The following is a 111,942-nucleotide window of genomic DNA, read 5'->3' as shown; positions in this document are numbered from 1 at the left end:
CGTCAGCTTCTGCCGAAACTGAAGATCATGGCGCTGCCGGCGCGTACGATCGGCGAACTGGTCGATGAGGCTGGGCCGATCGGCGTGACGACATCCAATGCGCTGTTCGACCGCGTCGCCGAGGCGCGCTTCTTCAGCCAAGGCCGGCCGAAGACGATCTTCCATGCCGTGCGCAGCGCGGCGCTTCTTTATGGCGCGGGGCGCGTGATCGCCGAGGACGTCGCCGGCGACAAGCTCACCTATCGCGCGCTTTTCGCCAAATCGCGGATGCTGTCGGGCAAGCTGGTCGAGATCGGCACAAGCGGCGACATCGTCGGGCTTCTGCTGCCCAATGCCGCGCAGAGCATGGCGATCTTTCTGGCGCTGCAATCGGCGGGCCGCGTCGTTGCGATGATGGGATCGGGCGTCGGGCCGCTCGACCTCGTGCGCGACGGCACGATCCGCTTCGTCGTCACCTCCCGCTCCCATGTCGAAAAGGCTCGGCTCGGCGAGGACATCGCGGCCATCACGGCGGCCGGTGGGCGCGTCGTCTATGTCGAGGATCTCGAAGCCTCCGTGACCGCGGCGGAGCGGGTCGCCGGCTGGTTCGCCTGGCGCGCGCGCCGCCTGCCCCGTCAGGCCGACGACGCGGCCGTGGTGCTTTTCAAACAGACCCCCGACGGACAGCGCGGCGTCGTGCTCAGCCATGCCAACCTGATCGCGAACGCCGCGCAGATCGAAGCGCGGCTGGTGCTTTCGCGCAGCGACACGATCCTCTCGGTCCTGCCGCTCCACACCGCACTCGGCCTGACCGTCGGGCTGATTCTGCCGCTGATGAAGGGCGTGCGCGCGCTCGCCTACCCGTCGCCGCTTCACATGCGTCAGATTCCGCAGGTCGCCGCGACGCGCCGGCCGACGATCCTGTTCGCGACGGACGCGCTGCTGTCGGCCTATGGCAAGGCCGCGCAGACCTCCGACTTCGAAAGCCTGCGCCTGATCGTTTCCGGTGGCGAAAGACTGCGTGTCGCGACGCGCCAGCTCTGGGCCGACCGTTTCGGCAAGACCATCATGGAAGGATACGGACTGACGGAAGCTTCGCCCGTCGTCGCGGTGAATTCGATCACGCATGGCCGGCCCGGCACGGTCGGCCGGCTTCTGCCCGGCATGCGGATGCGGCTCGAGCCGATCGAAGGATTCGAACAGGGCGGGCGGCTGCAGATTTCAGGGCCAAACATCGCGAAGCGATATCTCGGGACTGACGAGCCGATCGCCGGCAATGGCTGGTTCGACACGGGCGACATCGTTTCGGTCGATCGCGAGGGCTACCTGACGGCGCTTGGACGCGCCGGGCGTCTGGCTGCGGCGGACGGGTCGACGATTTCGCTGGCGCAGGTCGAGGAAGCTGCCGAAGCGGTCTGGCCGGAGACGGTCCATGCCGCCATCGCGCTCAAATCCGCCACCGGCGGTGACCGGATCGTGCTTGTGACGACGGAACCGGAAGCCGATCGCGCGGTGCTGGCGCGCCAGTGGAAGCGTCTCGGTTTCGAGGCCGGCGCCCTGCCCGCGACGGTGCTGTCCGTCCGGTCGATGCCGACGACGGCCAATGGCCGGGTCGACTATGCGAAACTCGCGGAGCTGGCCGAAGAAGCGCTCGGCCTAAGCAGCGCCGCCTGAACCGTCTTCGGTCGTCACATGCGCATCGCGGTCGGCACGTTCGGCGCGGCGCGCATAGGCGCGGACGCTGAAGGGCAGCATGGCGAAATAAGCCGCTGCCGTCAGTGCCAGCGTCGTCCAGGTATAGCTGAACAAAAGCGCGACATAGCCGACGATCGCCAGCATCAAGGGCAGGACCAAGTCACGCCGCACGCGCATGCCGCTCGACTTGCCCGAGTAGACCGGCAACTGGCTGACCAGAAGCAGCGCGACGCAAACGGTGAACGCGGCGGCGACGAAGCCGAAGGTCTGGTTCACCGGCACGCCGATCAGGCCGAGATAAACGGGCATCAAGACGAGCAGCGCACCGGCAGGCGCCGGCACGCCGACGAAATAGTCGTTCTGCCATGCCGGGCGGTCGGGATCGTCGAGCATGACGTTAAAGCGCGCAAGGCGCAGGCAGCAGGCGATGGCGAAGACGAGCGCCGCCGTCCAGCCGACCGCTCCGGCGCTGTCGAGCACATACGCATAAAGCACCAGAGCCGGGGCCACGCCGAAATTCATGATGTCGGCGAGCGAATCCATCTGCGCGCCGAAATTCGAGCTCGCCTTGAGCATCCTCGCCAAACGCCCATCGAGCGCGTCGAGGAATGCGGCGACCAGTACCATCGCCACTGCGATCTCGAACCTGCCCTCGAAAGCGAGGCGGATGCCGGACAGGCCGGCGCAGATCGCCAGAACGGTGACGAGGTTCGGCAGGATCAGGCGCAGCGGAATTTCGCGCAAACGTGGGCTGCGGCGACGCCCGTTCGGATCGTAGGGTGCGAAAGGCCCCTTCACGAGACGCGCACCAGCGGCGGCGTGATCGAGGCGTCGAATTCGGCGATGATCGTCTCGCCCGCCACCGCGGTCTGGCCGACATGGACGCGTGTGACGGCCTTGCGCGGCAGATAGACGTCGAGGCGCGATCCAAAGCGGATGATGCCGAAGCGTTCACCGATGCCAATGTCGCTGTCCGCGTCGGCCCAGCATACGATGCGGCGTGCGACGAGCCCGGCGACCTGCACCACGCCCACCTGCCCGTTCGGGCTTTCGATGACGAGGCCGTTGCGCTCGTTCTCGCTGCTCGCCTTGTCGAGTTCGGCATTGACGAACTTGCCGGCGCGATACTCGATCTTCGAGATGCGGCCGCGCACCGGGGCGCGGTTCACGTGGCAGTTGAAGACGTTCATGAAGACTGAAATGCGCGTCATCTCCTCGGTGCCGAGGCCGAGTTCACGCGGCGGGACGGCGGGTCCGACGGCCGAGACCATGCCGTCTGCCGGGCTGACGACCAGCTTGTCGTCGACCGGGGTGACGCGTTCGGGATCGCGGAAGAAGTAGGTGCACCAGGCCGTCAGGATCAGCCCGATCCAGAAGAGCGTGGTCGAGAATATGCCGAGCAGCAGCGTCACGCCCGCAAAGATCGCGATGAACGGATAGCCCTCGCGGTTGATCGGGACGAAAGTGTTCTTGATCGTGGTGACGAGGCTCATGAATCCGCTGCTTTGGTCAAGTTGGGAATGGCGTTCTGATTAGACGAACATCCCCCAACCCGCAACGCATCACTCCGCCGGCTGTTCCTCGGCAATTTCCGGCGTGCGGCGGCGGACGACGACGCCGTACTCGTCCTCCTCGCGCGCCTTGCGCAGCTTTTCCTCAGCCTCGGTCGCTTCGCGCTGACGTGCCCACATCGCCGAATAGAGCCCGTCGGCGACGAGAAGGTCGGCATGACGGCCACGCTCTGCGATCATGCCATCCTTGAGGACGATGATCTCGTCGGCGCCGATCACGGTCGACAGGCGGTGCGCGATGACGATGGTGGTGCGGCCTTTCGAGACGAGGTCGAGCGCGGCCTGGATTTCCTGCTCGGTGTGGGTGTCGAGCGCCGACGTCGCCTCGTCGAGGATCAGGATCGGCGGGGCCTTGAGAATGGTGCGCGCGATCGCGACGCGCTGCTTCTCGCCACCCGAAAGCTTCAGCCCGCGCTCGCCGACCATCGCCCTGTAGCCATCCGGCAGACGCTCGATGAAGGGGCCGATCTGCGCAAGTTCGGCGGCGCGGCGGACCTCGTCCTCGCCGGCCGAGACGCGGCCGTAGCGGATGTTGTAGGCGATGGTGTCGTTGAAGAGCACGGTGTCCTGCGGGACCATGCCGATCGCGGCGCGCAGGCTCTCCTGCGTCACGTCGCGCACGTCCTGCCCGTCGATTGTGATCGCGCCCGAGCCGGTGTCGTAGAAGCGGTAGAGAAGCCGCGAGACGGTCGACTTGCCGGCGCCGGACGGGCCGACGATGGCCACCGTCTTGCCGGCCGGCACCTCGAACGAAACGCCCTTCAGGATCGGCCGCGCCGGATCATAGGCGAAATGCACGTCGTCGAAACGAACGGTCGCTTCCCTGATGGCAAGCGTCGTGGCGTCGGGCTTGTCTGTGACCTCCTGCGGCACGTCCAGCAGGTCGAACATGTTCTCGATGTCGGTCAGGCCCTGGCGGATTTCGCGATAGATGAAACCGATGAAATTGAGCGGTACGGACAACTGCATCAGCATCGCGTTGATGAAGACGAAATCGCCGAGCGTGTGGGTGCCGCGCGCAACCTCCCAGGCCGACAGCGCCATGACGAGCGCCATGCCGACGCCGAATATGACGCCCTGGCCGAAATTCAACCAGCCGAGCGAGGTCCAGGTCTTGGTCGCCGCGTCCTCGTAGCGCGCCATCGACTTGTCGAAGCGGCTGGCTTCCATCTTCTCGTTGCCGAAATATTTGACCGTTTCGAAGTTCAGGAGCGAATCGATCGCCTTGGTGTTGGCGTCGGTGTCGCTGTCGTTCATCTCGCGGCGGATCTGGATGCGCCAGTCCGACGCCTTGACCGTGAACCAGGTGTAGAGCCAGACCGTGACAGCGATGATCGCGACGTAGATCCAGCCATAGGCGACGGCGAAGATGATGGCCGTCAGCGCGAATTCGAGGATCGTCGGCACCGTATTCAAGATGGTGAAGCGGACGATCGATTCGATGCCCTTGGTGCCGCGCTCGATGATGCGCGACAGGCCGCCGGTGCGTCGCTCCAGATGGAAGCGCAGCGACAGTTCGTGCATGTGGACGAAGGTCTTGTAGGCAAGCTGGCGCACCGCGTGCTGGCCGACCTTCGCGAACAGCGCGTCGCGCAACTGGTTGAAGCCGAGCTGGACGATGCGCACGACATTGTAGGCGAGCACCAGCATGACCGGCGCGACGAGGATCGCGGGGATCATGGCGGGGGCGGAAAATTCGCCGTTCAGCGCGTCCGTCGCCCATTTGAAAAAATAGGGCACAAGGACGAGGATCAGCTTGGCGACGACGAGGAAAACCGTCGCCCAGACGACGCGCATCTTCAGGTCCGGCCGGTCGTCGGGCCACATATAGGGCCACAGATTGACCAGCGTCGCGAAGACGGAGCCGCTTTCGGCCGAGACGGTCTTAGATGCCAATTTGGTCGTCCTGAATATGGGTCGCTGCGGCATGGTTTGCGCAGCAAAGGTCGATCAGGCCTGCCACGCCGCGCGACAGGCCCGCGAGCGCATCGCGGTCCACCTCATAGCGCGAGCGCGGACGCTCCGGCCGATAGGTGACGAGCCCCGCCTCTACCAGAATCTTCAGGTGCTGGGAAACGGTGGACTGCGCAAGGTGGAGGCTGTCGACGACCTCCTTGCAGCAGCAGGCCGGCCGGGACGACAGGTGCTTGAGAATGTGGAGACGCGCGGGATGGGCGAGTGCGCCAAGGCGCGCCGCCATCTCGTCGGCAGTGCAGGTTCGATCGATATTCATCGTTCATCGTCGATATACGATGAACGCATGGAAAACAAGGCCGCCTGAATGGCGGCCTTGAGATTCTACTGGGTCGTATCGGCGGGAGCGATCTGGTCGGACACCGTGCTCATATCCGCCTTTTCGCCTTCCTCGGTCTCGTCGGGAACGGCGAATATCTGGCCGGGCCAGATCATGTCCGGGTCGCGGATCTGCTCCTGGTTGGCCAGATAGATGGTCGAATAGCGCACGCCGCGCCCGTAGACGCGACGAGAAATCCGCCAGAGCGTGTCGCCGCGCCGGATGATGACGGCGCCGTCAGCAGCCTGAAGCGGCTCGGCCATCGTCTCCTCTATGGCAGCAGCCGCAGTCTCGTCCGCGCCTCCGGTCGAGGCGTTCGGGGTAGCAGCAGCTTCCGCGCCTTCATCGTTGCGCGACCCGTCGGCCGTCTCCGCGTCGGCGGTGGGCGCGACTTCGGGCGCTCCTTGCACCGGAGCGGTGCCGGATTCCGGCGACGACGGCGTGCCGGACGACGCGGCGGCACCTTCGCCGCTCTGTGCGGAAGCGGTCGGAACAGCCTGCCCGGAGGCCGAATCCGGCGTCGATCCCGCATCGGCGGGGGCGCGTTCGGCGGGCGCGACGGCTGCCACCGCCTCGCCGGGTTCACGCTGGAACGGGACGGCTGCACGTGCCGTGACCTCGCCGCTCAATCCGATAATATCGGCGCGCACGATATAGTCGCCCACAGGCAATTCGGTCTGCGTCTCGACGAGGAACCGCCCGCCTTCGGATACGCGCGCCTCACCGAGCAGGATTTCGTTCGCATAGACGCGCACGGTCGTCCCGGCGGCGCCGCGTCCCGCGACGAACACCGTGCCGCCCTCGATCTCGATCGCCTCGACGGCAAGCGCGTTTCGCGGGCTGGCGGGGCGGGCCTGAGTCGGCGAGGTCTGGGGCTCGGATCGCGCCGCCAGTTGCTGTTCGCTTTCCCCTTCCACTGCTGGTTCGGCCTCCGGCTCGCCCGGCGCATCCATTTCGGCGGCGTCTTGCGGCGAACCATCGGCCGGATCGGTAGCGTCCGGCGCGTCGGCGGCTGCCGTCCGTTCCGAGGCATCTGCGAGAGGCTCGTCTTCGACCGCTTCGTCGGCAGCCGGCGTCTCGGGCAAAGCCTCGATCGCGGGCGTCGCGTCAGCCTGCGTATCGGCTTCAGGCACGGTGATCAGCCTCGAAGGCGCGCCCGGTTCCTCGACGAGCGCCAGAACCTGTCCGTCCTGCGAATCCGGCACGGACACGACGGCTGTTTCGAGCGATGTCGTGACGAGCCCCTCACCGGGGCCGGTCGAACGCAGGACGATCTGATAGTCTCCCGGACGCAGCGCATCGTCGAGCACGGCGGCGAAATTGCCGGACGGGCCCACTTCGGCGCGGGCGATGATTTCGGCGCCCGCCACGACCTCGATGTCGGAATTCGGCTCGGCGCTGCCGGCGATCACCATCGATCCGTCGGGCTCGACGCGCACGATGTCGAAGGACGGCACCACGAGATCCGCATCGGCCGCATCCGGCTCGGCCACGGCCGCGACGTCCGCCGGCTCGGCGGTTTCCGAGGGTGCGGCGTCGACGGCCTCGCCATCTGTGGCAGGCTCTTCCTCCGCTGGCGCAACTGCCGCCTGCGGCTCGTCAGGCTCGGCAGCGGCCATCGGCGCAGAGCTTTCCTCCACGGCCCACGGATCATAGATGCCGGTATAATAGACCGTTCCGACCGCAGCGGTGGAACCGCCTGCGGCGAACAACAGGATTTTCAGCCAGTTCGCGACCATTCGTGCCTTCCCGGGACCGGTCTCAAAGCCGGCAAAGCCCGGTTTATCCGGTTTCCCGCACCGCTACAAGAAAAAGGCCACGTCCAAGACTTGACCTCGCCGAGCACGCGCCTACCCATTGGGGCCATGAGCACGATTCGATCCATCTGCGTTTATTGCGGGTCCTCGCCGGGCAACAGCCCCATCTATCTCGAAGCTGGCCGCACGCTCGGCCGCGCCATCGCCGATGCAGGGTTGACGCTCGTCTATGGCGGCGGGCTGAAGGGCATCATGGGCGCCGTCGCCAATGGTGCGATCGAGCGCGGCGGACATGTGACGGGCATCATTCCCCGCTTCCTGATCCGCAAGGAAGCAGGCGACGAGGCCGGGCTCGATCATCTCGACGAAGTGATCCTGACCGAGGACATGCACGAGCGAAAGCACGCCATGTTCGAACGCTCGGATTCGTTCGTTGCCCTTCCCGGCGGCATCGGGACTGTCGAGGAGATTGTCGAGATCATGACCTGGGCGCAGCTCGGGCGGCACCAGAAGCCGATGGTATTCGGCAATGTCGCCGGTTTCTGGAACCCGATGCTGGCGCTGATCGACCACATGAAGGCCGAGGGCTTCATTCACTCGCAGCACATGGTGCGCCCGCTGGTCGTGACCGAACCCGGCCGCATCGTGCCGGCGATCCTCGACGCCGCCGCACCGTCCGCCGACGCCGAGGGCGATCCGGAAATCATCGAACGGATGTAGCCGCGACCGCCTCGGCCGCGCTCGCCCGGCGCTGCGTGAACATTGACCAGGTGTAGATCGCCAACGCCGTCCAGATGAAGCCGAAGGCGACCAGCCGCGCAGTGCCGAAAGGCTCCCCGAAGACGAAGACGGCGATGATCGCGATCATGGTCGGCGCGATGTACTGCATGATGCCGATCGACGAAATCTTCAGAAGCTTCGCGCCGAACGCGTAGAGAACGAGCGGAATGGCGGTGATCGGACCGCACAGGACGAGCAGCGCCATGTCGAGCGGCATGTCGAGCCTGAAGCTGTTGGCGCCGGTGGTGGCAAGATAGCCGATCCAGAGAACTGCCGGAGCGGTCAGGATCAGCACTTCGAGGAAGAACCCCTGGCTCGGCCCGATCGGCAGCGTCTTGCGCAGGAAGCCGTAGCCCGCAAAGCTCAATGCGAGCACCAGCGACACCCACGGAAGCCCGCCCGCATCCCAGGTGAGGATCGCCACCGCGACGGCCGCCAGCCCAACGGCGACGAGTTGCGCCCGCGACAGGCGCTCCCCCAGCAGCACCGCGCCCATGACCACCGTCACCAACGGGTTGATGTAGTAGCCGAGCGCCGTTTCGACCGTGCGGTCGACGGCGATCGCCCAGATGTAGACGCCCCAGTTGATCGAGATCAGCGCCGCCGTCAGCGACGCCATCAGGAGCGTGCGCGGCGAGCGCAGCGCCGGGCCGATGTCGCCCGTGCGGCCCATGGCGACGAGGATGATCGCCGCGACGGGCAGCGACCAGACGACCCGATGCGCAACGATCTCCGAAGCCGGCACATGGTCGAGCGCCTTCATCAAAAGCGGCATGAACCCCCAGAGAAGATAGGCCGCGCCGGCGAACGCGAACCCGCGCAGCGGTTCGGGTTGCTCGGCCGGAATCGGGACGTGAGATGCGTTCATGTCGGTTTGCGTCGCTCCATTCAGCGCGGCCGGTGTCGCACGGTGCGCCGGGCGCGACCATCGCAAATCATTGATGCACCAATCGCATCTGGTTGATCGTGCAATCAGGCCGCAACGATCGCGGGCACCTCGCTCGCCTTGACCAGCTTGTAGACGATGGAATCGAGAAGCGCCTGGAACGAGGCGTCGATGATGTTGTCGGAGACGCCCACGGTCCACCATCGCGCGCCGGTCGCATCGTGCGATTCGATCAGGACGCGGGTGATCGCCTCGGTGCCGCCATTGAGGATACGCACCTTGTAGTCGACGAGTTCGAGGTCCTCGATCTCGGCCTGGAACTTGCCCAGATCCTTGCGCAGCGCCAGATCGAGCGCGTTGACGGGTCCGTGGCCCTCGGCGACCGACATCTTCTCCTCGCCGTCGACGGTCAGTTTCACGATCGCCTCGGAGATCGTCTTCAACTGTCCGTTGGCATCGAAGCGGCGTTCGACCATGCAGCGGAAACTGTCGACCTTGAAGAACTCCGGCACGCGCCCGAGCGTGCGCCGCGCCAGGAGTTCGAAGCTCGCATCCGCGCCCTCATAGGCATAGCCCTCGGCCTCGCGCTCCTTGACCAGAGAAATCAGCGTGTCGAGCCGCGGATCGGCCCTGTCGACCGCGATGCCGCGGCGTTTCAGTTCGGCGATGAAGTTCGACTTGCCGCCCTGGTCGGACACCATGACCTTGCGCGCATTGCCGACCGTCTCCGGCGGCACATGTTCATAGGTCTGCGGCTCCTTCAGGATCGCCGAGGCGTGGATGCCGGCCTTGGTGGCGAAGGCGGACGCGCCGACATAGGGCGCCTGTGCGTTCGGCGCGCGGTTCAAAAGTTCGTCGAACGCGCGCGACAGGCGGGCAAGGCCCTCCAGCCCTTCGGGGCTGATCGCCGTCTCGAAGCGTTCGGCGAAGGCCGGCTTCAGCACGAGCGTCGGGATGATCGTGACGAGATTGGCGTTGCCGCAACGCTCGCCGATGCCGTTCAGCGTGCCCTGCACCTGCCTGACGCCCGCCTCGACGGCGGCGAGCGAATTGGCGACGGCCTGACCGGTGTCGTCATGGGCGTGGATGCCGAGATGGTCGCCGGTTATGCCGGAAGCGATGACGGCCGCCACGATCTCGCGTACCTCGCCCGGCTGCGTGCCGCCATTGGTGTCGCATAGCACGACCCAGCGAGCGCCCGACGCATAGGCGGCTTTCGCGCAGGCGAGCGCATAGGCGGGATTGGCCTTGTAGCCGTCGAAGAAGTGCTCGCAGTCGACCATCGGCTCGCGGCCCGCTGCCTTCGCCGCCTCGACGGAGGCGCGGATCGCGTCGAGATTTTCCTCGTTGGTGCAGCCGAGCGCGACGCGGACGTGATAGTCCCAGCTCTTGGCAACGAAGCAGATCGCGTCGGCCTTGGCCTGCAGGAGTTCGGCAAGGCCGGGATCGTTCGATGCCGACACCCCTGCCCGCTTGGTCATGCCGAAGGCGACGAAGGTCGATTTCGCGGTGCGCTTCTTTTGGAAGAACGCCGTGTCGGTCGGATTTGCGCCGGGATATCCGCCCTCGACATAATCGATGCCGAACGCATCGAGCATGCCTGCAATCGCGATCTTGTCCTCGACCGAGAAATCGACGCCCGGCGTCTGCTGGCCATCGCGCAAGGTCGTGTCGAAGAGATAGATGCGTTCGCGGGTCATGTCCGGTCCTTTGGCGGCCAGGATTCGGTGTCGTGGTCTGGGTGCTGGAACGATTCCAGATCGGCGAGGAATGAAGCTGTGCCGTCGGTCTCCGTGCGGTCTGCGGACAGCGCCGCGAGATCGTCGACATAGGGCAGCTTCGCCTCGATGCCCCATTGCTTCGTCGGCGCGACCGACGCCGGGTCGTCGAAGGCGCCGATGGCGAGCGCGACGCCGTCCGGCGCTTCATAAGTCAGCGGCGTACCGCACTCGGCGCAAAAGCCACGCAGGACGTGGCTGGAGGAGCGGTAGCGCTTCGGCGCGCCGCGGGTCCATTCGAGGCCGTTCTCGGGTGCTGTCGCCAGCGGTGCGTAGAACGCGCCAAAGGCTTTCTGGCACATGCGGCAATGGCAGATGGAGACGGAACCCAGCGCCCCCTCGACACGAAACCGCACCGCACCGCACTGGCAGCCGCCGGTATAGACGGGTTTGCTGGGAAGGCTCACCTCTTCACCTCCCACGTCGTCACACGCTCGCCCGTGGCGGGGTCCTTGCCGTCCTTCAACTGGATGCCCTGAGCCAGAAGTTCGTCGCGGATGCGATCGGCTTCGCTCCAGTTCTTGGCGGCGATGAAGGCGAGGCGGTTGGCGACGAAGCGTTTCACTGCCCCTTCGTCCACGTCCACCGTCTCCGGCTCGAATCCAAGGAAAGCGAGCGTCGCCTTCAGCGATGCCGCGGCCTCGTCGTTGCCAGTGGCGGCCAGTTGTGAGAGAGCGTGAAAAGCGTCGCTGGTGGCCATGTCGTCGGCGAGAGCGTCGAGCACCGACCGGGAAATATCGCCCTCGCCCGATGCCTGGTCTGTGATACGCAGCCACTTGCGCAAGGTGCTTTCCGCCTCCTCCAACCGCCGCACGCTAAAATCGATCGGCTCATGATAATGCGTCATCAGCATCGCCAGCCGCAGCACCTCGCCCGGCCATTTCCGTCCGCCGAACTTCTCCGTGTGCAACAGATCATGGATGGTGACGAAATTCCCCTCGCTCTTCGACATCTTGCGGCCCTCGACCTGCAAGAATCCGTTGTGGAGCCAGTAGTTGGCCATGACCTCGGTGCCGTGGGCGCAGCGGGATTGGGCGATTTCGTTTTCGTGGTGGGGGAAGATCAGATCGAGGCCGCCGCCGTGGATGTCGAAGACTTCGCCCAGATAGGCGGCGGACATGGCCGAGCACTCGATGTGCCAGCCGGGGCGGCCGCGGATGGGGAGCGGTTTGCCGTCGATGGTGAAGCTTGCGTCCCAGCCGGGCTCATTGTCACTCGACGCCTTCCAGAGGACGAAATCGCCGGGGTTCTTCTTGTGCACGTCGACGGCGACGCGGGCGCCGGCGCGCTGGTCTTCGAGGTTGCGGCCGGAGAGCTTGCCGTAATCCGCCATCGAGACCGTGTCGAAAAGGATTTCCCCTGCCGCCGCATAGGCATGGCCGCGATCGATGAGAGATTGAATCAGGCCGACCATGTCGGCCTTGCCGTCCGCGCGGGGCAGGACGAACTCGGTCGCGCGGGGCTCGTGCGTCGGCTGGAGGCAGCCAAGCGCCTTCACGTCCTCGTGGAACTGCGTCGCCGTCGTTTCGGTGACCTTTCGGATCGCCTCGTTCAGCGGCAGGTCGGGAAAGTCGCGCAGGGCGCGTGCGTTGATCTTGTCGTCGACGTCGGTGATGTTGCGCACATAGGTGACGTTCGCCTCGCCGTAGAGATGGCGCAGGAGCCGGAACAGCACGTCGAAGACGATGACCGGGCGCGCATTGCCGATATGAGCGAAGTCGTAGACCGTGGGGCCGCAGACATACATCCGCACGTTTTGCGGATCGATCGGCCGGAAGACTTCCTTCGTCTTCTTCAGCGTGTTGGTCAAGCGCAGTTGCGGCGCTTCAGTCATGCGTCAACCTTCCCACGGAACTAGCCCTCCACCGGCTGGCCGGGAGGTTTTCTCGTTCACGATCGGAAGGGCGAAAACGTCCGGACCAGCAGGCTGCTAGCCGATAATGCAAATGCCGGTAATGGCGAGCTGCGTTTTCATGACCTGCTTTATCGCGCTGCCATCAAGGCGCGTCAAGGGCGGAAGTACGGCCGCCAAATGGCCGTTCGCGTGGCAAAAATGCCGCATAAAGAATGCGTTAAGCATGCCGGTACAAATTGAACTGAATTGTCCGCATCACCCATCCCTGCGGCCAAGCTTTGGTCTTATTCGATCCCCACCTCGGGCGGGTAGCCGCCGAACATCGATAAGGAGATTGAGAAATGCCCGTCCTCGCCACCAAGACCGAACGCCAACGCGCCGAATACATGTCGCTGACCCAGCATTACCGCAACATCGGCCCGGCAGCGATCCTGGCGGCCGTCCTCGCCGCACCGCGCAAGCGCACGGCGGAGCAGAAGTCGCAGCAGACGATGAAGAAGTCGGCCTGAGAGGCTAAAAGAGGTTGAGCTGATCCGGTTTCGGCTTCGGCTTCTTCTCGACGACAGGCTCCGGCGCGACCAGCGCCGGGTGGACAAGAGCGGGGTCGTCATTGGCGACCTTGTTGACGCGATCCGACACCGGGATCGCCTCGAACAGATCCGGCTCGGCCGGGCGCATCAAATGCGCGACGTCGCGCGGCTCGTTGCCGACGCAGTCGAGCCATTCGGCAAAATCCTGCTCGTGAATGACGACCGGCATCCGGTCGTGGATCGGCGCCAGCGTCTCGTTGGCGGATGTGGTCAGAATAGCGCCGGTATCCATTTCGCTGCCATTCGGGTCGATGAAGGTTTCCATCAGCCCGGCAAAGGCCAGCGCGCCGCCATGGCGTGGCTTCAGGAAATAGGGCTGCGGCCTGCCCTTTCCTTCCCGTTTCCATTCATAGAAGCCCGATGCAGGCACCAGCGTTCGCCGGTGGCGCAGCGCGGCGCGGAAGGCATTCTTGTCGGCCACCGTTTCCGAGCGCGCATTGATCAGCAGCGGAAACGCCTTCACGTCCTTGACCCAGGACGGCAGAAGCCCCCAGCGGACGAGTTCGGCGCGGCGGTCGGGCAGGTTCGAGCCCGGCTCGCGGCGATAGCCGGCGGCGATCATCAGGATCGGCTGCGTCGGCGCGATGTTGTAGCGCGGCGCCAGGCCACCCTCGAGCGGCATGATCGCGAAAAGCGCTTCGATCTGCGCCGCGGTCTGGGTCAATACGAAACGTCCACACATGCGTTCTATTTAGGGAAACTGACGGACGAACGGGAGAGCCAATCCGATGAAGCGCATCGCCGCCGCCTCCGTGGCGCTCTTGCGGGAAGGCCGCTTCCTGCTGGTCAGGCGCGGGCGCGGCGCGGCGCGGGGTCAGTACGCGTTTCCGGGCGGGCGCTGCGAGCCGGGCGAAAGCGCCGAGGGTGCGGCACGGCGCGAACTGGCGGAGGAGACGGGGCTCGTCACCGGTGGGTTGAAGCTCCTGCGGCGGATCGAGATCGAGGGCGAGGATATGGTCTACGCACTCGACGTGTTCCATGCGGATGGCGCGAGCGGACACGCCGTAGCCGGCGACGATGCCGAAAGCCTCGGCTGGTTCACGATCGGGGAGATGGAGAGGCTCGACATCACCTCATCGACGCTGGAATTCGCGCGCGAGATCGCCGCGTCACAATCCGGCCCGAACACCGATGAATAGATCGGGTGCAGAATATAGCGCATGCCGGATACCACTTTTCGGTGTGATGTTCTAAACGAAGACCTTCACCTGACGGACCGCACTGCTGCATGCCCCTTCTCTTCCGAATCCTCCTGATCGCCGGCCTGAGCGTTGCTCCGGGCGCCGGCGCACGCGCGACGGATTCGCCCTTCGAAGCCAATCTCGTGCGGCTATCGGAAGTTCTGGGATCGCTGCATTTCCTGCGCAATCTGTGCGGCGAGGCGAGCGACGAATGGCTCGACCACATGGAGCGGCTGTTGGAAGCCGAGGACCCGGACGAGGTGCGCCGCGCCAAGTTCGTCGCCAATTTCAACGCCGGCTACCAGGCTTTCGAAGCCAACTATACGCGCTGCACCGCGTCGGCGATCGAAGCCATTTCGCGCTACATGAAAGAAGGCGAGAAGCTTACCCGCGATACCGCCGCACGCTTCGGCAATTAGTATTCGATTAACTTTTTAATCAAAGTCTCGATGCGTGACATTTTTGCTGTGGTAGAAAGGCTTAACCAGTCCTGAACGACAAATGCCAAATGCCGATGAACGCGGCGCCAGGGGTTAGCCGATGAACTACAGCCTCAACGACATCGACGCGATCATCCGCGAGGAAAAGCGGCTGACGGCGGTCGAAAGCCATTGCGAGGCCTGGGCCGAGGGCTTGTCGGCGGGGATCGAGCCGGAAATCATCGCCGAGGCGGCGCTTTCGACGGCGCTGCGCGAACTCGTCAAGACGGCCGGTGAGGATTCGGCCGTGCTGCTTCTGGAGAAGATGCGCAAGCTGGCGCTTTCAGGCGCGTTCGATGGCGACAAGAGGTTGCACTGACCATTTTGCCGCGGGCGCATCCTGCGCTGTCGTGTTAGCGTTCATACGATGATGAACGCCGCTCTCCGCCTGTCGATTCCCTGCATGTGCGCGCTTTTGTTCGCCCTGCCCGTGCACGCCTTCAGCGAGTTGCAGGAAACGCAGTTCGAAGCCCCCGAGGAACCGGAAAGCGATCCGCAAGCGCCTGCCGTCGAGCGCGGACCGGACCTTCCCGCCCTCGAAGTGCCCCTGCCCGACCCGATCCGTCCGGGAACGCCCGGCCAGTCCGCGTCCGAGGCGACGCCGCGTATCCTCTACGATCTGATGCTCCTGCCGGAACCGGTCCGGCGCATGCGCGAGCGCATTATGGAAGCCTGCAAGGCCGGCGACGTCGAGGCGCTGCGCGCGCTGCTCTCCACCGGCGCGAATGCGACGCAGCTATCGCTCTCCGCCGTGGAAGGCGACCCGATCGACCATCTGAAGAGCCTTTCGGGCGACGAGGAGGGGCATGAAATCCTTGCTATCCTCTACGAGGTGCTCGCCGCCGGTTTCGTCCATCTCGACATCGGCACGGATGACGAGATCTATGCCTGGCCCTATTTCGTGGCCATTCCGATCGAAACCTTGACGCCGCCCCAGCGCGTCGAACTCTTCAAGCTCGTCACCGCCGGCGACTACGAGGAGATGAAGGCCTACGGCACCTACATCTTCTTTCGCGTCGGCATCTCGCCGGATGGCGAATGGGAGTTCTTCGTCGGCGGCGAATAGGGCCATCGGCTTGCCCGGGCGCGCGCTTGCGCCTACCTAAGCGGCGTCACCGAAACAGATGCCGAGTCGCTCCATGCCGACCGTTCACCTCCCCTCCCGCGCTTTCGTCACCGTCGACGGGCCGGAGGCCGAGCACTTCCTCCAGAACCTCATCACGCCGGATCTCGCGGCGTTTGCGGCCGGCGAGGCGAAACCCGGCGCGCTGTTGACGCCGCAGGGCAAGATCCTGTTCGATTTCCTGATCTCGCGCACCGGCGACGGGTTCCGGCTCGAATGCCGGACGGAAGTCGCCGACGATCTGGCCAAGCGGCTGACGATCTACAGATTGCGCGCCAAGGTGTCGATTGCCGTCCAGGAACAAGGACTTGTCGCCGTTTCATGGGGCGACGATTCCAGCGCTTCGCAATCCGATTCAAGCGTGCGCGACCTGCGTTTCACCGAACCGGTCTGGCGGAACTACGAGGCTTTGCCGGTCGCCACGGCAGATGAGCCGGCCTGGACCGCGCTGCGCGCCGAAAGCGGCATTGCCGAAAGTGGCGCGGATTTCGCACTTTCCGACGTGTTCCCGCACGATGTTCTCTACGACCAGAATGGCGGCGTCGGATTGAAGAAGGGCTGCTTCGTCGGTCAGGAAGTGGTCTCGCGCATGCAGCATCGTGGCACTGCGAGGCGCCGCGTCATGATCGCCAGAAGCGACGATGCGCTGCCGGTTTCGGGCACCGAGATCACCGTCAATGGCCGGCCGATCGGCACGCTGGGCTCGAGCGCGGACGGCGCCGGTATCGCCATCATGCGGATCGACCGCGTCAAGGATGCGCTGGACGCCGGTCACGACATCCTCGCGGGCGATGCCAGGATGACGCTGACGGTCCCCGCCTGGGCACGCTACACGCTGCCCGAAACCACCGCGGCCGACTGATGCCCGACCGGCGCGGCGCCCCCGCGCGTGCCTGGCAGCGCATGCTCTCCGGCCGCAGGCTCGACCTTCTCGACCCCTCGCCGCTCGACATCGAGATCGGCGACATCGCCCACGGACTGGCGCGCGTCGCGCGTTGGAACGGGCAGACGCATGGCGCGCACGCTTTTTCGGTCGCGCAGCATTCGCTGGTCGTGGAAAAAATCCTGCGTTCCATCGAGCCCGACCTGGAGCCGCGCTGGCACCTCGCCGCGCTACTGCACGATGCGCCCGAATATGTGATCGGCGACATGATCTCGCCTTTCAAGCAGCAGATCGGCGACAGCTACCGGGTCGTCGAGCACCGGCTGCAGGTGGCAATCCACCTGCGTTTTGGCCTGCCGCCCGCTCTGCCCGCGCCGATCAAGAAGGCGATCAAGCGCGCCGACCAGATCGCCGCCTATCACGAGGCAACGCGGCTCGCCGGCTTCGGCATGGCTGAAGCGGTGAAGTTCTTCGGCCGCCCGACGGGCGTCACGGCCGGCGAACTGGCGCTGGAGCCGCAGGCTGCACTCTTGGTGCAGAACGCGTTCGTGGCGCGTTTCGTGGAGATCGAGGCGGCGCTTTAGCGCCCCTGCTTCTCCAGCCGGTTCAGGAACCATTTGGTCAATCGCACCCAGACCTCGTCCTTCTCGCCGGCATCTTCCACGCCGTGCTCGAGATTGGGGTTGTCGTTGACCTCGATGACGTAGATTTCGCCGCTCGGCATTTCCTTCAGGTCGACGCCATAAAGCCCGTCGCCGACGCAGCGCGCGGCGCGCACGGCCGTCTCGACGACATGGGCCGGCGCCTGGGCCAGCGTGAAGGCGCGGAAGCCGCCTTCGTCGGGTTTGCCACGGCGGTCGTGATTGACGATCTGCCAGTGCTTCTTGGCCATGAGATACTGCACGGCGAAAAGCGGTTGGCCGCCGAGGACGCCGATGCGCCAGTCATAGTCGGTCGGCGAATATTTCTGCGCGATGAGGAGGTCGGAATCCTCCAGCCATTTCGCGGCGAGCGTCTTCAACTCTTCAAAATTATTGGCCTTCTTCACGCCGCGCGAAAACGCGCTGTCTGGGATCTTCAACACAAGCGGAAAGCCGAGCATGTCGGCGGCAAGCTGCAAGTCCGCGGCGCCTGCGATCATCACGGTCGGCGGCACCGGCACGTTGTGCGCCTCCATCAGCTCGTTCAGATAGACCTTGTTGGTGCAGCGGATCATCGACAGCGGATCGTCGATGACGGGCATGCCCTCCTGCTGTGCGCGTCGCGCGAAGCGATAGGTGTGGTTCGAGATCGTCGTGGTCTCGCGAATGAAGAGCGCATCGTAATTCGCCAGTTTCGGCAGGTCGCGCTTGCCGATCGGCTCGACCTCGACGCCCATCTTGGCCGCGATGCGCGACCAGTATTTGAGCGAGGCGATGGAGGATGGCGGCAGTTCCTCCTTCGGATCGACCAGCGTCGCGAAGGAATAGCGCGAGGGCGTGCGCTGCTTGGTGTCGCGCCATTCGCGCGCGGTGTAGGTGTCGAGCGCTTCGAGGAAGCGGGTCTTCTCGTCCTCCTTCATCCGCGCGAGCGGCAGGAAGCCGACGCGGCCTATGGAGGCCCATTCGCCATTGTCGCGGATTGTCACTTCCAGTGCCGGCGCGCGGAACCAGTCGAACAGAAGCCGCGCGAAGCGGTCCCATGCCTTGGAGGGGCCGATGCCGAAGAAGACGCCGATCCGCGTCGGAAAGCTGCCGCCGAGTTCCTTGCGGCAGCGGTTGAGCGTCTGCTCCAATTCGGGCAGCGAGGCCTCGTAAAGCTTCTTTTCCGACAGGTCAATCATCGTCTCGACAGACGGGATGATGCGGTGGCCGCGCGAACCTGCCAGGAGCGAGGCGTAGTAGCCGCGGCTCTGGTAGGCGTAGGAACCGGACAGGTTGATGATCTTCGGCCGCTGCGTGCGAAACAGCGACGGATGGGTCAGGTAGTCCCGGTTGGTGATGATCTTGTGGGGGGTTTCGAACTGGTCGAGGTCGCTCTTGCGGCCGGTCAGGATGACCCAGGTCATTTTTTTCGTCTGTCTCCGAGCACGACGGCGGCCCGCAAGGGGGGATGGCCGAACTGCGCCATTCGCATGAACATCTCATAGGGCACCGGCACGTTCGCCGCGTCGGAAGCCGTCTCGCCATGCTCGTCCTCGACCCAAGGGTCGTGGATGAAGATGTGGTCGCCATCGTCGTCGATGGCCAGCACCCAATGCGGCACCTTCTTGCCGAACATCAGGAAGCCCGAGATCAGAACAACGACGAGCCGTCCTTGTTTCAAGGCGCGGCGAATATCGTCGAGCACGAAGGCGCGATCGTGGACGGCGACGCCGTATTCGGCGATGCGGGCGCGAAAGTCGATCTGGGCGAGCAGCATCACCCGGCGCTTTTCCGCATCGCGCACCGACTGGATGAAAAGCGGGCCTTCGTGCGAGACGAAGATTTCCGGCTTCAGGCCATGTTCGTGCGCGGCGACCGCAAGGCCGAACGGCTCGCAACCGCCCGGGCCCGACATCATGAAAACCGTCGTCGCCTCGCGCCACAGGCGGATTTCCTTGACCGGCTCGGGCACGTAATCGGCGTCGAAATGCGCCATCGCCATCATCAGGCAGCAGGGGCCGCAGGTGAAATCGGCGGTCTGTTCGTAGAAGGGCACCTTGGTCGAGCGCACCTCGCCATGAAGCAGCTTTTCCATGCGGATCGCCGCGACGCCGTCCTCGTAATAGCCGTCCTCGACGCCGATGCGGCGGTAGTGGTTCTTCTCGTAGAGCGCGATGGCACGTGGATTGTCCTCGCGCACCTCCAGCCGCAGGAGCATCCGCCCATGCTCGTAGGCGGCGTGCTCGGCGGCGGCGAGCAGCGTGCGACCCAGACCTGTTCCCTGCATCTGTTCGTCGGCCGCGATCGAATAGAGCCGCGCGACGCCGCTGCCTTTTCGGAACAGGACCATGCAGTAGCCAACGATGGCGCCGTCCAGGATCGCGACCGTCGTCTCCGCGGTCGAGCGTTCGATCAGCTTGTGGAAGGAGCGGCGCGAAATGCGGTCATGAGTGAAGACGCGCGCCTCGAGCGCGGCCAACGCATCCTCGTCGCCGATGCGGGCGGCGCGCAGCGTGATGCCTGAGGCGATGGGTGCGGATGCCATTGCGGCGGACTTCCTCGGGAAAGTCGGGCGCCGGTTGTCCTCCCAACTCCGGCCCGCCGACACCTTTCCGAGGCCGGCGAATTTTCGCTTTCGCGCCCCGATTATGGCCGAATTGGGACGTCTGTCCAGCGCCTTGCACGGCTTGGTTTTCGTGTCGGCACAGGGCTTAATGCGCTGCGACAGAGGGGATGGAATCACCGATGGACGAACTCGAAATCCGCGCCGCCGATGCGCTGACCATGAGCGAACTGGCGCTGCGCGAGGCGGGTGCGCTGATCGGCGCCTATTCGCTGTCTTTCATCGGCGCGATCGTGCTCCTCATCGTCGGATATCTTGCGGCCGGCATCTTCGAGCGCTCGCTCTATGCCGGCCTCGGTCGCATCAAGGGCGTCGACGAGACGCTGCGCCGGTTCCTCTCCAAGGTGGTGCGCTACACGATCCTGATCCTCGTCGGCGTCACGGCGCTGGCACAGTTCGGCGTCCAGACGACGAGCATCATCGCCGCGCTCGGCGCGGTCGGCCTCGCCATCGGCCTCGCGCTGCAGGGGACACTGCAGAACATTGCCGCAGGCATCATGCTCCTCGTCCTGCGGCCGTTCCGGGTCGGCGAGTTCATCACCACGCCGACCGTTTCCGGCACGATCGAGGAAATCGGGCTGTTCGCGACAGAACTTCGCGGCGCGGACGGGCTCTACATCTTCGCGCCCAACAGTCTGCTCTGGAACGTTCCGGTGACCAATGCCACGCGCAATCCGCTGCGACGCACCGAACTTACGCTGACCATCGCCTATGGGGACGACGTCGCGACCGCGCGCCAGACGCTGCTCGATCTTGCAGCCAACGAAAAGCGAATCCTCGAGGAACCGGCGCCCGAGACCTTCGTCGCAACGCTGGGCGACGCCGCCGTCGGCGTGACGCTGCATTACTGGACCGCGACCGCCGACTTCTGGAAAACCAAGATCGACATGACGCAAAAGGCCAAGGCCGCTTTCGAGGCGAAGGGACTGACGATCCCCGTCGCCCCGCGAATCCCGCCGCCCGCGCCATCACGATAGGCGGAGGGCGGGTGCAAATCGGCGTCGCACGACCTAGATTGGGCTCATGAACGTCGTCCGACTTGCATTTGCAGGCATGCTTTTCCTGCCCGCTTTCGCCGCCTCGCCCGCGCTGGCCTGTCCCGAGCGGGTGACCGTGTCGCGCGGCGACACGTTGTCCGCGATGGCGGCCGCTTGCGGGACGAATGTCGAGGCGCTGATGCAGGCCAATCCCGGCTTGCGGCCGAACCGGCTGCAACCCGGCATGATGATAGAGGTGCCGCCTGCCGGCGCGGCATCCCGGCAGATCCCCTATAACCGCCCGCGGGTGACGGTGGCACCGCCCATCGCGCAGACGGGACCGGGCATCCAGACGCCGACCAACATCCCGCTTAGGGAATTCCGCCGCGAGCGGCCGGTCTATTTCGACCCGACCCGGCCGCCGCTTCCCGGCCAGGTGCCGCTGCCGGGGCAGCCGGGCTCGCCGGGATGGCCCTTGCCGCAACGGTGACAGATCAGCGGAATTGAACGGTCCATCGTTTCAATTCGTTTCCGTTTGAACAATCGCTCGGCTAGTCTCGCGCTTCAATCGAGACGCGCGCCATGACCACGATTCCCGCTGCCCGCCCCGCGACACGCTCCGTGCCGTGGCTTCTCATCATCTGCGGCTGCCTCATCGCCGGCATGGCGTTCGGGCCGCGCTCGGCGATGGGGTTCTTCCAATTGCCGATGCTGGCGGAAAAGGGCTGGGACCGGACGACGTTCGGTCTCGCCATGGCGATCCAAAACCTGCTTTGGGGCCTCGGCCAGCCGGTTTTCGGCGCAATCGCAGACCGCTACGGCACGTGGCGCGTGCTTTCCTTCGGCGGCCTGCTTTATGCCGCCGGGCTTGCGATGATGGCCACCGCCGACACGCCGACCATGCTGCACATTTCCGGCGGCGTCCTCGTCGGCCTCGGCGTTGCGGCAAGCTCGTTCTCGATCGTGCTCGCCTCGTTCGGCCGCAACACGCCGCCGGAAAAGCGCTCCATCGTCTTCGGCATCGGCACGGCTGCCGGCTCGGCCGGGATGTTCGTCTTCGCGCCCGTCAGCCAGGGACTGATCGACGCCTATGGATGGTCGGACACGCTGATGATCATGAGCGCGATGATGCTCCTGATCCCCATCCTCGCCATTCCGCTGGTCGGCAATTCGAAGACAGGCTCGGTGCCGCAGGCGCAGTACGAACAGTCGATGGGGGATGCGCTGCGCGAGGCTTTCGCGCACAAGAGCTACCTTCTGCTCGTTTCTGGCTTCTTCGTCTGCGGCTTCCAGGTCGCCTTCATCACCGCGCATTTCCCGGCCTATATCGGCGATCTGGGCATCGATGCGCGCTATGCCGTGCTGGCGCTCGCCTTCATCGGCTTCTTCAACATCATCGGCTCGCTCGCTGCCGGCGTCATCGGCCAGAAATATTCCAAGCCCATCTTCCTCGCGCTGATCTATATCGGCCGCTCGATCGCCATCACGGCGTTTCTCCTGCTGCCGCAGACGCCGACCGCCGTCATCGTATTCTCGATCGTGATGGGGCTCTTATGGCTCTCCACGGTGCCACCGACCAACGCGCTGGTCGCGATCATGTTCGGCACGCGCTATCTCGGCCTTCTCGGGGGGCTCGTCTTCCTGTCGCACCAGCTCGGCTCGTTCCTCGGCGTTTGGCTCGGTGGCTATCTCTACGACATCCTCGGGTCCTACGATCCGGTCTGGTGGCTGGGCGTGGCGCTCGGGCTTTTCGCAGCCATCGTCCACTGGCCGATCGCCGAGCGGCCGGTCGACCGGCCGGTATTGGCGCCGGCAGAGTAGCCGAGCTACCTCGCCGCCATGTTGGCGATCGGGAAGATGGCGCAGGTCTCGGTGCCGATGGCGAGCAGCTTTCCGTTTGCGTCCATCATCCGCGCTTCCGAGACGGCGAGCGTGCGGCCCTTGTTGACGACCTTGCCCTCGCAGGTGACGACGCCCGTCTTCTCGCTGATCGGACGGAGGTAGTTCACCTTCATCTCGACGGTCGAATAACCCTCGCCTTTCGCCAGCAGCGTGTGGATCGAGCAGCCGAGCGCGGAATCGAGCACCGTCGCGGCCCAGCCGCCATGAACGGAGCCGAGCGGGTTGAAATGGCGCGCACCCGGCATGCCCCTGAACACCGCCCTGCCCTCGGAAACCTCGACGAGCGCGAAGTTGATGCGTGCGGCGATCGACGGCGCTGGATACTGGCCGTCGACCACGCGCTGCAGGAGTTCCAAGCCCGAATAATGCTCGACATCCGCATGCGGAATGGTGCCGAGGCCTCGAGGAACGACGTGGCCCGGGAAGATTTCGACTGCGGTCATGCGGCATTTTCTCCGTTATGCGGTGGGATGCTGGCGAGCGCCTTTTTCAGCGCGGCGATGAAGCCGATGCGGGCATCGGGCTCGTCCATGCCGCGCGGCTCATAGATGTGGCGGGCGAGGAAGAAGCCGGTCAGGCGGAAGGCGTCGGCGATGGCGGCCTCGTCGCCCTGACGTTTCGAGCCGCGCTGCAGGAATTCGGGCAGTGCCAGGAGCTTGTCGCGCCAGGGCTCGCCCGCCGCGCGCGAAACGGCGCGGCCACTCTTGGGCGAGACATAGACAAGGTCCTCGCGAGCTCCGGTCGCGGCGCAGCGCTGGAGGTCGAGCCCGAAGCCGAGTTCCTCCAGAACCAGGAGCTCGAAGCGGACGACGAGTTCGGCTGCATCCTGCGGCTCGCGCAGATGGTCGAGCACCACTGCCAGCGTCTCGTAGAGGCCCGCATGGGGATCGCGCTCGGGCAGGAGACGCAGATGCGCCGCCAACAATTGCAGGCCATAGATGCTGGCCGCGCTGTCCATGAACTGCGCGGCCTTGAGTTCCACCGGTTCGACCGCGAAGAAACCCAGATGCTCGTCGAGCCGCGCGCGCCAGACGAGTTCGACGCGGTTGCCCGCCTGCAGCACCGGCTGCATCTTGCGCGAACGCCCACCGCGCACGAGGCCGAGATGGCGGCCATGGCCGCGCGTCATCACTTCGAGGATGACGCTCGTCTCGCCATGCCGGCGCGTACCAAGGATGATGCCGTCGTCACGCCATTCCATCAGGCGAAGTTCGACGCGTCAGCGGGGAAATTCAAGTCCCATCTCGCGATAGCGCTCGGGATCGTTGATCCAGTTCTCGCGCACCTTCACGAACAGGAAGAGATGGACCTTCTGCTCCATGATCTCGGCCAATTCCTCGCGCGCGGCCTGACCGATGGCGCGGATCGTCTCGCCCTTCTTGCCGAGGACGATCTTCTTCTGGCTGTCGCGCTCGACATAGATGACCTGATCGATCTTGACCGATCCGTCACTCTTTTCCTCCCAGCCCTCGGTCTCGACATGCGAGGAATAGGGCAGTTCCTGGTGAAGGCGCAGGAACACCTTTTCACGGGTGATCTCGGCTGCGAGCTGGCGCATCGGCAGGTCGGAAATCTGGTCTTCCGGATAGTACCAGGGGCCTTCCTGCGCAGCCTCGGCAAGATAGTCGAGAAGGTCGGCGCAGCCCGAACCCGTCAGGGCCGAGATCATGAAGACGCGCTCGAACTGGACCTTCTCGGTCGCCTTGGAGGCAAGGGCCAGGAGGTCTTCGCGCTTCACCTGATCGATCTTGTTCAGGATCAGGATCTTCGGCTGGCGGACGTTTTCCAGCCGTTCGAGGATCGTTTCCGCGTCACCGCGAATTCCGCGCTCGGCGTCGATCAGGAAAGCGATCGTGTCGGCATCCTTGGCACCGCCCCAGGCGGTCGTCACCATCGCCTCGTCGAGGCGGCGGCGCGGCTTGAAGATGCCCGGCGTGTCCATGAATACGATCTGCGAACGCTTGTGGGTTGCGATGCCGCGCACGATGGCGCGCGTCGTCTGGACCTTGTGGGTGACGATCGAAACCTTGGAGCCGACGAGCTGGTTCAAAAGCGTCGACTTGCCCGCATTGGGCGCGCCGATGAGCGCGACGAAGCCCGAGCGCGTCGGTCCCTCGGCATTGGTGGATTCGTCGGTCATCGTGTCTCGTCCTTCCAGACGCCTTCGCGCGTCAATATGGCGGTCGCCGCCGCCTGCTCGGCCTCGCGCTTGGAGCGGCCCTGCGCCTGCCCCGGCGCCAGACCTTCGATCAGCACGCTGACCGTGAAGACCGGATCATGATCCGGTCCCTCGCGCCTGTCCACGCGATAGACGGGCGAGACCTTGACGCGCTGGTGCGCCCATTCCTGCAACTCGGTCTTGGCGTCGCGCCGTCCGGCCGCCTCGCCTTTGGCGCGCTTGGCCCATTTGTCGAGGATGAAGCCTTGAGCCGCTTCCAGCCCTTTTTCCAGATAGATGGCAGCAATCAGCGCCTCCATCACGTCGGAGCGCGTGTTGATCCGCTTCTTGCCGGACAGCGAACCGAATTCGGCGCCGGTGCGGATCAGCGGCGTCAGGCCGATCTCGTCGGCCAGATCGGCCAGCGTCTCGGCATTGACCAACCCGTTGAGGCGCACCGAAAGCTCGCCTTCGGCGGCATCGGGGTGCGCTTCGAACAGCATCTGCGCGATCACGAGGCCGAGCACCCGGTCGCCGAGGAATTCCAGCCGCTCGTAATGCGCCGCCGCGCCGGCCTGCACGCTCGCATGGGTCAGCGCACGCGCCAGCCGTTCGTGGGCGCTCAAGGCGATGCCGGTGATCTTTTCGATGGCGGCCGCGAGTGCCGCGCCATCGGTCTTGTTCCCGGCCATCACTCGACCGAGTTGAGGAGGCGCGAGAAGCGCAGTTCGGTCGGCCAGCGCCAGATTTCGAGCGGGCTTGCGCCGCCCGACATGGAGAAGAAGATGATGTTGGCGCGACCGACGAGATGATCGGCCGGGACGTAGCCAACCGAGAACCGGCTGTCGGTCGAATTGTCGCGATTGTCGCCCATCATGAAGTAGTGGCCTTCCGGCACCTGGAATTCGCGCGTGTTGTCGCCGATCGAGTTGGGCGAAAGGTCGAGCGTGTCATAGGAAACGCCGTTCGGCAGCGTCTCGCGCCAGACCTCGACGGGACGTGCCATCTCGGTGATGTCGGGATTGTCGAGTTCGTCCACCAGTTCGCGCGGCACCGCCTCACCGTTCAGGAAAAGCTGGCCTTCGCGCATCTGCACCGTGTCACCCGGCATGCCGATCACGCGCTTGATGTAGTCGAGCGACGGGTCGGGCGGGAACTTGAACACCACGACATCGCCGCGCTCCGGCTCCGAACCCCAGATGCGGCCTTCGAAAAGCGGCGGCGAAAAGGGCAGCGAATGCTTCGAATAGCCATAGGCCCATTTGGTGACGAAGAGATAGTCGCCCTCGAGCAGGGTCGGGCGCATCGACCCGGACGGGATCGAGAAAGGCTGGAACAGCAGCGTGCGGATGACCAGCGCCAAAAGCAGAGCCTGCACGATGACGCTGACGGTTTCACCGAAACCGCCGGATTTCTTGTTGTTCTTGTCCGACACGCTGAGATTCTTTCCGTACTTTGCGGGGTGCGGTTCGTCTTAGCGTTTGACGGCGTCTGCGGCAACGCCGTTGCGTCGCTTGGTCACGCCGCGGTTGGGTCGGCCAGTGCCTCGATGATGACGAAGGCTTGAGCGAGCGGGAAATCGTCGGTGATCGTCAGGTGGATTACGGGCTTGTGGCCTTCCGGCATCAGGGCAATCAAGCGCTGGAGCGCCCCATTGGTCAGCCGCATCGTGGGTTTGCCCCCGGGCAGATTGACGACGCCCATGTCGCGCCAGAAGACGCCGCGCGCAAGGCCGGTGCCGAGCGCCTTGGCGCAGGCCTCCTTGGCGGCGAAGCGCTTGGCATAGGAGGCCGCCCGCAACTTACGCCGGTCGGATTTTTCCTTCTCGATTTCGGTGAAGACGCGATTGATGAAGCGCTCGCCATGGCGCTCGATGGTCTTTTCGATGCGACGAATGTCGATGAGGTCGCTGCCAATTCCGACGATCATCGTGCGGGCTGCGTCAGGGCCGGATGCGCGCGCTGGCGCGCCTTGTCCGCAAGGCGCCGGCGCCGCTGTTCGCGGAACAGACCGACGGCCCAGTAGGTCAAAAGATAGAGGATAAGGCCGCACAGCGTTCCGAGCATCGCCCCTCCGACCGTCATCGGCTTCAACAGCGGCTCCCAAAGGAGTGCGAAATCGAGCTCGGTCAAGACGCGTCCCAGTTGCAGTGGCACCACCTCACCCGGTTCACGTCCCTGCAGCATGTATCGGCCGAGCCCAAGCGAACACCCCCAGATAAAGGGAAAGGTGATCGGATTGCCAACAGCCGTTCCCAGCGCCGACGCGATCAGATTGCCGCGCAAAAGCCATGCAAGGCCGGCCGCGATGAGAAAGTGGAAGCCCATATAGGGCAGAAAGGATGCGAAGGCCCCGGCCGCCACGCCTGCTGCCACCGCATGCGGCGTCGCCGTCAGGCGCAGCACCCGTCTCGAAAAATAGCGGGCGGAGCGCGCGAACGACCGCCGCGGCCAGAACATCACCCGCAACTTCTCGCCGAAATCTGCCGTTTTACGTCTTCTGAAAAGCATACCTTTTCGTCGCTCAGGCCGGGCTCCCCGCCCGGTTCCGTCATCAGGGCTTCGAGTGGTCCAGTCATCACGATATAGGCATGGAGACCGAGCCGCTACAATGCGCGATCATCATGTAATGTTTCGTGAACGACCACCGACATCGTCAAATGTTGCGGCTTCCAGGCTTGATGGCCGGAATGGCGGCGAGTTCGGGCGGGAGCGCGTCGGCCGGATAGGCAGGCACTTCATATTCGGCGAGCGCGATGAGCGGCACCCCGACATCGGCCTTGCCGGCGGAACGGTCGACGATGCAGGCAGCCGCGACGATTTCGGCGCCAAGTTCTCGAAGGCAATCGACGGTCTCGCGGATCGACAGGCCGGTTGTCACGATGTCCTCGACGATGACGACACGCGCGCCTTTTTCCATCTCGAACCGGCGCAACTTGAAGACACCCGCCTCGCGCTCGACCCAGACCGCGGGCACGCCGAGATGACGAGAGGTTTCATAAGCGGGAATGATGCCGCCGACGGCCGGACCGACGACATAGTCGATCTCGCCGGCCTCAGCGCGAATCTTCTCCGCGAGCGCCCGGCACAGGCGCTCGGTCTTGTCTGCGTGCATGAAGACGCGGGCCTTTTGTAGAAAGACGGGGCTGCGCAGGCCCGAGGTCAGGATGAAATGCCCCTCCAGAATCGCGCCCGCCTCGCGGAAAATCGCCAATACGTCTTCAGTCTGCATCTGCCGTCTTTTCCTATCCGTTCACGCGGCGCACTTCCGAAACGCTCGCATTTTCCTTCAGTTGCGACATCAGCCGGTTCAGATGCTTCAGGTCCCAGACCTCGAGATCGAACACCATCTCGGTGAAGTCCGGCGCGGTGCGCAGCATGGACAGCGTATGGATGTTGGCGTCGTTTGATGCAATCACCTGCGAGATATTCGCAAGCGATCCGGGCTCGTTCAGAGCCGTCACCGAGACGCGCGCGGGGAAGCGTTCCTTGGTGTCCTCGTCGATGTCCCAGCGCACGTCGATCCAGCGCTCCGGCTGGTCGTCGAAGGCGGTCAGCGACGGCGACTGGATCGGATAGATCGTGATGCCCGAGCCCGGATGCATGATGCCGACGATGCGGTCGCCCGGAACGGCGCCTTCCGGGGCGAACTTGACCGGCAGGTCGCCGCGCACGCCGCGGATCGGCAGTGCACCGGCACTCTCGCGCCGGCCGGGCTTTTCGGGCTCGCTCGAGCGCGGCATCTGGAACAGCATGCCGGCCGCATTGCGAAGGTTGAACCAGCCCTCCTCGCGCTGGCGCGGCGGCTGCACCGCCCTCTCCTCCTTGTGGTCGGGATAGACAGCGCGCACGACGTCCGGCGACGACAATTCGCCGCGCCCGACGGCGGCCAACACGTCCTCGACATCCTTGCGCGCCAAGCGGTGCAGGACGGGTTTTAGCAGTTCCTTGGAGAATTTCTTTCCCGAGCGCTCGAAGGCGCGTTCGAGAATGCGCGTGCCGAGGCCGGAATATTGCTTGCGGATCGCGTTCTTGGTCGCGCGGCGGATGGCCGAGCGCGCCTTGCCGGTGACGACGACGGATTCCCATGCGGCGGGCGGCACCTGCGCCTTGGAACGGATGATCTCGACCTCGTCGCCATTCTTTAATTCGGTCATCAGCGGCATGATGCGGCCGTTGATCTTGGCGCCGACGCAGGTATCGCCGACATCTGTATGAACCGCATAGGCGAAGTCGATCGGCGTCGCGCCGCGCGGCAGCGCGATCAGCCGGCCCTTCGGCGTAAAGCAGAAGACCTGGTCCTGAAAAAGTTCGAGCTTCGTGTTTTCGAGAAATTCCTCCGGATTGTCGCCTTCCGAAAGCTGTTCGATCGTGTGACGCAGCCAGGCATAGGCGTTGGTGTCCTTGGACAGCTTCAGACCGCCATTGCCCGATACCGTCGCACCATCCTTGTAGAGCGTGTGGGCGGCGACGCCGTATTCGGCGACGTCATCCATCGGCCGCGTGCGTATCTGCAGTTCCACACGCTGACGCGACGGGCCGACGATGGTCGTGTGGATGGATCGGTAGTCGTTCTGCTTCGGCGTCGAGATGTAATCCTTGAATCGGCCCGGCACCATCGACCAGGTCGTGTGGATCGCAAACAGCGCGCGATAGCAGTCCTCTTCATTGTCGACGATGACGCGAAAGCCGAAAATGTCCGACAATTGCTCGAAGGACAGCGCCTTGGTCTCCATCTTGCGAAAGACCGACCACGGTTTCTTCTGCCTGCTCTTGACCGTCGCCTTGATGTCGTACTTCTCGAACAGCACTGAAAGCGACTTCTCGATCTCGCCGATGACGTTCTTCGACCGCTCGTAGATGTCGGCGAGCCGCTCGGTGACTGCGCGATGGGCCTCGGGGTTCATGGTGCGGAAGGCCAGTTCCTCCAGCTCCTCGCGCATGTCCTGCATGCCCATGCGCCCGGCCAGCGGCGCATAGATGTCCATCGTCTCCTCGGCGATGCGGATGCGCTTGTGCTCGGGCATGTGGTCGAGCGTGCGCATGTTGTGCAGCCGGTCGGCCAGCTTGACCAGCAGAACGCGCACGTCCTCGGCAATGGCGAGAAGCAGCTTGCGCAGGTTTTCGGCCTGCTCGGCCTTCTTGGAGACGAGGTCCAGCTTCTTGAGCTTGGTCAGGCCCTCGACGAGCTTGCCCATCTCCGGGCCGAACAGCGTGTCGATTTCCTGGCGCGTGGCCGAGGTGTCCTCGATCGTATCGTGGAGCAGCGCGACGGCGATCGTCGCCTCGTCGACATGCATGTCGGTGAGGATCGCGGCCACTTCGAGCGGGTGGGAGAAATACGGGTCGCCGGATGCGCGCTTCTGGTGACCATGCTTCTGCATGGCATAGACATACGCCTTGTTCAAAAGCGCTTCGTTCACGTCGGGCTTGTAGCGCTGGACGCGCTCGACAAGCTCGTATTGCCGCATCATGTGGAACCGGACCCTTCAGACGAAATATGCCGCGCCATCATAGCGGCGCGGCATATAATTTAGATAGTCATCAATAGGCCGCGGCGGAAGATTGCCGTGCCGCGACGATCAGAAATCGTCGCTCTTTTCCGGCGCGACAAGGCCTTCGATGCCGGCCAGGAGATCGTCTTCCGACATGCGGTCGAAGGTGACGTTCTCTTCGCTCTCGTCGGTCGCGATGATCGTCTCGTCGCCGGCCTCCGTCGAAAGCGCGGGAGCCTCGACTTCCGGCTCGTCGACTTCGACGTGCTTCTGCAGCGAATGGATCAGGTCTTCCTTCAGATCTTCCGGCGAGAGCGTCTCGTCGGCGATCTCGCGAAGGGCGACGACCGGGTTCTTGTCGTTGTCGCGGTCGATCGTGATCGCGGCGCCCTGCGAGATCTGGCGGGCACGGTGGCCGGCGAGCAGAACGAGCTCGAACCGGTTGTCGACCTTGTCGATGCAATCCTCAACGGTGACGCGGGCCATGGGAACGCCCCTTTCATGTCTTCAGGTGTCGGGAGATTGCGTGCTCCATAGCGAAAACTTCGCCTCTTGACAAGCATTGCGAGACGCTGCGTCCACACGATCAAAAATGCTTGAGCCCGGCCGCTGCGATGTTGGCACGCGGCGCCATTGCCCGTATGTCTGTCTTATATTCAGTTTCGCTTGAATTCGATTTTCGCCCTTGGGCGCCAGTCATTTCGACAGGCCGGCCATTTCGACAGGAACAATTGCCATGTTCGATCCGCGCGAAAAGATCGCCCTCTTCATCGACGGCGCCAATCTCTACGCCACGTCCCGCGCACTCGGTTTCGACGTCGACTACCGCAAGCTGCTCACGCATTTCCAGAAGCACGGCTATCTCGTGCGCGCCTACTACTACACCGCGCTGATCGAGGATCAGGAATACTCCTCGATCCGGCCGCTGATCGACTGGCTCGACTACAATGGATACAAGGTCGTCACCAAGCCCGCGCGGGAGTTCACCGACGCGATGGGCCGGCGCAAGATCAAGGGCAACATGGACATCGAGTTGACGGTCGACGCGCTCGAACTCGCCTCGACGATCGATCACTACGTCATCTTTTCCGGCGACGGCGATTTTCGCAGCCTCGTCGATGCGCTCCAGCGCAAGGGCCGCAAGGTCTCGGTGATCTCGACCATGGCCTCGCAGCCGCCGATGATCTCGGACGATCTGCGCCGGCAGGCCGATCATTTCATCGACCTGAATTCGCTCAAGGCCGAAATCGGACGCGAGGGCGCAGAGCGCATCGCCCGCCGTCCCGCGCCCGAACCCGTCGACGAAGACGAGTTCGAATGAGCCGCACCTTTTCCGTCGGGCCTGCGGAGCCGTCGCCCGACTGTCCGCTCTGCCCCCGCCTGCGCGAGTTCATCGCGGCGTGGCGCGCGCGCGAGCCGTACTGGTTCAACGCGCCGGTGCCGACCTGGCTGCCGACGGCCGGCGATGGCAGCGTGCGGCTCCTCATCGTTGGGCTCGCGCCCGGCCTGCGCGGGGCCAACCGGACCGGCCGGCCGTTCACCGGCGATTATGCGGGCGATCTTCTCTATTCGACGCTGAAACGGTTCGGCTTCGCCACAGGCGAGTTTGAAGCCCGTCCCGACGACAGCCTGGAACTGATCGAGACGGCCGTCACGAACGCCGTGCGCTGCGTGCCGCCGGAGAACAAGCCGGTGGGCGCAGAGATCAACACCTGTCGTAAATTTCTCGTGCCGACCATCGGCCGGTTCGAGAATTTGAAGGCAATCGTGACGCTTGGCTTGATCTCGCACCAGTCGGTCGTGCGCGGGCTCGGCGGGCGGGTTGCCGAGCACAAATTCGGCCATCAGGCGCAGACCGAAATCGGCGGCATCCGCGTATTCTCGAGCTATCACTGCTCGCGTTACAACACGAATACGGGACGGCTGACGGAAGAGATGTTCGTCAATGTTTTTCGAGATGTGCGGGCGTTTTTGGACAGTTAGAGTCGGGACGGCTTGCGTGGCGGAAGCGGCGAGGCCTGGATTCCTGTGACAAGCACAGGAATGACGGCTGCAGAAGCGTCAATGCAAAACGGCAGAGATGAATTTTCGCATCAACGAACCTGCCGTCATTCCTGTGCTTGTCACAGGAATCCAGGCCTCGCCGTCTCAACCAATCAACCGTTCAACCGTGGTTCTTCAAAAGCCGCGCTTTTTCCCTACCCCAGTCGCGCTGCTTTTCCGTCTCGCGCTTGTCGTGCAGCTTCTTGCCGCGCGCCAAGCCGAAGAGCAGTTTCGCGCGGCCCTTTTCGTTGAAGTAGATCTTCAGCGGGACCATCGTCATGCCCTCGCGCTCGACGCCCTGTTTCAGGCGCGCCATCTCCTTCTTCTTCAGGAGAAGCTTTCGGCGGCGGCGAGGCTCGTGGTTGAAGCGGTTGCCTTGCGTGTATTCGGGAATGTACGAATTGATCAGCCAGATCTCGCCGCCCTCCGCCGAAGCGTAGGATTCGCCGATATTCGCCTGGCCTTCGCGCAGCGACTTCACTTCCGTGCCCGTCAGCGACAGGCCGGCCTCGTAGGTGTCTGTCACCTCGAAGGAGAAGCGTGCCTTGCGGTTTTCCGCGACCAGCTTGGAATTGTTGTCCTTGTCCTTGCTCATGTCATCGCAACGCGAAAAGCCGGCATCAGTTCATCAGTCCGGCGTGAACCATCGCGGCGTCGATCGCCTTCGCCGTCGATTCCTCGACCGTGACGAGCGGCATCCTGACGACGTTCTGCACTTTCCCAAGGCGCGATAGCGCATATTTCGCGCCGGTCACGCCCGCCTCGATGAAGATCGCCTTGTGGAGCGGCATCAACCGGTCCTGCAATTCGATCGCGCGTTCGCGGTCGCCGGCGAGCGAGGCGCGTTGGAATTCGGCACAAAGGCGCGGTGCGATGTTGGAGGTGACCGAGATCGCCCCCTGCCCGCCATGTGCGTTGAAGCCGAGCGCCGATGCGTCCTCGCCGGAAAGCTGGATGAAGTCTGGCCCGCAGGTGATGCGCTGTTCGGAGACGCGCTCGATCTTCGCCGTCGCATCCTTGACGCCGACGATGTTCGAAAAGTCTTTCGCCAGCCGTCCCATCGTCTCGGGCGTCATGTCGATCACCGAGCGCGGCGGGATGTTGTAGATGATGACGGGCAGCTTAACCGCCTTTGCCACTTCGGCGAAATGCGCGTAGAGCCCGCGCTGGTTGGGCTTGTTGTAGTAGGGCGTGACGACGAGAACCGCGTCCGCGCCGGTCTTTTCGGCGAACTTCGCCAGTTCCACGGCTTCCGTGGTCGAATTCGAGCCCGCGCCGGCAATGACCGGAACGCGACCTGCGGCCACCTCCACGCAGATCTCGACGACGCGGCGGTGTTCTTCATGGCTCAGCGTCGGCGATTCACCCGTCGTCCCGACCGGCACCAGCCCGTTCGTGCCTTCGCCGATCTGCCATTCCACGAGTTCGCGGAAGGCTTTCTCATCCAGGGCGCCGTCCTTGGTGAACGGGGTCACGAGCGCGGTCATCGAACCTGTGAACATGATCTCAAAGCTCCTGGATAGGCACTTGGCAAGCGGAAAACGGCTATTCTGCCCGCCTTCTAGACGATCGGCGGCGGATGCACCATAGTCTTGGCGTTGGGACGAAGCGGAATTCAACGCGCGCCGGCCATGAGCGCGGCGCATTTGAACGATGGCGATAACCAATCGTTTACGTCGTCTTCACCGACAGCCCCTAGCATGGGTGTCTCGTTAACCTACCTGTCCATGACGAACGACCCAGGACCTAAAGAATGCAGGCAACACTCAGGACCCGCGTCGCGCTTACCGGCTTGACCCTCGCCCTCCTTCCCGGGCTGGCGCTCGCCAATCCGGTACTGCCGTCCAACCCGCCCATTCCCGGCCAGCGCCCCTACCAGGCTGCTGCGACGGGCGTCGACAGCGCATTTACGACCGGTTCGGTCGTGGCGCAGTCGGCAGCCGCAATGGCAACCGATCTCGTCGTCAGCGGCGATATTTCCAAGCTCAAGGCCGGGCTCGACGCCTTGCAGTCGGGCAACATCTCCCGCGCCCGCGTTACCCGGGACAACCTGCCGTCCAATTCGCTGGACCGCCAGATTCTCTCCTGGGCGATCGCCACGAGCGGCGTCGATGGCGTTCCGTCCGGCGAAATCGCGCAAGCGGCGTTCGCACTCAAGGGCTGGCCGGGCATGTCGCGGTTGCGCGCCAATTCCGAGCGGGCGCTTCTAAGGGAAAACCCGGGCCCGCAGGGCGTGCTGCGCGCATTCGGCGACACGCAACCCGAAACGCCGGAAGGCACGATCGCCTTGACGCGAGCGCATCTGGCCGTCGGCAACACGCAGTCCGCGAAGGCCGTTCTGGCACCCTATTGGCGCAACGAGCGCATCGAGCCCCGCGAAGAAGCCGCAATGGTGCGCGAGTTCGGCCGCCTGCTCACGGCCGCCGACCATTGGCATCGCATGGAGGGGATGCTCCACATAGATCGCATCACCTCCGCCGAGCGCGTCGCAGGTCTTGCCGGCGGCGAGGCGCTGACGCGCGCCTGGGCCGCCGTGATCCGTGGCGAATCGAATGCCGGCAAGCTTCTTGCCGCCGTGCCGCAGGCCCAGCGCAAGGCCGGTTTCTACTTCGCGCAGGCACGGCACCTTCGCCGCGCCGAACGCTACAAGGAGGCCGCCCAGGTCGTTCTCCAGGCACCGAAGGACGCGGCCTCGCTCGTCAATGCCGACGCGTGGTGGATCGAAAGACGCGTCCTCTCGCGCGAATTGCTCGATCTCGGCGAAAATCGCCTCGCCTATCAGGTTGCCGCCGCCCAGCAGGTGGACAGCCCGGCCAACGCCGTCGACGGCGAATTCCATGCCGGCTGGTATGCGCTGCGCTTCCTCAGCGATGCGGCGACGGCCAACCGGCATTTCTCGCGAATCGTCCAGATCGCCGAAGGGCCAATTTCCTTGTCGCGCGGCCATTACTGGCTGGGACGCGCCGCGGAGGCCGGCGGTCCCGGCAATGCACGCGACCACTACCAGCGCGCGGCGCGCTACGGGACGGCGTTTTACGGCCAGCTTGCCGCCGCCAAGCTTGGTGCCACGACGGTTTCGGCAAGTTTCCCGTCGCCCAGCGACGCCGACCGCCGCAATTTCGAGGGCCGGCAGGCAGTGCAGGCGATCCGTCGCCTCGAGCGCGCCGGTCACCAGGGCCGGGCGAACACGCTCTATCGCGACCTGGCGCTGCAACTCGACAGCACCGGCGAACTGGCGTTGCTCGCCGTCATGGCGGAGCGGCGCGGCGACCACCCGCTCGCGCTGCGCGTCGGCAAATGGGCGGCGGGCCGCGGCCTCGATGTCGGAGCGCTGGCGCATCCCGTCGGCGCCATTCCGGGCAATGCCAACATCTCGGCGGCCGGAAAGGCGCTTGCCTACGCCATTGCCCGGCAGGAGAGCGAGTTCAACATCTCCGCGCGTTCGGGCGCAGGCGCGCTCGGCATCCTGCAATTGCTGCCGGGAACGGCCCGCGACATGGCGCGCAAGGTCGGCGTTTCCTACGACCAGGCCCGCCTCACCCGCGATGCCGGATATAATGCCGCGCTCGGCGCCGCCTATCTCGGCGAGCAGCTCGATCGGTTCAACGGCTCCTACATCCTGACTTTCGCGGGCTACAATGCCGGTCCGAACCGCGCCGCCCAATGGGTCGGCCGCTATGGCGATCCGCGCGGGCAGAACATCGATGCCGTCGTCGACTGGATCGAGCGCATCCCCTTCCACGAGACACGTTCCTACGTGCAGCGCGTGATGGAAAACTACCAAGTCTACAAGATGCGCCTGTCGGGACGGACCGACGTCGTCGCCGACCTCGTCGGTGGTCGCCGGTAAGAGTTCCGGTTCCACGATCGAGAATTATGCAAAGGCGGGCCTTCGGGTCCGCCTTTTGCTTTGGATCGTTCCGACACGTTCTCATGCGCGACAAGCGGAGCAGCGTCGTGCGCGCAGAACTGCAGTTCTCACCCGTCGATAGATGCCTGCAAGCGGCCCAGTCGGTCAGCAGACCTGCTTAGCCGAAGCCAATCCCTAGTGCGTCATCTGATCGATCTGTCCAACGGCGGACGATGGTCGAACACCCCGCAAAGGAATCGGCGGCGCCATCCGATACATCGTGGAGGCGACCGATTTCGCCAGCCGGTCGACCCCAAAACAGAAAGAACCCGGCGGTTTCCCGCCGGGTTCTTCATTCAAACTAGGACCAGATCGGTCTTAGAACGAGCGCTGCAGACGCAGGAAGCCCGAGTTGGTCGACGGACGAAGGTCGATGTCCGTGTAGACGTACTCAGCGCGAACTTCGAAGTTCGTGACCGGGGTCCAGATCAGAGCAGCTTCAGCCTGCCAACCGTCGAGATCGGTTTCGGTGCCAGCAGCCGGAGCCAGATCGTGGATGTTGCTCCAGTACTGAGCGCCGACCGAAGCAGCGAGGGTCTGCGAGAACTGCTGGCGGTAGGAAGCCAGGACCGACCATTCCGAGCCGACCGAGTAGGCGTTCGCTTCGTCGGCATAGTAACCGATGAGGCGGAACGAGGAGCCCGGTGCATTCGGAACGTTCAGCTGAAGGCCAGCCTGAGCAGCCCAGCTGCTGTCATCGACTTCGGTCAGGTTGGTGCCGCGATCTTCGTCAAATGCAGCCTTGGCCCAGACGCCACCCCAAGCCTGGTTGTACGACACGACGCCGACGACATCCGGGGTGAAGTTGTCGTTGCCGTCGTCTTCGAGAGCGATCGTGGCTGCGAAGCCCGAAGCGCCACCGAAGGTGTAGGAAACGAGCTGACGCTGCTGGTAGCCATAGGAGAGACCACCCCAGGTGTGCGAACCGAACTGAGCAACGCCGGCACCCTGCGAGGCAACCCACGCGGATTCGGTGTAACCAGCGCGGAAGCCGCCGAGCTCGAGGAAGGCCTGATCGAAGCCGATCGTGCCACGGCCGTCCGACGAACCGGTACGGCTGTTGAGCGCGCCGTTCAGGTTCGAGAAGGCGTTGAAGTCACCCTGCAGACGGACGTAGCCGCGCAGCGTGCCCCACTCGGTGTCCGAACGGGCGTCGAAGTTGACGCGAGCGCGGGTCGACTTGTTCCAACGGTCGGCTGCGAAGCCGTGATAGTTGCCGGCTTCATCGGCAGCACCCATCTGGTACCAGACGAGGCCGGAAACCTGAAGGCAGGTCTCGGTGCCCGGGATGTAGAAGAAGCCAGCGCCGTACATGTCGCAAACGCGAACGTACTCAACGGGCTCCGGCTCGGCGTAAACGATGGCGTCGGCAGCCTGGGCACCGGAAACGGCAACCAGTCCAGCAGCGGAGCCGAGAAGAAGGCTCTTAATGTTCATTTCTGACCTCCAGTCAAAAGTTGTTAAGCGGGTCTGGGCTCTTTTTGCTGAAGGACAGCGTTTCCCTGCCCCATCCCCAATCTCAGAAAAAGGAAGCGTGTTTCGCCGCCCCTTCTTCGATCATGACAATACGCAGGACCGCTCCCCGATCAACCGCGTTTGCACCATCCGGGCCGTTCGATACCCCCTATGCACAGGCCTTGTTGCACAAAAGCCACGTTTTGCCCCCTCGCCTTTACGCTCTATTAATAGCTGTGGCGCGCACACGGGCCGCAACGAGGCTCAAGCGCGTCATCTAAGGCCATTCCGATCCTTGGAATCAGCCGTGAATGTCCGAATCGTTCGAATCGAGTCGTTTTTCCGCGCTTGCGTTGAATGTCCGTATTGATTGTGCGGACCGACTTCTTTATCGACCGGGTCACCGGAGAGGTGGCCGAGTGGTCGAAGGCGCTCCCCTGCTAAGGGAGTAGACCCGGAAGGGTCTCGTGGGTTCGAATCCCATCCTCTCCGCCACCCTTTGTGGGCCTCTCCGCCATCTGAAGCCGCCGGTTCTGTGGTCCGGCACCAATCGCCGCCTAGCCGGAGGGCTGCAACGCCTGCGATCCTTATGGTCGTTGCAGAGTGGTCGTACCCCCAAAACGCATCGGTCTACTTCCCATTCGTAATGGCATCGCCAGCGGGTGCGCTTAGCTTTGGATGAGCAACAATCCGGTTGGGGCGCAGGTACGCCATGGGTGCCGCGCCACGGTGGCTGAGCTGTTTGTTGGGGGCGCAACTCCGCCCCGACACAGCCCGCAAGGGGAGTGACTGCCAATGATCAGGTACAAATACGGCACTAGCGCCGACGAAGATCTCATCGGCACAGGCGGCACGGACTGGATTTACGGTTATGGCGGCAAGGATCGCCTTTACGGTCAAGCGGGCGACGACTGGCTCTTCGGCGGCGCGGGCAACGACCTGCTGGATGGCGGCCAGGGCCGCGACACCATGTTCGGCGGCGCGGGCGACGACATCTACCGGGTCGACGACCCAGGCGACATCGTCAACGAGGAGGAGGTTGCCGGCGTCGATTCGGGCGGCGTGGACTACGTCCAGTCGATGATCAGCTATCGGCTCGGCAATCACATCGAAAAGCTCGAGCTCCTCGGCACCGCCTCGATCGACGGCGCTGGCAATGAGCTTGCCAACACGCTGAAGGGGAACGCCGGCGCCAACGTGCTCAGCGGCCTCGGCGGCTCGGACATCCTCTACGGCTATGACGGCGACGACATCCTCGTCGGCGGTGCCGGCAAGGACTACCTGACCGGCGGTGCCGGCGCCGACGTGTTCGTCCTGGGCGCTCCCGATGCAAGCAGCGCGGACCGGATCTACGATTTCGAGGCCGCCGACAGCATCGGCGTGTTCGCCGCCGATTACGGCCTGACCGAGGGCAACGGATTGACGGGCGGAGCGCTTGCCGCCGGCTATTTCGTGACCGGCGCTGCGGCGACGAGCGCGGGCCACGGCCAGTTCATCTACAACCCGGCCAACAACATCCTTTATTGGGACCCCGACGGCACCGGATCGGCCGGAAGGATCACGCTTGCCACGCTGAGCCCGGGCGCAGTTGTGACTGCGGCGCATTTCCGCATCATGGACAACACGCCCGCCATCTCGGCGGAGGCGACGAGTGCGACAGCGATCGACGAGGACGCGGGCAAAGTCTACTTCCTGATCAGCCTGGACGGTCCCGCGCGCGAGGACGTCATCGTCACCTACAGCACGGTCAACGGCACGGCGACGGGCGGCAGCGACTTTGGCGCAGTGGTGTCCGGCCAGATCGTCATCCCCGCCGGCACGACCAGCGTCCATGTCGGGATCGACCTCATCGACGACAACATCGCCGAAGGCAACGAGACCTTCTCGCTTCAGATCAACTCCGCACAACTTGCCTCCAGCGGGCATGCGCTCGACGTGGTCGGCGGTGCGGCCGGCGCCCAGATCAGCGACGAGGCCCCGCGCGTGGTGAATGCCATCGATACGGCTGCGCTCGGGATTCCCGATCCTTCGGGCATTGCCTATCACGCCGGGCTCGGCCGCCTCTTCCTGTCGGATTCGGAAGTCGACGAGGCGCCCTTCAACTCACCGACGGACCTTTACGCCTTCAGCCTGAACGGTACGTTGCAGCAATCGTTCAATCTCAACTTCACCGATGAGGCGACAGGCCTCGCCTTCGATCCGACCAGCGGCCGCCTCTATATTTCCGACGATGACGAAATGCTGGTCTACTGGGTCAATCCCGCCAATCCTACGGTGCGCCTGGGCAGTTTCAATACACTTGCCGTCGGCGGCGACGACCCGGAGGACCTGGCGATCGACGCGGCGAACGGGCGGCTGTTCATCGTCAATGGCGAGTCGCGGACTATCGTGGAAACGAACCTGAACGGAACCCAGCTCTACAGCACCATCCTGCTGCCGGCCGAGATTCTCGATCCCGAGGCGCTGGTCTATGACCCGCGTTCCGAAACGTTCTTCGTCGGCGGCGGCTTCAGCGCGACGATCTGGCAGGTGGACCGCAGCGGTGCCATCGTCGAGACGATCGACGTCCTCGCGCAGTTCCGCCACCCCACCAACAACACGCGCGTCAACGTCAAGGATCTGGAGCTTGCGCCTGCAAGCGACGGGTCCGGCGGCACCAATCTCTACGTCGCCGATTTCGGATGGAGCCATGTCAATGACGGGCGGATCATCGAGATCGATCTTGGCGACGATCCCGCGCCCGTTTTCATGGCTATGGCCGAACCGCGCGAATGGGCGTGATGGAATCATCCGCCGCCGTCGGGAACCGTGCTTTCGATCAATGGTCCTGGTGAAATACCGGGTCCCGACGTCCGCCTGCCGCATTGCTCGAGTCGCCGCGGTCGGGTCGCGGCGCGTCGCCCGACAGGCCGTGCGGCCAGGCCCAGAGCGCCGCTTCCGTGCGGTTGCGTGCGCCAAGCTTGCGCAAGATCGCCTTGACGTGAACTTTGACGGTCGCTTCGGCAATGCCGGCAGACCGGGCGATCACCTTGTTGGCGTTGCCCATGCACATGTATCTTAGGACTTCCATTTCCCGCTTCGACAGGCGGTCGAGCGCGTTGCGCAGTTCGATCGGGTCAACGGAGCCCGCCGACCGGCGGGACTGCATTGCCTCGACGACTTGCATCGGAAAGACGGGCTGTCCGAGAAGCACGAGTTCGACAGACTTGGTCAGCACCTGCGGCGCCACGAATTTGAAAACGAGGCCATCGGCCCCCGCCCGCAAAGCGGTGGCGATTTGTCTGTCGCTAATGACGTCGGACACGATGACGATCAACGCGTTAGGGCACGCATGATTGATGAACTCGATGCCCGCGGATATCGCTTCCTCGTCGCTGCCAATTTCGGCAAGGAAGAGAACTTTGCCGGAATGCGCCGGCGCGTGGCTGTCGAGTTCTTCCAGCGACGAAATCGCGCTGCAATTTTCGAAACCGCCCTGGTGCAGAACGGACAACAGACCAGCCCGGTAGATCTCGTTCTGCTCGATGATCACAATATTGGTCGGATTAAGCATGTGCGATCTCCCTCAATTCGCAGTCATGCACGCCAAGCTTTCTCAATTGCCCCCGATCTTTTTCAGAATACGGAAATTGTAACGCGGCTAAATATCAGTCGCAATTTGTAATTGATACTCATTTGAAATTTATTGGTAACTAAATTTATCTAGTCTGTTTTCATTAATAGCCCCTATCGGCCCCCCGAGATCATTCTAGTGTTCGCGCATCGACATGCTGAGCCGTCGCCGCAAAGGGCCGGTAAGGTATTGAAAAAAGGTCCGACTTCCCACGACGATCGACACATCGGCATTCATACCGGGGAGTATTTCGAAGGAGGACGACGTTGTCGGTCGATGTACATCGACGTCGATCAGCGCCGTGAAGTAACCTTGGCCGGTGCGCTCGTCCACGAAGCGGTCGCCGGACACGCCGCGCACCGTGCCGATGAATGCGGGATGGTCGAGCCCGTCGCGCGAGCGCAGCCGCACTTCGACCGCTTGCCCGACCAGCACCTCGTCCACATCCTCGGGCCTGATCTGCGCCTTGAGAACAAGCTTCGGGTCAATCGGCACGATCTCCATCAGCGTTTGGCCCGGGCTGACGACGCCCCAGGTGGAGTGAACCTTGAGGTTCATGATCGTGCCCGCGAGCGGCGCCCGAATCGCGGCGCGGCGGAGCACGTCGGTCGCGGCAAGGACCTGTTGCTGCAGGTCCACGAGATCGGCCTCGACCTTGCTCAGTTCCTCCACGGTCTCGTTGAGGCGCGTCACGCCGAGTTCGGCGATCTGCTGCTCGAGCTCGGAGATGGATTTCCTGGCGCGGGCGATGGCTGCGATATGCACCGCGCGCTCGCCTTCCATCTCCGCTTCCCGACGGCGCAGCGCCATATAGCGCTCCCGCGTCGTCAGGCCCTGGTCGAACAGCCCCTCCAGATCGCCGGCCTCGTCCTGCAACGTTCCGATCAGCCTGTCATGGGCAGTGACGAGTTGCTCGAGACCGACGATCTCCTCCCCCGTCTGCTCGATCCGCTTTTGCAGGATCGCGGTCCGCCCCGCCAGCGCGCGCCGGCGTGCGTCGAACAGCGCGGTCTGCACCTCGACGGCATCGCGTCCCGGCTGTGTCGCCATGGCAGGATCGTCATGCGGGAACGTGACGACGGGCTGTTCGTCCCGTTCCGCGCGAAGGCGAGCAGCAAGCGCAAGCCGGTTGGCCAACCGCCCTTCCAGAAGATCGAGGCGCGCGCGGGGCTGCGTCGTGTCGAGCGCTATCAGCAATTCGCCCGCGTCCACGCGCTGGCCTTCGCGCGCGGCGAGTTCGGCGACGATGCCGCCTTCGAAATGCTGGACGAGCTTGCGTTGGTTTTCGACTTCCACCACGCCTGTCGTCACGATCGCGCTGCTCAACGGCACGGTTGCTGCCCAGCCGCCGAACGCGAGGAAGAACGCGCCTGAGACCACGAATCCCGCGAAGGTCACACCGCCGAGCCTAAGCCGGTCGGCGGAGGGTTGGTCGAACGCAATAGCGGGCGGCATCGGTGGACCTCCCTCACCCTTCCGACATTGCAGCCAGAGGCCCGCGCCGACCCCTGACGGCCTGTGCGCGCACGATCGAGGGCACGGGCTGCGCTGCCATGGCGAGCCGTGCGAGAACCTCAGCACGCGGGCCGTACAACTCCATTCGACCTTGCTCGAGCACGAGCAGGTGATCGACCGTCTCAAGGATACGCGGCCGGTGGGCGACGATGACCATGGTGCAGGCCTGCGCCTTCAGGGCGGCGATGGTCTCGACGAGCGCTTCCTCACCCTCGCGGTCGAGATTGGCATTGGGCTCGTCGAGGACGATCAGCGCCGGGGCGCCGTAGAGCGCGCGGGCAAAGCCGATGCGTTGACGCTGGCCACCGGACAGATAGACGCCGCCATCACCGATCTCGGTCTCGTAGCCCTTCGGCATGGCCTTGATCGTTTCATGAAGGTTTGCCAGCCGCGCAGCCGCGATCACGGCGCTGGCGACTGCGGGATCGGCGACGTCGTCCAGGCGGGCGATGGCCTCGCCGACGGTATTGCCGACCAGTTCCACGTCCTGGGGAAGATAGCCGACATATTTGCCGCGGTCGCCGGCCGCCCATTGGGCGACGTCCATATTGTCGAGGCGCACGGCGCCCAATGTCGGTCTCCACGCGCCGACGAGTGCGCGCGCCAGCGAGGATTTGCCCGACGCCGTCGAGCCCACGATGCCAAGGCTTTCGCCCGGCTCGAGCCGGAAGCTGATATTGTCGAGGATGGCGCGGCTCGCGCCCGGCAGGCGGATCACGAGATGCTCGACGCGCAGTCGACCTTCCGGACGCGGCAGGGGCAGGTGCTCGCGCGCCGGCGGCGTCACCTCGCCCAGCGTCTTCAGCCGGCGATAGGCCGCCCGCGTGGTCTGAACGGATTTCACCGCCCCGATGGCCTGCTCGACAGGCGCCATGGCGCGGCCGAGAATGATCGATGCGGCGACCATGGCGCCCGGAAGGATTTCCTGGCGCAGGACCAGCCAGGCACCCAAACCCAGAATGCCGACCTGCAGGCAGAAGCGCAAAAAGCGTGCGATCGACTGGATGTACCCGGCGCGGTTTCCCGCCCGTTCATGCGCATTCGACGCCGTATCGACCTCGCGCTGCCAGCGGCGGAGAAAGCCGTTCAACATGCCCATGGCCTCGATCGCCTCGGCGTTGCGCAGCACGTTCTCGGCTTGCCCGTACATCAGGCGCTGGCCGGTTGCGGCATGATCGATGGCACGGCGCGTCAGGAGTTCGGCGCAGATCGCGAGCGCGAAGAGAAGAACGGCACCGGCGCAGGCGAAGAAACCCAGGATCGGGTGGATGAGGAAGATGACGGCCAGAAAGATCGGCGCCCATGGCGCGTCGAGAAGAGGCGTGACCGCCGGACCGGAGAGAAAGCCGCGCAATTGCTCGGCGTCGCGCAAGGCCGATGTCGACCGGATTCGCCGGCCGCCGGCCTCCTCCGCTACAGCGCTGCGCAGGACCAGCGGCGCCAGCCGCCGCCCGAGCCACGTTCCGACCTTGACGAGGATTCGGCTGCGCACCGCCTCGAGGGCGGCCATCGTCATCAGCGCAACCAACGCGATGGCCGTCAACGCGGCCAGCGTCTCGAGACTGTGGCTCGACAGGACGCGATCGTAGACCTGCAGCATGTAGATCGCGCTCGTCAGCATCAGAACGTTGATGCCGGCCGTGAACAGCACCAGCGGCAGGATGGCCCTGCGGCAGCGCGCGAGAAGGTCGCCTATCTGCAAGCCATCGTGCATGGCGATCGAGGCCCGGCCGTTGAAGAGAGGTCGTGGAGCGGAGGGCGGGTCACAGACGCGGCTCGCTGGCGGCAAGCTGGCCGACGGGCTCGAGCGATTTCCGCCGCTCCCGGTCCAACTGGTTGTAGAGGCGCGCGTGGCTGTCGGCGATCGCCTCGAGACTGTAGCGGCTTCGCGCGCGCCGCGCCGCGGCCATGCCCATCCGGCCGGCGCGCTCCTTGTCGACGAGCAGGGCGAGGATGCCCCTCGCCAGCGCTTCGGGCGAGCCCATGGGAACGATAGAACCGGTGACCCCGTCTTCCACCACGTCGCGGCATCCGGGAATGGTCGTCGCGACGACCGGCAGTTCGGCAAGGCCGGCTTCCAGAAGCGCGCGCGGCACCCCTTCGCGATATTCGGTCGGGAATGCGAAGAGATCCGCCGCGCGCAGGAGGGCCGGCACGTCGCTTCGCGCACCCAGCGCGACAACATAGGGCGCGTGTGCGTCGATTTCGGCCTGAGATATCGCGAGCGGTCCCTCGCTTTCGCGCGGGCCGACGAGCACGAACCGGACGTCGGGGCGTTCGCGGTGGACGATCGCGGCCGCATTCAGCAGCGTCGGGATGCCCTTCTGGCGCGTCATACGGGTGACAGTCATGACGATTTCGCCATTACCTAGACCGAGCGCCCGGCGCATCTGGCTGCGCGAAGGCGAAGCTTCCAATGCGCGTTCGAAACCATCGACGTCGACCCCGCCGCCGCCACCGGGAATGACGAGGCCGTTTCGGCCGGCCATGGAGCAGTCCTCGAAGAATGCGCGGTCGTCCTCGATCTCGAAGACGGTCGCGGCCGTGAAGCGCGATGCGGCGCGATGCAGCAGCCGGTAGACCGGCCGCATGGACCAGGCGAGCAGCGATCCGGTCGAGTAGACCCAGGCGCGCCCGCAAATGGTTCGAACCGGCGCCGACCAGCCGGTGAGACCTGCGGCCATCGGCAGGTAGAGGCACGGCTTCGTGTCGAAGCCTTGCGCAATGTCGGGCCGCAATTCGCGCAGGAGCCGCGACAGGTTGGCGAGGGAGGCGATGTCGGCCAGCGGATTGATGAAGCGATGGAACCTGAAAGGATGAAACGTTATGCCGACCGCCTCGAAGGGCGCGGCATCGCCGCTTCCCGCCGCCGAGACGCGAAAGCCACGATCGCGCATCGCCAGGATGAACGGGATGCGCAGATTGTGGTCCTCGCCACCGACGTAAAGCACATGCGTCTTCATGAAAGGCTGGCTCCTGCTTCAGCGTGCGGAAGAATGGCCGGATCGATCGCGACGGCGCCGCCGCGCCTGCGCTCGATCATCTCGCCGATCGTCATCCAGTGGAAACGCGCGCACAGCGCCTCGAAGCGCTCCTCGCACCGATGGAGATTGACGCGTTGGCGATAGGTGTTGAACACCGACATGCCGTCGACGCGCGGCTGGCCGGGATCGATTTCCCAGGGATGGATGTAGAAGACATAAGGGTGGCCGCCGGCCAGGATGACGTCGATGCCGCGCATCCAGGCCGCATAGGGCACGAAACGGAAATAGCCGCCGCCGCCCCAGGGAATGCCGCGCCGGCTGAAACGCAGGCACGAGACGCAAACCTCGTGGAACCCCTCGCCCAGTTCCGCAATGTCGCTGCCGTCGTCGATCGTGCCGAGGCTGCCATAGCGATCGTGCGCGGCCGTCGGCACCATCGAGGAATCGTAGGCGTGACCGGTTTCCTGCAGGATCGGAATGGCCCACGGCGTGATCGAGAAGCAGGGCGCGCGATAGCCTCGCACCTCCTGCCCGGCAATGTCCTCCAGCAAGGCCTTGGCGCGGCCGACGTCCTGCCGAAACGCCTCCGGCGAAAGCGAATAGACCAGTTGGTGGGCGAAGCCGTGCGATGCGACCTCATGGCCGGCGGCGGCGATTTCGCGCACCAGCTTCACATTGCGCTCGGCGACCCATCCGAGGACGAAGAAGGTCGCCCGCGTGTTGGTGGCGTCGAGGATTTCAAGCATCCGCATCGTATTGCGCTCGACGCGGGGCTCGCACCGGTCCCAACTGTCGCGCGACACGCCGCGTTTGACGTTTTCGCTGTGGAACCAGTCCTCGACGTCGATCGACAGCGCGACTTCGGCGGCGCGTCGTTGGGCGGGCTGCCGCATCGGGACTACTCCGTCTTCAGCCGCGCGACGCGGCCCGCCATATAGGCTGAGAAGATTTCGCGCAGATCGGGGAAGCTCGTGCCGTCGGCCTGGCTTAGCGCCGGACAGGCAGTCCGCTCCTGGACGCCCCAGGAATACGCCATCGCAAAGGGGCGCACCGAAGGCGGGACGCGCTGGTCCCAGATCTCCAGCATGCGTTCCAACTCGTCGCCGCTCGGCATCCGGTAGTAGGGTGTCTCGGTGGTCGCGCATTCCTGCCCGAAGAGCTGGAAGACCGGCACGATGCGGTCGGGAGTAATGCCGGCGGCGATGGCCTCGTCGATGCGCTGCGTCAACGCCTTCATGTTGCAGCCGGTGGTCGCGTTCTTCACGTTGCAGGGGTACGGCGCAACGCCGATATAGTCGGCGGAATCTTTCAAGGTCGCGAATTCGGAACGATCGGCCGAACTGTTCTGCACGATGATGAAGGTGCGCGCCGCAGTGTCCGTGCTCCTGATCAGCTCCGATCGCTCGGCGACGCGGGCGGCCGCATCCGGGCACTTGGCCGGATGCGGCTCATCGGAGATGTAGTAGATGCCGCTGAATTTCGGGTGGCCGGCAAGAGCGGAAACCTGTCTGACGACCTCGTCGTCGGAGAGACGCCATGCGCATTCGGTGTTGTAGCCGTTGCCAAGCCAGAACACGCCCTTCATCCCGTCCGGAAGGCTCTCCAGAACGGCTATGCTTGCGACGTCGGCAAGATCGAAGCCGTCCTGTCTCGCGGTTTCGAAATCGCCCTTCAAGTTGCTCGCCATATGCCGCTGCCCTGCAAGGCCCGGGGTCTGGCACAGTGCCAGAACCAGTGCGGTCGCGGCGGCAAGCTTGATGCTGGACGAGGCGCGGCGCGTGTTGAACGTCATGACAAATGTCCTTTCGACAAGGCGCCTTGCGCCCGTTTCTTTCGCCACCGCCGCGCATACTGGTCGATCGAAAGGCCGCAGGCGGAGCCGACGAACCCCGCGACCGCATCGCCGAATGCGGCGCTTCGCCCGGGGATGAAGGCCTGCAGCGCCTCGGAGGCGAGCGCGAGAGCGATGAGCCCGGCGGCTATGGCGAAACGCCGTCCCGACACCGCTGCGGCCATGATGATCGAGGAGACGAGATAGGCGCCGAAATGCTCGATCTCGCCGGGGATGCCCGTGCGCAAATCGCCGAAGACAGGCACCAGCGACAACACCAGCAACGTCGCGACGACAAGGCCGACAGAAATCGTCGGCGCGGAAAATTGCGGGCGTGACCTCTCCCCCGGTGCCATCGCGCGGGCCTCACAACAGCCGGTGGCCGCGCCTGCGCAGCGCGCGGACATCGGCATGAGCGGGGAAGGTGAAGTAGGAGGCCTGCCGCATGTCCAGCGGCGTGGCGCGACTGCGACCTTCGCGCAATTCGGTCAGCACCTCGATCAGGAGCCGCGCTCCTTCGCGCTTGGTCCCGCGGATGACGCGATCCAGCGTGTCGCGCTCTCGGAGCGGAAAGGACCGCGTTCCCAGGACGTCTCCGGCGTCGAGCTTTTCGACCATCCGGTGAACGGTGATGGTGACCTCCGGTTCGCCCTGCTGCATCTGCCAGAAGGTTGGCATCATGCCGCGATAGCGCGGCAGGCGACCCGAATGGATGTTGATGCAGCCCATCGGCGGCACGCCCAGAAGTTCGGGGCCGAAAACCTCTGGCGCCGCGACGGATGCGATCACGTCCACATCCATCCGCCGGACATGCGCGATGAAAGCCGGGTCGTTGACCGAAGAAACCGCGAACACCTCGATGCCCTGCGCCGCAGCCAGTTCGGAGATCGTCTCGCGGCGCAGCCGGGCGCGCGCATAGCGAAGCACCTGGCGGGCGGCACCGGCCAGCCCGTACATTCCCGCGATCCTGCGGAAGGAGGCGATCTTCGATTCCCGAAACGGATGATCGATCGCTATCGACTTCAGGTCGAATGCCCGTTCCGGCAATTCGGCAAAGAACACACGGAAGAATTCGATAACGTAGATCGGGTCGTCCGAGGTCACCAGAAGCAATCTGGTCCGCCGTGCCGGTGCACCCGTTCGCAATATTCGAACATTGTCATCGGCAGGATAATCCATCTGCGCCCCCGCTTGATTTGCGAATATTTTGCCGCCGAAATATAGATCGATTATGTCCCGACTTTTCCAAATCTGGGTATGCTCTATTCCGGGGTACTTATTGTTGGTTACCCGGGAGGCACTTCAGTTGATCTCGCGATAATGGTGACGCTCGTACCGGCGCAGAGGAACCATGGTCATGACCAGTTCCGTGCGCTCGGCCATCTGGAGGTCGTGCAGGCGCGCAAGTGCGGTGCGCGTATCCTCGATCAGGGTGCGGCCCCAGCGCGAGGCGAGAACGACGCGGTCGACCAGCGGCAGGATGAGCCGGGCGTCGGCCGTCCCCGCCATTGGCGAGCCGTCGATGACAACGACGTCGTACTGGCCGCGCAGGTCCCGCATGACCCTGTCGAGTTCGCGATCCGCCAGAACGAGCATGGGGTCGATCCGGTCGACCGGCAGCGGCAGATAGTCGATGCCGAAGCCTTCGTGGCGCGCGATGACGTCGCCTGGCGGCGCGCCGCGCAGAAGGTCGAGAATGCCGTTCCCGCGCGCCGCATCGAAGCCGGGCGCCAGCCCCGGACGGCGGAAATCCAGGTCGACGAGGAGCACCTTGCGGTCGATCGTGCGCAGATAGGCGGCGAGCGAAATTGCAAGCGTAGTCTTGCCTTCCCCGGGCCCGCTCGACGTGACGAGGCAGATGCAGGATTCCTTGCCGTCCGGACCCGTTTCGATCGTCATCTGCGCGGATAAGAGGCGTACCGCACCTGTATATGCCGAGAAGGGCTGGGCGAGACGCGCCAAAGCTCCCCGCTGACCCGACAGCCGGCCGACATGGGGCAGCAGCACGGTTTCGGGCGATCGGCCATCCGCACCGACGAGGCTTGGGCTCCGCAGCGTATGGTTCCCGCGTTCGAGTATGAGTGCGACGAGCCCGCCGCTCAGGCAGGCGAAGAGCGTTGCAGGAAGAATGAAGAGCAGCGTGTCGGGCGAACTGGGTTTTTCAGGCGGCGCCGCCAGCGAGAGGACGCGTGCCTCGGGCGGCCGGGATTCCTGGGTCAGCAGGTCAGCCTGACGGCGCAGCAGCGCGTCATAGACCTGCAGCGCCGCAGCCGCATTGCGCACGTGGTCGCGATAGGCGAGTTCGGCTTCCAGCGTCTGCGCCCGGACCGACTGCAGCCGCGATTGCCAGCGCTCCAGATAGCGAACTCGAGCTGCCAGCACGTCGGAGTCGGGTATGTCGGCACCAGCCGCGTCCGTTGCAGTTTCAGGCCGGCCGGCGCTCGCAGCGAAGGGTGCGGCCATACCGGCCAGGGTTCCGGGATGACCGGCGATGCCGAGCGGATAGAGTGGCATCGGACCCGATCGCGCAGTTGTCTGGAACGTGGAGGAGTTCGCGTTGCCATCCCCTCCCGGACCTTTCGTCGCTTCCGGCCCGTGGCTTCTCTCCGCCAGGTCGAAGCGCGCGATGGCGAGTTGGCGATTGATCTCGGCTATGCGCAGATCTTCGTCGCCGGCATCCCCGTCTGCCAGAATGCCGTGGGCGGACGCGAAGCGGCGCAGCGTACCTTCGGCCGCCTCCATCGCCACCTTCGCTTCGGGTATGCGCTCTTCGAGCCGCCGGAGCGAATCGAGGCGCGACTTCGCCCTCTGGCTGCGCAGGTCGTCGACATAGACCTCGACGCCCGTATTCGCCATCGCTGCCGCAGCGACGGGATCGCGCGAGCGATAGGTCACCGAGATGACCCGCGAGCGACGCTCCCGGTAGACGTTGATGGATTTTTGAAGATCATCGAGGCTCAGCGCGGCGAGATCGGTTTCCGGTTTCTCGGGCGGCACGGCCACGCTGCCGGAGGCGCCGGTGAAGGGCGCCAGCCGCGCGATCAGTTTGGTGCGCAAAAGTTCGATGCGATCGGTCATCGATGGTGCCGGCACCGTGTCGGTCGAGGCGGCGGGGTTCGCGGCGTGATCCAGGCTCTTCAGCATCTGGCGCAGATGACCATCGGACATCAGCATCTCGACGCGCGTGTCGACCGCCGCGTCGTCGATCACGTTGCCGATCGTGGCGGCCTGGGCATCGATGACGAGCTGTGCCTTGGCCGTGTAGGTCGGCGGAACGACAGCCGCCACGACGATGCCTGCCGCTGCGCCGAGGGCGCCGGCTCCGAGGACCAGAAGCCAGCGCCGACGCAGCACGGTAGCGACGAAGCGAAACGGAGGGACGTCCGCGTTGACGGGCCTCATGCGCGCGCTCCCACGGGATGCGGCGCATCGCTGCGCGCGGCGACGCCGACGCGTGCGGTTTCCAGCAGGCACAGCATGATCCCGAACCAGAAGATCGGATGGCGGATGACGAAATGGAACATCGAGAATGCCGTGAAGCCGACCGCAAGTGCGGCCAGCGACGGCAATCCGGCGCGCCAGCATCGCGTAAAGGCGGACAGGCAGAGCCAGGCGAACAGAAGCACCGCCACCACGCCGCCCTGGGTGAAGAGATCCAGCACCGTGTTGTGCGCCTCGAACTTGTCGGGCGGCGGCCGCTTGTAGGACTTGCTGGTTAGATGGGCGCCGGGGCCGAAACCGACGAGATTTGCCTCAAGTCCCTTTTCGATCGCCTCGGTCCACAGCCCGAGGCGCGTGTCGCCCTGGTTATCGTCCTCGTAGACCGCGGTCGACTGCGTCTGCACATAGACCAACATCGTTCGTGCGAACGGGGCCAGCGCAAGCGCCGCCACCGGCAGCGCAAGCACCGCGAAGATCATCAGCGCGTCGCGGAGGCGATGGTTCGCAGAAGGCCTCGACAGCATGGTCCACGCGCCGGTCGCGATCAGCGCAAGCGCGGCGAGCGATACGCAAACCACGTAGGAATCGCTTTTGGTCAGGAGTCCGACCCCGAAGACCATGATGCCCGCGCTCGCCGCCAGAAACCGTTCTCCGGCACGATCGCTCTTCTCGACGAGATAGATCGATAGCAGCGTCAACGTCGCGCACATCAGGCCGAGCTGGTTCGGATCGAGCGACCAGCCGCGGAAACGATCGAAGAACCAGGGATCTGTTCCGGGCACGACGGATACGCCGAAGCCGTCCGCAAGCTGCACTGTCAGCACCGCGACGCCGCAGAACACGACCAGCCGCGCGGTGCGCAGCCGGCGGACCGGGTCATCCAGATCGAGCGCCAGAAGCATGCTGATTGCGATCAGGAGGCTGTAGGCGACGACGTCGTGGGCGATGGAGGGAAGGTCGTGAAAGGGTTCGACCAGGAGGCCGACCACCATTCCCAGCGAGAGCGAAAGGGCGAAGATGAACCAGAAGGACGCGACCCGGAAGACGACCGGGCCCACGCTGCGCGGCACGAGCAGGCGTTCAAGGCTCGTGAGGCCGATCCAGCCGAAAAGACACGCCTCGCCGGGGCCGATCGGCAGGCCGCCGATCCTCAACTGCGTGGCCGGGTAAAGCACCAGCCCCAATGCGAACAGACCCTCACGCAACATGATGCGTCCCCGAAGCCCGAAGTCCGCGCGCGGTCGTCAGCATGCAAACGACGCGGCAAAGGTTACATTCCACATGAGAAAGGCGCCAAGACAAATACTATTTGGAGGTAGCCCCTCCATAAATGTCTTAATACCTTTTAGAATTTCGATTTAATACTAGTCATTATCTGTATTGCCCATTTATTGGCAATTTCTGTACGGTATATTTTGAAGTAAAAACATCATCTTCGAATGCCGCTTCAACAAATCAACAACTGCGGCCGAACAATTCCAACGTTCCGCAGAATGGCAATCGAACGGCAGGGAGGGTGAACATGAAAGTCGTGATTCAATGCGGGGGTATGGGCACGAGACTGCGGCCCTATACGATGGTGCTCCCCAAGCCGCTCATGCCGGTCGGAACCAAGCCGGTGCTCGAACTGCTGCTGCGCTGGCTGCGCCGCAACGACATCCAGGACGTCTACATCACCACCGGCTACCTCGCCCATCTGATCCGCAGTTTCTGCGGCGACGGGCGCCAGTGGGACATGCGGATCAAATATACCGAAGAGCGCGAGCCGCTCGGAACGATCGGGCCGCTCGGCCTCCTGCGCGAAGAACTCGACGAGACCTTCCTCGTCATCAATGGCGACATCCTGACCGACCTGAGCCTCACGGCCTTCGCCGATTGTCACCGCTCCTTCGGGGGGCTCGTCACCGTCGCCTCGGCCCGCCGCCATACCAAGATGGAGTTCGGCGTGATCGAGCAGATCGGCGGGCGCATCGTCGGCTTCAAGGAAAAGCCGGTACTGTCCAACCTGATGAGCATGGGCATCTACTGCATGGACCCGAAGATCATGAAGCACATCCCGAGCGGAATCCCGTTCGGCTTCGACGATCTCATCTTGTGCATGCTGGGCCGGGGCCTGCCAATCTTCAGTTTCCCGCATGAGGGGCTTTGGCTCGACATCGGGCGGGTCGAGGATTTCCAGAGCGCCCAACAATTGAGCTGGGACGACCAATTGCCGGCGTTCGAGCACGCCATCGCGCCCGAACAGGTGGCGGCGGAGTGAATGATGGATACCGAACAGATCATCGAACGTGGCCGGTCGGCCCCCCTTGTCTCGCCGTCGATCGGCGCGGCTGTCGAGACGGACTCTCCATCTGGTCCCTCCCCTAAGCGGGCGCCGGCGCCGAACCTCCTGGTGGCCGAACCCATTCTCGGCGACGAGGAGAAGGACGCGGTCCGCGCCGTTCTCGACGGTGGCTGGATCACGATGGGGCAGAAGGTTCGCGCCTTCGAGGAGGCCTTCGCGCACGCGCATGACGTCGAGGATGCCGTCGCCGTCAATTCCTGCACGGCCGCGCTTCATCTGATCCTCGATGCGCTCGGCATCGGCCCGGGCGATGAAGTGCTGGTGCCGTCGCTCACCTTCGTGGCGACGGCGAACGCCGTTCTCTATGTCGGCGCGAAGCCCGTCTTCGTCGACATCGCGGCGCTCGACACTCCGCTGATCTCGATGAGCGATGCCGATGCCAAGGTCAATTCGCGAACGCGCGCCATCATCCTCATGCACTATGCCGGCTATCTCACCCATGCCGAGGACTGGCGCAACTTCGCCGATCTGCACGACCTCGTCATCATCGAGGATGCTGCCCACGCGGTCGGTGCGCGAGGCGTCGGCCATGTCGGCGATGCGACGGCGTTCAGCTTCTATGGCAACAAGAACATGACGACCGCCGAAGGCGGCATGGTCACTGCCGCAAATCCTGCCCTCCTCGCCAAGGTCAGGCAGATGCGCGGCCACGGCATGACGCTCGACATGCGCCAGCGGCTGAACGGGCGGACGCCGCACTACGACGTATCCATGCTGGGCTACAACTATCGCATGGACGAGCTGCGCGCCGCGATCGGCCTCGTCCAGCTCGCGCACCTGCCGGCCTGGAATGCCAGACGCCGTGCACTGACCTCGTCCTATCGGCACGAGCTCGCACGCAATTGCCCCGACATCGGCGTGCCGTTTTTCGAAAGCGCGATCTCGGCCAATCACATCATGCCGGTGGTGCTGCCCGCCGGAACGGATCGCGATGCCGTGATCGCCCGCCTCGCCGGGGAGGGAATCCAGACGACCATTCACTATCCCCCCGTCCACACGCTCTCCTACTACGCCAGCAGGTTTCGCGACGTCCGGCTTCCGGTGACGGAGGAATTCGCCGCATGCGAACTCAGCCTGCCTCTCCATCCGCGCATGCAGGCCACTGACGTCGAGAGGGTCGTCGCCAGCCTTGCAGATGCGCTCAAACATTCATGACGGGGGATCGATCATGCGTACACACCCATATCTCGACGCCCGATTGCGCCGACTGCTCGATGTCGTGATCGCCGGGGCCGCGCTGGTGGTGTTGGCGCCGCTCTTTCTGGCCATCGCCGTCGCGATCGTCGCCGAATGCGGTCGGCCGATTTTCTTCAGGCAGGTCCGGCTCGGCGAGGGTGGACGGCATTTCACGATCTACAAGTTCCGCAAGTTCGCGACACGAGAGACGCGCGCCGGCTTGCCGCTGACCATGCATAACGACGCACGGATGTCGCGCATCGGCAGGCTCCTGGCCGACACCAAGCTCGACGAGCTGCCGCAATTCTACAACATCCTGCGCGGCGACATGTCGGTCGTCGGCCCGCGACCCGAAAGCCTCGACTTCGCCGACTGCTTCGATGCGACGACCATTTCGATCCTGGAGCATCGTCCGGGCATACTCGGGCCGAGCCAGGTCGCCTTCCGCAACGAAGGCAGCCTCTTCCCCGTCAACGCCGAGCCGACGCGCTTCTACCGGGAGGTGCTGTTTCCGGCCAAGGCCGGCCTCGACCTGCGTTACTATCGGGACCGCACGCTCTATACCGATTTCAAATGGATCGTCGTCGGCATCCTGGCGGTCGTCGGCCTGAATGCCTCGTCCGTCAGGTCGGCGCCGATGCCGGGCATGGCGACGACGGAGGGCGGTCAGCCATGAACGTCCACGAACCAATCGGCGGTCCCTTCCGTTGCCCCGAGACCTATCGCGGCCTCAAGGTGCTCGTTACCGGAGCCGATGGCTTCATCGGCTCGCATCTGACCGAGCAACTGGTGCGGCGCGGCGCCAGCGTCACCGCGCTCTGCCTGTACAACTCGTTCGACACGCATGGCTGGATCGACGAGATCGACCCGCGCATCCGCGCCGAGCTCCGCCTCGTTCGCGGCGACGTGCGCGACGCCACCTTCATGCAGCAGATCGTGTCCGGCATGGCGGTCGTCTTCCATCTGGCGGCGCTCATCGCCATCCCCCATTCCTATGTCGCCGCCCAGTCCTACGTGGATACGAACGTGACCGGCACGCTCAACGTCCTCGAGGCCGCGCGACGGTCCGACGTTCTGCGGGTCGTCCACACCTCGACGAGCGAGGTCTACGGAACAGCCCTGTTCGAACCGATCTCGGAGCTCCATCCCCTGCAGGGGCAGTCCCCCTACTCGGCGACGAAGATCGCAGCCGACATGCTTGCCGAGAGCTTCACGCGCTCGCACGACCTGCCGGTCGCGATCCTGCGTCCGTTCAACACGTACGGCCCGCGCCAGAGCGAGCGGGCGGTGATTCCGACCGTGATCCGCCAGATCCTCGATCCGGCCGCCGGTCGCATCGGCATCGGCGATCTCAGCCCACGGCGCGATTTCACTTTCGTCGAGGACACGGCGGCCGCATTCGCCGAGATCGGTCTGTCGAACAGCATCGAATTCGGGCGCCCCTACAATACAGGCAGCGGCAAGGCGATCACGATCGGCGACCTTGTCGATCTGATCTGCGAGGTCACCGGATGCCGCAAGACGGTCGAGCGCGACGCGGAGCGGGCCCGCCCGGCCAATTCCGAAGTCCGCGCCCTCGTCGCCGATGCCGATCGGTTTCATGCCGCGACCGGATGGCGGCCCGCGGTCGACCTGCGGACCGGGCTTGAGCGCACGGCCGAGTGGTGGCGCGAGCGGCTGTCGGTCGGCCGGGTGCGTCCGCAACTGAGCTTTGCAAGCTGAAGGAGGAAGCCATGCGGTTCGTCCATTCCTCCCGCGCGCGATTGGCAATCCTGGGCGGCGCGCTGCTTGCCGCCGGCGCTGCGGCAGGCGCCGATTATCGTCTTCACCCCGGCGACATCGTCGAGATGTCCGTTGCCGGCACGCCGCAACTCGGTCTGCGCGCGCCGCTGCAACTCGACGGGACACTCACCTTTCCGCTGGTTGGGACGATCGAGGCCGCAGACGCGACAATCGCGGTCGTACGCGACCGCATCCAGACCGTTCTTGCCAGCAAGGTGTTGCGGCTTCACGCCAATGACGGCAGGGAATACCTGCGGGCCGTCGAGCGCGAGGACGTCGCCGTCTCCATCGTCGAATACCGGCCCGTCGCTATCGGCGGCGACGTCGCCCGGCCCGGGGAAGTCCCGTTCCGGCCGCAGATGACCGTGCGCCAGGCGATCGCGTCGGCTGGCGGCACCTTGCCGCTGCTGGCCGCGGCAGCCGGTCCGACCTTCGATGTGTCCGGCCTGCGCAGCGACTATGTCACCGCCTGGCTCGCCCTCGCCGCCCAGCACGTCCGTATCTGGCGTCTCGACGGCGAACTCGAAGGCGAGGCACCGTTCGATGCGAACGCGATACCGCCGTCGCCCTCCGCCGAGGCCGATCTCGACGCCCTCCTCGCGTTCGAGACGGCTTATGGGGAAACCGAGCGTGCCGAATTCAGCGCGCAGCAGGAGCATCTCGAACGATCGATCGCCCAGGCCGACGAGCATATCGTGGTGCTGACCGAACAGCAGAAAAACGAGGAAGAAGGCGTCGCGGTGGACACTGCAGAGCTTGCCCGCTCGGGCGACCTCCTGACGCAGGGCACGGTTGTTCATGGACGCGTGACCGATGCCCGGCGCGCACTCCTGATGTCGTCCACCCGGCTCCTGCAAACCCGTTCGCAACTGATGCAGGTCCGGCGCAACCGCGAGGAACTGACGCGCGACCTTCAGCGCCTTGCCGGCGAGCGGCGACTGGATTTCCTGCGTCAGTTGCAGGAGGCGACCGTCAAGCTGGCATCGGACCGGGAACGCATGCACAGCATCGAACAGAAGCTGCAACTGGCCGGAATCCAGGTACCGAGCGGCGCGCAGCCGGCCGCCGAGCCAACCGTCGTCCTCTATCGCCAGCAGGCATCGGCATCGACCGTGCGTCTCGAAGCCGATCTGGATTCAGCGCTCGAACCGGGCGACTTCGTCCAGATCTCGCTTGCGGCGGCAGGCGCTCCCGTTTCCGGACAGGCGACGCCGGCGAGCGCATTCTTGAGGGCGCGGCCGGCAGGCCTGCGCATGGCCTCGCCATGATCGTCGAGATGTTCGGCCCGGCGGGAAGCGGAAAGACCAAGCTGTCCCGCGCCCTCGCGCAGGCCCTTGCGGACGACCGGATCGACGTGCGGGTCGTCGCCAGCGACCGACCGGCCGAAGCTGCGACCGGCAGCAGGCTCGGTGCCGTCCTGTCACGCGCAACGAAGCTGCCCGAGGCGCTTCGCCTCGCATCGCGTCCCCCCCGGTCGCCGATCGCCGATCGGCTTCTTGCTCTTTATCCGCCACGAAATCCGCTCTGGGCGCTTCGCTACCGCCGATATCTCGACCGGCTCGACGCGCAATGGCGTGAGGCCACGCAGGACCCGGGGATCGTCATCTTCGACCAGGCCTATCTGTGCGCGCTGTCGTCGCTCGTCATTCTTGCCGGCCGCGCCGACCCTTCGCGCCTTGCCTACGCTCTCGATCTTCTTCCGCAGCCCGGCGCACTCGTGCAGATCGACATTTCCCGCAGCGCCGTTCATCAACGGCTCGCGGCGCGTCTTGGCCGGCAGTCCGTCCTGGAACGCCTGTTCGAACTGTCACCGAAGGCGAGCGCCAACCAGATCGAGATCGCCCACGCCATCGGCCGCGAACTCGCCTTGCGCAACCGCATCGCGATCCGTGTCGAAAGCGGGCCTGACACGAGCCCGCGCGCCAATGCGGCACGTATCGTGCGCTCCCTGGACGTCATTCGGCGGGAGGCGGACGCATGCGCACCTTGAGCGCTACGTTCGCGCGTGTCCCGCCGGGCAAATTCGGTGCACGCGGTCTCTCCGGGCTGTTGTCCTCCAGTGCCGGAGCATTCGCCGTCCTTTGCGCCGGCGCCGGCATCACCTATGCCGCCCAGCTCGTCATCGCCCGCGCGATCGGACCGGAGGGGTTCGGCATCTATGCCTATGTCGTCGCCTGGGTCATGCTCTGCGCCTACGTCGCCACGCTTGGCTTCCACACTTCGCTTCTTCGACTCCTGCCCGCCTATGAAGCGCGAGGAGCGTGGCCGCTGGCGCGCGGGGTCCTGCGTTGCGCGATGGTGACGACGCTTGCACTTGGAGCAGCGTTCGCGCTGCTGATCGTCGTTTTCGCCGACCGGCTGGCCGATGGGGACGGCGCATTGGTCCATGCGTTGCGCATCGGCGCCGTCGCCATCCCCTTGATCGCGTTTCAACTGGCGGTGTCGGCCGGTGTGCGCGCGTTCGGCGGACCCGTCGTCGCGCTCGTGCCGGAACGTATCCTGCGCGATGGCACCGTGCTCGCCATCGTCGCAGGCGCCACGCTTCTCGGCCTCGGGCAGCCTGATGCCGTATATGCCGTGCTGGCTTTTGCCACAGGCTGCGCAGTCGCGCTCGCCTTCGCGCTGACGGCCCTGCGCCTGCTGCGACCGCAAGCGCTGGCCGAAGCGCGCGCCGAAGCCGCCTTTCGCGAATGGCTGGCGCCGGCTCTCCCGCTGACGGTGCTGCTTTTTGCCGACAATGTCCTCGTCAGATCCGGCGTGCTCGTCCTGGGCATGATCGCCAGCGTGCACGAGGCGGGATTGTTTGCCATCGCCTTCGGCTTGTCGCTTCTGGCCGCGCTGCCGCGTATGGCGATCGCCAGCGCCTTCGCGCCGCAGGTTTCGGCGCTTCACGCGCGCGCCGACATCGATGGCCTGCGCACATTGAGCGCCCGCTCGACGCTCCTGTCGTTGATCGCAACCATCTGCGTCGCGATTCCGCTTCTGGGCGGCACTCCGGTACTCCTCGGCTGGCTCGGCCACTCCTTCCTGGAGGCGGCTCCCATCGTCGCGATCCTGATGGCGGGGCAGGTCTTCGCCTCGGCCTTCGGACCGCAGCAGCATCTTCTCACCATGACCGGCCACGAACGCGCGAGCGCGGTGATCTTCCTTGTTGCGGCGACGTTCGGCGTCGCCGCCGCCCTGGCGCTCGTTCCGGTCCTCGGCATCCATGGCGCCGCCTTTGCGTCGGTCGGGTCAACGGTACTGCTCAATGCGGCGCTGGCCGTCGCGATCCGGCGCCATCTGGCGCTGCCGCCGGGCATGGCGATCGCGCTCGGACGTTCGCTGCGACGGGGGAGAGGCCACCATGCCGGCTGAGAATCTGATCGAATTTCCGACCCGCGATGCACGCGCCGCCATCAATCCGGTCGTCCGCGCGCTACTCCACGGAATGGCGGCTCGTTCGATCCGCTACTGTCACTGGAAGAGCAACATGCGCCTTGCAGACGCGCTGTCGGGCGACGACGACATCGACGTCCTGATCGATCGGCGGGACGCCTGTGCCTTCCACGCATTGCTTGCCGAAACCGGGTTCAAGCCGGCCGTCTCGCGCGCCCGGATCGGTCACCCGGGTGTTTTCCATGCCTTCGCGCTCGATCGGGATTCGGCACGGCTGATACACCTCCATGCCTATTCGCAGGTCGTCACCGGCGACAGCCTCGTCAAGGCGTACCGGCTGCCGATCGAGCACGAACTCCTGGACGACACGCGCCTCATGCATGGCGTAAGGGTTCCGCAGGCAGACGCTGAACTCGTCCTGTTCGCCGTTCGCAACGCGCTCAAGCATACGAGCCTCGCCGAAATCGCGATGGTCAGCCGACATTATGCCGGCGTCGTGGCCGAACTCGACTGGTTGCGTGGCCAGTGCGACGTCGACCGCGCGGCAAAGCTGTGCGCGTCATGGTTCCCGGCAATCGACGAGCGGCTCTTCCACGGCTTGCTGGCAGCCATCGGGACGGAGCGCGCCGTCGCGCGGCGCATCCGGCTCGGCTTTCGCGTGGCGCGCGCGCTGAAGGGTTTGCGCCGGGTCGGCCGCGCCGCGGCCTTCCTGGACAGGGCGCGGCGCATCGCGGCGCTCGGTTTCTCGCGCATTACGGGCCGTCGCGACCTCGCCCTTGCCACGGGCGGAGCGGTGATTGCGCTGGTGGGGCCGAAGGCCGTCGGCAAGACCACGCTCGGCACGGCGCTGCAAACCCGCCTCGGGGAGCATCTCGACGTGCGGCGCATCCATGCCGGCAAGCCGCCCGCGACCCCGGCGACGTGGCTCCTTCATCTGGCAATCCCCCTCGCCCGCCGTCTCTTCCCCCGAGAGCGCCCCGGCGAATACGAAAAGCCGGAGCGGCGGGAGAAAAGCCCTTCGCTCCTCTATGTCCTGCGCATGGCGATGCTCGCACACGACCGTCGTCACCTTTTGCGCAAAGCGATGCGCGCCGCCACGGCCGGAACGATCGTCATCTGCGATCGCTATCCGTCTCTCACGGTCGGCAGCATGGACAGCATGCAATTCTCAAAGGCCCAGCAGGCGCGCGCGGCGTCCGCCCTCAAGCGAGGCTTGATGCGGCTCGAAGAGAAGTTCTGCCTCGACCTGCCGCCGCCGGGCCTCGTGGTCAGGCTTCAGGCACCACTCGGCACGAGCCTGACGCGCGACCGCGAGCGCGGCAAGGAAGGCGGGCCGGACGCCGACGCCGTCGAGCGCCGCCGGGCGCTGGAATCGAATGGCGACTACGGCAGCGCGCCTGTCGCAGCCATCGATACCGACCGACCGATCGACGTTACGGTTCGGGACACCGTGGGCGCCGTCTGGAACAGTCTGTAGCAGCTCGATTTTGCAGTCCGTGCTGCGCCATCCACCTTCAGCACTCCTGTAGAGGCTGCCGCGTCCGTTCGAACTCTTCGTTCGCAGCCCGACAACCGCGCCACCCGGCTTGCATGGACAAGCTGGCCGTGTTGCTTACTTTGCACTTCTGGATGCAGGTGCGATCCAGTTTCAGGACAGAGGCGGCCGTCGAATCGCCCGGCGTTCACGTGCAGGCAACATGGGAGAGTTTGATATGGATCTTGGCATCAACGGGCTTCACGTGCTCGTCACGGGCGGCTCGAAAGGGATAGGCCTTGCCTGCGCGAAGGCTTTTCTCGACGAAGGGGCCAAGGTGACGATCGTCTCGCGCAGTCGCGAGAACCTCGACAAGGCGGCTGCGATCCTCGGGGATGTCGGGCTGGTCGCGGCCGATCTGTCGGATGCGGCGGATGCCGCGCGCGCCGTCGGCGAGGCGGAGAGTGGCCGCGGACCGATCGACATACTCGTCAACAGCGCCGGCTCGGCGCGGCGCACGCCGGCCGAAGACCTCTCGCCGGATCACTATCGTGCCGCGATGGACGCCAAGTTCTTCAGCTACGTCAACGTCATCGACCCCGTCATCAAGCGCATGGCCGAGCGCGGCTCGGGCGCCATCGTCAACGTCATCGGCAATGGCGGAAAGGTCGCCTCGCCGATCCATATCGCCGGGGGCGCGGCCAATGCGGCACTGATGCTGGCCACGGCCGGGCTTGCCAACGCCTATGCCGGCCGTGGCATTCGCGTCCTCGCCGTCAATCCCGGCCTGACCGAGACCGACAGGGTCGCCGAGGGGCTTGCCGCCGATGCGAAGGCGCAGGGCATAACGGTCGACGAAGCACGCCAACGCGGCGTGTCGCGAATCGCGCGCGGCCGCTATGCGCGGCCCGAAGAGATCGCCGATGCGGTGCTGTTCCTCGCCTCCGGGCGAGCGAGCTATATTTCCGGCGTCTCGATCACGATGGACGGCGTCGCGGTGCCGACGATCATCTAGGCTCGTCGAGGCGGCCGACCATCCGCCGCAGCGAGTCGAGCGTCTGCTGGATGGCGTCGAGGTCCGCGCGCTCGGTCTCCGCCTGGCTGCCCATGCCCTCGTGCAGGCCGCGCAGGCGCGCGAGCCTCAATTCCTCGTCGCGGATCAAGGCGCGCGCCTGCTCCAGCGCGGCATGACATTTGTCGATCTCTCCAGCGAGCCACCCAGCTTTCGACAGGGCGAGCGTCAACCGCTTTTCGGCGCCGTCGATATCGCCTGCCTGGTTGTCTTCATCGGACCGGGCCATCTGGCGGCGGATGTCCTCGAACGCCTCGGCGTCGATCGCGCCGCTGGCCCGTTGGTCAGGCGCCGCGCCCTCGCCCGTAAGGCGCGCCAGCCAGTCGCCGATGCGGGGTGCGCGCCGTAAAGAGGGCGTAGCGGCGAGGATCGTATCATCGCCCCGGCCTGCGCCGGGCAGCCCGAATCTCTTTGAAGGTCGAGCATCTTCACCGGAGAGCCGGCGCAAAAGCGCAGGCCGCTGATCGACCGGCGGTGCGGGCGGGACCGGCGCTTGCGGTTCGATCGGCTGGATTTCGGCCTCGGGCTCGGGCTCTACCGACAGAAGCGACGCGGGCGCGGCCGGCACCGGTATTTCGGGTGCCGGTTCCTTGCGCCGAAACCTGTCCGCAAATCGCGCCATTGCCATGTTCTGTCCGTTCTCGAGCCGTCGGACGCGCGTCCACGACAGCAAAAACCTAGAACGACATGGGTAAGGAAAGGTTAACGACGCGTATCCGCCTCTCCCGATCATGGTGAACATCTTCTTAAGGACTGTCACTTAGCCTTGCGCGCACGGAATAGACGGCGCATCGCGCCTTTTCGACGAGCGAGGCATGATGAGCGACGTGGCATTCGGGGGCGCCGGCCGGCCGCAAGGCACCCATGACGACGGCAAGGTCACGATCTTCGACTTCGCCGCGCTGCTTCGCACACTGCGTCGCCGGCTCCTGTGGATTCTCGTTCCGACCATCGCCTTTCCGGTGATCGCAGCAGCCGCGTCGCTCGCCATGTCGAACTATTACTGGGCGACCGCGCAGGTGCTGGTCGACCCCGAGGGGATGCAGGTTCTCGAAGGCGAACTCTCGGCAAACGGCCGCTCGGAACAGACCTCCCTCATCTATGCGCAGAATCAGGCCTACATCATGGGCTCGAACCGCGTCCTGATGGAGGTCGTCGAACGGGAAGGCCTCGCGATCGATCCGGAATTCGGCGTCCCGCCGCCGGGCTTCGTCGCCTCCTTCTTCCCCGCCACGCCGAGCGCGGTTCCCGCAGAACGGCTGGCGCTGCGGGCACTGCAGCGCAATTTCAACGTCTCGCTCAATGAGGCCAGCTTCGTCGTCGAAGCTTCGGTTAAGTCGGAGGACCCGCAAAAGGCCGCCCGGCTCGCCAATGCCATCGCCGCGATCTATGTCGAGCAGCGTGCCGAAACGCGTGCCGAGGCCGTCGGCCGCGCGGCGGATGGTCTGTCGTCGCAGCTCGACCGGCTGCGCGAGCGAGTCGAGGACGGCGAGCGCGCCGTGCAGGCCTACAAGGTCGCCAACAACATCATCGATGCCGATGGCCGGCGCATCGGCGAGCAACGCCTGGCCGACATCACCACCGAGATCACCCGCGTCGGCGCGCGGATCGCCGAGGACGAGGCGCTGGGGGCCGAGGTCGCGCGGCTGCGGGCCGATTCGAGCTCGTTCGGTTCGGTCGCTGAAACCAATCTGACGCCCGCAATCGTGACCCTGCGTGCACGTCTCGCCGAGGCGCGGGAGGAAGAGGAAACGCTCGCCTCCTCGCTCGGCGCACGCCACCCGTCCTACCAGCTTGCCCGCACGCGCTCTCAGTCCGTCAGCCGCCAGCTCGACGTGGAGCTCGACCGGTTCGCGACCTCCGTCGATCAGCGACTTGCCCGTTCGCGCGCAAACCTCGCCAGCCTCGAAGCGCAGCTCCAGACGGCGGGCGCGACGGTTACCGCCGAGAACCAGTCGAGCGTCGATCTGCGCCAGCTCGAGCGCACCGCCGCCAGTGACCGGCTCGTCTACGAGGCGTTTTTGCTGCGCACGCGCCAGCTCTCCGAACAGGAGCAGGCCGTCAATCCGGAAAACCCGCAGATCATCGCCGCCGCCCTCGCCCCGCTCGAAAAGGCCGGCCCGCCGCGCACCATGATGACTGGGGGCGCGCTCGTCTTTGGTTTCCTCTTCGGCGTCGGCCTCGCCATGCTGCGCGAACAGTTCGACCAGACAGGGACGCCGGCCACCGCGCGCCGCGCCGTACCGGCCGGTGCTCCACCGGTCTTCCGCCTCTCGCGTCGTTCGGCGACCGGCGATGAAATGGCGATGCTTGCGACCCGCCGCGAAGCGCCGGCCTTCTTCGACCTCGCCAGCTTGATCGGCAGCATGCCGGCGGCTGGGCCGGTCGCCTCCATCGCGATAACCGGCGACGATCCCGACGACCGCGCCTTCGTCGCGCTCAACACCACGATTGCCGCGGCCAAGAGCGGACGCAAGGTTCTGCTGGTCGACGCCGGCCAGACCAGCAATCCGCTCACCACAGCCTTCGGCCTCGAGCGTCATCCGGGCCTCAACGACGTCCAGTCGCTTCGCCGCTTCGAGCCCGAATTCGCGTTGACCATCGATGCGGCCGGCTTCGCCTTCCTGCCGCGCGGCCTGACCGCGATCGGCACCGGCGCGCCGGTCGAGGACATCGATCTCGCGCGCTGGGTTGCGGCGTCGGGCAAGGATTTCGACCTGATCATCGTCGACGCGCCGTCAGCGGGTCGCGTTCGCCATGATGGCGCAATCACCGTTGGCGAAACCACCGCCGCCGGGTCCGCCCCGGTCATCGCGCAGGTCATCCGGGGCTGAGCGCGATGAGCGACGCCGCCTTATCGGCATCCTTCGGCCGCGAACGCGACAGGTCGCTCTGGCTGTTCCTCTTCGCCATGGCGCTCGGCGCGATCTGCCTGCGAATCCTCATCACCAATCCGCTGATGAACGAGTTCGTCGAGTACACGACCGAAAAAGGCGCGATCTACGAGAAGATCCATTTCGGCACCTACGCGCTTCTCGGGGTTGCCGGGTTGGTTCCGCTGTTCCGGCCGATAAGGCTCGAAATCTGGGAACTCGCGCCGTTCCGCGCCCTGCTCTTCTTCGGCTTCTGGGTGCTCGCCATCGCCATCGCCCTAGTCGCCATCGGACGGGGCGGCTCGGCGGGATATCTCATCGACTCCTACGTCGCGGCCGCTGCCGCCGGGCTCCTCCTCTTCATGCTGCCGCTGCCCATGCGGCGCACGGCCGGACACTTCATGCTCCTAATCCTCTTGGCGAGCGCGCTGATCGGCATCGGCGAAGTCGCGACGGGAACACGGTTCCTGCCCTATGAGGTCGGCGAACTCGATTTTCGCCCGACCGGCCTGATGGGCCATCCGCTCAACCAGGGTCTGATGCTTGCCGCCGGCATCGGCTTTCTCGTCGCCAGCCGATTCCGCCTGTCGTTCAAGCTTCTCGGCGCGGCGCTCCTCCTCATCGGTACTGCCGCGGCCGGCGCGCGCACCGCGACGATCATGGCCGCAATCGCGATCTTCGCCTGCCTGATGCTGACACGCTGGTGGAACGTAGATGCCGCCCGTCAGGCGTCGATGAAGCTGATGGTGCTCGCCTTCGCCGCCATCGCGACATTGCCGGCCATCGGCCTCCTCATCGGCGCCGGCTTCCTCGACCGCTTCGAGGGCGGGCTGATCGACGAGAGCGCGATGGCGCGGCTCGATGTCTACCGGGTGTTCGAATACGTCTCGTGGCGCGACATCATCGCCGGCACCGACATTGCCATCATCCAGAACATCATCGAGACCCGGCTCGACCTTCTCTATATCGAGAGCACGCCGGTCATCCTGACCTTCCAGCTCGGCCTGCCGGGCGCGCTGTTCTTCACCGGCCTTGTCATCTACCTTTTCGCTCACCTCTTGCGGCTCAACGGACGTGCGGCAGCGATCGGAACCGCCATCTTCTTCATCGTCGCGCTCTCCAACAACCATTTGTCGACCAAGATGGCGACCGTAACCATGATCGTCGTGATGCTGGTCGCCTTCATGCAACGACCGGTTGCGAGAAACTGACTTCAACCTTCTTTAAGCCGAACCCTGTATGCGGAAGGCGAGGAAACATCGCAGCGGAGAACATCGTGCGCCTTCTGGACATTGCGCGCAGTGCCTATGTCGGCAGTCCGGTCGGTTTGCGTCGGTCGATCGCGCCCCTGATGGCGATGGTCCCGACGTCGCTCAAGTATGGTCGCGCCTATCGAACTTGGCGCAGCAATGTCACCCGCAGCGTCCACGATGCCGACTTCGTCGATGCCGAACGCCGCCGGGCCTTCGCCGAACTCCTCGCCATCGCGTCAAGAAGCCCGTTCTATCGAGAAATTCTCGGCGGCGTTGACCTCACGCCAGAGGATATTTCCCGCCTCCCCGTTCTGACAAAGGAGGATCTCGTCAGTGCCGGCATGAACGCGCTCGCCGTTCCGAGATCAGCGCTCGATGCCGGCAACACCAGTGGATCGAACGGCGAAGCCCCGTTCGGCTTCTATCTCGACCGCGACCGCTCGGTCCGCGAAATCGCCTTCATCCACCATGTCTGGAGCCGCTGCGGCTTTCAGGCCGGCGAGCCCCGCGCCATGCTGCGCGACGCCTATCTTTACGACCGCAAGGGCTTCATCCACGAATGGGAGGCGGCGCTGGGCGAACTGCGCCTCTCGGTCTTCCCGATGACGCCGCAGGACATGGAGCTCTATCTCGATCTCATCGACCAGCGCGCCATCCGCTACCTGCACGGCTTTCCGTCGGCTATGGAAATGCTCGCACGTCACATGCTCGCGACCGGCCGCAGGCTTCGCCTGCCGCTCATGGGCGTCTTCCCGATCTCCGAGCCGATCTTCGCCCACCAGCGCGAGACGATCCGCACCGCCTTCGGCGACGTCGCCATCCTGCCCTTCTACGGCATGAGCGAAAAGGCGATCTTTGCCGGCGAGGTCGAGGGCGAGCCGGACACTTATGAGTGCGAGCCGCTCTACGGCATCGCCGAACTCGTCGACGACGCAGGCGTGCCGATCACGCAGCCAGGCCGCGAAGGGCGGCTGGTCGGCACCTCGTTCATCACGCGCGGCATGCCCTTCATCCGCTACGACACCGAGGATCGCGCCACTCTCGTTCGCACTGCAGCGCGCGAGAATTGCTGGCGCATGCGCGTGTCGAACATCACGCCGCGGCGCAAACCCGCCTGGCTTGTCGATTGCGACGGACGACGCATCGTGTCGACCGATTTCACCCCCTCCGACCCCGCCTTCTTCGACGGCATCAAGGAGTTCCAGTTCTATCAGGACACGCCGGGGGTCTGCGTGATGAAGTATGTGCCGAGCGAAAGCGGCACGGTCGAACAGGCCGTTGAGATCGTCGCCGCCCTCCAGCGCAAGGCCGGAGACGCCATTCGGTTCGAGCCGAAAAAGGTCGACACGCTCGTTGCGAGCAAGAACGGCAAACGCCCTTTCATCGACCAGCGGCTATCGGTCTAGGCGGCTTTGCGCCCGCCTTCCATGATCTCGCGATAGCGCTCGATCAGCCTGGGAACCACTGTCTCAGCGGTGTAGTTCCGCGCGATCCGCTCGGCGGTACGGCGCGACAGTTCGGCCCACGCCCCGCTTGCTGCGATCTCTTGCACCGCCGTGGCATAAACCGCCCCGTCCGCCGCGCGGCCGAAGATGCGGCCGCAATCGGCGACGACCGAACGGTTGAAACCGTTGTCGGCGCAGAGCGGCACAAGCCCTTCTGCCATCGCCTCGGTCAGCGCATTGGAGTGCCCCTCCCCGTCATGGCGCGTCGGGAAGATGAAGAAATGCGCGCCGCGGATCGTCTCGCGCACTGCCTCGGCGTTGACCGCTCCTTTGAACTCGACCGGCAGCCCCGATGCCAGCGCATCGAGCCTTTTCGCATAGTCCGGCGATGCCCGGCCGAGCACCTCCAGCCGGACATCAAGCCCGCCTTCTTTCAACACCCGCACCGCCTCGATCGCCGTCTCGATGCCCTTTTCCGGCACGATGCGAGCCAGGAAGACGAGCCGGATCGGGTTGGTCAAAATGTGCTGCGCCAACCTCTCCGGTCCCCGCGAGACATAGTTTGGCAGGTAATGCACCGGCGCATCGGTGAAGCGCCGGGCGAAATCGACATATTCGAGCCCTTCGACCGTAACCAAATCGGCATGCCGCAGCAGCCTGGCCTGCACGCGCGCGCCCATCGCGCCCTCTTCCATCTCGTCGATGAAGCAGCCGGCGCGGATGTCGACGACCAGCTTTCGGCCGCGCGCCTTGGCATTCATGCAGATCACCGCTTCGGGCAGGATGAAATGGCGGCGCAGCGGCGTGATGTGAAGGATGTCGAACCGTCCCGCCTCGGCCAGCACCCGCGCCGCCGTCCCCGCGAAGTTCGAGGCATAGGCCACCGCCTTGCCGGCCGGTGTCGCGCGTTCCGGCGCGTAGGGATATTCCGCGACGCTCAGCCCATGTGCCCGCAGATCGTCGATCAGCCGGCGATTGGCCGATTCATAACCGCCACGCGCGGGCTCGCCCGGTCGTGCGATCGGGCCGCAATAGGCGATGCGTGGCAAGACGGGCATGGCGGGTTCCTTAAAAGATCGCCGCGACCCTAGCGCGAAACCATGTCGAGACCGCTAACGCGCCCGCCATGCGCTGCCCGCCGCGATCAACCGCTTGGTAACCCAATTGGCTGAAAGCCGGCCACGTTCACCATTGCTTGGCCCTGTCTCGCTTAGGTTGCAGCCGAAGTCGAACAGGCGCACGCTCCCAAATGCTGATCCGATCCACGATCATCTATCTGCCGGCAATCCTTTTGCCGCGCATTTCGGCGATCCTGCTTCTGATCGTCATGACGCGGCTCGTCAGCCAGACGGAATACGGCCTCCTCGCGCTCGTCGTCGCCATCGGCGAAATGACGGATGCGGCCGTGTCCAACTGGCTGCGCATTGCGCTCCTGCGCCTCGGCGGCACCGGCACCATCGCTTCCGGCAGCCTGAAACGCGCGACGACCGTGCTCATCGGCACGTCGCTCACCGCCATCCTCGTCGCAATCCTCGCCTCCTTCCTCATCGTCCCCGAGCGCGCGAGCGAATTCGCGCTGGCGGTCTCGGCCTACATCGTCGCCGGCAGCGTCTCGCGCCACGCGCTTTGCATCCTCCAGATGCAGCAGCGGCGCGTCACCTATACGATGATGGAATTCGCGCGTTCCATCTGCGTCATCGTCTTGCCCATCAGCGCGGTGCTCCTCATCGAGCCGACCTTCCTCGCCGCCTCGCTGGCGACGAGCCTCGGCACGCTTCTTTGCGGTTTGGTGGGCCTGCGCATCGCCTATTCGAAGGTCGAACGGGGCCCGGCCCGTTTTTCCTATGGCGAACTCTTCTCGCTCGGCGTGCCGCTCATCGTTCTGGCGCTCATCAGCTTCGGCCTCGACGCCATTGAGCGCCCGCTGCTGAAGCTCTTCCACGATGCCGGCGTCGTCGCCGTCTACGCCGCCGCCTACGCGCTCGCGCGCCAGCCGATCGACATTCTCGGCAATGCCATCAACCAGGGCGCCTTTCCGGAAATGGTATCGATCTTCGATACGCGCGGGGCCGCGGCGGCAGGCGCGTTCATCGTCCAGCAGCTCAATCTGATCGCCATGCTGATCCTGCCGGCGGCTGCGTTTCTCATCGTGCTGGGCCCGGACATCGTCGGCCTCGTGCTGCCGGAAAGCTACCACGCCGACGCGTCTGCCGTGTTCCCGGTCGTCGTCGCATCGGTCGTGCTCTTCAATTTCAAGGTCTTCGTCTTCGACAACGTCTTCCACGCGCACAAGCGCAACTGGCTGCAATCGGCGTCGCTTCTGCCGGGCGCGATCATCGGCATCGCGCTCAGCCTCTATCTGATCCCGACCTATGCGGCGCTCGGCGCGGCGTGGGGCTATCTCGCAGCCTGCGGCATCGGGCTTCTGACCAGCATCGCGATGTCATCGCGCCTTCTCAGACTGCCCATCGCGCTCGGCGATCTCCTGCGCGCCCTCGCCGTCGCGCTCGGCGTCTTCGTCGCCACCGCACTCGTGCGGCAGTGGACGGCCGACGAATGGGTGCTCATCCGCCTCGTCCTCGCAGGCGCTGCCGGCGGGGTCGCGTTTCTGGCGCTCGTCGCGCTTCTCCATCGGCAGGAAGCGCGGTTGCTGATGACCAATCTGCGGCTGAGGCGGGTATAGATGCGTATCGGGCTTTATCTCCCCAGCCTCGAAGGCGGCGGCATCGAGCGGCTTTATCTCGGCCTCGCCCGCCAGTGGATCGAACGCGGCCATCTGGTCGAACTGGCACTCAACGAACGGCGCGGCGAGCTTCTGGGCGACGTGCCTCATGGCGTGCGCATCGTCGATCTCGGCGTGCGCCGGCAGGCGGCCTCGGTTCCCGCTCTCATCCGCTATCTGCGAGGCTCGCGACCGAACGTGGTCATGGCCGGGCACGACCACAACAACATCATGCTATGCGCCGCCGGCTTCGCTCGCACGGGAAGGACTCGCATCGTCGCCAGCCAGCACAACACGCTGTCGGCGAACGACACGCGCGGAGCCAAGTTCGGCCCGGTGCCCATTCTCTACCGGGCTCTGTTCAGCCAGGCCGACGCCATCGTCGCGGTCTCGTCGGGCGTTGCCGACGATCTCGCCGTCAGTTGCCACCTGCCGCGCGAGCGCATCGATGTCATCCACAACGGCATCGTGCCGGACGATCTGGCAGCACGCATGGTCGCTCCGGTCGACCCGGCGCTCTATCCGACAGGCGTCCCCACCATCGTCGCCATGGGGCGCATGGTCGAGCAGAAGGATTTCGCGACGCTGCTGACGGCTTTCGCGCGCGTCCGGCAGTTGCGACCGGCGCGGCTCGTCATTCTTGGCGACGGGCCTTTGCGGCCTGCGCTCGAAGTTCAGGCGCATGACCTCGGCATCACCGACGACGTCGCCATGCCCGGCTTCGTCGACACGCCATTCGCCCATCTCGCCCGCGCCTCGCTGTTCGTCCTCTCCTCGCGCCATGAAGGCTTCGGCAACGTCGTCGCCGAGGCGCTGGCCTGTGGCACGCCGGTCGTTTCGACCGACTGCAAGCACGGCCCCGCGGAAATCCTCGCCGGCGGCCGCTTCGGAACGCTCGTCCCGGTGGGCGATCCGGCAGCGATGACATCCGCCATCGGCGACGCGCTCGACCGCTCGTGGGACCGCGAAGTGTTGCGTCAGCGCGGCGCATCCTTCTCCGAAGCCGCCGGCGCGGCCCGCTATCTCGAACTCTTCCGGCGCATCGCCCAGCGAGGCGTTACCGAACAGACCCGCAAGGAGGTCGCATGACCGCTCTTCCCAGACAGGAACGATCGACGACGATCGTCGCCAAGCCGACACCCTCGGCGCGTAGCGCGGCTGAGGCGCGTGAGCGCGCCGAGTCAATCCTTGCCGCCAAGCCGTTGACGGGAAAAGGCATTCTCATCATCGTCGAGAACCTGCCGGTGCCGTTCGACCGGCGCGTCTGGCAGGAGGCGACGACGCTGCAGAAGGCCGGTGCGACGGTCAGCGTCATCTGCCCGACCGGCAAGGGTTTCGACGCCCCGCACGAGACGATCGACGGCATCCACGTCTATCGCCACAAGCTGCCGCTCGACGCCCATGGCGCGCTCGGCTATCTCGCGGAATATTCGGCAGCCCTCTTCTGGGAAACGTTTCTCGCGTTTCGCGTGCTTCGCCGGCACGGCTTCGACGCCATCCATGCCTGCAATCCTCCGGACCTGATCTTCCTCGTCGCCTCGCTCTTCAAGCCATTCGGCAAGAAGTTCATGTTCGACCATCACGACATCAACCCGGAACTCTACGAGGCGAAGTTCGGCAAGCGCGGTTTCTTCTGGCGGCTGATGGTACTCGCCGAGCGGCTGACCTTCGGCCTCGCCGACGTTTCCATCGCGACCAACAATTCCTATCGCGACATCGCCATCGAGCGCGGCAACATGGCGCCGGACGACGTCTATGTCGTGCGTTCCGGTCCCAATCTCGACAAGCTGCAGCGCGTTGCGCCGAACCCGGCCTGGAAGAAAGGCCGCACGCATCTCGTCGGCTATGTCGGCGTCATGGGTCAGCAGGAGGGCATCGACCTGCTGCTCGAATCTGTCTCCCATCTCGTCCACGACAAGGGCCGCACGGACATCCAGTTCTGCCTCGTCGGTGGCGGGCCGGCGCTGGAGGAACTGAAGGCGCAGTCGACGGCCATGGGCCTCGACGACTTCGTCACCTTCACCGGCCGGGCCAGCGACGAGACGCTTTTCGAGGTCCTGTCGACGTCGGATGTCTGCGTGAATCCCGACCGGGTGAACCCGATGAACGACAAGTCGACCATGAACAAGATCCTCGAATACATGGCCTTCGAAAAGCCGATCGTGCAGTACGAAGTCGTCGAAGGGCGCTATTCGGCGCAGAGCGCGTCGACCTATGCGCGCCCCAACGACCCAGTCCACATGGCCGAGCAGATCGAGCTTCTTGTCGCCGACCCGGAACGTCGCGCCGAAATGGGCCGCGTCGGGCGCGCACGCGTCGAGAACCAGTTCAGCTGGGATCATCAGGTGCCCGCGCTGATTGCGGCCTATCGCAAGATCTTCGGGCTCTGAGGCACCAATGTCGCTCGGCTGGTACGTCAATCGCCTGCGCAACATGAGCCCCGGTGAGGTCGCGCATCGGGTCGTCGAGAAGCGCCGCAAGCTGTCCTCGAAGGGCCGGCACGAAAGCTGGGCGCGATTTGCGCAGCAAAGCGACGACATCCCCCGGATCCCGGAGCTGAACGAGGTCGTCCTGCAGGCATCGCCCGCCGTGCGCGAAGCGCTCGACCGCACCTGTTCGGCGCTGCTCGATGGCCGCTTTTCCGCGCTCGGCGTCGAGTGGCCAAAACGACCGGCCGATGCGCTCTTTCCGGTCGAAGTCTGGCGGCTGGACCCTGTCTCGGGCCTCTCCTGGCCGGGCGCGGACGCCTATTGCTTCGACATCGCCTACCGCCACGAGACGCGCCTCGGCGACGTCAAATATGTCTGGGAGTTCAACCGGCTCCAGTTTCTCCAGCCGCTCGCAGCCAAGCTCGCGCTCGACGACGATGCCGATGCCCGCCGCGCGATCGAGGCCGCCATCGAAAGCTGGCACCGTGCCCATCCGCCATTCCGCGGGCTCGTCTGGAACTCGGGCATCGAGCTTGCCCTGCGCGCGATCTCGCTCCTCGTCGTCTCCAGCATCTGCGGCTCGCATCTGTCGCCCGACACGATCCGCCGCATCCGCGAAATCCTCGCCGCGCACGCCTTCTGGCTGGCGCGCTTTCCCTCGCGTTTCTCGTCCGCCAACAATCACCTCATCGCCGAAGCCGCCGGCGAATACCTGCTCGGCGTCGCCATGCCCGACCTCGCGGGGGCCGACACGATGGCGGCGAAGGCCCGCAAGACCCTCGAAACCGAAATCGAAAAGCAGATTTTTCCAGACGGCGTCCCGGCCGAGCAGTCGCCTACCTATGGCGCGTTCTCGATCGAGTTCGCGCTTCTGGCCGCGCTTGCCGCTCGCAATCTGGGGGAGCCATTCGGCCCGGTCTTCGAGGCACGGCTGATCGCCTTCGCCAACTGGCTCGCCGCGACCTCGTTCAACGGGATCGCGCCTCCATTGTGCGACGACGACGAAGGCCGCGTCATCGCCATGGGCGAACCGGAACCGCGCTACCCCGCTTCCATCGCCAATGCCGCAATGGCCTTCTTCGGCACCCCCTCGCCCGTCGCGGCGAGCGAACCGCACCTGCGCGATGCGATCTTCGGCGAAGCGGCAGCGGGAGAGCAAAGCGCTGCGAGCGGCCTGACTACATTCCCCAATGGCGGCTATAGCATCGTGAACGCCGTCCGCTTCAAGCTGGTTATGGACCACGGCCCGCTCGGCTATCTCTCCATCGCCGCCCACGGCCACGCCGACGCGCTTTCCGTGCTGCTGTCGATCGACGGCGAGCCGGTCCTCGTCGATCCGGGGACCTATCTCTACCATTCGGGCGGCGCGTGGCGGGACTGGTTCCGCTCGACCCGCGCGCACAACACGCTGACCATCGCCGGTGCCGACCAGAGCATCATGTCCGGCGCGTTCAACTGGTCGCACAAGGCCAACGCGCTGCTGGTCGAAGCATCCGATACGACGCTCCATGCCGAACATGACGGCTACGCGAAGCGCCTCGGCGCCACCCATCGTCGGCACGTCCGCGTCACCGAAGACGGCCTGCGCATAGAGGACGAGGTTTCAGGCAAACCCCAACCCGTCGAACTCGTCTACCAGTTCGCGCCCGGCCTCGACATTCTTGTCGATGGCGCGACAGCGACCGTCTCGAAGGACGACACACCGATCGTAGTCTTCACACTGCCGGACGCACACTTCGACATCGCCATCGGCGAAGACCGCTTCGATGGCGGCTGGGTCTCGCCGTCCTTCGGCGCGAAGGTTCCCGCCCCGCGCCTGTCCTGGCGGGGCAAATCTGACAAACCAATCGTCACGGAAATCCGTCTTGTCGAGCAGCAAGGGAGCCGCGCATGACCGACATTACCGTCTCTCCCGCCCGGATCGCCGCTTCATCGCAATCAGAACCGATCACGGTCCGCCCGATCGCCTCGCTCGCCGACTGGCAGCGCCTGATGGCAGGCGTTCCCGCCCCGCACCTGACCCAGGCCCATGCCTATGGCGAGGCGCGGCGCACCAATGGCTGGACCCCGACCCGCGTTGCCTTCGAGGCTGGCGGACGGACCGTCGCGATCGCCCAAATCCTCGAAAAGCGCATCGCCGGCATGCGGCTCCTCTCGCGTGTCAGCCGCGGGCCGCTCTTCCTCGACGCCGCGCCGCCGTCCGAGACCATCCTCGCCATCTACCGGGCACTCAAGCGCGGCTGGGGCCGCATCGGCAAGGGCGCGCTCGTCGTTGCGCCGTCGCTCGAAAGCACACCCGAAAACCTCGCCCTGATGCGAGCAGCAGGCTTTCGCATCCATGGCGAGGCCGGCTGGGTTTCGGCGCAGGTCGATCTGACGCGCCCGGAAGACGAGATCATCGGCTCCTTCCAGCCGAACTTCCGCAACAAGCTGCGCAAATGCGACAAGCTCGACATTTCACTCCGCGTCGGCAACGAACCCGAACTCGTCGAGTGGATGATCGCGCGGCACGAGGAGAACAAGCGCGACAAGGAATTCTCCGCCGTCGACGACCGGTTCCTGCGCGTCCTGCGCGACGCATCGGGCAACGATTTCACGATCCTGCAGGCGATCCACGACGGCCGGCCCGTCGCCGGCATCTCGGTCATTCGCTACGGGCTCGGCGCGGAATATTTCGTCGCCTGGTTCGGCCCTGACGGGCGCGCCATCAATGCCGGCAACTACCTCTTGTGGCAGGCAATCCGCTACATGAAATCGCAAGGCGTCGCGACGCTCGATCTTGGCGGGCTCGACCCCAACACCGGCTATTCCACCTTCAAGCGGGGCCTGCGCCCGCGCGAATACACGCTCATCGGAGAGTGCATCGCCTTCCTCTAGCTTAGCCGAATCTTAAGCGCGCGATGACAGATTGGTGATCGCATTCTTCAGGGGGAACGGCCTTGCGCCTGCTGGACATCGCGCGCAGCGCCTATGTGAAAAGCCCGCCCGGCCTGCGCCGGTCAGTCGCGCCGCTGATTTCCATGATGCCGCTCTCGATGCGCTATGGGGCGGTCTATGAGCGTTGGCGCCGCGACATTGCACATGCGCGCATCGATCCCAGCTTTTCCACCACGGCGACGACTTCGGCCCTGCGTGCACTGGCGCGTACCGCCGTCCATGCGAGCCCTTTTCACCGCGCGCGCTTTGCGGTCGCATTGGGTTCAAGTTTCGACGTACGGCAGGTGGAAGTCGAAGACCTCGCCCGCCTGCCGATCCTGACGAAAGGCGACCTGCGTGCCGCCGGTGAAGCCGCCCTCACCCGGCCCGCGAAAAGCCTCGTGCGCAACTGCACCAGCGGCTCCAATGGCGAAGAGCCCTTCGCCTTCTATGTCGACCGCGATCGCTCGGTGCGCGAATTCGCCTTCGTCAACGATGCCTGGACACGTGCCGGCTACACGCGCGATGAGACGCGCTGTGTCCTCAAGGGCTTTCGCATGAAGGGCGCAGAGGATCGCCTGTTCGAATGGGAGCCGGCGCTGAACGAACTGCGCCTTTGCGTCTTCCCGATGAGCGAGGCCGACGTCGCGCTCTACATCGACCTGATCGATGCGCGCCAGATCCGCTTCCTGCATGGCTATCCGTCGGCGATCGAACTCTTCTGCCGCCACATGCTGACGCTCGGCCGCAGATTCCGCACGCCGATCAGAGGCATCCTGCCGATCTCCGAACCGCTTTACGAGCACCAGCGCGCCACGATCCGCAAGGCGCTCGGCGACGTCGCCTTCGCTCCGTTCTACGGCCTCAGCGAGAAAGCGCTTTTCGCCCGCGAAGTCGCGGACGACATCTACGAGTTCGAACCGCTCTACGGCCTCGCCGAACTCGTCGACGACGATGGCGCGCCGGTCACGGAGCCTGGCGCAGAGGGCCGCCTCGTCGGCACCGGCTTCATCACCCACGGCATGCCGTTCATCCGCTACGACACCGAGGACCGAGCGCGCCTCGTCGAGCCGGGCACGCGCGCCAATGGCTGGCGCATGAAGGTCGAGGCCATCTCCCCGCGCCGCAAGCCGGGTTTCTTCATTGGCAGGACGGGCAACCGCATCGTCGCGACGAACTTCCCGCCGCAGGACCCGGCCTTCTTCCGCGGCATGAGCGAATTCCAGTTCGTCCAGTCGGAGCCGGGCAAGGCCGTGATCCGCTATGTGGCGGCGAAGGATGGCGCCCAGGCAGATGCCGAACGTATCCGCGCGGCGCTCGAGGCGAAGGCCGACGGTCATTTAACGTTCAAGCTGGAGCGCGTGGACTGCCTCGCCTGCGGCAGCCAAGGCAAGCGCGCCTTCATCGACCAGCGGCTTGATCTGGCGCGGTACTAAGGACCCCCTCTCCGTCTCGGGCTTCGCCCGAGCCACCTCTCCCCCGCAATGCGGGGGAGAGGAACCCAAGCTGGAATAGCGCCGCCGCTGTAGCTGCGTTTCCTCGCCCCCTTTGGGGGAGAGGTGGCTCGAGCACAGCCCGAGACGGAGAGGGGGAGCGACCTCAGCGTCGTTGCGCTACCAGTTGATCCCGTCCACACGACCCGTCGCGGCGGCGACATTCGGCAGGCGCGCCATGTCGAGCAGCACCTGCTCGGGGCGCATCGCGGTGACGATCGACTCGTATTCGGGTGCGCGGTTGGTGGCGACGATGATCTCCGAATGGTCGACGATCTCGTCCAGCGAGGCCACCATCAATTGCGTGACATGCGGGATGGCGTTCATCAAATAGGCCTTGTTGGCGCCAACGAGGCGGGCGACCGACACGTTCTTGTCGAAGACGCGCACGTCGCAGCCCTTGCCGATCAGGCGCTCGATCAGTTCGAGATACGGGCTTTCGCGCAAATCGTCGGTGCCGGCCTTGAACGAGAACCCCAGGAAGCCGACCTTCTTTTTGCCCTGCCGCAGCACCCAGTCGAGCGCGCGCTCCACCTGCTGTTTGTTGGACGGGATCAGCGAACGCAGAAGCGGCGCTTCGACATCCTTTTCCACCGCGAAAGCATTGATCGCGCGCACGTCTTTCGGCAGGCACGAGCCGCCGAAGGCGAAGCCGGGCAGAAGATATGCGTTGGAAATGTTGAGTTTGTCGTCGGCGAAGAAGATCTGCATCAGTTCGTGGCTGTCGACGCCGGCCGCCTTGCACACATTGCCGATTTCGTTGCCGAACGCGACCTTCAGCGCATGCCAGGTGTTGTCCGTGTACTTCACCAACTCGGCGACGCGCGGGTCGGTCAGAATCAGTTTGCCCGGCAGGCCCTCGTAGAGCGCCTTCAGCCGGTCGCGGGTCTCGTCGTCGCTGGCTCCAATCACGGTCTTGGCTGGATTGTCGAAGTCGGCGACGGCCGAGCCCTCGCGCATGAATTCCGGGTTTGAGGCGACGCCGAAACCCTCGCCGTTCTTTTTGCCCGAACTCCGCTCGAGAGCTGGCACGGCCAGCGTTTCCAGCGTGCCGGGCAAGACGGTCGAGCGCATGACGACCGAGTGAAATCCGGCTTTGGCCTTCAAAGCCGCGCCAATCTGCTCGCAGACCGCTTCGACATGGCCGAGATCGAGCGAACCGTTCTGCTTGGACGGGGTGCCGACGCACAGCAGCGAAATGTCGGAATTTGCGATCGCCTCGTCGGTCGACATCGTTGCCCGCAACCGGCCGGAGGCAACGTTGGAGGCGACCAGTTCGCCGACATCCTTTTCGATGATCGGACTCTGGCCTGCATTGACCAGATCAACCTTCGTCTCGCTGACGTCGCAGCCGATCACCTCGTGGCCGCGCTCCGCCAGGCATGCCGCGCAGACGGTGCCGACATAGCCAAGTCCGAATACCGAAATTCTCATCGCATCACCCCGCCCGAACACCGTCATCCGTCCGGCCGCGCGAATGCGCCGGAACTTCGCGTCGCCGTGACTATCATCCGGAGGTAAAGGTCGCCTTATCGCGACGCGGCAAACTTGCCCGATCGCCTGGACCAATGCCGGACGACTTGACTGGGGCGGGCTGTTGCGCGTTTTGACGGAGCGACACAGGACGGAGAAGCAGATGACGATCGATCAGGTTTCGCGCAACGAAGTGACGCTCGCCAATTGGCGCGAACATCCGTTCAGCACGTTGAGTTTCCAGTCGGTCAGCGAATTCGTCCCCACTGCCATGATGACCTCCGCGCACGAGCGGCCGCGCGATCCGGTCGGCAGCGCCGCGATCGACGGCATCACCTTGCAGATCGACGGCAACGCCACAAATCTGCCCGACTATCTGCGTGCCTCCTGGACCGATGCGCTCGTGGTGCTGCGCGACGGCAAGGTCATCGCCGACTGGCATGCGCCCCATGCCGACCTCAACCGGCCGCACGTCATCTTCTCGATCTCGAAATCCGTAACGGGCATGCTCGCGGGCATCGCCGTCGATGACGGGCTGCTCGACGCCGACGCGCCGATCACCGACTACGTTCCCATGCCCGCCTCAAGCGCCTATGGCAGCGCCCGAGTGCGGGATCTTCTCGACATGACGGTCGATCTCGATTTCGACGAGGAATACACGGACAAGGACAGCGCCTTCGATCGCTACCGCCGCGCGATGCTCTGGAACCCGGAGCGGGCGGATACCGTCGCTCAGACGATGGAGGAATTCCTCGCCACCCTGCCCGCGCGCAATAGCGGCGATCACGGCAAGCGCTTCTACTACGCCTCGCCCAACACCGATCTTCTTGGCCTCGTCATCGAATGGGCGGTCGGGCGGCGCTACCACGACTATCTCGCCGAGCGCCTGTTGAAGCCGATGGGGATGACCGGCGCCTCCTATGTCACCGTCGACCGGGTCGGCACGGCGCGAGCGGCAGGCGGCATCTGCATCACCGTCGAGGATCTGGCGCGGCTGGGCGATCTCGTGCGCATGGGCGGGCGCAATGCGGCAGAGCAGCAGATCATACCGGCCGGCTGGATCGACGACATGCTCGCCAACGGCAATCGTCAGGCATGGGTCGACGGCAATTTCGCGGACATGTTCGCCGATGGCCGCTACCGCTCCTGCTGGTATCAGGTGGGCGACGATCGCGGCTCTTTCTGCGGCGTTGGCATTCACGGTCAGTGGGTTTTGGTCGATCCAGTCAGCCGAATCACCATCGCAAAGACATCATCGAGACCTGATGCCAGCGATGATTCCGGGACCGCGCGGGAAATTGCGGCGTTGCGGCAGGTCGCGCGCAGCCTGGACATTGCCTAAGCGATCGGCAGATCGGTTAGCGTTTTCTTAACGCAGGGCCCCTCTGCCTACTGGGTGCGCAGATTTCGTTGCAGCAACGCAACACGGCACTGCAACGCAATATCCTACACCTGTTCGCAATTGCGCCGACGAAGTTTTGCGCCACAGTTGGCTCAGCGACATGGCGCAGAAGACCGGAGGGGTTGGCGAGCGTGATGTCATCATGACAGCTCTCTGGGGGTCCAATGAACCTGATCCGTACTTCGGCGGCAGCCATCGCAATCGCCGCCGTCTCCGCCCTGCCCGCATTCGCAGCCGATGCCGTCGTCTATGAGGCGCCGGTCGTTCTCGAGGAAGAAGTCGCTTCCGCGATCGACATCGCCTTCGGCGCGACCTTCACCTCGCGCTATGTCTCGCGCGGCGTCGCCTACACCGACGGCCCGACATTGCAGGGCTATGTCGAGGCTTCCTACGATTGGGCGTATGTCGGCGTCTGGGCATCGGGCGTTTCCGGCATCAATGCCGATCCGGACAACGTCGAGATCGACGTTTACGGCGGTATCCGCCCGACCTTCGGCAATCTGACGGTCGACATCGGCTACGTCCACTACTTCTACGACGAGACCGGCGAGTGCTGCGGCGAAGCCTATATCAAGCCGAGCTACCAGTTCACCGACGAGTTCTCGGCAGGTCTCGAACTCTACCATGACTTCGAGAGCGACGCGACGTACGGCGTTGCCACCGCGGCTGTCGAACTGCCCTACGACTTCACCTTGTCGGGCGGCATCGGCCGGCAGTTTCAGGGTGGTGAAGAAGTCGACTGGAACGTCGGCCTCTCCTACACTTACGCTGACCTGGTCACCTTCGACGTCCGCTACCACGACTCCGATTTCAACCGCGAATACTTCGTGGCATCGGTGTCCTTCGACACCTCGTTCAACTCGGTTCGCGAGATGTTCGCCGGTGGACAGTTCGGCGGCGGTCGCTGATTTCTTAGCCTGCACCTCCCAGACCTGGCCCGCCGAGACATCTCGGCGGGCCTTTTTTGTTGTCATTCAACATGTTGGGGAGTAGTGCGACGGCACAGATTCAGGAGCCCGCCACATGATCCGCCCTCACCTCACGCCGCTCGCCGAAACGCTGCCCGCCACCGTTCCGTTCGTGGGGCCCGAAGCGCAGGAACGGGCGCGCGGAAAGGCCTTCAAGGCACGAATCGGGGCCAATGAAAGCGGGTTCGGTCCGTCGCCGAAAGTGCAGGCTGCCATCGCGGATGCGGCCGGCGAAATGTGGATGTATGGCGACCCGGAAAGTGCCGAATTGCGCAACAAGCTGGCTGAAAAGCACGAAGTTTCAGCCCAAAACATCGTCATTGGCGAAGGTATTGACGGGCTTTTGGGGCTGATCGTGCGACTTTGGGCCGATAAAAACGCCTCCGTCGTCACCTCGCTCGGCGCCTATCCGACCTTCAACTACCATGTCGCCGGGTTCGGCGCGCGCCTCGTCACCGTGCCTTACGAGGACGACCGCGAGAGCCTTTCGGCGCTCCTCGACGCCGTGCAACACGAAAACGCCCCGCTGGTCTATCTGGCCAATCCCGACAATCCGATGGGCACTTGGTGGCCCGCGGCTGACATCCAGCGTTTCATCGACGAGCTGCCGGAAACGACGATGCTGGTGCTGGACGAAGCCTATGGCGAGACGGCGCCTGCGGGCACCTTGCCGGCGCTCGACGTGACGCGGCCGAACGTATTGCGGATGCGCACCTTTTCAAAGGCTTACGGGCTCGCCGGCCTGCGCTGCGGCTATGCGATCGGCGAGGCGACGACCATCAACGCCTTCGAGAAGGTGCGCAACCATTTCGGCATGACGCGCATGGCGCAGGTGGCCGCCTCGGCGGCGCTGGATGATGAAAACTACCTGCAAAGCGTCATCGCGCAGGTTGCCGCGTGCCGGGATCGCCTGACGAAGATCGCCGCCGATAACGGCCTCGCGTCGATCCCATCCGCCACGAATTTCGTCGCCATCGACTGCGGCGGCGACGGTCCCTTCGCGCTGAAGGTCATGCAGGCGCTGATTTCGCGCGACGTATTCGTGCGCAAGCCGATGGCGCCGGGGCTCGACCGCTGCATCCGCGTTTCCGTCGGGCCGGAAGCCGAGATCGACATCTTCGAGCGCGAACTGCTCGCTGCGCTGGCCGAGGCGCGGGGCTGATCAGCCGGCGGCGAGGTCGGCGAAGAGGGCGCGCAGCTTCGTCGGCCCCTCGCCTGTCGCGTCGCTCGCATCGATGCGGCTGACCTCCCGGGCGGCGGCCTGCTGCCGGTCGGCGTCGGCGGGGAGCCACATCAGCCAGGCGAGAAAGACTTCTTCAGGCTCCGGTTGCCGGCGCGGGACGAGTGCGGGACGCGCGGGTGACGGCGTCAGGCCGAACTGGCGTGCCTGACCCATCCTACGCCTCCACCGTGACGGGGCCGAGCGGGCGCGAGCAGCAAGCGAGGATGTAGCCTTCCTCGATCTCGTGATCGAGAATGCCGCCATTGTGGCTCATCTCCACCTCGCCGGAAATCTTCATCGTCTTGCAGGTGCCGCAAAGGCCGAACTCGCAGGCTGCCGGGATGCGGATGCCGGCTGCGCGGGCTGTTTGGAGGACGGTCTGGCCGGGCAGGCACGGCGCCTCGACATCGGAGAGCGTGAAGCGCACCGGCTGGGCATCGGCCGGCGGTTCGGCGGCGATCTCCTCCTCGAACGGCGCCTGGATACGCTCGATCGCCGGCGCGCCGAAGCTTTCCTGGTGATAGTGCGCCATGTCGAAACCGGCCAATTCCAGCATCTCGCGCACCGCGCGCATGAAAGGATCGGGGCCGCAGCAGAAGATCTCACGCTCGCGGAAATCCGGCGCCAGCAGGGGCAAACGCACCGCGTCGATGCGGCCCATATGGCCGAACCAGCTTTCGCGGCTCGACCGCTCCTCGATCAGGAAGCCCAGCGACAGGCCGGGCATTTGCGCACCCAAAAGCTCGAGTTCCTTGCGAAAGATGATCTCTTCCGGCCGGCGTGCGCAGTTGACGAAGGCGACATCGGTCTGTGGGGTGAAATCGTTCAGCCAGCGCAGCATGGACATCATGGGCGTGATGCCTGAACCGGCCGAGATGAAGAGGTATTTCGCCGCCGGGTGGTTGTGCAGAGAGAAAGTGCCGGAAGGGCCGAAGGCGCGAATGTGGTCGCCGGGCCGCAGGTGATCGAACATCCAGCGGGTGCCGAGCGAATCCTTTTGCGCCTTGACCGTGACGGCGATGGAGAAGGGCCGCGAAGGGCTGGACGAGAGCGTGTAGGTCCGCATCAGCGGATCTGGCGCAGCCGGGAGTTCGAGCGTGATGAACTGGCCGGGCTGGTAGCGGAACCAGGTCTGGCTGTCTGAGCGGAAGGTGAAGGTCTTGACGTCGGGCGCTTCGTCGACGACGCGCAGGCATTCGAGCACCTGGAGCCGGTCGTCCCAGGGGGTCATTTCGTCGAGGTATTTGTAGAGGTGGGCGGTCATTTCTGTTCACCTCGAAGGTGGAGCCCTGTCGCGCCCCCCTCTGTCCTGCCGGACATCTCCCCCGCGAGGGGGGAGATCACGCGGTGTCGATGACGAGAATAATCTCCCCACTTGCGGGGGAGATGGGCGGCAGCCCAGAGGGGGGCAACGTCGAGCATAATCGTTTCCCTCAAGCCACCGACCGCAGCGCGGGCTTGGCGTCCCCGGCGAGCCGGTCGCCCGTCAAGCGTTCCTCGGCAAACCTGCAGTACCAATCCACGAACTGCATGACGCCGCCCTCGTGCTCTTCCGAATACGGCCCCGGCTGGTAGGCCGGCGAGGCGATGCCGAAGGCGTTTTCCTCGACGATGCGGCGGTCCTGGTCGTTGGTTTCGGTCCAGACATGGGTGAGTTCGGCAAGGTCGTAGTCGACGCCCTCGACGGCGTCCTTGTGGACGAGCCATTTGGTCGTGACCGCGGTCTCCGTCGCGCTGATCGGCAGGACGCGGAAGGTGACGGCGTGATCGCCGAGAACGTGGTTCCAGGTCGTCGGATAGTGGAAAAGCAGGAGCGAGCCGATGCGGTCGGTCGTGACGGTGTCGGAGAGGTTCTTCTTCACCGCGCGCTTGCCGGTCATCGTGTAGCTGACGGCATCACGCAGGAGCGGCACGCGGGTGACGCGGTGCTGGCCGGTGGAGGCGATCTCGAACCGGCTCGGCAGGCCCGCTGCCTCACATTTTTGCCAATGCGCGACGATATCCGGGTCGCTTTCGGCGGCCTGTACGCCGGTGACGGTCGGCGCTTCGGGGAAGGTCTTGCATAGCTCTGGGTGGTTGCCGGCGCAGTGATAGCATTCGCGGTTGTTTTCCCAGACGAGCTTCCAGTTGCCCTTTTCGATGATGGTCGATTCGAAGGCGATCTTCGTTTCCGTCAGCCGGTGCGGCGCGAGATAGGGTTCGACCTGCGCGCGGACGGGCGCGAAGTAGGCAGGCTCATCGGCAAGGCAGATGAAGAGATATCCGGCAACGCTTTCGCAGGCGACCGGCTTCAGGCCGAATTTCGAAGCGTCGAACCCGGCGCCCATTTGACGGGCAAAGACGAGGCGGCCATCGAGATCGTAGGTCCACTGATGGTAGGGGCAGACGAGCTTGGCCGCCGTGCCCTTGGCTGCCGTGCAAACGCGCGAGCCGCGATGGCGGCAGGTGTTGTGGAAGGCGCGGATCGCGCCCTTGGCGTCGCGTACCACAACGACGGGATAATCGCCGATCTGCACGGTGAAATAGCTGCCGGGCTTCGGCAACTCGCAATCATGACCGATGAAGAGCCAGTCGCGATACCAGATCAGATCGAGATCGAGCCGGTAGAAATCCGGATCGGTGTAGAACGCCTGCTCGAGGCTGTAGCCGGGTTTACGGCGCTGGAGCCGGTCCAGCATTTCGTTGCGCGCATCCATGTCCTGTCCTGCCTTCATGCAAGGACTGAACTGGTGGAGATTTCGAAGGAGAAAGGCGCAACGGAGCGATCCGCGCGCGCATCCGCCCCTTGACCGCCCACCGCGATCAGTCGGTTTTATACAGGTTCAGGCTGGTTTCCGGGCTCAAGAGCCGGTCTATGGATCGCTCCATCGACCTGCCGCAACACCTTCCCAGGCAGAAATGCCCAGTGGCTCCCGTTGCGACGTCACTCCATTTACCGTTGCGGGGGCAGCGCCGGCTTTTCACCGGCTTCCCAATTCTCCGCCTCGACGAGGAGGCGGCACCTGAACTTGCTGCATTGAAGCATTTGCGCGGCGGCTTAGGAAGCTGGAATGCGACATGGGATGAGCATGTGGCGACGCGATGAAAAATCGACGTCAGCGTGTCTCCCGCTCGACCTCACGCCAGCCGATGTCGCGGCGGCAAAAGCCTTCGGGCCAGTCGATCCGGTCGATGGCGGCATAGGCCTTTTCGCGCGCTTCGCGGACGGTCCTGGCCATCGCGGTGACGTTGAGGACGCGGCCGCCATTGGCGACGATGTCCTCGCCCTTCCTGGCGGTGCCGGCGTGGAAGATTTCGACGCTGTCGCCGACCTTGTCGAGGCCGCGAATGACGCTGCCCTTCTTCGGCGTCGCCGGATAGCCTTCGGCGGCGAGCACGACCGTGAGCGCGACCTCGTCGCGCCAGCGCGCGGACATGTGCGCCAACTGGCCGTCGGCGGCGGCGTTGAGCAGAATCAGGAGATCCTCCTTCAGCCGCATCATCAGCACCTGGCATTCGGGATCGCCGAAGCGAGTGTTGTATTCGATGAGCTTCGGGCCGTCCTTCGTCAGCATCAGCCCTGCGTAGAGCACGCCCGAGAACGGCGCGCCCATCTCGGCCATGCCCTTCATGGTCGGCTCGATGATCGTTCGCATCACCTCGTTGATGATGGCGGGCGTGAGGATTGGCGCGGGCGAATAGGCGCCCATGCCGCCGGTGTTCGGCCCGGTGTCGCCATCGCCGACGCGCTTGTGATCCTGCGCGGTGCCGAAGGGCAGCGCGGTCTTGCCGTCGCACAGGCAAAAGAACGAGGCCTCCTCGCCTTCGAGGAATTCCTCGACGACGACTTCCGCGCCCGCCTCCCCGAACCCGCCCTCAAAGCAATCGTCGATGGCGGCGAGCGCCTCTTCGAGCGTCATTGCCACCGTGACGCCCTTGCCGGCGGCGAGGCCATCCGCCTTGATGACGATGGGCGCGCCGAGCTCGCGGATGTAGGCTTTCGCCTTCGGGGCGTTGTTGAAACGCTGGTAGGCGGCGGTGGGGATGTCGTAGCGGGCGCAGAGGTCCTTGGTGAAGCCCTTCGATCCTTCGAGGCGCGCCGCAGCGGCGGAGGGGCCGAAGACGCGGATGCCGTGTGCTGCGAGCACGTCGGCGAGACCGGCGACGAGCGGCGCTTCCGGGCCGACGACGACGAGATCGATCGCCATCAGCTTGGCAAAGGTAGCGATGCTTTCGTGGTCGTCCAGGTCGAGCGTTACGCATTCGGCATGTTCGGCGATGCCGGGATTGCCGGGCGCGGCATAGAGCTTGGTCAGCATCGGCGAGGCGGCGATCTTCCAGGCCAGCGCGTGCTCGCGTCCGCCCGAACCGATGAGAAGAATGTTCATGACCGCCCTCGTTGAAGCTTCAAGAGGCGGCGATAGGGGGTGGCGGAAGCGAGGTCAAGTCAGCGGCCGTAATGGAAGCGGCAGGCCGCGATTTCCAACGCCTGCGCATCGCCCTTTCCGGTGACGCGGTAGACGAGGCGATGCTCCTGGGTGAGACGGCGCGACCACCAGCCTGCCATGTCGTTGCGCAGGGGTTCCGGCTTGCCTAATCCGCGAAAAGGGCTGCGGCGCGCGTCCTTGATCATCACATTGATCTTGGCGACCATATCGACGTCGTTGGATTGCCAATAGAGATAGTCATCCCAACCCTGCTCAGTCCATTGAAGCTTCACGGCTCGATCAGTTCGCGTTCAATCAGACGGCCTGCATCAGCCTCTGCCATGGAGGCGCGCAGGCGCTCGGCGTTGGCGGGCGAGGACAGGAGATGCAGCGTCTCCTGCATTCCCTCCCATTCGGACAAGGGCATGACGACGACCGGCTCGCGATTGCGGCGGGTGACGATGAGCTTGTCGCGATCGTCGAGCACCTTCTCGATGTAGCGAGCGATGTTGGCGCGGAACTCGGTGAGATTGGCGACGATCATGGCGGTGGTCTCCGATTAGATGTACATATAGTCGTACACTGGAAATCGCGCAAACGGATTGCTTGACGGTGCCGGCCTGCCCTGCCAATCGAAGGCGATGGAAACGATCCAATCTAAAGGCGCGCGCGGGCGCGTGGCCGATGCGCCGTCGGGCCACTGGGTCTATCGCGCGCTGCCGCAGGGGCTCTGGCCCTATGCGCAGTTGGCGCGATGGGACCGACCGATCGGATGGTGGCTGCTGCTGTGGCCATGCTGGTGGTCGGCGGCGCTGGCGGGCGCGGCGTTTTTCGACGCGGGCGACGGGGTGGCGGCTCAGTTGCCGTCGATCTGGCATCTGGCGCTGTTCATGATCGGCGCGATCGCGATGCGTGGCGCGGGATGCACCTATAACGACATCGTCGACGAGGACATCGACGCGATGGTGGCGCGGACGCGCTCGCGGCCACTGCCGTCCGGGCAGGTGACGCGCAGGCAGGCCTGGGCGTTCCTGTTCGGGCAGTGCCTCGTCGGGCTGATCGTGCTGTTGCAGTTCAACTGGTTCGCGGTCGGGATGGGCATCGCGTCGATCGGCACGGTCGCGATCTATCCGTTCATGAAGCGCTATACGGACTGGCCGCAACTCTTTCTCGGCTTTGCGTTTTCATGGGGTGCGTGGATGGGCTGGGCGGCGTATTTCGGGTCCGTCTCGCTGGCGCCGGCGCTGCTCTATCTCGGGTCGATCCTTTGGGTGATCGGCTACGACACGCTTTATGCGCATCAGGACCGGGAGGACGACGCGTTGGTCGGGGTGCGTTCGACGGCGCGGTTGTTCGGCGAAAATACGAAGCCGTGGCTGGTGGCGCTGTATGCGGGCGCGCTGGCGCTGTTTGCGGCGGCGTTCGTCGTGGCGCAGGTCGCGTGGCCGGCCTATCTCGGGCTTGCGGCGGCGGCCGCGCACATGGCGCGGCAGATCGTGGTCGCCGACATCGATGACGGCGACCAGTGTCTCAGGCTGTTCAAGTCGAACTCGACGGTCGGCTGGCTGATCTTCGGCGGGCTGGTGCTGGGGAGCGTGGCGGCGGCCGTCGCCTAGCGCCGCGCGATGATTTCGTCGCCATTGACCACGAGGCGCATGCCGAGATTGCCGAATTTGCGGCGGGCGAGGAAGCGCGGGCGTTTGTGCATGGAGTCGCGGCGCTTGCGCCGTTCTTTTGCCGGGGCCGTCTTCACCGCGCCGAGCGATTCTTCCAGCGAACGGGCGATGCCATCGGCTTCGAAGAGGAGCATGGGAAGCTGGTAGGCTTCGGCCCAGGCGCGCCAGTCGGCGGCGACGTCGTCGAGGTCATGGGCGACGAGCAGCGGGACGGAGAGCATCGGGTCATTGTGCATCAGTTCCAGCGTGACCGTGACCTGGCCCTCGCCGTCCTCGATGGCGCGGGCCGCGACGCCCTTGAAGGCGTTGGCCGGGAGCACGACGGTAACGGGAAGCTGGCTCTTTTCCAGAATCCGGTGGATCGTCACGCGGCGGCGGTCGATCTCGAAGGAGACGTCGCCGAAGGCGTCCTGGGTTGCGTAGGTCGTCGCTTGCGGCAGCCTGAAGGGATCGAGCCGCATGTCGCGGCCCGCCCAGGCTGGTTTCAGCCCCGTATTCATGTTTCGCCTTCCTGTCTCTCCTGAGAGCCGCCTTCGGCGGTTTCTCGCGGGCGGTTTTCCGCCTCGTTGGATTGGAGACTAGGCGCGGGCTGTTACCGTCGGCCTTAGATTTTCGGTTAAATTTGTCTGGATGCGCCGGATGGTTATCGCTTTCCAACCTCATGAAAGGATTGGGAAAGCTCCCTTTCCAAGGCGTTAGGATCAGATGATCTTGCCCGGATTCATGATGCCGGCGGGATCGAAGGCGGCCTTGATGCGGCGCATCAGGTCGATGGCGACGGGCGGTGCGGTCGCGATGAGTTCATCGCGCTTCATGCGGCCGATGCCGTGTTCGGCGGAGATCGATCCGTTCATGGCGCGCACGACCGCGTGGACGGCGTCGTTCATCGTGCGGTAACGGGCGAGGAAAGCGTCCTTGTCGCCGCCTTCCGGCTGCGTGACGTTGAAGTGGAGATTGCCGTCGCCCATGTGGCCGAAACAGACGAGCCGCGCGTCGGGCACGACGGAGCGGACGGCCGCAGTGCCCTCTTCGATAAAGGCGGGGATCGCGGCGACGGGGACGGAGATGTCGTGCTTGATCGAGCCGCCTTCGGGCGCTTGCGCCCATGACATGGATTCGCGCAGCTTCCAGAAGGCCTCGCCCTGGGCGAGGTTCATGGCGAGCGTGGCGTCGGCGACGAGGCCGGATTCGAGACCTTCGCCGACGATTTCCTCGATCAGCGTGCGGGCGTCCTGCGCCGAACGGCCGGAGGAGGTTTCCATCAGGACGTGCCAGGGCTGCGGGCCGGAGAGCGGGTCGATCGTGTCGGGGATGTGCTTCAAGGTGAAGTCGAGCGCGCGCTTCTGGATCAGTTCGAAGGCGGTGAGGCCTGCGCCGGCGTGGTCGGACGCGATGGCGAAGAGGTCGAGCGCGGCTTGCGGGCTTTCGAGGCCGATCCATGCAATTTCACGGCCCTTCGGCTTGGAGACGAGCTTGAGAACGGCGGCGGTGATGATGCCGAGCGTGCCTTCGGCGCCGACGAAGAGGTTCTTCAGATCGTAGCCGGTGTTGTCCTTCTTCAGCTTGCGCAGATCGTCCAGCACCTCGCCGGTGGGCAGAACGACTTCGACGCCGAGGCAGAGTTCGCGCGCGTTGCCATAGGCAAGGACGCCGGTGCCGCCGGCATTGGACGAGAGGTTGCCGCCGATCTGGCAGGTGCCTTGCGAGCCGAGAGAGAGGGGGAAGAGGCGCCCGTTTTCGTCGGCCGTTTCCTGTATGGTCTGGAGGATGACGCCCGCCTCTACGGTCATCGTGTTCGACTGAAGGTCGATCTCGCGGATGCGGGTGAGGCGGCCGAGCGAGAGGATGATCTCGCGGCCGGTGCCATCGGGCATCTGGCCGCCGACGAGGCCGGTGTTGCCGCCTTGCGGGACGATCGGCGTCTTCGTTTCAGTGGCGAGCTTGAGGATCGCCGAGACCTCGTCGACCGTGCCGGGGCGCAGGACTAGCGGCGACGTGCCGGCATAGCGTCCGCGTGGCTCGACGAGATAGGGCGCGAGCGAATCGGGTGCGGTGATCGCGTATTTCTCGCCGACGATGGCGGTGAATCGGGAAAGGAGGGTGGAATCGATCGGCGGCGTGGTCAACATGGCCGGAGCCTATTTGGCGGTGGCCGGATTGTCACGCGGGGCGGCAGCGCGGGCGAGCCGGTCGTTGATCGCCTCGCCGAGGCCGTGTTTCGGGATCGGCGTGACGGCAATGGTGGACGCGCCGGAGGCGTCGAGTTCGGCGAGATGGGAAAAGAGGTTGGCAGCCGCCTCGCGCAGATCGCCGGTGGGCGAGAGGTTGCGCGTGGCGAGCGGGCTGCCGGAGATGGCGAAGGAGCCGAAGGCGAGCAGCGCTTCGCCCGGCATGAGCGCGGTCGCGCCGAGCCGGACCGATGCGGCGGGCGCATAGTGCGAGGCGAGCATGCCGGGCGCCTCGATCTTTTCGGACGGGCCGCGCAGGAGCGGCGTGTTGACGACGGCCTCTATGTCTTCGGCCGAGACGCCGCCGGGGCGCAGGAGGCGCACCATTCCGTCCTCGATCTTGACGATGGTCGATTCGACGCCGACGGGCGTCTGGCCGCCATCGAGGATGAGCGGGATTTTCCCGCCGAGATCGGCTTCAACCGCGGCAGCGCTGGTGGCGCTGATGCGGCCGGAGGAATTGGCGCTGGGGGCTGCGAGCGGTCGGTCGAGCCGGGCGATCACCTCATGCGCGAGCCCGTCGGGCATGCGCAGGCCGACCGTATCGAGTCCGGCGGAGACCAGCGGATGGAGCTTGTGGCCGATGCGCAGCGGCAGGACGATGGTGAGCGGACCCGGCCAGAAGGCGGCGGCGAGCTTGCGCGACAGGCTGTCGAAGATCGCGATGTCGGCCGCCATCTTCATGTCGGCGACGTGGACGATGAGCGGATTGAAGCGCGGGCGGCCCTTGGCCTCGAAGATCTTCGCGACCGCTTCGCCATCGGTGGCGTCGGCGGCAAGGCCGTAGACGGTCTCGGTCGGCAGCGCGACCGTCTCGCCCGCCGCCAGAAGCTCCACGGCGCGGGACAGCCCCGCCTCGCCTTTCACGATGTCCGCCAAATCAATTTTCCGATTCATCTTTCCCGGCGAAGTCACTGATCCGGGATTCCTTTTGGAGGTCGGATTAGCGTTCCCGAATCTATGCCGCAAGGGCAAAGCTCACGCGAAATGTTAAGGAGTTCATGCCGTGATGCGGCCATCAGCCAGTCCGATTGCCGGGAAGCCAATGTCACGCGTTCTTCTTGCCACGTCCCTACTCGCCGCCCTGCCGATCGCTGCCGAGGCCGGTTCGATCAGCGTCCTTCAGGAACTGAAGGGGTCGGCGCCGTCGATCATCGAGCGTGGAACGGCGGTGGAGCCGACGGTCGAGGCCGTGGTTCCGACGAAGGCCGAGAAAATGCGCGTGGTCACGCCGATGGTCATGCGTGGCGGGATTTCCGGGGATGCCTCGCCGGTTCTGATACCCAGCGCTTCGCAGGGGCCGGAGGCCGAGTTCGACGCCGAGACGGATGGGGGCGAACTCGACTAAGGCTCAACCTGCGATCTTCGAGAAATCAGCAACCGCGCCTGTCGCCGCGCGGATGCGGGCGAGCAGCGCGAGGCGATTGGCGCGCACGGCCTGATCCTCGTCATTGACCAGCACCGCTTCGAAGAAGGCGTCGACCGGCGCGCGAAGCACCGACAGCGCCAGCATGGCGGCGGAAAAGTCCTGCGTTTGAATCGCTTGCGTCGCGTTCTTCTCGGCCTGGTTCACTGCTTCGAAGAGCGCGCTTTCCTCCGGCTGGCGGAAGAGCGAAGGATCGACGTGAGCGGCGATCGCGGTGCCCTTCTTTTCCTCGGCGGCAAGGATGTTTGCGGCGCGCTTGGTGCCGGCGAGGAGGTTTTTACCGTCTTCGGAATCGAGGAAGATGCCGAGGGCGGCGACGCGGGAGACGATGAGGAGGAGGTCGTCATTGGTCGACGACTGCGTGATCTCCCCCCCTGCGGGGGAGATGCCCGGCAGGGCAGAGGGGGGCAACGTCGAGCGCCCACCTTCAACGCGCGGAGAGGACTGCGGGACAGCGCCCCCCTCTGTCGGCTGCGCCGACATCTCCCCCGCAAGGGGGGAGATTTCGCGCGTACCCCGCGACAGCACCGCGTCGATGAGATCGTGACGCGCGCCCTTGTCGCGCATGTAGACCTTCAGGCGGTCGTGGAAGAAGGAGAGAAGGTCTTTTGCCAACGCCCAAGCAAGCTCGGAAATGCTTTCTGCGAACGCCTTCGCTGCTTCAACGTCTGTCTGACGTCGTGCGAGAGTTGACGTAAACCCTTTATCCACAAGACCGCTGGCCTCCAGCGAGCGAGCCATAGAAAAGAATGTGTCTAGGCTTTTCATTTGCATGGCTGTGAAATGACGCGCTGTCAGCAGCGCTATCCAATAGAGCAAAGCGGAACGTTGACTTGACGAATCCACCGTGAGCCTTACTCCATTTTCCACCACGATCCGGATCACGCCCAGCGCCGCTCTGCGCAGCGCATAAGGGTCCTTGGAGCCCGTCGGCTTTTCGTCGATGGCCCAAAAGCCGACCAGCGTGTCGAGCTTGTCGGCCAAGGCTACGGCGATGGCGACGGGGTCGGTGGGGACGGTGTCGGAGGGGCCTTGGGGCTTGTAGTGGTCTTCGAGGGCGGCGGCGACTGACGCGTCTTCGCCCTGGAGGAGCGCATATTTGCGGCCCATGGCGCCCTGAAGTTCGGGGAATTCGCCGACGATCTCGGTCGTCAGATCGGCCTTGGCCAAGACGGCAGCGCGGGCGGCGAGGTCGGGATCGGCGCCGACGGTGGGGGCGAGTTCGCGCGCAAGCTTGGCGATGCGCGCGACGCGTTCGCCCTGCGTGCCCAGCTTGGCGTGGAAGGTGACGCCGAGATGGTCGAGCCGGGCCATGCGCTGGTCGAGCGGTTTCGTGAGGTCGAGGCCGAATTGTTCGGCCGATGCGCCGAGTTGCCTTAAATCCGGCAGGTCGGCCTGATCGGTCTTCCAGAAGTGGACGGCGTCGGAAAGGCGCGCGCGCACGACCTTGCCGTTGCCGTGGACGATCTCCTTGCCGCCATCGGTCGCTTCGATGTTGGCGGTGAGCAGGAAGCGGTTGGCGAGGCCATCTTCGGCGCCCTGCGGGCGGACGACGAAGCATTTCTGGTTGGCGCGGATGGTGAGGCGGATGACTTCCGGCGGGATGGCGAGATAGTCTTCCTCGAATTCGCCCATCAGCACGACCGGCCATTCGACGAGGCCCGAGACCTCCTCCAGAAGCCCATCGTCCTCGACGAGTTCCAGCCCGGAGGCGAAAGCGAGGTTTTTGGCGTCGTCGAGGATGATGCGCTTGCGGCGCTCGGCGTCGAGCACGACCTTGGCGGCTTCGAGCTTGGCGACGTAATCATCGAAGCGGCGCACGGTGATCGCGTCCGGCGCGTGGAAGCGGTGGCCGTAGGTGACGTTGCCCGAACGGATGCCGTCGATCTCGAAATCGACGACGACCGGCTCCTCGGTTTCGGGGCCGAAGGTGCAGACGATGGACTGCAGCGGGCGGACCCAGCGCATGGAGCCGGGCTTGGCGGAAGCCGCGCCCCAGCGCATCGATTTCGGCCAGGGAAAGGCGCGCACGATTGCGGGCACGATCTCGGCGATGATCTCTTCCGCAGCGCGGCCGGGCTTGACCAGATGGGCGACGTAGAACGCGCCCTTCTTCGGATCGGTGTGGGTGTGGGCCTGGGCGACGTCCGACAGGCCAGCCTTGCGCAGGAAGCCCTGGATCGCCTGTTCGGGGGCCGACACGGACGGACCCTTGATCTCCTCGCGCACGTCCTTCGACCTTGCGGTGAGGCCGCGAATGTCGAGCGTCAAACGGCGCGGCGTCCAGTATTCGGTCGCGGCCTCGTAGGTCAGGCCCGCCTCGACCAGACCGTCCGTGACCAACTTCTTCAAATCGCCGGCCGCCTTGCGCTGCATGCGGGCAGGGATTTCCTCGGAGCGGAGTTCGAGAAGAAGATCAGGCATAATCGGTCACACTGTTGAGAAAGGCGAATTATCACGCGGCTCTACCAAGCTTGCCGCGATTTGTCATGCGGGACAGGGAAATTACCAGCCGCCGCCGCCGCCCCCGCCGCCACCGCCGCCGGAAAAGCCGCCGCCACCTCCCCCGCCACCGAAGCCGGACGACGAACTGGAGGGTGCCGGCAACGAGGCGGTGAAGCTGTCGGAGAGCGAGCCGGCAAGGCCGCCCATGGTCGAGCCGATGGAGCCGCCGTCGAAACCGCGACCGTGATACCAGGACGGCGCGAGATAGCCGGCGGCGGCGCCGGTCGCGGCGGCCGTCGCCAGCCACGTATCGAAGGCGCGCGACCACGGCTTTTCGACGCCGAGCGCGACGGCATAGGGAAGCAGCGTTTCGAAATGGCGCGGCGACATCTGCGGCGCGCCCTGCATGTTCATCCGCTCTTTCTCGGCGACCGTCAGATATTGCCTGAGGCCGGCGATTTCATCCATCGACTTGCGGCCGAGCGGGGTCGGCGCGCCCATCAGGAAGAGGAAGATGACGTTGACCATGACGATGCCGAGGATGGCCGCGATCGGCATGACGTCGCCAGGATCGAGGATGACCGACAGGATCGTGGTGCTGAGGCCGGAAAAGACGACGAAGCCGGCAAAGCCCATCATGACGACCGCCATCAGACGCCCGCCGAGCGAGGTGGCGCTGCGCAGGCGGCGGCCGAAATTGACGGCGAAGACGGAAAGCACGATGGCCGGGATGGCGCCGGCGAACATCAGGCCGAGAAGACCCTCGCTGAGCCCGCCGAAGGCGATGAAGGCGACGAGCGTCAGGACCGAAAGCGCAATTCCGGCAAAGACATAGGCACGGTTGTGACGGTAGAAGCGGTTGCGATGTTCCTTTTCCATCGCGGAGCGGAAGGAAGAGCCGACGGCGATGACGCGCGTGCCGTTCGCCTTGTCGACGGTGAGCGTGTCGCCCTCCTGCGGCAGGTGACCGAGGATCGCCGCTTCGCCGACCGGAAGGTTCGCGGCGGGCTTTGCGGTGCGGCGGATGGTGAGGTCGCCGTCGAGGTCGTCGAGCTCGACATGGCCCTTGACCGCGAGGTTGATCGTCGCGGCGGAGAGCGCGTCCCAGCCCTGCCCGCGAAAGCCGCGTTTGTCGATGTAGTTGGTCAGCGCCGGCGAGATGCCCTGCGGCGGCTCCCAGCGCGGCACAAGGACCCCAGCCGGCGGATCGCGGCCGACGCGCGTCCAGGCCCAGAGGTAGTAGGCGAGGACCACGGCGAGGCCGATCGCGCCGATGAGAAGCGCGCGGTTGTCGCGCAGCCACCATTCGCGCTCCTGCGCGGCGGTGGGCGGCGCAATGGAGCCCTTTGGCATGGCGATGGCGACGGTCAGGCCTTCGCGCGGGGCCAAGGTCTGATCTGCCTCGACGACGATGCGGTTGCCGTCATCGAGCGTTTGTGCGGAGGCGTCCTGTGCCGTCGAGCCGAATGCGCCGGTGTAGAAGGTGACATCGTCGGCCGAGACGCCTTGCGGCAGGCGGATGTCGGCGACGGCGGCGCGGATCGGGAAATCCCAGCCATTGCCGGTGACGTTCCAGTAGAATTCGTCATGGTTGTCGAAGAAGCGGATCTGGCGGCTGGTCTCGTAGGTGATCTCGTAGGTGTGGAGGCCGGGGGCGAGGAGCGTGTCGGCATCGCCGATGCGGATGCGCACGATGCCAGAGCCGCGCTCGGTGGCGTAGGGCTCGGCGTCGCCGTCGCGGGTGACGGAGAGGATGTCGAAATCGACCTCGCGCTCGTTGCCGTCCGCATCCTCGAAACGGAGCGGGAAGTCGCGGAAGATGCCGCGGCGGATCTGGTTGCCTTCTGCGTTGACCGTGATCGTCTCGGTGACTTCGATCGTGCCGTCGGCGGCGAGGTCGATGTCGGCGCGGAAGGTGGTGATTTCTTCTTGCGCCAGCGCGCCGGAGGCGAGCGCCAGCAGGACGAGGAGCGAGGCGAGGATGCGCGTCATGCGAGGGCTCAGGAGAAGGAGACCTTGGGGACGACGCGATCTTCAGGGTTCTCGATCTCGAAATATTCGGCCCTTTCGAAGCCGAAGGCGCCGGCGACGAGGTTGGAGGGGAAGCTCTCGACCTTGATGTTTAGGTCGCGGGCGGCGCCGTTGTAGTAGCGGCGGGACATCTGGATTTCGCCTTCGAGCGTTTCCAGCGTCGTCTGGAGTTGCATGAAGTTCTGGTTGGCCTTCAGGTCCGGATAGGCCTCGGCGACGGCGAGCAGGCGGCCGAGCGCCTGGGAGAGCATGCCTTCGACCTGGGCGCGCCCGGCAACGTCGCCGGCGGGAAGGCTCTGGGCACGGGCGCGCAGTTCGGTCACTTCCTCGAAGGTGCCGCGCTCGTGGGCGGCGTAGCCCTTCACGGTTTCGATCAGGTTCGGGATCAGGTCCGCGCGGCGTTTCAACTGGACGTCGATGCCGCTCCACGCCTCGCGCACGAGCTGGCGGGCGCGCACGAGGCCGTTATAGGTGACGATCGCGTAGCCTGCGACCAACACCAGAAGAATGAGAAGTATCGTGCCGATGCCGAAATCCATGCTGCGCGTCCCCGTTGGCGAGGGGCGCAGGCTAGATCATCGGCAAGGGCTTGGAAAGCGGCGCTCTCAGCCCGCCAGATCGTCCGTGGTGCAGACGATGGCGAAGCGGTCGGCGAGCATGGCGAGTTCGGCGCGGTGGAGGTCGTCCGCCGTCAGCACCTCGCCTTCGGCGCCGGGAACCGGCAGGTCGCGGGTGGCGGAGGCGTCGGAGACGACGACTGTCTGGAAGCCGAGGTCGAGCGCCGCGCGGGCCGTCGACGAGACGCACATATGCGTCATGAAGCCGGCGAGGACGAGGCGCTTGCGGCCCGTCGCGTCGAGCACGTCCTTCAGATTGGTGCCGGCGAAGGCGTTGGGCAGGCCCTTTTCGACGACCGTTTCGCCATCATTCGCCGCCGCCTGATCGGCGAGAGCGAAGGAAGTCGTCGCGGGATCGAACAGACCGCCGGCCTTGCCCTTGTGCTGGACGTGGATCACCGGCGCACCGGCCGCGCGGGCCTTGTCCAGGAGGCGGGCGATGTTCGACAGCGCGGGCGCCGCGCCCGGCAAAGGCAGCTTGCCGTCGACATATTCGCGCTGCGCGTCGATGACGACGAGCGCAGTTTCGGACAGAGCGGGCGGCGTTAGGTTGGCGCCGGCGAGTTCGAGCAGGGTCTTTGCCATCTTATGCAATTTCCAGTTTGAGATTGGCGCCGCCGGCGTCGGTCAGGAGAAACGCCTCGCCGCAGGCCTTAGCCAGATTGCGCACGCGCAGGATATAGCTCTGGCGCTCGGTGACCGAAATCACGCCGCGCGCATCGAGAAGGTTGAAGACGTGGGAGGCCTTGATGGCCTGATCGTAGGCCGGCAGGACCATCTTGTGGAGGGTCGTATCGTCGCCTGCCTTCGGTGCGCCGGCTTCGAGCAGAGCCCGGCATTCGCCTTCCGCATCCTCGAAATGCTTGAACAGCATCGCGGTGTTGGCGTGCTCGAAGTTGTGGCGTGAATATTCCTGCTCGGCCTGCAGGAAGACGTCGCCATAGGTGACCTTCTCCGCGCCCTCGCGGCCGTTGAAATTAAGGTCGTAGACGTTGTCGACGCCCTGCACGTACATGGCGAGGCGTTCGAGGCCGTAGGTCAGTTCGCCGGAGACGGGCGCGCATTCGATGCCGCAAACCTGCTGGAAATAGGTGAACTGCGAGACTTCCATGCCGTCGCACCAGCATTCCCAGCCGAGGCCCCAGGCGCCAAGCGTCGGGCTTTCCCAATCGTCCTCGACGAAGCGGATGTCGTGGACGAGCGGGTCGAGGCCGATGGCCTTCAGCGAGCCGAGATAGAGCTCCTGCAGGTTCGACGGGTTCGGCTTCAGGATCACCTGATACTGGTAATAATGCTGCAGCCGGTTCGGGTTTTCGCCGTAGCGCCCGTCCTTCGGCCGGCGCGAGGGCTGGACATAGGCCGCGTTCCACGGCTTCGGACCCAGCGAGCGCAGCGTGGTGGCCGGGTGGAAGGTGCCCGCGCCGACCTCCATGTCGTAGGGCTGCAGCACGACGCAGCCATACTCGGCCCAGTAATTGTGCAAAGCCAGGATGAGCCCCTGGAAGGAGCGCGAGGGGTGCATGTGGGGGGCGGTCATGAAACTCTTCGTATTCGCCAGCGTGATTGCGGTGAGGTCTACAGCATCGAGGCGGCGCACGTCCAGTTGATCGCGACGGCGCTTGCAAGTTGAGCCGACCGCGCCAATTCTGGCGGGACAGACAGGAGGAATCCAATGAAAACGACATTTCTCGCGACCCTTGCGGCCGGAATCCTGATCGGTAGCGCAGCGCTGGCTCAGAACTTTCCGTCGGGCGGCACCGATGGCTACCAGAACGATCCGGTCACCGGTTATCTATGCGTGACGCCAGCTTGCGACGTGGTGCGCCTGCCCGAGACGAATTGCGTTTGCTCGAAGACGAATCCGGCGGCGCGCAATCTTTCCGAGACACGGCTTCAGTGCTCGATCCGCGAAAATGGGCAGTGGGTGCAGTGCCCGGTTCCGCCGCGGTATGGTGGGTAGGCTCGGCGCGAGGTTGGAGCTGGCGCGAGTTCGGAGCCGCCGAGTGGGCGGAGAGCGTATCGCATGGATTCCTGTGACGAGCACAGGAATGACGGCATCAAGGGATTCTACAATCTCGGACGTCGACGGTTGGTTGAAACGTCAAGTTTAAAATTGCCAGCGCAAATTCAAGCACGTCATTCCTGTGCTCGTCACAGGAATCCATGCCTCGAATCATCAACCCCACTGCGTTTCCGACCCAAGCGCCACCTTCAATTCTGCGGAAGCATCAACGTCTGGCCGGGCCGGAGCAGGTTGGGGTTGCCGCGTAGGTCCGGGTTCAGGTCGAGGATTTCGCCGTAGCGGTTGCCGTCGCCGAGGCGTTCGCGGGCGATGTCCCAGAGCGACTGGCCGGGGCCGACGGCATGGGTGACCTCGTTGGGAGCCGGCGCGACGGGGGCGGTGGTCGCGACCTGCTCGGCGGGTGCTTCGGGCTCGGCCGGGGCTTCGGGTTCGGGCGCGAGGCTGGCGAAGTCCTGCTCTTCTTCCGGCTCGGCGGCGGCTTCGACGAGCCCTTCGCGCAGCTTGCGATTGATGTCCTCGAGCAGGTCTTCCTCAGGCTCCAGGTCGCGTGCGTGGCTCCATTGGAACGTCGCTTCGAGGCGACGTCCGACCTGCCAGTAGGCGTCACCCAGATGGTCATTCAGGATCGCGTCGCTCGGCATCAGGCTGACCGCGCGCTCGAGTTCCGTCACCGCCTCTTCGTAGCGGCCGAGACGGTAATAGGCCCAGCCGAGAGAATCGACGATGTGGCCGTCACTCGGGCGAAGGTCGACAGCCTTTTGGATGAGGGCGAGCCCCTCCTCCAGGTTCATGTTCATGTCGACCCAGGAATAGCCGAGATAGTTCAGCACTTGCGGATGGTCGGGGTAGAGTTCGAGCGCCTGGTTGAAGTTCGGCTCCGCCTTGTCCCACTGCTTGATGCGCTCATAGGCGATGCCGCGCTGGTAATAGAGGTTCCAATCGGCCTCCTCGGGTGTATCGATGCGGGCGACCGCACGGTCATAGACTTCGGCGGCTTCCGCGAATTTCTGCTGCGAGGCGTAAACGCCGCCAAGCGCAAGATAGGCGCGGCGGTCGTCGGGCGCCGCCTCCAGAAGCGGTTCCAGATGTTCGACCGCCTCGTCATGCCGGTCGAGATCCGCGAGGTTCAGGCCCACCTGCAATTCTGAGATCTGCCGGATCGGCGAATCCTGCGCGATACGACCGTAAATTTCGATCGCCTCCTCGGAATTGCGCTGCATTTCGGCGATGCCACCGAGTTGGAGGAGAACCGCGTCGCTCGAGGGCTGAAGCGCCAGCGCATAGTGCAAATAAAGGCGCACGAATGCCTCGCCGCCGCCGCGGTTGAGCGCGGTCGACAGGTTGAGCAGGATTTCGGCTGCGCCAGCTTCGGTGCCGGCGACCAGCGGAGCGATTTCCTCGCCGGCCTCGATCTCTTCCCGCAAGGCGACGACCGTCACCCGGTCGGGCGCGAGTTCGTCGGCCTTAGCAAGGATGTTCAGCGCGGTGTCGTCGTCGCCGTTCGCGGCACGGAAGCGGGCGTAGGCCTCGTGGGCGCGCAGGAACACTTCGGGCGCAGCGCCGCCTGCCTCGAGGCTGATCGTGGTCGCGGAAAAGGCCTGCTCGGCCACGTCGTCGCGACCGGCCTCGGCAGCGATCAACGCGCGGTGATAGTTCACGAAAAGCGCATACCAGGGCGGGCCTTCGACGCCGTCGAGCCGGGCCAGCGCCGCATCGACATCGCCCGAGCCCGCTTCGACCCAGGCGCGCATGATCGAGGTGATCAGCCGGTCGAGATCGGATTCCTGCGCGAACTCGAGCAGTTCAAGGGCGTCGTCGGGCCGGTCCGTACGGATCGCATCGACGGCCAGCGCGAGTTTCGAGAAGCGTTCGATCTCCGGGGTATCGCGCAGATCTTCGGCAAGCGTCAGCGCGTCCTCGAAATCGCCGCGCGAAATCAGGAGCACCATGAGGCTTTGCTGGATCGCCTCGTCGGTCGGATTGAAGGCCAGCGCGCGCTGATAATAGGCGATCGCGCGGTTCACGTCATTGTCGACCTCGGCCGCACGCGCGGCGAGGTAGGCTCCGGCAAAGGAATTGACGCTGATTCGGTCCTGCCCGGCGGCGCCGTCCTGCGCGAATGCAGGGATCGCAGTCGTCAGCCCGAATGCAAGTGCAAGGGCTGCAAGGACTTTATCGGTGGAGCGCGGCATCGCTTCCCTTCCTGATCGAGTTACCCAGTCCGAGGGCTAGGCGTTCATGCAAAGCATGGCCTTTTTGGGGTCACGCTTCAATCGCCCCGCTTTCACGTTCCGGTCACCCGGGCGCGAAACGAGCTCAGGAAACGCGGCTGATACAGAAATCGATGACATCAACCAGCGCGCGCTTTTGCGCACCGTCGGGAAGCGGGGCGAGCGCGTCATGCGCGATGGCGCCGAAATGGCGGGCGCGGGCAATGGTGTCGTTGATCGCACCGTACTTCACCATCAGGCCGCGCGCCTTTTCGAGCGCGGTATCGTCGCTTTGCGCGTCCTCGATGGCGCTCTTCCAGAAGGCGCGCTCTTCGGGCGTGCCGCGGCGGAAGCTCAGGATCACCGGCAACGTGACCTTGCCCTCGCGGAAATCGTCGCCGACATTCTTGCCGAGGTCCTTGGCGTTGCCGCCATAATCGAGCGCGTCGTCGACGAGCTGGAAGGCAAGGCCGAGATTGACGCCGTATGAGCGCAGGGCCGCGCGGTCCGCTTTCGAGGCGACGGCGATGATCGGGCCGACTTCGGCGGCTGCCGAGAAGAGCGCGGCGGTCTTCGCCTTGATGACGGCGAGATAGTCGTCTTCGGTGGTCTCGAGATTCTTGGCGACGCCGAGCTGCATGACCTCGCCCTCGGCGATGACCGAGGCGGCCGATGACAGGACGTCGAGCGCGTCGAGCGAGCCGACATCGACCATGACGCGGAAGGCCTGACCGAGCAGGTAGTCGCCGACGAGGACACTTGCCTGGTTGCCCCAGATCATGCGCGCCGTGCTGCGGCCGCGGCGCAGCGCGCTTTCGTCCACGACGTCGTCGTGAAGAAGCGTCGCGGTGTGCATGAACTCGACCGCCATGGCCAGCTTGACGTGTCCGTCTCCGGCGTAGCCGAACATCTGGGCGGCGGCGAGCGTCATCATCGGCCGCAGGCGCTTGCCGCCTGACGAGATGAGGTGATTGGCGATCTGCGGGATCATCTCGACATTGGAGCCGGCCTTGGCGAGGATCAGCTCGTTCACCTTGGCCATATCGGCGCGCGTGAGTTCCAGCAGCGCATCGATCGATGCCGTGTGCCCGCGCGTGCTGCCGATATTCACTACTACGCTCAAAATCGTCTCCCAAGGGATCTGCCGGACGGCCTGCCGGGGTCGGCGCGGACCTTATGGCGGCGCCTTATTGCGGGCAAGAGGCGAATTGGCGCAAGGCTGGGGTTTCGGGCCACCCGGACGCCCGCTACATAGAGTGGAAACGAGCCGAGGGAAGCCATGAAGGAACTGATGCGCACCAACGATATCGTCCTGATCTCGTTCGTGGAGAGTCTCCTGCGCGACGCCGACATCGATTTCTTCGTCGCCGACCAGAACATGAGCATCCTGGAAGGCTCGATCGGCATCCTGCCGCGCAGGGTGATGGTGACGGATGACGACCACGCACAGGCACGGCGCGTGCTGACCGATGCCGGCATCGTCGACGAATTGAAGCCGTGACATCTAAGACGGTTGACGCCTTTCATCGCGGGCGCTTTCATCTGGTGCAGCCGGCCGGTCGCGGGCATCGCGCCGGGCTCGATGCCATGCTGCTGGCGGCGGCAGTGCCGGACGGGTTTGCGGGGCGCGTCGCCGACCTAGGCGCTGGCGCCGGGGCGGCCGGGCTGGCGGTATTGGCGCGTTCTTCCGATGCTGCGGCGATGCTTGTCGAACGCGAAGGCGAGATGGCGGCATTTGCGCGCGCGACGCTGGAACTGTCGGAGAATGCGGCATTTGAAAGCCGGACAACCGTGATCGAGGCCGACGTGAGCTTGCGCGGCAAAGCGCGGATCGCGGCCGGGCTCGGCGACAATTGCTGCGACTTCGCCATCATGAACCCGCCCTATAACGACGCCGCCGACCGGGCTTCGCCGGACGCGCTGCGCCAGGCGGCGCATGTGATGACGGACGGGCTGTTCGAGGAATGGGTTCGCACGGCAGCGGCCATCGTGCGGCCGCGCGGGGGGCTTGCGATCATTGCGCGCCCGGCGTCGCTCGCTGCGATGCTGGCGGCGATCGACGGCCGGTTCGGCAGCGCGGAACTGATGGCCATCCACCCGCGGCCGGGCAAGGCGGCGATCCGCATCGTGATGCGCGCCTGGCGGGGCCAGCGCGGCACGCTCTCGATGCTACCGCCGCTGACGCTGCACGGCGAGACGGGCAACGGGTTCACGCCCGAGGCGGAGGCGGCGATCAACGGCGAGCGTGCGCTGTTCGCCTGACCGGCGCATCCCGACGGCTCCCCATGCGTGCATTGCGCAGCCGTGCGCCAGCCCTACATGGAGAGGGCAACAGGAGACCGACCGAACGTGCGACGCCTCGTCAACAAGATCCTTCCGAAATCCCTTCGCTCGACCGCCGTCACCATCCCGGTGATCCGGCTGCATGGCGCGATCATGTCAGGCGCGAGCCCGCTCAGGCAGAACCTTTCTCTGGCGACGACGGCTGGGCTGATCGAAAAGGCATTCGCCGTGCAGGACGCGCCGGCCGTTGCGATCTCCATCAATTCGCCGGGCGGCTCTCCCGTGCAGTCGCGGCTGATCTACAAGCGCATCCGTGACCTGGCGGTCGAGAAGAACAAGACCGTTCTCATCTTCGTCGAGGATGTCGCGGCATCGGGCGGCTACATGATCGCCTGCGCCGGCGACGAGATTTTCGCCGACCCCTCCTCCATCGTCGGCTCGATCGGCGTCGTCTCCGCCTCGTTCGGCTTCCAGGACCTGATCAAGAAGATCGGCGTCGAACGGCGGGTGCATACGGCCGGGCAGAACAAGTCGGTGCTCGACCCGTTCAAGCCGGAGCGGCCCGAGGACATCGAGAAGCTGAAGGCGTTGCAGCTCGAGGTTCACGAGACGTTTATCGACCTGGTGCGCGAGCGGCGCGGGGCGAAACTGGCCGACCATCCCGACCTCTTCACCGGGCTGTTCTGGACCGGGCGCAAGGGGATGGAGCTCGGCCTCGTCGACCATCTGGGCGATATGCGACAGGTGCTGAAGGACCGCTACGGCGACAAGACGCGGATGCAGCTCATCACCATGCCGCGCGGGCTTTTCGGCCGTAAGCTCGGCATTGGCGGGCTTAGCCAGGAGATCGCGCATTCGGCAGCACAGGGCATTGCCGATACGGCGAGCGAACGGGCTCTTTGGAGCCGCTACGGGCTTTGATCGCGATCACGAAAATGCCTAGTATGTGTTCTGTCATGCCCACTGCGTGATGATCGGAGCGGATGAACGCGATGCCCCAGCTACTCTTCTTCGCGGCCGTCGGAGCCGCAGCGGTGCTCGGCTACCGGCGCTTCATTCGCGAAGCCGAGAAGATCACGGCGCGCGCGCGACGCAACGAGAGCGAAGCGCGTACCGGCGCGATCGGGACGCTTGTGAAGGACCCGGCGACCGGCGAGTACCGGGTTGCCAAGGACTGAGCCTGACACGGCCGGCGTGATCGAGCGGCTGCGCCTCTGCGCCCCGGCGAAGATCAACCTTGCGCTGCATGTGACCGGCAGGCGAGCGGATGGGTATCATCTGCTCGATACGCTCGTCGTGTTCACGCGGTTTGGCGACGAATTGGAGATCGGGCCGGCCGCTGCGGACAGTTTTCAGGTCGAGGGGCCGTTTGCGACAGGCGTTCCGACGGACGCAAGCAATCTCGTCATCAAGGCGCGCGATGCAATTCGCCAAGCACAAGGCGTGCGCGGGCCGCTGGCGTTGCGGCTGACGAAGAATTTACCGCCGGCTTCGGGCATCGGCGGCGGGTCGAGCGATGCGGCGGCTTGTCTTGCCGGGATGGCGAAGGGCGATCGGGCCGCTATCGGGCTGAGGCTGGGCGCTGATCTGCCGATGTGCCTTGCTGCCGAGCCGCTGCGCGCGCGTGGGATCGGCGAGCGGATCGATCTTGTGCAGAAATTTCCCGCCCTGTCGCTGGTGCTTGTCAATCCGGGCGTCGAGGTGCCGACTTCGGAAATCTTCCGCCGCCTCCCCTCGCCCGACAATGCGCCTCTGCCGGGCCTGCCCGAAGGCGACGTGGTCGAATGGCTGCGTGGAACGCGAAACGATCTGCAGGCGCCGGCTATCGCCTATGCGCCGCAGATCGGGGAGTGCCTGGAACTGCTCGAACGGTCCGGCGCCGACTTCGCGCGGATGTCGGGATCAGGCGCGACTTGTTTCGGCATATTTGCAGATAGCGACCGGGCCGAACGGACGGCGGAACGAATGCGGGCCGCGAAGGGTTCGTGGTTCGTGGTCGCCACGCAAAGCCACGCCTCTGGAAGCTTCAAAAGACGGATCGAACCATGAGCGAACGCCCCTTCATCACCGTCACCTTCGCCGTGCTCACGGTTTCGGACACGCGCAGCCTCGACGAGGACAAGTCCGGCGCGACGCTCGTCGAGCGGATCAAGGCGGCGGGCCACGAAGTTGCGCAGCGCGACATCGTCAAGGACGACATCGCGGCGATTCGCGCCAAGGTGAATTCGTGGGCTCGGGACGAGGCGATCGACGCGATCATCACCACGGGCGGGACTGGCTTCACAGGGCGCGACGTGACACCCGAAGCGCTGGAGCCGCTGTTCGAAAAGCGCATGGAGGGGTTTGCGGCGCTGTTCCACAAGATCTCGGCCGACAAGATCGGCACTTCGACGATCCAGAGCCGCGCGACGGCGGGGCTGTTGAACCAAACCTTCGTCTTCGTGCTGCCAGGCTCGCCAGGCGCCTGCCGCGACGCCTGGGACGGCATACTGAAGGACCAGTTCGACTATCGCCACATGCCGTGCAATTTCGTGGAGATCATGCCGCGGCTGAACGAGCACCTGAAGCGCGGCGCAGGCCAGATCGTCTGATCAGACGGCGTGGATTTCGGCGCGCAGGCGAAGCGGCCTGCCCTTCGTCGGCATGCTCTTTCGCATGAGAAGGCCCTCGGCGATGCGTTCGCGCCGCGTCAGCCAATTCGACCAGAACGGCAATTCCGTCTGACGCGAGCGCGAGAAGGTCGCCGGACCGTTGGCAACCGCGACATGCTCGCGCGCCGCCTCGACCCAGCCGGGAACGAGGCGCGCGCCGGGCTTCAGCAGCAGGACCCAGTCGCTGCGCGCCTTGGCCAAGGCGTCTTCGCCGCGAGTTTCCGCAAGGAAGACGCAGCCCGCGTGTTCGGCCACCGTTTCGGTGCCATCGGACGAGCCTAGATCGCAGACGATGACCTCGCGCACCAGACCCTCGACGGCGCCGGTCACGAGCGAGGCGAGCGTCTTCGCCAGGCGCTCCTCGTCGTTTTTCGTCTCGATCAATACGGAGATCATGCCCTTCATTAGCGCAGTCTGAATGAGGTGGCCAGATGCGCGAACGCGAAGAAAGTTCTTTCTTTGTTCTTTTTCAATAGATAGGAATTGTTTCATCGAAACGCCGATTCCCAGAGCGCCCCCGACGCGGCGCCAGGAGAACGACATGGAACAGATCAGACGAGCCGACGTTGCCGCTTTCACAAGCGGAGATGCGCATATGGCCAATGCGATGATCGAGGAAAGCGGCCTGCGCGTGGTGCCGGACAGGCGGCGTGGGCGTGGCGCGGGCGTCAATCCAAGTGGGCGCTTCGAGAAGTTCGAGCGGCACGTCTTCGACGATGGCTGGAACTCTTTCGAGGAACTGCCGCCGTTCAAGACGGACGTGCAGATCGAAAAGCCGCGCACGATCATCACCCGCAACGATTCGCCCGACATTTCCTTCGACCGCTCCATCAATCCTTACCGCGGTTGCGAGCACGGCTGCGTCTACTGCTTCGCGCGGCCGACGCACAGCTATATGGGGCTTTCGGCGGGGCTGGATTTCGAATCGAAGCTCTTCGCCAAACCTGATGCGCCGCGCCTTCTGGAGAGGGAGCTGGCGAAGGACGGCTACCAGCCGAAGACCATCGCGATCGGCACCAACACGGACCCCTACCAGCCGATCGAGAAGGAATGGCGCATCATGCGCGAGTTGCTGGAAGTGCTCGAGCGGCACAACCATCCGGTCGGCATCGTGACCAAATCGGCGCTGGTCATGCGCGACATCGACATCCTGTCGCGGATGGCGGAGAAGGGTCTCGCCAAGGTGGCGCTGTCGGTGACGACGCTCGACCGCAAATTGGCGCGGGCCATGGAGCCGCGAGCAGCGACGCCGCCGCGCAGGCTGGAGGCCGTGCGGGCGCTGTCGGAAGCCGGCATCCCGACTTCGGTCATGATCGGCCCGGTCATTCCCGGCCTCAACGATGCGGAGATCGAGCGCATCCTCGATTCGGCCGCGGCGGCCGGCGCGAGGGAAGCGGGCTACGTCATCCTGCGCCTGCCGCTGGAGGTGAGCTCGATCTTCAAGGACTGGCTGTTGCAGCACTATCCCGACCGCTATCGGCACGTGATGTCGCTGGTGCGCTCAATGCGAGGCGGCAAGGACTACGATGCCGAATTCGGCAAGCGGATGAAGGGCGCGGGGCCCTATGCCTGGCAGATCGGGCGGCGGTTCGAACTTGCCGCCAAGCGGCTCGGGCTCAACACGCAAAGGCTGAAGCTGCGCACCGACCTGTTCGTGCCACCTTTGAAGCAAGGGGAGCAGTTGACGCTCCTCTGAAGATTGCACTCCTACCGTCGTTTTCTGTTCCGTCCGGCTTGTCCCCAATCATTGCCCGACGGTGTCCTTCCCGCTCCGCCCCACGGCCGGGAAGGACTTGCGGAGAATCGGACGCAATGCGAGCATTGCCGCAACATGGCTCGCCCGCGCTCCGATTCTCCGCTTCTCTTCGACCTGCCCGTCCGCCCGGATTTCCGGATGGAGCTCGCTGCCGAGCGCGAGGGCCTGTGGCCCGTCTGCGGGACCGACGAGGCCGGACGTGGGCCGCTTGCAGGACCGGTGGTCGCGGCGGCCGTGATCCTCGATCCCAAGCGCATCCCGAAGGGGCTCGACGATTCCAAGCGGATGACGCATGGCGAACGCGAGACGCTCTTCGACGAAATCCTGAAGAAGGCGCTGGCGGTTTCGGTGGCCTCGGTTTCGGCCGATTCGATCGATTGTTCGGATATCCGCAAGGCGAGCCTCGAAGCCATGTGCCGGGCGGTGACGCTTCTGGCGGTCGAGCCGAAGCTGGTGCTCGCCGACGGACGCGACATCCCGCCGGGCCTCAAGTGCGACGGCAAGGCCGTGGTCAAGGGCGACCAGCGCTCGCAGTCGATCGCTGCGGCGTCGATCATCGCCAAGGTGACGCGCGACCGGATGATGTCGCGAACGGCGACGATCCATGTGTCGTACGGGTTCGAGGTGCATATGGGCTATGCGACCGTGCGTCATCGGACGGCCATTGAGGTGCACGGACCGGCAGCGCGGCTGCATCGGCTGTCGTTTGCGCCGTTCAGATTGGACGCTGCGGAGTAGCGTCGCTTTTCGGCGGAGGTCACAGGCCCCCTCACCGTCTCGGGCTTTGCCCGAGCCACCTCTCCCCCATTTCATGGGGGCGAGGAAACGCCTTCATCGAATCGCGCAGCCGACTTGGCAACAAAAAACCCCGCCGGAGCGGGGTCTTTCAAAGTTCTGCCCTGACCGGGGTCAGTTCATGCGAGCCTTCACGTCGTCGAGGGACGACTTGAAGAGCTGCGCCTTGACATCGGCATCGGCGCGTTCGTCGAGCAGCTTGGCCGCAGCGGCGACCGCGATGTCGACGGCGTTGGAGCGGACGGCGTTGACGGCGTCGCGCTCGGCCTGGGCGATCTTCTGCTCGGCGAGCGTAGTGCGACGGGCGACGTATTCCTGCGTCCGTGCCTTGGCTTCCTCGACCAGATGGTTGGCTTCGCGCTTGGCGGCGGCGACGATGTCGCCCGCTTCCTGCTCGGCTTCCTTGCGCTTGCGCTGATACTCGGCGAGGAGCTGCTGCGCTTCTTCACGCAGGCGGCGTGCCTCTTCGAGTTCGTTGCGGATGCGCTCGGCGCGCTGGTCGAGCGTTCCGCCGATCTTGCCCGGCACCTTCAGGAAGACGATCAGTCCTATGAAGATGACGAGGGCGACTGTTGCCCAGAAAGTGGCGTCCATGGCGGGCTCCTATCGAACCTGGCCGACGGCTGCGGCAACGGCCGCGTCATCGGGCTTGCGATCGATGAGCGCCTCGACGATGGCGCCGGCTGTTTCCTCGGCGATCGTGCCGACATCCTTCATGGCCGCTTCGCGGACAGTGGCGATGCGACGCTCGGCTTCGACGAGCTTGCGCTCGAGATCGGCCTCGACCGACTTGCGCTCGGCCTCGGCGTCGGCCTTGGCAGCGTCCTGCGCCGTCTGCGCGATACCGTGCGCCTTGGCGCGGGCATCAGCCAGTTCCTGCTCGTAGGCAGCAACCGCGGCGTCGGCTTCTTCCTTGTTGCGCGCTGCCTGATCGAGATCATGAGCAATGCGGTCGCGACGCACCTCGAGGATGTTTCCGATCCTCGGGAGGACGACCTTCTGCAAGAAGAGGTAGAACAGGCCGAAGGTGATCGCCAGCCACAGAAGCTGGGACGGGTAGGTCGACGTGTCGAAGGGGGGGAAACCCGCTTCGCCGTGGCCTTCCTCGTGGACGATCTCGGTCTGCAATTCGCCTTCGGCGGGAGCGGTCTCCTGCGCGTATCCAGGCGTTACGAACATGTGCATCCCCTGCTCATGTTGCCGGCCAACAAAATCGACCGGCGGGTCTCAGCACTCGCAAATGACGGCGCGAGCGGGCGCGGATGCGCCCGCCGGCCGGACCTCATCTTACGTGAAGAGGAGGAGGAGAGCGATGAGGAGCGAGAAGATGCCCAGAGCTTCCGTCACGGCGAAGCCGAAGATCAGGCGGCCGAACTGGCCGTCGGCTGCCGACGGGTTGCGCAGTGCGCCCGAGAGGTAGCTGCCGAAGATGTTGCCGAGACCGAGGGCGGTGCCGGCCATGCCGAGGCAGGCGATGCCTGCGCCGAGAGCGCGTGCTGCTTCTACTTCCATTTTGAAACTCCTTTTTGGATTCGCTTTGGCATCATTCATGCCGGTTGGAAGATGGTCGGCCCGGGGGCCGGTGATGGCTAACCCCGTCCGATCAATGCTCGGGATGGACGGCGTCGTTCAGGTACATGCAGGTCAGCACCGCGAAGACGTAGGCCTGCAGGAACGAGACGAGGAATTCGAGACCGGTGATCGCGATGGTCAGGAGCAGCGGCAGCACCGCGCCGATGACGCCGAACGCGCCAAGGCCGCTCAAGGTGGTGACGAAACCCGCGAAGACCTTCAGCGTGATGTGACCGGCGAGCATGTTGGCGAACAAACGAACCGAAAGGCTGATCGGGCGCGACAGGAACGAGATGACCTCGATCGAGGCGACCAGCGGCACCAGCACTCCCGGCACGCCGTGTGGCACGAACAGCTTGAAGAAGCGTGCGCCATGGGTCTTGAGGCCGTAGCCGACGAGCGTCAGCATGACGATCATGGCAAGTGCGAAGGTGACGATGAGATGGCTCGTCACCGTGAAGAAATACGGCACCATTCCGAACATGTTCGCCACGAGGATGAACATGAAGAGCGAGAAGACGAGCGGGAAGAAGCGCATGCCCTGCGGGCCGGTCGCGTCGCGCAGCATGTTGGCGACGAATTCGTAGGACATTTCCGACACGGACTGCGTGCGACTCGGCACCAGGCCGCGGCTCGACGTCGTCAGGTACAGGAACGCGCCCGTGGTCACGACGGTGGCGACCATGAACAGCGAGGAATTGGTGAAGGAGAAGTCGAGCCCACCGATCTCGATCGGAATCAATCTGGAGATCTGAAACTGGTGGATCGGATCTTCGGCCATCAGGCGCCCCTCGATATAGATGTCGGCGCCAGCGCGCCGGATAAAGCTACGTTTCGTGTCGGTCCCGGCCGCTGTCCGGCGGTTCGACCCCGCGTTCTGCCACGACACCGGCGGAACGAAGGACGTTCAGGACCCCGGCGGCAAATCCGAGCAGCAGAAAGACGACGAGACCCCAAGGGGTCGTACCCGCCGCCGTGTCGA

General features: G+C 65.0%; 107 protein-coding genes, 1 tRNA gene, 1 pseudogene and 1 riboswitch (2 of these 110 running past the window's edge). Of the genes and pseudogenes, 49 read left to right on the top strand and 60 right to left on the bottom strand.

Annotated elements, in window-relative coordinates; translation table 11 throughout:
* Nucleotides 1–1,653: the 3' portion of an AMP-binding protein gene (locus ACT6QU_RS01250; protein WP_444563047.1), read on the top strand. It extends 549 nt beyond the left edge of the window; 1,653 of the gene's 2,202 nt are visible here — the last part of the coding sequence; its start codon lies off the left edge, out of view; the stop codon is at nt 1,651–1,653.
* Here the strand turns inward: ACT6QU_RS01250 and ACT6QU_RS01245 are convergent.
* From ACT6QU_RS01245 to ACT6QU_RS01225, 5 genes and pseudogenes are all read right to left on the bottom strand, one after another.
* Complete coding sequence (locus tag ACT6QU_RS01245) at nt 1,636–2,472, bottom strand: CDP-alcohol phosphatidyltransferase family protein (RefSeq protein WP_444563046.1); 837 nt, start codon at nt 2,470–2,472, stop codon at nt 1,636–1,638. The two genes, ACT6QU_RS01250 and ACT6QU_RS01245, sit on opposite strands and share 18 nt — an antisense overlap.
* A pseudogene (locus tag ACT6QU_RS01240) lies at nt 2,469–3,182 on the bottom strand (phosphatidylserine decarboxylase); the annotation flags it as partial. The pseudogene ACT6QU_RS01240 and the gene ACT6QU_RS01245, both read right to left, overlap by 4 nt.
* A 54-nt stretch (nt 3,183–3,236) precedes the next feature.
* Entirely contained in the window at nt 3,237–5,141 is a 1,905-nt protein-coding gene (locus ACT6QU_RS01235; RefSeq protein WP_444563045.1) for an ABCB family ABC transporter ATP-binding protein/permease, read from the bottom strand.
* Nucleotides 5,131–5,478, bottom strand: coding sequence for an ArsR/SmtB family transcription factor (locus ACT6QU_RS01230; RefSeq protein ID WP_444563044.1), 348 nt, complete (start codon nt 5,476–5,478; stop codon nt 5,131–5,133). Before ACT6QU_RS01230 ends, ACT6QU_RS01235 begins: the two co-directional genes overlap by 11 nt.
* A gap of 65 nt (nt 5,479–5,543) precedes the next feature.
* Nucleotides 5,544–7,277 carry a LysM peptidoglycan-binding domain-containing protein gene (locus ACT6QU_RS01225; protein WP_444563043.1) on the bottom strand — a complete coding sequence of 578 codons (1,734 nt, stop codon included), beginning with the start codon at nt 7,275–7,277 and terminating at the stop codon, nt 5,544–5,546.
* 126 nt (nt 7,278–7,403) lie between these two features.
* Between ACT6QU_RS01225 and ACT6QU_RS01220 the strand changes: the two genes are divergently transcribed.
* A complete protein-coding gene (locus tag ACT6QU_RS01220) occupies nt 7,404–8,015 on the top strand; it encodes an LOG family protein (RefSeq protein WP_444563042.1) in 612 nt (203 codons plus the stop codon).
* On the opposite strand, the gene rarD is transcribed toward ACT6QU_RS01220, so the two are convergent.
* From rarD to cysS, 4 genes are all read right to left on the bottom strand, one after another.
* Nucleotides 7,999–8,943: an EamA family transporter RarD gene (rarD, locus tag ACT6QU_RS01215; protein WP_444563041.1), complete on the bottom strand. Its 945-nt coding sequence runs from the start codon at nt 8,941–8,943 to the stop codon at nt 7,999–8,001. The genes ACT6QU_RS01220 and rarD overlap by 17 nt on opposite strands.
* Nucleotides 8,944–9,047: 104 nt before the next feature.
* The gene (gene cimA / locus ACT6QU_RS01210) at nt 9,048–10,661 is read right to left on the bottom strand and encodes a citramalate synthase (RefSeq protein WP_444563040.1); all 1,614 of its coding nucleotides are present in this window, start codon (nt 10,659–10,661) and stop codon (nt 9,048–9,050) included.
* Nucleotides 10,658–11,146 carry a GFA family protein gene (locus ACT6QU_RS01205; RefSeq protein WP_444563039.1) on the bottom strand — a complete coding sequence of 163 codons (489 nt, stop codon included), beginning with the start codon at nt 11,144–11,146 and terminating at the stop codon, nt 10,658–10,660. Before ACT6QU_RS01205 ends, cimA begins: the two co-directional genes overlap by 4 nt.
* Nucleotides 11,143–12,573 (bottom strand): cysteine--tRNA ligase, encoded by a 1,431-nt coding sequence (cysS, locus tag ACT6QU_RS01200; protein WP_444563038.1) that lies wholly within the window; start codon nt 12,571–12,573, stop codon nt 11,143–11,145. The genes ACT6QU_RS01205 and cysS overlap by 4 nt, the downstream gene beginning before the upstream one ends.
* A 362-nt stretch (nt 12,574–12,935) precedes the next feature.
* Here cysS and ACT6QU_RS01195 point away from each other — a divergent pair, with 362 nt between their 5' ends.
* Nucleotides 12,936–13,103: a transcriptional regulator gene (locus tag ACT6QU_RS01195; protein WP_444563037.1), complete on the top strand. Its 168-nt coding sequence runs from the start codon at nt 12,936–12,938 to the stop codon at nt 13,101–13,103.
* 4 nt (nt 13,104–13,107) lie between these two features.
* On the opposite strand, the gene ACT6QU_RS01190 is transcribed toward ACT6QU_RS01195, so the two are convergent.
* A complete protein-coding gene (locus tag ACT6QU_RS01190; protein ID WP_444563036.1) occupies nt 13,108–13,866 on the bottom strand; it encodes an SOS response-associated peptidase in 759 nt (252 codons plus the stop codon).
* A 46-nt stretch (nt 13,867–13,912) separates the two neighbouring features.
* Here ACT6QU_RS01190 and ACT6QU_RS01185 point away from each other — a divergent pair, with 46 nt between their 5' ends.
* The 6 genes from ACT6QU_RS01185 (at nt 13,913) to ACT6QU_RS01160 (ending at nt 17,434) form a co-directional block, all read left to right on the top strand.
* Nucleotides 13,913–14,323, top strand: a complete 411-nt coding sequence (locus ACT6QU_RS01185; RefSeq protein WP_444563035.1) for an NUDIX hydrolase — start codon at nt 13,913–13,915, stop codon at nt 14,321–14,323.
* 89 nt (nt 14,324–14,412) lie between these two features.
* Nucleotides 14,413–14,784, top strand: a complete 372-nt coding sequence (locus tag ACT6QU_RS01180) for a TIGR02301 family protein (protein ID WP_444563034.1) — start codon at nt 14,413–14,415, stop codon at nt 14,782–14,784.
* A 121-nt stretch (nt 14,785–14,905) separates the two neighbouring features.
* On the top strand, nt 14,906–15,163 hold the full coding sequence (locus ACT6QU_RS01175; RefSeq protein ID WP_024586232.1) for a hypothetical protein: 258 nt from the start codon (nt 14,906–14,908) through the stop codon (nt 15,161–15,163).
* Between the two features lie 84 nt (nt 15,164–15,247).
* The gene (locus ACT6QU_RS01170) at nt 15,248–15,910 is read left to right on the top strand and encodes a hypothetical protein (RefSeq protein WP_444563033.1); all 663 of its coding nucleotides are present in this window, start codon (nt 15,248–15,250) and stop codon (nt 15,908–15,910) included.
* Between the two features lie 73 nt (nt 15,911–15,983).
* Nucleotides 15,984–16,829, top strand: a complete 846-nt coding sequence (gene ygfZ, locus ACT6QU_RS01165) for a CAF17-like 4Fe-4S cluster assembly/insertion protein YgfZ (protein ID WP_444563032.1) — start codon at nt 15,984–15,986, stop codon at nt 16,827–16,829.
* Nucleotides 16,829–17,434, top strand: coding sequence for a YfbR-like 5'-deoxynucleotidase (locus tag ACT6QU_RS01160; RefSeq protein WP_444563031.1), 606 nt, complete (start codon nt 16,829–16,831; stop codon nt 17,432–17,434). The genes ygfZ and ACT6QU_RS01160 overlap by 1 nt, the downstream gene beginning before the upstream one ends.
* Here the strand turns inward: ACT6QU_RS01160 and ACT6QU_RS01155 are convergent.
* Together ACT6QU_RS01155 and ACT6QU_RS01150 are read right to left on the bottom strand one after the other, a co-directional pair.
* Complete coding sequence (locus ACT6QU_RS01155) at nt 17,431–18,897, bottom strand: RimK family protein (protein ID WP_444563030.1); 1,467 nt, start codon at nt 18,895–18,897, stop codon at nt 17,431–17,433. The genes ACT6QU_RS01160 and ACT6QU_RS01155 overlap by 4 nt on opposite strands.
* Nucleotides 18,894–20,018, bottom strand: coding sequence for a peptidase C39 family protein (locus ACT6QU_RS01150; protein WP_024586237.1), 1,125 nt, complete (start codon nt 20,016–20,018; stop codon nt 18,894–18,896). Before ACT6QU_RS01150 ends, ACT6QU_RS01155 begins: the two co-directional genes overlap by 4 nt.
* A gap of 200 nt (nt 20,019–20,218) precedes the next feature.
* On the opposite strand from ACT6QU_RS01150, the gene ACT6QU_RS01145 reads away from it, so the two are divergent.
* The 3 genes from ACT6QU_RS01145 (at nt 20,219) to ACT6QU_RS01135 (ending at nt 22,894) form a co-directional block, all read left to right on the top strand.
* Nucleotides 20,219–21,073, top strand: a complete 855-nt coding sequence (locus ACT6QU_RS01145; protein ID WP_444563029.1) for a mechanosensitive ion channel family protein — start codon at nt 20,219–20,221, stop codon at nt 21,071–21,073.
* Between the two features lie 46 nt (nt 21,074–21,119).
* Complete coding sequence (locus tag ACT6QU_RS01140; protein WP_444563028.1) at nt 21,120–21,563, top strand: LysM peptidoglycan-binding domain-containing protein; 444 nt, start codon at nt 21,120–21,122, stop codon at nt 21,561–21,563.
* A 92-nt stretch (nt 21,564–21,655) separates the two neighbouring features.
* Entirely contained in the window at nt 21,656–22,894 is a 1,239-nt protein-coding gene (locus ACT6QU_RS01135; RefSeq protein ID WP_444563027.1) for an MFS transporter, read from the top strand.
* Between the two features lie 5 nt (nt 22,895–22,899).
* On the opposite strand, the gene ACT6QU_RS01130 is transcribed toward ACT6QU_RS01135, so the two are convergent.
* The 10 genes from ACT6QU_RS01130 to rpoZ all read right to left on the bottom strand — a co-directional run bounded on the left by ACT6QU_RS01130 (nt 22,900) and on the right by rpoZ (nt 31,113).
* Nucleotides 22,900–23,418 (bottom strand): PaaI family thioesterase, encoded by a 519-nt coding sequence (locus ACT6QU_RS01130; protein ID WP_444563026.1) that lies wholly within the window; start codon nt 23,416–23,418, stop codon nt 22,900–22,902.
* Nucleotides 23,415–24,176 carry a DNA repair protein RecO gene (gene recO / locus ACT6QU_RS01125; protein WP_444563025.1) on the bottom strand — a complete coding sequence of 254 codons (762 nt, stop codon included), beginning with the start codon at nt 24,174–24,176 and terminating at the stop codon, nt 23,415–23,417. Before recO ends, ACT6QU_RS01130 begins: the two co-directional genes overlap by 4 nt.
* Before the next feature lie 18 nt (nt 24,177–24,194).
* Complete coding sequence (era, locus tag ACT6QU_RS01120; protein ID WP_444563024.1) at nt 24,195–25,115, bottom strand: GTPase Era; 921 nt, start codon at nt 25,113–25,115, stop codon at nt 24,195–24,197.
* Nucleotides 25,112–25,828 carry a ribonuclease III gene (rnc, locus tag ACT6QU_RS01115; protein ID WP_444563023.1) on the bottom strand — a complete coding sequence of 239 codons (717 nt, stop codon included), beginning with the start codon at nt 25,826–25,828 and terminating at the stop codon, nt 25,112–25,114. Before rnc ends, era begins: the two co-directional genes overlap by 4 nt.
* The gene (gene lepB / locus ACT6QU_RS01110) at nt 25,825–26,568 is read right to left on the bottom strand and encodes a signal peptidase I (RefSeq protein ID WP_024586244.1); all 744 of its coding nucleotides are present in this window, start codon (nt 26,566–26,568) and stop codon (nt 25,825–25,827) included. The genes rnc and lepB overlap by 4 nt, the downstream gene beginning before the upstream one ends.
* Nucleotides 26,569–26,651: 83 nt before the next feature.
* Nucleotides 26,652–27,062, bottom strand: coding sequence for a holo-ACP synthase (acpS, locus tag ACT6QU_RS01105; protein WP_444563022.1), 411 nt, complete (start codon nt 27,060–27,062; stop codon nt 26,652–26,654).
* Complete coding sequence (locus ACT6QU_RS01100; RefSeq protein ID WP_024586246.1) at nt 27,059–27,643, bottom strand: DUF2062 domain-containing protein; 585 nt, start codon at nt 27,641–27,643, stop codon at nt 27,059–27,061. The genes acpS and ACT6QU_RS01100 overlap by 4 nt, the downstream gene beginning before the upstream one ends.
* Nucleotides 27,644–27,788: 145 nt before the next feature.
* Nucleotides 27,789–28,364, bottom strand: a complete 576-nt coding sequence (gene pyrE / locus ACT6QU_RS01095; RefSeq protein ID WP_024586247.1) for an orotate phosphoribosyltransferase — start codon at nt 28,362–28,364, stop codon at nt 27,789–27,791.
* A 13-nt stretch (nt 28,365–28,377) separates the two neighbouring features.
* On the bottom strand, nt 28,378–30,606 hold the full coding sequence (locus ACT6QU_RS01090; RefSeq protein WP_444836588.1) for a RelA/SpoT family protein: 2,229 nt from the start codon (nt 30,604–30,606) through the stop codon (nt 28,378–28,380).
* A 108-nt stretch (nt 30,607–30,714) separates the two neighbouring features.
* Nucleotides 30,715–31,113 (bottom strand): DNA-directed RNA polymerase subunit omega, encoded by a 399-nt coding sequence (gene rpoZ, locus ACT6QU_RS01085; protein ID WP_444836589.1) that lies wholly within the window; start codon nt 31,111–31,113, stop codon nt 30,715–30,717.
* Nucleotides 31,114–31,363: 250 nt separating this feature from the next.
* Between rpoZ and ACT6QU_RS01080 the strand changes: the two genes are divergently transcribed.
* Together ACT6QU_RS01080 and ACT6QU_RS01075 are read left to right on the top strand one after the other, a co-directional pair.
* Entirely contained in the window at nt 31,364–31,948 is a 585-nt protein-coding gene (locus ACT6QU_RS01080; RefSeq protein WP_024586250.1) for a LabA-like NYN domain-containing protein, read from the top strand.
* The gene (locus ACT6QU_RS01075) at nt 31,945–32,610 is read left to right on the top strand and encodes a uracil-DNA glycosylase (protein WP_444836590.1); all 666 of its coding nucleotides are present in this window, start codon (nt 31,945–31,947) and stop codon (nt 32,608–32,610) included. Before ACT6QU_RS01080 ends, ACT6QU_RS01075 begins: the two co-directional genes overlap by 4 nt.
* Before the next feature lie 181 nt (nt 32,611–32,791).
* On the opposite strand, the gene smpB is transcribed toward ACT6QU_RS01075, so the two are convergent.
* Nucleotides 32,792–33,265: an SsrA-binding protein SmpB gene (gene smpB, locus ACT6QU_RS01070; protein ID WP_024586252.1), complete on the bottom strand. Its 474-nt coding sequence runs from the start codon at nt 33,263–33,265 to the stop codon at nt 32,792–32,794.
* Between the two features lie 25 nt (nt 33,266–33,290).
* Nucleotides 33,291–34,172, bottom strand: coding sequence for a 4-hydroxy-tetrahydrodipicolinate synthase (dapA, locus tag ACT6QU_RS01065; RefSeq protein WP_444564857.1), 882 nt, complete (start codon nt 34,170–34,172; stop codon nt 33,291–33,293).
* Nucleotides 34,173–34,423: 251 nt separating this feature from the next.
* Here dapA and ACT6QU_RS01060 point away from each other — a divergent pair, with 251 nt between their 5' ends.
* The gene (locus ACT6QU_RS01060; protein WP_444564856.1) at nt 34,424–36,520 is read left to right on the top strand and encodes a transglycosylase SLT domain-containing protein; all 2,097 of its coding nucleotides are present in this window, start codon (nt 34,424–34,426) and stop codon (nt 36,518–36,520) included.
* Between the two features lie 378 nt (nt 36,521–36,898).
* Here ACT6QU_RS01060 and ACT6QU_RS01055 read toward each other — a convergent pair whose 3' ends face one another.
* Nucleotides 36,899–38,017, bottom strand: a complete 1,119-nt coding sequence (locus ACT6QU_RS01055) for a porin (protein WP_444564855.1) — start codon at nt 38,015–38,017, stop codon at nt 36,899–36,901.
* Nucleotides 38,018–38,440: 423 nt separating this feature from the next.
* On the opposite strand from ACT6QU_RS01055, the gene ACT6QU_RS01050 reads away from it, so the two are divergent.
* Both ACT6QU_RS01050 and ACT6QU_RS01045 read left to right on the top strand, forming a co-directional pair.
* Nucleotides 38,441–38,530, top strand: a tRNA-Ser gene (locus tag ACT6QU_RS01050).
* A 300-nt stretch (nt 38,531–38,830) separates the two neighbouring features.
* Nucleotides 38,831–40,816, top strand: a complete 1,986-nt coding sequence (locus ACT6QU_RS01045) for a Calx-beta domain-containing protein (protein ID WP_444564854.1) — start codon at nt 38,831–38,833, stop codon at nt 40,814–40,816.
* A 37-nt stretch (nt 40,817–40,853) separates the two neighbouring features.
* Here ACT6QU_RS01045 and ACT6QU_RS01040 read toward each other — a convergent pair whose 3' ends face one another.
* From ACT6QU_RS01040 to ACT6QU_RS00995, 10 genes are all read right to left on the bottom strand, one after another.
* Entirely contained in the window at nt 40,854–41,588 is a 735-nt protein-coding gene (locus ACT6QU_RS01040) for a LuxR C-terminal-related transcriptional regulator (protein ID WP_444564853.1), read from the bottom strand.
* A 195-nt stretch (nt 41,589–41,783) separates the two neighbouring features.
* Nucleotides 41,784–43,103 carry an HlyD family type I secretion periplasmic adaptor subunit gene (locus ACT6QU_RS01035; RefSeq protein WP_444564852.1) on the bottom strand — a complete coding sequence of 440 codons (1,320 nt, stop codon included), beginning with the start codon at nt 43,101–43,103 and terminating at the stop codon, nt 41,784–41,786.
* A 13-nt stretch (nt 43,104–43,116) separates the two neighbouring features.
* A complete protein-coding gene (locus ACT6QU_RS01030; protein WP_444564851.1) occupies nt 43,117–44,877 on the bottom strand; it encodes a type I secretion system permease/ATPase in 1,761 nt (586 codons plus the stop codon).
* A 49-nt stretch (nt 44,878–44,926) separates the two neighbouring features.
* Nucleotides 44,927–46,126 (bottom strand): glycosyltransferase, encoded by a 1,200-nt coding sequence (locus ACT6QU_RS01025; RefSeq protein ID WP_444564850.1) that lies wholly within the window; start codon nt 46,124–46,126, stop codon nt 44,927–44,929.
* Nucleotides 46,123–47,040, bottom strand: coding sequence for an XrtA system polysaccharide deacetylase (locus tag ACT6QU_RS01020; RefSeq protein ID WP_444564849.1), 918 nt, complete (start codon nt 47,038–47,040; stop codon nt 46,123–46,125). Before ACT6QU_RS01020 ends, ACT6QU_RS01025 begins: the two co-directional genes overlap by 4 nt.
* A gap of 5 nt (nt 47,041–47,045) precedes the next feature.
* Nucleotides 47,046–47,939 carry a hypothetical protein gene (locus ACT6QU_RS01015; RefSeq protein ID WP_444836592.1) on the bottom strand — a complete coding sequence of 298 codons (894 nt, stop codon included), beginning with the start codon at nt 47,937–47,939 and terminating at the stop codon, nt 47,046–47,048.
* Nucleotides 47,936–48,334, bottom strand: a complete 399-nt coding sequence (locus ACT6QU_RS01010) for a VanZ family protein (protein ID WP_444564847.1) — start codon at nt 48,332–48,334, stop codon at nt 47,936–47,938. Before ACT6QU_RS01010 ends, ACT6QU_RS01015 begins: the two co-directional genes overlap by 4 nt.
* A 10-nt stretch (nt 48,335–48,344) precedes the next feature.
* On the bottom strand, nt 48,345–49,082 hold the full coding sequence (locus ACT6QU_RS01005) for a methionyl-tRNA formyltransferase (RefSeq protein WP_444564862.1): 738 nt from the start codon (nt 49,080–49,082) through the stop codon (nt 48,345–48,347).
* Nucleotides 49,083–49,280: 198 nt separating this feature from the next.
* Complete coding sequence (locus ACT6QU_RS01000; RefSeq protein WP_444564846.1) at nt 49,281–51,380, bottom strand: GumC family protein; 2,100 nt, start codon at nt 51,378–51,380, stop codon at nt 49,281–49,283.
* Nucleotides 51,377–52,627: an O-antigen ligase family protein gene (locus tag ACT6QU_RS00995; RefSeq protein ID WP_444564845.1), complete on the bottom strand. Its 1,251-nt coding sequence runs from the start codon at nt 52,625–52,627 to the stop codon at nt 51,377–51,379. The genes ACT6QU_RS01000 and ACT6QU_RS00995 overlap by 4 nt, the downstream gene beginning before the upstream one ends.
* Before the next feature lie 314 nt (nt 52,628–52,941).
* Here ACT6QU_RS00995 and ACT6QU_RS00990 point away from each other — a divergent pair, with 314 nt between their 5' ends.
* From ACT6QU_RS00990 to ACT6QU_RS00950, 9 genes are all read left to right on the top strand, one after another.
* The gene (locus tag ACT6QU_RS00990; RefSeq protein WP_444564844.1) at nt 52,942–53,679 is read left to right on the top strand and encodes a sugar phosphate nucleotidyltransferase; all 738 of its coding nucleotides are present in this window, start codon (nt 52,942–52,944) and stop codon (nt 53,677–53,679) included.
* Nucleotides 53,680–54,918: a DegT/DnrJ/EryC1/StrS family aminotransferase gene (locus ACT6QU_RS00985; RefSeq protein ID WP_444836859.1), complete on the top strand. Its 1,239-nt coding sequence runs from the start codon at nt 53,680–53,682 to the stop codon at nt 54,916–54,918.
* A gap of 13 nt (nt 54,919–54,931) precedes the next feature.
* The gene (locus ACT6QU_RS00980; protein WP_444564842.1) at nt 54,932–55,615 is read left to right on the top strand and encodes a sugar transferase; all 684 of its coding nucleotides are present in this window, start codon (nt 54,932–54,934) and stop codon (nt 55,613–55,615) included.
* Nucleotides 55,612–56,661, top strand: a complete 1,050-nt coding sequence (locus ACT6QU_RS00975) for an SDR family NAD(P)-dependent oxidoreductase (protein ID WP_444564841.1) — start codon at nt 55,612–55,614, stop codon at nt 56,659–56,661. The genes ACT6QU_RS00980 and ACT6QU_RS00975 overlap by 4 nt, the downstream gene beginning before the upstream one ends.
* An 11-nt stretch (nt 56,662–56,672) precedes the next feature.
* On the top strand, nt 56,673–57,989 hold the full coding sequence (locus ACT6QU_RS00970; RefSeq protein WP_444564840.1) for a polysaccharide biosynthesis/export family protein: 1,317 nt from the start codon (nt 56,673–56,675) through the stop codon (nt 57,987–57,989).
* A complete protein-coding gene (locus ACT6QU_RS00965) occupies nt 57,986–58,711 on the top strand; it encodes a hypothetical protein (protein ID WP_444564839.1) in 726 nt (241 codons plus the stop codon). The genes ACT6QU_RS00970 and ACT6QU_RS00965 overlap by 4 nt, the downstream gene beginning before the upstream one ends.
* The gene (locus ACT6QU_RS00960) at nt 58,699–60,078 is read left to right on the top strand and encodes an oligosaccharide flippase family protein (protein ID WP_444564838.1); all 1,380 of its coding nucleotides are present in this window, start codon (nt 58,699–58,701) and stop codon (nt 60,076–60,078) included. The genes ACT6QU_RS00965 and ACT6QU_RS00960 overlap by 13 nt, the downstream gene beginning before the upstream one ends.
* Complete coding sequence (locus tag ACT6QU_RS00955) at nt 60,068–61,576, top strand: hypothetical protein (protein WP_444564837.1); 1,509 nt, start codon at nt 60,068–60,070, stop codon at nt 61,574–61,576. Before ACT6QU_RS00960 ends, ACT6QU_RS00955 begins: the two co-directional genes overlap by 11 nt.
* 235 nt (nt 61,577–61,811) lie before the next feature.
* The gene (locus tag ACT6QU_RS00950; RefSeq protein ID WP_444564836.1) at nt 61,812–62,588 is read left to right on the top strand and encodes an SDR family oxidoreductase; all 777 of its coding nucleotides are present in this window, start codon (nt 61,812–61,814) and stop codon (nt 62,586–62,588) included.
* Here ACT6QU_RS00950 and ACT6QU_RS00945 read toward each other — a convergent pair.
* Complete coding sequence (locus ACT6QU_RS00945) at nt 62,581–63,387, bottom strand: hypothetical protein (protein WP_444564835.1); 807 nt, start codon at nt 63,385–63,387, stop codon at nt 62,581–62,583. The two genes, ACT6QU_RS00950 and ACT6QU_RS00945, sit on opposite strands and share 8 nt — an antisense overlap.
* A gap of 76 nt (nt 63,388–63,463) precedes the next feature.
* On the opposite strand from ACT6QU_RS00945, the gene ACT6QU_RS00940 reads away from it, so the two are divergent.
* The 3 genes from ACT6QU_RS00940 (at nt 63,464) to ACT6QU_RS00930 (ending at nt 68,177) form a co-directional block, all read left to right on the top strand.
* Nucleotides 63,464–65,479, top strand: a complete 2,016-nt coding sequence (locus ACT6QU_RS00940) for a GumC family protein (protein WP_444564834.1) — start codon at nt 63,464–63,466, stop codon at nt 65,477–65,479.
* 5 nt (nt 65,480–65,484) lie between these two features.
* Complete coding sequence (locus tag ACT6QU_RS00935) at nt 65,485–66,729, top strand: VpsF family polysaccharide biosynthesis protein (protein WP_444564833.1); 1,245 nt, start codon at nt 65,485–65,487, stop codon at nt 66,727–66,729.
* Nucleotides 66,730–66,794: 65 nt separating this feature from the next.
* Nucleotides 66,795–68,177 carry a hypothetical protein gene (locus tag ACT6QU_RS00930; RefSeq protein WP_444564832.1) on the top strand — a complete coding sequence of 461 codons (1,383 nt, stop codon included), beginning with the start codon at nt 66,795–66,797 and terminating at the stop codon, nt 68,175–68,177.
* On the opposite strand, the gene ACT6QU_RS00925 is transcribed toward ACT6QU_RS00930, so the two are convergent.
* Entirely contained in the window at nt 68,174–69,274 is a 1,101-nt protein-coding gene (locus tag ACT6QU_RS00925) for a glycosyltransferase family 4 protein (protein WP_444564831.1), read from the bottom strand. The genes ACT6QU_RS00930 and ACT6QU_RS00925 overlap by 4 nt on opposite strands.
* Nucleotides 69,275–69,465: 191 nt before the next feature.
* Between ACT6QU_RS00925 and ACT6QU_RS00920 the strand changes: the two genes are divergently transcribed.
* The 6 genes from ACT6QU_RS00920 to ACT6QU_RS00895 all read left to right on the top strand — a co-directional run bounded on the left by ACT6QU_RS00920 (nt 69,466) and on the right by ACT6QU_RS00895 (nt 77,719).
* Entirely contained in the window at nt 69,466–70,899 is a 1,434-nt protein-coding gene (locus ACT6QU_RS00920; RefSeq protein WP_444564830.1) for an oligosaccharide flippase family protein, read from the top strand.
* A complete protein-coding gene (locus ACT6QU_RS00915) occupies nt 70,900–72,027 on the top strand; it encodes a glycosyltransferase (RefSeq protein ID WP_444564829.1) in 1,128 nt (375 codons plus the stop codon).
* Entirely contained in the window at nt 72,024–73,328 is a 1,305-nt protein-coding gene (locus ACT6QU_RS00910; protein ID WP_444564828.1) for a glycosyltransferase family 4 protein, read from the top strand. Before ACT6QU_RS00915 ends, ACT6QU_RS00910 begins: the two co-directional genes overlap by 4 nt.
* 7 nt (nt 73,329–73,335) lie before the next feature.
* Nucleotides 73,336–75,261, top strand: coding sequence for an alginate lyase family protein (locus tag ACT6QU_RS00905; protein ID WP_444564827.1), 1,926 nt, complete (start codon nt 73,336–73,338; stop codon nt 75,259–75,261).
* A complete protein-coding gene (locus ACT6QU_RS00900; protein ID WP_444564826.1) occupies nt 75,258–76,244 on the top strand; it encodes a lipid II:glycine glycyltransferase FemX in 987 nt (328 codons plus the stop codon). The genes ACT6QU_RS00905 and ACT6QU_RS00900 overlap by 4 nt, the downstream gene beginning before the upstream one ends.
* Before the next feature lie 62 nt (nt 76,245–76,306).
* Nucleotides 76,307–77,719: a hypothetical protein gene (locus tag ACT6QU_RS00895; protein ID WP_444564825.1), complete on the top strand. Its 1,413-nt coding sequence runs from the start codon at nt 76,307–76,309 to the stop codon at nt 77,717–77,719.
* 177 nt (nt 77,720–77,896) lie between these two features.
* On the opposite strand, the gene ACT6QU_RS00890 is transcribed toward ACT6QU_RS00895, so the two are convergent.
* On the bottom strand, nt 77,897–79,210 hold the full coding sequence (locus tag ACT6QU_RS00890; RefSeq protein WP_444564824.1) for a nucleotide sugar dehydrogenase: 1,314 nt from the start codon (nt 79,208–79,210) through the stop codon (nt 77,897–77,899).
* A 202-nt stretch (nt 79,211–79,412) separates the two neighbouring features.
* Between ACT6QU_RS00890 and ACT6QU_RS00885 the strand changes: the two genes are divergently transcribed.
* The 3 genes from ACT6QU_RS00885 to ACT6QU_RS00875 all read left to right on the top strand — a co-directional run bounded on the left by ACT6QU_RS00885 (nt 79,413) and on the right by ACT6QU_RS00875 (nt 82,781).
* Nucleotides 79,413–80,591, top strand: coding sequence for a serine hydrolase domain-containing protein (locus tag ACT6QU_RS00885; protein WP_444564823.1), 1,179 nt, complete (start codon nt 79,413–79,415; stop codon nt 80,589–80,591).
* Between the two features lie 224 nt (nt 80,592–80,815).
* Nucleotides 80,816–81,559 carry a TorF family putative porin gene (locus tag ACT6QU_RS00880; RefSeq protein WP_444564822.1) on the top strand — a complete coding sequence of 248 codons (744 nt, stop codon included), beginning with the start codon at nt 80,816–80,818 and terminating at the stop codon, nt 81,557–81,559.
* A 115-nt stretch (nt 81,560–81,674) separates the two neighbouring features.
* Entirely contained in the window at nt 81,675–82,781 is a 1,107-nt protein-coding gene (locus ACT6QU_RS00875; protein ID WP_444564821.1) for a pyridoxal phosphate-dependent aminotransferase, read from the top strand.
* On the opposite strand, the gene ACT6QU_RS00870 is transcribed toward ACT6QU_RS00875, so the two are convergent.
* The 6 genes from ACT6QU_RS00870 to ACT6QU_RS00845 all read right to left on the bottom strand — a co-directional run bounded on the left by ACT6QU_RS00870 (nt 82,782) and on the right by ACT6QU_RS00845 (nt 87,791).
* A complete protein-coding gene (locus ACT6QU_RS00870) occupies nt 82,782–83,015 on the bottom strand; it encodes a hypothetical protein (protein WP_444564820.1) in 234 nt (77 codons plus the stop codon).
* Nucleotide 83,016: 1 nt separating this feature from the next.
* Complete coding sequence (locus ACT6QU_RS00865; protein ID WP_444564819.1) at nt 83,017–84,105, bottom strand: 2Fe-2S iron-sulfur cluster-binding protein; 1,089 nt, start codon at nt 84,103–84,105, stop codon at nt 83,017–83,019.
* Between the two features lie 169 nt (nt 84,106–84,274).
* On the bottom strand, nt 84,275–85,537 hold the full coding sequence (locus ACT6QU_RS00860) for an aromatic ring-hydroxylating oxygenase subunit alpha (protein WP_444564818.1): 1,263 nt from the start codon (nt 85,535–85,537) through the stop codon (nt 84,275–84,277).
* A gap of 112 nt (nt 85,538–85,649) precedes the next feature.
* Nucleotides 85,650–85,862, bottom strand: a riboswitch (cobalamin riboswitch).
* Between the two features lie 74 nt (nt 85,863–85,936).
* The gene (gene purD, locus ACT6QU_RS00855) at nt 85,937–87,208 is read right to left on the bottom strand and encodes a phosphoribosylamine--glycine ligase (protein ID WP_444564817.1); all 1,272 of its coding nucleotides are present in this window, start codon (nt 87,206–87,208) and stop codon (nt 85,937–85,939) included.
* Between the two features lie 59 nt (nt 87,209–87,267).
* On the bottom strand, nt 87,268–87,540 hold the full coding sequence (locus tag ACT6QU_RS00850) for a Txe/YoeB family addiction module toxin (protein ID WP_444564816.1): 273 nt from the start codon (nt 87,538–87,540) through the stop codon (nt 87,268–87,270).
* Nucleotides 87,537–87,791 (bottom strand): type II toxin-antitoxin system Phd/YefM family antitoxin, encoded by a 255-nt coding sequence (locus tag ACT6QU_RS00845; RefSeq protein WP_444564815.1) that lies wholly within the window; start codon nt 87,789–87,791, stop codon nt 87,537–87,539. Before ACT6QU_RS00845 ends, ACT6QU_RS00850 begins: the two co-directional genes overlap by 4 nt.
* A gap of 97 nt (nt 87,792–87,888) precedes the next feature.
* On the opposite strand from ACT6QU_RS00845, the gene ubiA reads away from it, so the two are divergent.
* Entirely contained in the window at nt 87,889–88,863 is a 975-nt protein-coding gene (gene ubiA / locus ACT6QU_RS00840) for a 4-hydroxybenzoate octaprenyltransferase (RefSeq protein ID WP_444564814.1), read from the top strand.
* Here the strand turns inward: ubiA and ACT6QU_RS00835 are convergent.
* From ACT6QU_RS00835 to ACT6QU_RS00825, 3 genes are all read right to left on the bottom strand, one after another.
* Nucleotides 88,860–89,423 carry a DUF6101 family protein gene (locus ACT6QU_RS00835; protein WP_444564813.1) on the bottom strand — a complete coding sequence of 188 codons (564 nt, stop codon included), beginning with the start codon at nt 89,421–89,423 and terminating at the stop codon, nt 88,860–88,862. The genes ubiA and ACT6QU_RS00835 overlap by 4 nt on opposite strands.
* A 201-nt stretch (nt 89,424–89,624) precedes the next feature.
* Nucleotides 89,625–91,052 (bottom strand): FAD-binding oxidoreductase, encoded by a 1,428-nt coding sequence (locus ACT6QU_RS00830; protein ID WP_444564812.1) that lies wholly within the window; start codon nt 91,050–91,052, stop codon nt 89,625–89,627.
* Between the two features lie 9 nt (nt 91,053–91,061).
* The gene (locus ACT6QU_RS00825) at nt 91,062–92,048 is read right to left on the bottom strand and encodes an L-threonylcarbamoyladenylate synthase (RefSeq protein WP_444564811.1); all 987 of its coding nucleotides are present in this window, start codon (nt 92,046–92,048) and stop codon (nt 91,062–91,064) included.
* A gap of 148 nt (nt 92,049–92,196) precedes the next feature.
* Between ACT6QU_RS00825 and ACT6QU_RS00820 the strand changes: the two genes are divergently transcribed.
* The gene (locus ACT6QU_RS00820; protein WP_444564810.1) at nt 92,197–92,499 is read left to right on the top strand and encodes a hypothetical protein; all 303 of its coding nucleotides are present in this window, start codon (nt 92,197–92,199) and stop codon (nt 92,497–92,499) included.
* Nucleotides 92,500–92,502: 3 nt separating this feature from the next.
* Here the strand turns inward: ACT6QU_RS00820 and glyS are convergent, their stop codons facing one another.
* The 5 genes from glyS to ACT6QU_RS00795 form a co-directional block, all read right to left on the bottom strand.
* The gene (glyS, locus tag ACT6QU_RS00815) at nt 92,503–95,001 is read right to left on the bottom strand and encodes a glycine--tRNA ligase subunit beta (RefSeq protein WP_444836594.1); all 2,499 of its coding nucleotides are present in this window, start codon (nt 94,999–95,001) and stop codon (nt 92,503–92,505) included.
* Nucleotides 95,002–95,082: 81 nt separating this feature from the next.
* On the bottom strand, nt 95,083–97,014 hold the full coding sequence (locus ACT6QU_RS00810; protein WP_444564808.1) for a DUF2207 domain-containing protein: 1,932 nt from the start codon (nt 97,012–97,014) through the stop codon (nt 95,083–95,085).
* Nucleotides 97,015–97,022: 8 nt separating this feature from the next.
* Complete coding sequence (locus ACT6QU_RS00805) at nt 97,023–97,592, bottom strand: LemA family protein (RefSeq protein WP_444564807.1); 570 nt, start codon at nt 97,590–97,592, stop codon at nt 97,023–97,025.
* Nucleotides 97,593–97,658: 66 nt separating this feature from the next.
* The gene (locus ACT6QU_RS00800) at nt 97,659–98,255 is read right to left on the bottom strand and encodes a cysteine hydrolase family protein (RefSeq protein WP_444564806.1); all 597 of its coding nucleotides are present in this window, start codon (nt 98,253–98,255) and stop codon (nt 97,659–97,661) included.
* 1 nt (nt 98,256) lies between these two features.
* Entirely contained in the window at nt 98,257–99,207 is a 951-nt protein-coding gene (locus tag ACT6QU_RS00795; protein ID WP_444564805.1) for a glycine--tRNA ligase subunit alpha, read from the bottom strand.
* Nucleotides 99,208–99,342: 135 nt separating this feature from the next.
* Between ACT6QU_RS00795 and ACT6QU_RS00790 the strand changes: the two genes are divergently transcribed.
* Nucleotides 99,343–99,630 carry a hypothetical protein gene (locus ACT6QU_RS00790; RefSeq protein ID WP_444564804.1) on the top strand — a complete coding sequence of 96 codons (288 nt, stop codon included), beginning with the start codon at nt 99,343–99,345 and terminating at the stop codon, nt 99,628–99,630.
* Nucleotides 99,631–99,881: 251 nt separating this feature from the next.
* Here the strand turns inward: ACT6QU_RS00790 and ACT6QU_RS00785 are convergent, their stop codons facing one another.
* Both ACT6QU_RS00785 and ACT6QU_RS00780 read right to left on the bottom strand, forming a co-directional pair.
* The gene (locus tag ACT6QU_RS00785; protein ID WP_444564803.1) at nt 99,882–101,885 is read right to left on the bottom strand and encodes a tetratricopeptide repeat protein; all 2,004 of its coding nucleotides are present in this window, start codon (nt 101,883–101,885) and stop codon (nt 99,882–99,884) included.
* Between the two features lie 124 nt (nt 101,886–102,009).
* Nucleotides 102,010–103,026: a polyprenyl synthetase family protein gene (locus ACT6QU_RS00780; protein WP_444564802.1), complete on the bottom strand. Its 1,017-nt coding sequence runs from the start codon at nt 103,024–103,026 to the stop codon at nt 102,010–102,012.
* A gap of 156 nt (nt 103,027–103,182) precedes the next feature.
* On the opposite strand from ACT6QU_RS00780, the gene ACT6QU_RS00775 reads away from it, so the two are divergent.
* From ACT6QU_RS00775 to moaB, 6 genes are all read left to right on the top strand, one after another.
* Nucleotides 103,183–103,404 carry a putative signal transducing protein gene (locus ACT6QU_RS00775; protein WP_024586310.1) on the top strand — a complete coding sequence of 74 codons (222 nt, stop codon included), beginning with the start codon at nt 103,183–103,185 and terminating at the stop codon, nt 103,402–103,404.
* Nucleotides 103,392–104,165: a tRNA1(Val) (adenine(37)-N6)-methyltransferase gene (locus tag ACT6QU_RS00770; RefSeq protein ID WP_444564861.1), complete on the top strand. Its 774-nt coding sequence runs from the start codon at nt 103,392–103,394 to the stop codon at nt 104,163–104,165. The genes ACT6QU_RS00775 and ACT6QU_RS00770 overlap by 13 nt, the downstream gene beginning before the upstream one ends.
* 87 nt (nt 104,166–104,252) lie before the next feature.
* On the top strand, nt 104,253–105,107 hold the full coding sequence (locus ACT6QU_RS00765; RefSeq protein WP_444836595.1) for a S49 family peptidase: 855 nt from the start codon (nt 104,253–104,255) through the stop codon (nt 105,105–105,107).
* 71 nt (nt 105,108–105,178) lie between these two features.
* The gene (locus ACT6QU_RS00760; RefSeq protein ID WP_024586313.1) at nt 105,179–105,364 is read left to right on the top strand and encodes a hypothetical protein; all 186 of its coding nucleotides are present in this window, start codon (nt 105,179–105,181) and stop codon (nt 105,362–105,364) included.
* The gene (locus ACT6QU_RS00755; protein WP_444564800.1) at nt 105,351–106,235 is read left to right on the top strand and encodes a 4-(cytidine 5'-diphospho)-2-C-methyl-D-erythritol kinase; all 885 of its coding nucleotides are present in this window, start codon (nt 105,351–105,353) and stop codon (nt 106,233–106,235) included. Before ACT6QU_RS00760 ends, ACT6QU_RS00755 begins: the two co-directional genes overlap by 14 nt.
* Complete coding sequence (gene moaB, locus ACT6QU_RS00750; RefSeq protein ID WP_444564799.1) at nt 106,232–106,777, top strand: molybdenum cofactor biosynthesis protein B; 546 nt, start codon at nt 106,232–106,234, stop codon at nt 106,775–106,777. The genes ACT6QU_RS00755 and moaB overlap by 4 nt, the downstream gene beginning before the upstream one ends.
* Here moaB and ACT6QU_RS00745 read toward each other — a convergent pair whose 3' ends face one another.
* Nucleotides 106,778–107,242, bottom strand: coding sequence for a glycosyltransferase (locus ACT6QU_RS00745; protein ID WP_444564798.1), 465 nt, complete (start codon nt 107,240–107,242; stop codon nt 106,778–106,780).
* Nucleotides 107,243–107,378: 136 nt separating this feature from the next.
* Between ACT6QU_RS00745 and ACT6QU_RS00740 the strand changes: the two genes are divergently transcribed.
* Nucleotides 107,379–108,533, top strand: coding sequence for a PA0069 family radical SAM protein (locus tag ACT6QU_RS00740; protein ID WP_444564797.1), 1,155 nt, complete (start codon nt 107,379–107,381; stop codon nt 108,531–108,533).
* Nucleotides 108,534–108,668: 135 nt separating this feature from the next.
* Entirely contained in the window at nt 108,669–109,331 is a 663-nt protein-coding gene (locus ACT6QU_RS00735) for a ribonuclease HII (RefSeq protein ID WP_444564796.1), read from the top strand.
* A 171-nt stretch (nt 109,332–109,502) separates the two neighbouring features.
* Here ACT6QU_RS00735 and ACT6QU_RS00730 read toward each other — a convergent pair whose 3' ends face one another.
* The 5 genes from ACT6QU_RS00730 to ACT6QU_RS00710 form a co-directional block, all read right to left on the bottom strand.
* A complete protein-coding gene (locus ACT6QU_RS00730; RefSeq protein ID WP_024586319.1) occupies nt 109,503–109,982 on the bottom strand; it encodes a F0F1 ATP synthase subunit B in 480 nt (159 codons plus the stop codon).
* A 9-nt stretch (nt 109,983–109,991) separates the two neighbouring features.
* A complete protein-coding gene (locus tag ACT6QU_RS00725; RefSeq protein WP_024586320.1) occupies nt 109,992–110,567 on the bottom strand; it encodes a F0F1 ATP synthase subunit B in 576 nt (191 codons plus the stop codon).
* A 108-nt stretch (nt 110,568–110,675) separates the two neighbouring features.
* A complete protein-coding gene (locus ACT6QU_RS00720) occupies nt 110,676–110,900 on the bottom strand; it encodes a F0F1 ATP synthase subunit C (RefSeq protein WP_024586321.1) in 225 nt (74 codons plus the stop codon).
* A gap of 91 nt (nt 110,901–110,991) precedes the next feature.
* Nucleotides 110,992–111,741 carry a F0F1 ATP synthase subunit A gene (locus ACT6QU_RS00715; protein WP_444564795.1) on the bottom strand — a complete coding sequence of 250 codons (750 nt, stop codon included), beginning with the start codon at nt 111,739–111,741 and terminating at the stop codon, nt 110,992–110,994.
* 46 nt (nt 111,742–111,787) lie between these two features.
* A protein-coding gene (locus ACT6QU_RS00710; RefSeq protein WP_444564794.1) for an AtpZ/AtpI family protein crosses the window boundary here: on the bottom strand, nt 111,788–111,942 show its 3' end. The gene runs 241 nt beyond the window's last position; only the last 155 of its 396 coding nucleotides appear in the window; its start codon lies beyond the right edge, outside the window; the stop codon is at nt 111,788–111,790.

Source organism: Aliihoeflea sp. (genome assembly GCF_052435475.1).
Lineage (GTDB): Bacteria > Pseudomonadota > Alphaproteobacteria > Rhizobiales > Rhizobiaceae > Aliihoeflea.
Note: the sequence above shows the minus strand (reverse complement) of the source record. Positions and strands in the feature narration are given on the sequence as shown.

Excerpts from the sequence above, each read along its gene's own strand:
- ACT6QU_RS01035 (WP_444564852.1), bottom strand. The coding sequence starts at position 43,103 with ATGCCGCCCGCTATTGCGTTCGACCAACCCTCCGCCGACCGGCTTAGG.
- ACT6QU_RS01175 (WP_024586232.1), top strand. The coding sequence starts at position 14,906 with ATGAACTACAGCCTCAACGACATCGACGCGATCATCCGCGAGGAAAAG.
- pyrE (WP_024586247.1), bottom strand. The coding sequence starts at position 28,364 with ATGCAGACTGAAGACGTATTGGCGATTTTCCGCGAGGCGGGCGCGATT.
- ACT6QU_RS00905 (WP_444564827.1), top strand. The coding sequence starts at position 73,336 with ATGTCGCTCGGCTGGTACGTCAATCGCCTGCGCAACATGAGCCCCGGT.
- ACT6QU_RS01190 (WP_444563036.1), bottom strand. The coding sequence starts at position 13,866 with ATGTGTGGACGTTTCGTATTGACCCAGACCGCGGCGCAGATCGAAGCG.
- ACT6QU_RS01185 (WP_444563035.1), top strand. The coding sequence starts at position 13,913 with ATGAAGCGCATCGCCGCCGCCTCCGTGGCGCTCTTGCGGGAAGGCCGC.
- cimA (WP_444563040.1), bottom strand. The coding sequence starts at position 10,661 with ATGACCCGCGAACGCATCTATCTCTTCGACACGACCTTGCGCGATGGC.
- ACT6QU_RS01230 (WP_444563044.1), bottom strand. The coding sequence starts at position 5,478 with ATGAATATCGATCGAACCTGCACTGCCGACGAGATGGCGGCGCGCCTT.
- ACT6QU_RS00825 (WP_444564811.1), bottom strand. The coding sequence starts at position 92,048 with ATGAATCGGAAAATTGATTTGGCGGACATCGTGAAAGGCGAGGCGGGG.
- ACT6QU_RS00725 (WP_024586320.1), bottom strand. The coding sequence starts at position 110,567 with ATGTTCGTAACGCCTGGATACGCGCAGGAGACCGCTCCCGCCGAAGGC.
- ACT6QU_RS00860 (WP_444564818.1), bottom strand. The coding sequence starts at position 85,537 with ATGGATGCGCGCAACGAAATGCTGGACCGGCTCCAGCGCCGTAAACCC.
- ACT6QU_RS00760 (WP_024586313.1), top strand. The coding sequence starts at position 105,179 with ATGCCCCAGCTACTCTTCTTCGCGGCCGTCGGAGCCGCAGCGGTGCTC.
- ACT6QU_RS00775 (WP_024586310.1), top strand. The coding sequence starts at position 103,183 with ATGAAGGAACTGATGCGCACCAACGATATCGTCCTGATCTCGTTCGTG.
- ACT6QU_RS01045 (WP_444564854.1), top strand. The coding sequence starts at position 38,831 with ATGATCAGGTACAAATACGGCACTAGCGCCGACGAAGATCTCATCGGC.
- moaB (WP_444564799.1), top strand. The coding sequence starts at position 106,232 with ATGAGCGAACGCCCCTTCATCACCGTCACCTTCGCCGTGCTCACGGTT.
- ACT6QU_RS00995 (WP_444564845.1), bottom strand. The coding sequence starts at position 52,627 with ATGTTGCGTGAGGGTCTGTTCGCATTGGGGCTGGTGCTTTACCCGGCC.
- ACT6QU_RS01025 (WP_444564850.1), bottom strand. The coding sequence starts at position 46,126 with ATGAAGACGCATGTGCTTTACGTCGGTGGCGAGGACCACAATCTGCGC.
- ACT6QU_RS00805 (WP_444564807.1), bottom strand. The coding sequence starts at position 97,592 with ATGGATTTCGGCATCGGCACGATACTTCTCATTCTTCTGGTGTTGGTC.
- ACT6QU_RS00960 (WP_444564838.1), top strand. The coding sequence starts at position 58,699 with ATGCGCACCTTGAGCGCTACGTTCGCGCGTGTCCCGCCGGGCAAATTC.
- ACT6QU_RS00935 (WP_444564833.1), top strand. The coding sequence starts at position 65,485 with ATGAGCGACGCCGCCTTATCGGCATCCTTCGGCCGCGAACGCGACAGG.
- ACT6QU_RS01055 (WP_444564855.1), bottom strand. The coding sequence starts at position 38,017 with ATGAACATTAAGAGCCTTCTTCTCGGCTCCGCTGCTGGACTGGTTGCC.
- ACT6QU_RS01220 (WP_444563042.1), top strand. The coding sequence starts at position 7,404 with ATGAGCACGATTCGATCCATCTGCGTTTATTGCGGGTCCTCGCCGGGC.
- ACT6QU_RS01015 (WP_444836592.1), bottom strand. The coding sequence starts at position 47,939 with ATGACGTTCAACACGCGCCGCGCCTCGTCCAGCATCAAGCTTGCCGCC.
- ACT6QU_RS00990 (WP_444564844.1), top strand. The coding sequence starts at position 52,942 with ATGAAAGTCGTGATTCAATGCGGGGGTATGGGCACGAGACTGCGGCCC.
- ubiA (WP_444564814.1), top strand. The coding sequence starts at position 87,889 with ATGGAAACGATCCAATCTAAAGGCGCGCGCGGGCGCGTGGCCGATGCG.
- ACT6QU_RS00735 (WP_444564796.1), top strand. The coding sequence starts at position 108,669 with ATGGCTCGCCCGCGCTCCGATTCTCCGCTTCTCTTCGACCTGCCCGTC.
- ACT6QU_RS00940 (WP_444564834.1), top strand. The coding sequence starts at position 63,464 with ATGAGCGACGTGGCATTCGGGGGCGCCGGCCGGCCGCAAGGCACCCAT.
- recO (WP_444563025.1), bottom strand. The coding sequence starts at position 24,176 with ATGGAATGGCGTGACGACGGCATCATCCTTGGTACGCGCCGGCATGGC.
- ACT6QU_RS00920 (WP_444564830.1), top strand. The coding sequence starts at position 69,466 with ATGCTGATCCGATCCACGATCATCTATCTGCCGGCAATCCTTTTGCCG.
- ACT6QU_RS00900 (WP_444564826.1), top strand. The coding sequence starts at position 75,258 with ATGACCGACATTACCGTCTCTCCCGCCCGGATCGCCGCTTCATCGCAA.
- ACT6QU_RS00890 (WP_444564824.1), bottom strand. The coding sequence starts at position 79,210 with ATGAGAATTTCGGTATTCGGACTTGGCTATGTCGGCACCGTCTGCGCG.
- ACT6QU_RS01160 (WP_444563031.1), top strand. The coding sequence starts at position 16,829 with ATGCCCGACCGGCGCGGCGCCCCCGCGCGTGCCTGGCAGCGCATGCTC.
- rpoZ (WP_444836589.1), bottom strand. The coding sequence starts at position 31,113 with ATGGCCCGCGTCACCGTTGAGGATTGCATCGACAAGGTCGACAACCGG.
- ACT6QU_RS00970 (WP_444564840.1), top strand. The coding sequence starts at position 56,673 with ATGCGGTTCGTCCATTCCTCCCGCGCGCGATTGGCAATCCTGGGCGGC.
- ACT6QU_RS00880 (WP_444564822.1), top strand. The coding sequence starts at position 80,816 with ATGAACCTGATCCGTACTTCGGCGGCAGCCATCGCAATCGCCGCCGTC.
- ACT6QU_RS01180 (WP_444563034.1), top strand. The coding sequence starts at position 14,413 with ATGCCCCTTCTCTTCCGAATCCTCCTGATCGCCGGCCTGAGCGTTGCT.
- ACT6QU_RS01170 (WP_444563033.1), top strand. The coding sequence starts at position 15,248 with ATGTGCGCGCTTTTGTTCGCCCTGCCCGTGCACGCCTTCAGCGAGTTG.
- ACT6QU_RS01130 (WP_444563026.1), bottom strand. The coding sequence starts at position 23,418 with ATGACCGCAGTCGAAATCTTCCCGGGCCACGTCGTTCCTCGAGGCCTC.
- ACT6QU_RS01000 (WP_444564846.1), bottom strand. The coding sequence starts at position 51,380 with ATGAGGCCCGTCAACGCGGACGTCCCTCCGTTTCGCTTCGTCGCTACC.
- ACT6QU_RS01060 (WP_444564856.1), top strand. The coding sequence starts at position 34,424 with ATGCAGGCAACACTCAGGACCCGCGTCGCGCTTACCGGCTTGACCCTC.
- ACT6QU_RS00800 (WP_444564806.1), bottom strand. The coding sequence starts at position 98,255 with ATGGCAAAGACCCTGCTCGAACTCGCCGGCGCCAACCTAACGCCGCCC.
- ACT6QU_RS00915 (WP_444564829.1), top strand. The coding sequence starts at position 70,900 with ATGCGTATCGGGCTTTATCTCCCCAGCCTCGAAGGCGGCGGCATCGAG.
- acpS (WP_444563022.1), bottom strand. The coding sequence starts at position 27,062 with ATGATCGTCGGAATTGGCAGCGACCTCATCGACATTCGTCGCATCGAA.
- ACT6QU_RS00870 (WP_444564820.1), bottom strand. The coding sequence starts at position 83,015 with ATGGGTCAGGCACGCCAGTTCGGCCTGACGCCGTCACCCGCGCGTCCC.
- ACT6QU_RS01195 (WP_444563037.1), top strand. The coding sequence starts at position 12,936 with ATGCCCGTCCTCGCCACCAAGACCGAACGCCAACGCGCCGAATACATG.
- ACT6QU_RS00730 (WP_024586319.1), bottom strand. The coding sequence starts at position 109,982 with ATGGACGCCACTTTCTGGGCAACAGTCGCCCTCGTCATCTTCATAGGA.
- glyS (WP_444836594.1), bottom strand. The coding sequence starts at position 95,001 with ATGCCTGATCTTCTTCTCGAACTCCGCTCCGAGGAAATCCCTGCCCGC.
- ACT6QU_RS00925 (WP_444564831.1), bottom strand. The coding sequence starts at position 69,274 with ATGCCCGTCTTGCCACGCATCGCCTATTGCGGCCCGATCGCACGACCG.
- rarD (WP_444563041.1), bottom strand. The coding sequence starts at position 8,943 with ATGAACGCATCTCACGTCCCGATTCCGGCCGAGCAACCCGAACCGCTG.
- ACT6QU_RS00950 (WP_444564836.1), top strand. The coding sequence starts at position 61,812 with ATGGATCTTGGCATCAACGGGCTTCACGTGCTCGTCACGGGCGGCTCG.
- ACT6QU_RS00975 (WP_444564841.1), top strand. The coding sequence starts at position 55,612 with ATGAACGTCCACGAACCAATCGGCGGTCCCTTCCGTTGCCCCGAGACC.
- ACT6QU_RS00835 (WP_444564813.1), bottom strand. The coding sequence starts at position 89,423 with ATGAATACGGGGCTGAAACCAGCCTGGGCGGGCCGCGACATGCGGCTC.
- ACT6QU_RS00980 (WP_444564842.1), top strand. The coding sequence starts at position 54,932 with ATGCGTACACACCCATATCTCGACGCCCGATTGCGCCGACTGCTCGAT.
- ygfZ (WP_444563032.1), top strand. The coding sequence starts at position 15,984 with ATGCCGACCGTTCACCTCCCCTCCCGCGCTTTCGTCACCGTCGACGGG.
- ACT6QU_RS01075 (WP_444836590.1), top strand. The coding sequence starts at position 31,945 with ATGAGCCGCACCTTTTCCGTCGGGCCTGCGGAGCCGTCGCCCGACTGT.
- ACT6QU_RS00720 (WP_024586321.1), bottom strand. The coding sequence starts at position 110,900 with ATGGAAGTAGAAGCAGCACGCGCTCTCGGCGCAGGCATCGCCTGCCTC.
- ACT6QU_RS00985 (WP_444836859.1), top strand. The coding sequence starts at position 53,680 with ATGATGGATACCGAACAGATCATCGAACGTGGCCGGTCGGCCCCCCTT.
- ACT6QU_RS01020 (WP_444564849.1), bottom strand. The coding sequence starts at position 47,040 with ATGCGGCAGCCCGCCCAACGACGCGCCGCCGAAGTCGCGCTGTCGATC.
- ACT6QU_RS00965 (WP_444564839.1), top strand. The coding sequence starts at position 57,986 with ATGATCGTCGAGATGTTCGGCCCGGCGGGAAGCGGAAAGACCAAGCTG.
- ACT6QU_RS00795 (WP_444564805.1), bottom strand. The coding sequence starts at position 99,207 with ATGACCGCCCCCCACATGCACCCCTCGCGCTCCTTCCAGGGGCTCATC.
- ACT6QU_RS00865 (WP_444564819.1), bottom strand. The coding sequence starts at position 84,105 with ATGACCGCCCACCTCTACAAATACCTCGACGAAATGACCCCCTGGGAC.
- ACT6QU_RS01030 (WP_444564851.1), bottom strand. The coding sequence starts at position 44,877 with ATGCACGATGGCTTGCAGATAGGCGACCTTCTCGCGCGCTGCCGCAGG.
- ACT6QU_RS00785 (WP_444564803.1), bottom strand. The coding sequence starts at position 101,885 with ATGCCGCGCTCCACCGATAAAGTCCTTGCAGCCCTTGCACTTGCATTC.
- ACT6QU_RS00745 (WP_444564798.1), bottom strand. The coding sequence starts at position 107,242 with ATGAAGGGCATGATCTCCGTATTGATCGAGACGAAAAACGACGAGGAG.
- purD (WP_444564817.1), bottom strand. The coding sequence starts at position 87,208 with ATGAACATTCTTCTCATCGGTTCGGGCGGACGCGAGCACGCGCTGGCC.
- ACT6QU_RS00885 (WP_444564823.1), top strand. The coding sequence starts at position 79,413 with ATGACGATCGATCAGGTTTCGCGCAACGAAGTGACGCTCGCCAATTGG.
- ACT6QU_RS01155 (WP_444563030.1), bottom strand. The coding sequence starts at position 18,897 with ATGACCTGGGTCATCCTGACCGGCCGCAAGAGCGACCTCGACCAGTTC.
- dapA (WP_444564857.1), bottom strand. The coding sequence starts at position 34,172 with ATGTTCACAGGTTCGATGACCGCGCTCGTGACCCCGTTCACCAAGGAC.
- ACT6QU_RS00810 (WP_444564808.1), bottom strand. The coding sequence starts at position 97,014 with ATGACGCGCATCCTCGCCTCGCTCCTCGTCCTGCTGGCGCTCGCCTCC.
- ACT6QU_RS00830 (WP_444564812.1), bottom strand. The coding sequence starts at position 91,052 with ATGTTGACCACGCCGCCGATCGATTCCACCCTCCTTTCCCGATTCACC.
- ACT6QU_RS00790 (WP_444564804.1), top strand. The coding sequence starts at position 99,343 with ATGAAAACGACATTTCTCGCGACCCTTGCGGCCGGAATCCTGATCGGT.
- ACT6QU_RS01090 (WP_444836588.1), bottom strand. The coding sequence starts at position 30,606 with ATGATGCGGCAATACGAGCTTGTCGAGCGCGTCCAGCGCTACAAGCCC.
- ACT6QU_RS01135 (WP_444563027.1), top strand. The coding sequence starts at position 21,656 with ATGACCACGATTCCCGCTGCCCGCCCCGCGACACGCTCCGTGCCGTGG.
- ACT6QU_RS00875 (WP_444564821.1), top strand. The coding sequence starts at position 81,675 with ATGATCCGCCCTCACCTCACGCCGCTCGCCGAAACGCTGCCCGCCACC.
- ACT6QU_RS00845 (WP_444564815.1), bottom strand. The coding sequence starts at position 87,791 with ATGATCGTCGCCAATCTCACCGAGTTCCGCGCCAACATCGCTCGCTAC.
- ACT6QU_RS01145 (WP_444563029.1), top strand. The coding sequence starts at position 20,219 with ATGGACGAACTCGAAATCCGCGCCGCCGATGCGCTGACCATGAGCGAA.
- ACT6QU_RS00715 (WP_444564795.1), bottom strand. The coding sequence starts at position 111,741 with ATGGCCGAAGATCCGATCCACCAGTTTCAGATCTCCAGATTGATTCCG.
- ACT6QU_RS00945 (WP_444564835.1), bottom strand. The coding sequence starts at position 63,387 with ATGTTCACCATGATCGGGAGAGGCGGATACGCGTCGTTAACCTTTCCT.
- ACT6QU_RS01100 (WP_024586246.1), bottom strand. The coding sequence starts at position 27,643 with ATGCTTTTCAGAAGACGTAAAACGGCAGATTTCGGCGAGAAGTTGCGG.
- cysS (WP_444563038.1), bottom strand. The coding sequence starts at position 12,573 with ATGACTGAAGCGCCGCAACTGCGCTTGACCAACACGCTGAAGAAGACG.
- ACT6QU_RS00740 (WP_444564797.1), top strand. The coding sequence starts at position 107,379 with ATGGAACAGATCAGACGAGCCGACGTTGCCGCTTTCACAAGCGGAGAT.
- smpB (WP_024586252.1), bottom strand. The coding sequence starts at position 33,265 with ATGAGCAAGGACAAGGACAACAATTCCAAGCTGGTCGCGGAAAACCGC.
- ACT6QU_RS01040 (WP_444564853.1), bottom strand. The coding sequence starts at position 41,588 with ATGCTTAATCCGACCAATATTGTGATCATCGAGCAGAACGAGATCTAC.
- era (WP_444563024.1), bottom strand. The coding sequence starts at position 25,115 with ATGACCGACGAATCCACCAATGCCGAGGGACCGACGCGCTCGGGCTTC.
- ACT6QU_RS00955 (WP_444564837.1), top strand. The coding sequence starts at position 60,068 with ATGCCGGCTGAGAATCTGATCGAATTTCCGACCCGCGATGCACGCGCC.
- ACT6QU_RS01080 (WP_024586250.1), top strand. The coding sequence starts at position 31,364 with ATGTTCGATCCGCGCGAAAAGATCGCCCTCTTCATCGACGGCGCCAAT.
- ACT6QU_RS01150 (WP_024586237.1), bottom strand. The coding sequence starts at position 20,018 with ATGGCATCCGCACCCATCGCCTCAGGCATCACGCTGCGCGCCGCCCGC.
- ACT6QU_RS00820 (WP_444564810.1), top strand. The coding sequence starts at position 92,197 with ATGTCACGCGTTCTTCTTGCCACGTCCCTACTCGCCGCCCTGCCGATC.
- ACT6QU_RS01225 (WP_444563043.1), bottom strand. The coding sequence starts at position 7,277 with ATGGTCGCGAACTGGCTGAAAATCCTGTTGTTCGCCGCAGGCGGTTCC.
- ACT6QU_RS00910 (WP_444564828.1), top strand. The coding sequence starts at position 72,024 with ATGACCGCTCTTCCCAGACAGGAACGATCGACGACGATCGTCGCCAAG.
- ACT6QU_RS01140 (WP_444563028.1), top strand. The coding sequence starts at position 21,120 with ATGAACGTCGTCCGACTTGCATTTGCAGGCATGCTTTTCCTGCCCGCT.
- ACT6QU_RS01010 (WP_444564847.1), bottom strand. The coding sequence starts at position 48,334 with ATGGCACCGGGGGAGAGGTCACGCCCGCAATTTTCCGCGCCGACGATT.